This is a genomic window from Pseudomonas iridis, assembly GCF_017980685.1.
GTDB lineage: Bacteria > Pseudomonadota > Gammaproteobacteria > Pseudomonadales > Pseudomonadaceae > Aquipseudomonas > Aquipseudomonas iridis.
On sequence record NZ_JACXXO010000001.1, the window covers coordinates 57,088 to 172,430 of the forward strand.

At 59.2% G+C, this 115,343-nt stretch carries 109 protein-coding genes and 2 pseudogenes (2 of these 111 only partly in view); 20 read left to right on the forward strand and 91 right to left on the reverse strand.

Annotated elements, in window-relative coordinates; genetic code table 11:
• The 3 genes from htpG to IEQ42_RS00290 all read right to left on the reverse strand — a co-directional run.
• A protein-coding gene (gene htpG, locus IEQ42_RS00280; RefSeq protein WP_150594201.1) for a molecular chaperone HtpG crosses the window boundary here: on the reverse strand, nt 1-769 show its 5' end (the start). 1,136 nt of this gene lie to the left of the window's left edge; 769 of the gene's 1,905 nt are visible here — the first part of the coding sequence; it begins with the start codon at nt 767-769; its stop codon lies beyond the left edge, outside the window.
• 81 nt (nt 770-850) lie between these two features.
• A complete protein-coding gene (locus tag IEQ42_RS00285; RefSeq protein WP_210702207.1) occupies nt 851-1,303 on the reverse strand; it encodes a PaaI family thioesterase in 453 nt (150 codons plus the stop codon).
• The gene (locus tag IEQ42_RS00290; protein ID WP_210702208.1) at nt 1,300-1,776 is read right to left on the reverse strand and encodes a PaaI family thioesterase; all 477 of its coding nucleotides are present in this window, start codon (nt 1,774-1,776) and stop codon (nt 1,300-1,302) included. Before IEQ42_RS00290 ends, IEQ42_RS00285 begins: the two co-directional genes overlap by 4 nt.
• Before the next feature lie 158 nt (nt 1,777-1,934).
• Between IEQ42_RS00290 and IEQ42_RS00295 the strand changes: the two genes are divergently transcribed.
• Entirely contained in the window at nt 1,935-2,171 is a 237-nt protein-coding gene (locus IEQ42_RS00295) for a hypothetical protein (RefSeq protein ID WP_007959016.1), read from the forward strand.
• Between the two features lie 77 nt (nt 2,172-2,248).
• On the opposite strand, the gene IEQ42_RS00300 is transcribed toward IEQ42_RS00295, so the two are convergent.
• From IEQ42_RS00300 to sdhC, 12 genes are all read right to left on the reverse strand, one after another.
• On the reverse strand, nt 2,249-2,650 hold the full coding sequence (locus IEQ42_RS00300) for an MAPEG family protein (protein ID WP_210702209.1): 402 nt from the start codon (nt 2,648-2,650) through the stop codon (nt 2,249-2,251).
• On the reverse strand, nt 2,647-3,387 hold the full coding sequence (locus IEQ42_RS00305; RefSeq protein WP_042558296.1) for a DUF599 domain-containing protein: 741 nt from the start codon (nt 3,385-3,387) through the stop codon (nt 2,647-2,649). The genes IEQ42_RS00300 and IEQ42_RS00305 overlap by 4 nt, the downstream gene beginning before the upstream one ends.
• Nucleotides 3,388-3,645: 258 nt before the next feature.
• Entirely contained in the window at nt 3,646-4,959 is a 1,314-nt protein-coding gene (brnQ, locus tag IEQ42_RS00310) for a branched-chain amino acid transport system II carrier protein (protein WP_210702210.1), read from the reverse strand.
• A 362-nt stretch (nt 4,960-5,321) separates the two neighbouring features.
• Entirely contained in the window at nt 5,322-6,203 is an 882-nt protein-coding gene (gene sucD / locus IEQ42_RS00315; protein WP_042558294.1) for a succinate--CoA ligase subunit alpha, read from the reverse strand.
• On the reverse strand, nt 6,203-7,369 hold the full coding sequence (gene sucC, locus IEQ42_RS00320) for an ADP-forming succinate--CoA ligase subunit beta (RefSeq protein WP_007919879.1): 1,167 nt from the start codon (nt 7,367-7,369) through the stop codon (nt 6,203-6,205). The genes sucD and sucC overlap by 1 nt, the downstream gene beginning before the upstream one ends.
• 183 nt (nt 7,370-7,552) lie before the next feature.
• Nucleotides 7,553-8,989: a dihydrolipoyl dehydrogenase gene (gene lpdA / locus IEQ42_RS00325; RefSeq protein WP_042558293.1), complete on the reverse strand. Its 1,437-nt coding sequence runs from the start codon at nt 8,987-8,989 to the stop codon at nt 7,553-7,555.
• Between the two features lie 107 nt (nt 8,990-9,096).
• A complete protein-coding gene (gene odhB, locus IEQ42_RS00330; RefSeq protein ID WP_210702211.1) occupies nt 9,097-10,323 on the reverse strand; it encodes a 2-oxoglutarate dehydrogenase complex dihydrolipoyllysine-residue succinyltransferase in 1,227 nt (408 codons plus the stop codon).
• A 42-nt stretch (nt 10,324-10,365) separates the two neighbouring features.
• Nucleotides 10,366-13,197 (reverse strand): 2-oxoglutarate dehydrogenase E1 component, encoded by a 2,832-nt coding sequence (locus tag IEQ42_RS00335; RefSeq protein WP_210622266.1) that lies wholly within the window; start codon nt 13,195-13,197, stop codon nt 10,366-10,368.
• Between the two features lie 251 nt (nt 13,198-13,448).
• Nucleotides 13,449-14,153: a succinate dehydrogenase iron-sulfur subunit gene (locus IEQ42_RS00340; RefSeq protein WP_007959035.1), complete on the reverse strand. Its 705-nt coding sequence runs from the start codon at nt 14,151-14,153 to the stop codon at nt 13,449-13,451.
• Nucleotides 14,154-14,164: 11 nt separating this feature from the next.
• Entirely contained in the window at nt 14,165-15,937 is a 1,773-nt protein-coding gene (gene sdhA / locus IEQ42_RS00345) for a succinate dehydrogenase flavoprotein subunit (protein ID WP_042558290.1), read from the reverse strand.
• A gap of 3 nt (nt 15,938-15,940) precedes the next feature.
• On the reverse strand, nt 15,941-16,309 hold the full coding sequence (sdhD, locus tag IEQ42_RS00350; RefSeq protein ID WP_007977503.1) for a succinate dehydrogenase, hydrophobic membrane anchor protein: 369 nt from the start codon (nt 16,307-16,309) through the stop codon (nt 15,941-15,943).
• Nucleotides 16,303-16,677, reverse strand: coding sequence for a succinate dehydrogenase, cytochrome b556 subunit (gene sdhC / locus IEQ42_RS00355; protein WP_080896000.1), 375 nt, complete (start codon nt 16,675-16,677; stop codon nt 16,303-16,305). The genes sdhD and sdhC overlap by 7 nt, the downstream gene beginning before the upstream one ends.
• A 362-nt stretch (nt 16,678-17,039) precedes the next feature.
• On the opposite strand from sdhC, the gene gltA reads away from it, so the two are divergent.
• Nucleotides 17,040-18,329, forward strand: a complete 1,290-nt coding sequence (gltA, locus tag IEQ42_RS00360; protein WP_042558288.1) for a citrate synthase — start codon at nt 17,040-17,042, stop codon at nt 18,327-18,329.
• 1,080 nt (nt 18,330-19,409) lie between these two features.
• Here the strand turns inward: gltA and IEQ42_RS00365 are convergent.
• The 3 genes from IEQ42_RS00365 to IEQ42_RS00375 form a co-directional block, all read right to left on the reverse strand.
• A complete protein-coding gene (locus IEQ42_RS00365; protein WP_210702212.1) occupies nt 19,410-21,068 on the reverse strand; it encodes a cation acetate symporter in 1,659 nt (552 codons plus the stop codon).
• On the reverse strand, nt 21,065-21,376 hold the full coding sequence (locus IEQ42_RS00370; RefSeq protein ID WP_042558286.1) for a DUF485 domain-containing protein: 312 nt from the start codon (nt 21,374-21,376) through the stop codon (nt 21,065-21,067). Before IEQ42_RS00370 ends, IEQ42_RS00365 begins: the two co-directional genes overlap by 4 nt.
• 249 nt (nt 21,377-21,625) lie before the next feature.
• Nucleotides 21,626-22,477: a glycine betaine ABC transporter substrate-binding protein gene (locus tag IEQ42_RS00375; protein ID WP_210702213.1), complete on the reverse strand. Its 852-nt coding sequence runs from the start codon at nt 22,475-22,477 to the stop codon at nt 21,626-21,628.
• A gap of 302 nt (nt 22,478-22,779) precedes the next feature.
• Here IEQ42_RS00375 and IEQ42_RS00380 point away from each other — a divergent pair, with 302 nt between their 5' ends.
• Nucleotides 22,780-24,375: a glycoside hydrolase family 17 protein gene (locus IEQ42_RS00380; RefSeq protein WP_210702214.1), complete on the forward strand. Its 1,596-nt coding sequence runs from the start codon at nt 22,780-22,782 to the stop codon at nt 24,373-24,375.
• 107 nt (nt 24,376-24,482) lie between these two features.
• Here the strand turns inward: IEQ42_RS00380 and IEQ42_RS00385 are convergent, their stop codons facing one another.
• The gene (locus tag IEQ42_RS00385; RefSeq protein WP_210702215.1) at nt 24,483-24,851 is read right to left on the reverse strand and encodes a hypothetical protein; all 369 of its coding nucleotides are present in this window, start codon (nt 24,849-24,851) and stop codon (nt 24,483-24,485) included.
• A 224-nt stretch (nt 24,852-25,075) separates the two neighbouring features.
• Here IEQ42_RS00385 and IEQ42_RS00390 point away from each other — a divergent pair, with 224 nt between their 5' ends.
• Both IEQ42_RS00390 and IEQ42_RS00395 read left to right on the forward strand, forming a co-directional pair.
• Nucleotides 25,076-26,374 (forward strand): serine/threonine protein kinase, encoded by a 1,299-nt coding sequence (locus IEQ42_RS00390; protein WP_150594216.1) that lies wholly within the window; start codon nt 25,076-25,078, stop codon nt 26,372-26,374.
• Nucleotides 26,367-27,155 (forward strand): MlaA family lipoprotein, encoded by a 789-nt coding sequence (locus IEQ42_RS00395; protein ID WP_150594217.1) that lies wholly within the window; start codon nt 26,367-26,369, stop codon nt 27,153-27,155. Before IEQ42_RS00390 ends, IEQ42_RS00395 begins: the two co-directional genes overlap by 8 nt.
• 137 nt (nt 27,156-27,292) lie before the next feature.
• On the opposite strand, the gene IEQ42_RS00400 is transcribed toward IEQ42_RS00395, so the two are convergent.
• Nucleotides 27,293-28,207, reverse strand: coding sequence for a DUF808 domain-containing protein (locus IEQ42_RS00400; RefSeq protein WP_210702216.1), 915 nt, complete (start codon nt 28,205-28,207; stop codon nt 27,293-27,295).
• A gap of 135 nt (nt 28,208-28,342) precedes the next feature.
• Between IEQ42_RS00400 and IEQ42_RS00405 the strand changes: the two genes are divergently transcribed.
• Nucleotides 28,343-28,948, forward strand: coding sequence for a TetR/AcrR family transcriptional regulator (locus IEQ42_RS00405; RefSeq protein WP_047300297.1), 606 nt, complete (start codon nt 28,343-28,345; stop codon nt 28,946-28,948).
• A gap of 126 nt (nt 28,949-29,074) precedes the next feature.
• On the opposite strand, the gene IEQ42_RS00410 is transcribed toward IEQ42_RS00405, so the two are convergent.
• Together IEQ42_RS00410 and IEQ42_RS00415 are read right to left on the reverse strand one after the other, a co-directional pair.
• Entirely contained in the window at nt 29,075-29,533 is a 459-nt protein-coding gene (locus tag IEQ42_RS00410; RefSeq protein WP_210702217.1) for an REP-associated tyrosine transposase, read from the reverse strand.
• 211 nt (nt 29,534-29,744) lie between these two features.
• Nucleotides 29,745-30,185 (reverse strand): GlcG/HbpS family heme-binding protein, encoded by a 441-nt coding sequence (locus IEQ42_RS00415; protein ID WP_210702218.1) that lies wholly within the window; start codon nt 30,183-30,185, stop codon nt 29,745-29,747.
• A 268-nt stretch (nt 30,186-30,453) separates the two neighbouring features.
• On the opposite strand from IEQ42_RS00415, the gene gcl reads away from it, so the two are divergent.
• From gcl to IEQ42_RS00470, 11 genes are all read left to right on the forward strand, one after another.
• Complete coding sequence (gene gcl / locus IEQ42_RS00420; protein ID WP_210702219.1) at nt 30,454-32,229, forward strand: glyoxylate carboligase; 1,776 nt, start codon at nt 30,454-30,456, stop codon at nt 32,227-32,229.
• Between the two features lie 178 nt (nt 32,230-32,407).
• On the forward strand, nt 32,408-33,190 hold the full coding sequence (gene hyi / locus IEQ42_RS00425; RefSeq protein WP_016987505.1) for a hydroxypyruvate isomerase: 783 nt from the start codon (nt 32,408-32,410) through the stop codon (nt 33,188-33,190).
• A 161-nt stretch (nt 33,191-33,351) separates the two neighbouring features.
• Entirely contained in the window at nt 33,352-34,245 is an 894-nt protein-coding gene (locus IEQ42_RS00430; RefSeq protein WP_042558274.1) for a 2-hydroxy-3-oxopropionate reductase, read from the forward strand.
• A gap of 170 nt (nt 34,246-34,415) precedes the next feature.
• Complete coding sequence (locus IEQ42_RS00435; protein ID WP_210702220.1) at nt 34,416-35,690, forward strand: glycerate kinase type-2 family protein; 1,275 nt, start codon at nt 34,416-34,418, stop codon at nt 35,688-35,690.
• On the forward strand, nt 35,687-37,102 hold the full coding sequence (gene pyk, locus IEQ42_RS00440) for a pyruvate kinase (RefSeq protein WP_042558272.1): 1,416 nt from the start codon (nt 35,687-35,689) through the stop codon (nt 37,100-37,102). Before IEQ42_RS00435 ends, pyk begins: the two co-directional genes overlap by 4 nt.
• 213 nt (nt 37,103-37,315) lie before the next feature.
• On the forward strand, nt 37,316-38,230 hold the full coding sequence (locus tag IEQ42_RS00445; RefSeq protein WP_210702221.1) for an urea transporter: 915 nt from the start codon (nt 37,316-37,318) through the stop codon (nt 38,228-38,230).
• Between the two features lie 21 nt (nt 38,231-38,251).
• Nucleotides 38,252-39,073 (forward strand): ion transporter, encoded by an 822-nt coding sequence (locus IEQ42_RS00450; protein ID WP_210702222.1) that lies wholly within the window; start codon nt 38,252-38,254, stop codon nt 39,071-39,073.
• Nucleotides 39,074-39,173: 100 nt separating this feature from the next.
• Nucleotides 39,174-40,172 carry a sulfate ABC transporter substrate-binding protein gene (locus tag IEQ42_RS00455; protein ID WP_042558269.1) on the forward strand — a complete coding sequence of 333 codons (999 nt, stop codon included), beginning with the start codon at nt 39,174-39,176 and terminating at the stop codon, nt 40,170-40,172.
• 444 nt (nt 40,173-40,616) lie between these two features.
• Nucleotides 40,617-41,804, forward strand: a complete 1,188-nt coding sequence (locus IEQ42_RS00460) for an MFS transporter (protein WP_042558268.1) — start codon at nt 40,617-40,619, stop codon at nt 41,802-41,804.
• A 151-nt stretch (nt 41,805-41,955) separates the two neighbouring features.
• The gene (locus IEQ42_RS00465) at nt 41,956-42,423 is read left to right on the forward strand and encodes a helix-turn-helix domain-containing protein (RefSeq protein WP_210702223.1); all 468 of its coding nucleotides are present in this window, start codon (nt 41,956-41,958) and stop codon (nt 42,421-42,423) included.
• A complete protein-coding gene (locus tag IEQ42_RS00470) occupies nt 42,420-42,995 on the forward strand; it encodes a PIN domain-containing protein (protein WP_210702224.1) in 576 nt (191 codons plus the stop codon). Before IEQ42_RS00465 ends, IEQ42_RS00470 begins: the two co-directional genes overlap by 4 nt.
• 51 nt (nt 42,996-43,046) lie before the next feature.
• Here the strand turns inward: IEQ42_RS00470 and IEQ42_RS00475 are convergent, their stop codons facing one another.
• The 10 genes from IEQ42_RS00475 to ccmA form a co-directional block, all read right to left on the reverse strand.
• The gene (locus tag IEQ42_RS00475) at nt 43,047-43,454 is read right to left on the reverse strand and encodes a hypothetical protein (RefSeq protein ID WP_042558265.1); all 408 of its coding nucleotides are present in this window, start codon (nt 43,452-43,454) and stop codon (nt 43,047-43,049) included.
• Between the two features lie 24 nt (nt 43,455-43,478).
• The gene (gene ccmI / locus IEQ42_RS00480) at nt 43,479-44,678 is read right to left on the reverse strand and encodes a c-type cytochrome biogenesis protein CcmI (RefSeq protein ID WP_210702225.1); all 1,200 of its coding nucleotides are present in this window, start codon (nt 44,676-44,678) and stop codon (nt 43,479-43,481) included.
• A complete protein-coding gene (locus IEQ42_RS00485) occupies nt 44,671-45,144 on the reverse strand; it encodes a cytochrome c-type biogenesis protein (protein WP_210702226.1) in 474 nt (157 codons plus the stop codon). Before IEQ42_RS00485 ends, ccmI begins: the two co-directional genes overlap by 8 nt.
• Nucleotides 45,141-45,677 carry a DsbE family thiol:disulfide interchange protein gene (locus tag IEQ42_RS00490; RefSeq protein ID WP_150594234.1) on the reverse strand — a complete coding sequence of 179 codons (537 nt, stop codon included), beginning with the start codon at nt 45,675-45,677 and terminating at the stop codon, nt 45,141-45,143. The genes IEQ42_RS00485 and IEQ42_RS00490 overlap by 4 nt, the downstream gene beginning before the upstream one ends.
• Nucleotides 45,674-47,662 (reverse strand): heme lyase CcmF/NrfE family subunit, encoded by a 1,989-nt coding sequence (locus tag IEQ42_RS00495; RefSeq protein WP_210702227.1) that lies wholly within the window; start codon nt 47,660-47,662, stop codon nt 45,674-45,676. The genes IEQ42_RS00490 and IEQ42_RS00495 overlap by 4 nt, the downstream gene beginning before the upstream one ends.
• 3 nt (nt 47,663-47,665) lie before the next feature.
• Complete coding sequence (gene ccmE / locus IEQ42_RS00500) at nt 47,666-48,121, reverse strand: cytochrome c maturation protein CcmE (protein WP_042558260.1); 456 nt, start codon at nt 48,119-48,121, stop codon at nt 47,666-47,668.
• Nucleotides 48,118-48,294, reverse strand: coding sequence for a heme exporter protein CcmD (ccmD, locus tag IEQ42_RS00505; RefSeq protein ID WP_007959239.1), 177 nt, complete (start codon nt 48,292-48,294; stop codon nt 48,118-48,120). The genes ccmE and ccmD overlap by 4 nt, the downstream gene beginning before the upstream one ends.
• The gene (locus tag IEQ42_RS00510; protein ID WP_042558258.1) at nt 48,291-49,046 is read right to left on the reverse strand and encodes a heme ABC transporter permease; all 756 of its coding nucleotides are present in this window, start codon (nt 49,044-49,046) and stop codon (nt 48,291-48,293) included. Before IEQ42_RS00510 ends, ccmD begins: the two co-directional genes overlap by 4 nt.
• Before the next feature lie 97 nt (nt 49,047-49,143).
• Nucleotides 49,144-49,812, reverse strand: a complete 669-nt coding sequence (gene ccmB / locus IEQ42_RS00515) for a heme exporter protein CcmB (protein ID WP_007919970.1) — start codon at nt 49,810-49,812, stop codon at nt 49,144-49,146.
• Nucleotides 49,809-50,444 (reverse strand): cytochrome c biogenesis heme-transporting ATPase CcmA, encoded by a 636-nt coding sequence (ccmA, locus tag IEQ42_RS00520; protein WP_210702228.1) that lies wholly within the window; start codon nt 50,442-50,444, stop codon nt 49,809-49,811. Before ccmA ends, ccmB begins: the two co-directional genes overlap by 4 nt.
• Nucleotides 50,445-50,641: 197 nt before the next feature.
• Between ccmA and fliK the strand changes: the two genes are divergently transcribed.
• Both fliK and IEQ42_RS00530 read left to right on the forward strand, forming a co-directional pair.
• Nucleotides 50,642-52,216, forward strand: a complete 1,575-nt coding sequence (gene fliK, locus IEQ42_RS00525; RefSeq protein ID WP_210702229.1) for a flagellar hook-length control protein FliK — start codon at nt 50,642-50,644, stop codon at nt 52,214-52,216.
• Nucleotides 52,213-52,542, forward strand: coding sequence for an EscU/YscU/HrcU family type III secretion system export apparatus switch protein (locus tag IEQ42_RS00530; protein WP_150594237.1), 330 nt, complete (start codon nt 52,213-52,215; stop codon nt 52,540-52,542). The genes fliK and IEQ42_RS00530 overlap by 4 nt, the downstream gene beginning before the upstream one ends.
• Nucleotides 52,543-52,660: 118 nt before the next feature.
• Here IEQ42_RS00530 and IEQ42_RS00535 read toward each other — a convergent pair whose 3' ends face one another.
• The 14 genes from IEQ42_RS00535 to flhA form a co-directional block, all read right to left on the reverse strand.
• A complete protein-coding gene (locus tag IEQ42_RS00535; RefSeq protein ID WP_210702230.1) occupies nt 52,661-53,056 on the reverse strand; it encodes a DUF2802 domain-containing protein in 396 nt (131 codons plus the stop codon).
• Nucleotides 53,057-53,542: a chemotaxis protein CheW gene (locus tag IEQ42_RS00540; RefSeq protein ID WP_042558251.1), complete on the reverse strand. Its 486-nt coding sequence runs from the start codon at nt 53,540-53,542 to the stop codon at nt 53,057-53,059.
• Nucleotides 53,543-53,628: 86 nt separating this feature from the next.
• On the reverse strand, nt 53,629-54,579 hold the full coding sequence (locus IEQ42_RS00545) for a CheW domain-containing protein (RefSeq protein WP_210702231.1): 951 nt from the start codon (nt 54,577-54,579) through the stop codon (nt 53,629-53,631).
• A 117-nt stretch (nt 54,580-54,696) separates the two neighbouring features.
• Complete coding sequence (locus IEQ42_RS00550) at nt 54,697-55,485, reverse strand: ParA family protein (RefSeq protein ID WP_042558249.1); 789 nt, start codon at nt 55,483-55,485, stop codon at nt 54,697-54,699.
• 43 nt (nt 55,486-55,528) lie between these two features.
• Nucleotides 55,529-56,419: a flagellar motor protein MotD gene (motD, locus tag IEQ42_RS00555; protein WP_210622246.1), complete on the reverse strand. Its 891-nt coding sequence runs from the start codon at nt 56,417-56,419 to the stop codon at nt 55,529-55,531.
• Nucleotides 56,420-56,434: 15 nt separating this feature from the next.
• Entirely contained in the window at nt 56,435-57,175 is a 741-nt protein-coding gene (locus tag IEQ42_RS00560) for a flagellar motor protein (protein WP_042558247.1), read from the reverse strand.
• Nucleotides 57,175-58,326, reverse strand: coding sequence for a protein-glutamate methylesterase/protein-glutamine glutaminase (locus tag IEQ42_RS00565; RefSeq protein WP_210702232.1), 1,152 nt, complete (start codon nt 58,324-58,326; stop codon nt 57,175-57,177). Before IEQ42_RS00565 ends, IEQ42_RS00560 begins: the two co-directional genes overlap by 1 nt.
• Nucleotides 58,327-58,375: 49 nt before the next feature.
• Complete coding sequence (locus tag IEQ42_RS00570; RefSeq protein ID WP_210702233.1) at nt 58,376-60,607, reverse strand: chemotaxis protein CheA; 2,232 nt, start codon at nt 60,605-60,607, stop codon at nt 58,376-58,378.
• A 36-nt stretch (nt 60,608-60,643) separates the two neighbouring features.
• A complete protein-coding gene (locus tag IEQ42_RS00575; protein WP_042558244.1) occupies nt 60,644-61,432 on the reverse strand; it encodes a protein phosphatase CheZ in 789 nt (262 codons plus the stop codon).
• A gap of 22 nt (nt 61,433-61,454) precedes the next feature.
• A complete protein-coding gene (locus IEQ42_RS00580; RefSeq protein WP_008072643.1) occupies nt 61,455-61,826 on the reverse strand; it encodes a chemotaxis response regulator CheY in 372 nt (123 codons plus the stop codon).
• 167 nt (nt 61,827-61,993) lie between these two features.
• Entirely contained in the window at nt 61,994-62,734 is a 741-nt protein-coding gene (gene fliA / locus IEQ42_RS00585) for an RNA polymerase sigma factor FliA (RefSeq protein WP_007920004.1), read from the reverse strand.
• On the reverse strand, nt 62,731-63,561 hold the full coding sequence (fleN, locus tag IEQ42_RS00590; protein ID WP_016771060.1) for a flagellar synthesis regulator FleN: 831 nt from the start codon (nt 63,559-63,561) through the stop codon (nt 62,731-62,733). The genes fliA and fleN overlap by 4 nt, the downstream gene beginning before the upstream one ends.
• Before the next feature lie 116 nt (nt 63,562-63,677).
• Nucleotides 63,678-65,018 carry a flagellar biosynthesis GTPase FlhF gene (gene flhF, locus IEQ42_RS00595; RefSeq protein ID WP_210702234.1) on the reverse strand — a complete coding sequence of 447 codons (1,341 nt, stop codon included), beginning with the start codon at nt 65,016-65,018 and terminating at the stop codon, nt 63,678-63,680.
• 11 nt (nt 65,019-65,029) lie between these two features.
• Nucleotides 65,030-67,159 carry a flagellar biosynthesis protein FlhA gene (gene flhA / locus IEQ42_RS00600; RefSeq protein WP_042558242.1) on the reverse strand — a complete coding sequence of 710 codons (2,130 nt, stop codon included), beginning with the start codon at nt 67,157-67,159 and terminating at the stop codon, nt 65,030-65,032.
• Nucleotides 67,160-67,712: 553 nt separating this feature from the next.
• On the opposite strand from flhA, the pseudogene IEQ42_RS27590 reads away from it, so the two are divergent.
• Nucleotides 67,713-67,874, forward strand: a pseudogene (locus IEQ42_RS27590) (DUF6124 family protein); the annotation flags it as partial.
• A gap of 181 nt (nt 67,875-68,055) precedes the next feature.
• Here IEQ42_RS27590 and IEQ42_RS00605 read toward each other — a convergent pair.
• The 45 genes and pseudogenes from IEQ42_RS00605 to IEQ42_RS00825 all read right to left on the reverse strand — a co-directional run.
• Complete coding sequence (locus tag IEQ42_RS00605; protein WP_210702235.1) at nt 68,056-68,298, reverse strand: hypothetical protein; 243 nt, start codon at nt 68,296-68,298, stop codon at nt 68,056-68,058.
• A 130-nt stretch (nt 68,299-68,428) separates the two neighbouring features.
• Nucleotides 68,429-69,097 carry a hypothetical protein gene (locus tag IEQ42_RS00610; RefSeq protein WP_210702236.1) on the reverse strand — a complete coding sequence of 223 codons (669 nt, stop codon included), beginning with the start codon at nt 69,095-69,097 and terminating at the stop codon, nt 68,429-68,431.
• Nucleotides 69,098-69,210: 113 nt separating this feature from the next.
• On the reverse strand, nt 69,211-70,350 hold the full coding sequence (gene flhB, locus IEQ42_RS00615; protein ID WP_047300265.1) for a flagellar biosynthesis protein FlhB: 1,140 nt from the start codon (nt 70,348-70,350) through the stop codon (nt 69,211-69,213).
• Nucleotides 70,351-70,353: 3 nt separating this feature from the next.
• Nucleotides 70,354-71,139, reverse strand: a complete 786-nt coding sequence (gene fliR / locus IEQ42_RS00620; RefSeq protein ID WP_210702237.1) for a flagellar biosynthetic protein FliR — start codon at nt 71,137-71,139, stop codon at nt 70,354-70,356.
• Between the two features lie 3 nt (nt 71,140-71,142).
• A complete protein-coding gene (fliQ, locus tag IEQ42_RS00625; RefSeq protein WP_042558229.1) occupies nt 71,143-71,412 on the reverse strand; it encodes a flagellar biosynthesis protein FliQ in 270 nt (89 codons plus the stop codon).
• Nucleotides 71,409-72,167 (reverse strand): flagellar type III secretion system pore protein FliP, encoded by a 759-nt coding sequence (gene fliP, locus IEQ42_RS00630; RefSeq protein WP_016984314.1) that lies wholly within the window; start codon nt 72,165-72,167, stop codon nt 71,409-71,411. The genes fliQ and fliP overlap by 4 nt, the downstream gene beginning before the upstream one ends.
• Nucleotides 72,167-72,622, reverse strand: a complete 456-nt coding sequence (gene fliO, locus IEQ42_RS00635) for a flagellar biosynthetic protein FliO (protein WP_210702238.1) — start codon at nt 72,620-72,622, stop codon at nt 72,167-72,169. Before fliO ends, fliP begins: the two co-directional genes overlap by 1 nt.
• On the reverse strand, nt 72,623-73,072 hold the full coding sequence (gene fliN / locus IEQ42_RS00640; RefSeq protein ID WP_395593455.1) for a flagellar motor switch protein FliN: 450 nt from the start codon (nt 73,070-73,072) through the stop codon (nt 72,623-72,625).
• A gap of 54 nt (nt 73,073-73,126) precedes the next feature.
• The gene (gene fliM / locus IEQ42_RS00645) at nt 73,127-74,095 is read right to left on the reverse strand and encodes a flagellar motor switch protein FliM (RefSeq protein WP_007920032.1); all 969 of its coding nucleotides are present in this window, start codon (nt 74,093-74,095) and stop codon (nt 73,127-73,129) included.
• Nucleotides 74,096-74,104: 9 nt separating this feature from the next.
• The gene (fliL, locus tag IEQ42_RS00650; RefSeq protein WP_042558226.1) at nt 74,105-74,608 is read right to left on the reverse strand and encodes a flagellar basal body-associated protein FliL; all 504 of its coding nucleotides are present in this window, start codon (nt 74,606-74,608) and stop codon (nt 74,105-74,107) included.
• Nucleotides 74,609-74,818: 210 nt separating this feature from the next.
• Nucleotides 74,819-76,186: a flagellar hook-length control protein FliK gene (locus IEQ42_RS00655; protein ID WP_210702240.1), complete on the reverse strand. Its 1,368-nt coding sequence runs from the start codon at nt 76,184-76,186 to the stop codon at nt 74,819-74,821.
• A gap of 104 nt (nt 76,187-76,290) precedes the next feature.
• Nucleotides 76,291-76,638: an Hpt domain-containing protein gene (locus IEQ42_RS00660; RefSeq protein ID WP_042558224.1), complete on the reverse strand. Its 348-nt coding sequence runs from the start codon at nt 76,636-76,638 to the stop codon at nt 76,291-76,293.
• A 31-nt stretch (nt 76,639-76,669) separates the two neighbouring features.
• Nucleotides 76,670-78,373 carry an ATP-binding SpoIIE family protein phosphatase gene (locus tag IEQ42_RS00665; RefSeq protein ID WP_210702241.1) on the reverse strand — a complete coding sequence of 568 codons (1,704 nt, stop codon included), beginning with the start codon at nt 78,371-78,373 and terminating at the stop codon, nt 76,670-76,672.
• A 5-nt stretch (nt 78,374-78,378) separates the two neighbouring features.
• Nucleotides 78,379-78,684 carry an STAS domain-containing protein gene (locus IEQ42_RS00670; RefSeq protein WP_210702242.1) on the reverse strand — a complete coding sequence of 102 codons (306 nt, stop codon included), beginning with the start codon at nt 78,682-78,684 and terminating at the stop codon, nt 78,379-78,381.
• 189 nt (nt 78,685-78,873) lie between these two features.
• The gene (fliJ, locus tag IEQ42_RS00675) at nt 78,874-79,323 is read right to left on the reverse strand and encodes a flagellar export protein FliJ (RefSeq protein ID WP_115147823.1); all 450 of its coding nucleotides are present in this window, start codon (nt 79,321-79,323) and stop codon (nt 78,874-78,876) included.
• Between the two features lie 6 nt (nt 79,324-79,329).
• Nucleotides 79,330-80,688 carry a flagellar protein export ATPase FliI gene (gene fliI / locus IEQ42_RS00680; protein ID WP_210702243.1) on the reverse strand — a complete coding sequence of 453 codons (1,359 nt, stop codon included), beginning with the start codon at nt 80,686-80,688 and terminating at the stop codon, nt 79,330-79,332.
• Nucleotides 80,678-81,484 carry a flagellar assembly protein FliH gene (fliH, locus tag IEQ42_RS00685; protein WP_210702244.1) on the reverse strand — a complete coding sequence of 269 codons (807 nt, stop codon included), beginning with the start codon at nt 81,482-81,484 and terminating at the stop codon, nt 80,678-80,680. The genes fliI and fliH overlap by 11 nt, the downstream gene beginning before the upstream one ends.
• Nucleotides 81,485-81,488: 4 nt before the next feature.
• A complete protein-coding gene (fliG, locus tag IEQ42_RS00690) occupies nt 81,489-82,508 on the reverse strand; it encodes a flagellar motor switch protein FliG (RefSeq protein WP_016984305.1) in 1,020 nt (339 codons plus the stop codon).
• A complete protein-coding gene (fliF, locus tag IEQ42_RS00695) occupies nt 82,501-84,288 on the reverse strand; it encodes a flagellar basal-body MS-ring/collar protein FliF (RefSeq protein ID WP_150594255.1) in 1,788 nt (595 codons plus the stop codon). The genes fliG and fliF overlap by 8 nt, the downstream gene beginning before the upstream one ends.
• Before the next feature lie 15 nt (nt 84,289-84,303).
• Nucleotides 84,304-84,633, reverse strand: coding sequence for a flagellar hook-basal body complex protein FliE (gene fliE, locus IEQ42_RS00700; RefSeq protein WP_042558218.1), 330 nt, complete (start codon nt 84,631-84,633; stop codon nt 84,304-84,306).
• A gap of 127 nt (nt 84,634-84,760) precedes the next feature.
• Nucleotides 84,761-86,152: a sigma-54-dependent transcriptional regulator gene (locus tag IEQ42_RS00705; protein WP_210702245.1), complete on the reverse strand. Its 1,392-nt coding sequence runs from the start codon at nt 86,150-86,152 to the stop codon at nt 84,761-84,763.
• A gap of 5 nt (nt 86,153-86,157) precedes the next feature.
• Nucleotides 86,158-87,366 (reverse strand): sensor histidine kinase, encoded by a 1,209-nt coding sequence (locus IEQ42_RS00710; protein ID WP_215729513.1) that lies wholly within the window; start codon nt 87,364-87,366, stop codon nt 86,158-86,160.
• 110 nt (nt 87,367-87,476) lie between these two features.
• A complete protein-coding gene (locus tag IEQ42_RS00715; RefSeq protein WP_042558215.1) occupies nt 87,477-88,952 on the reverse strand; it encodes a sigma-54 dependent transcriptional regulator in 1,476 nt (491 codons plus the stop codon).
• Nucleotides 88,953-89,124: 172 nt separating this feature from the next.
• Nucleotides 89,125-89,421 carry a flagellar protein FliT gene (gene fliT / locus IEQ42_RS00720; RefSeq protein ID WP_042558214.1) on the reverse strand — a complete coding sequence of 99 codons (297 nt, stop codon included), beginning with the start codon at nt 89,419-89,421 and terminating at the stop codon, nt 89,125-89,127.
• Nucleotides 89,422-89,431: 10 nt separating this feature from the next.
• Nucleotides 89,432-89,827, reverse strand: coding sequence for a flagellar export chaperone FliS (gene fliS, locus IEQ42_RS00725; RefSeq protein ID WP_150618505.1), 396 nt, complete (start codon nt 89,825-89,827; stop codon nt 89,432-89,434).
• 130 nt (nt 89,828-89,957) lie between these two features.
• Nucleotides 89,958-91,421: a flagellar filament capping protein FliD gene (fliD, locus tag IEQ42_RS00730; protein ID WP_210702246.1), complete on the reverse strand. Its 1,464-nt coding sequence runs from the start codon at nt 91,419-91,421 to the stop codon at nt 89,958-89,960.
• 82 nt (nt 91,422-91,503) lie between these two features.
• A complete protein-coding gene (locus tag IEQ42_RS00735; protein ID WP_210702247.1) occupies nt 91,504-91,860 on the reverse strand; it encodes a flagellar protein FlaG in 357 nt (118 codons plus the stop codon).
• A 73-nt stretch (nt 91,861-91,933) separates the two neighbouring features.
• Nucleotides 91,934-92,785 carry a flagellin domain-containing protein gene (locus IEQ42_RS00740; protein ID WP_210702248.1) on the reverse strand — a complete coding sequence of 284 codons (852 nt, stop codon included), beginning with the start codon at nt 92,783-92,785 and terminating at the stop codon, nt 91,934-91,936.
• A 243-nt stretch (nt 92,786-93,028) separates the two neighbouring features.
• Entirely contained in the window at nt 93,029-93,295 is a 267-nt protein-coding gene (locus IEQ42_RS00745) for a hypothetical protein (protein ID WP_210622235.1), read from the reverse strand.
• The gene (locus tag IEQ42_RS00750; RefSeq protein ID WP_210702249.1) at nt 93,292-94,581 is read right to left on the reverse strand and encodes a motility associated factor glycosyltransferase family protein; all 1,290 of its coding nucleotides are present in this window, start codon (nt 94,579-94,581) and stop codon (nt 93,292-93,294) included. Before IEQ42_RS00750 ends, IEQ42_RS00745 begins: the two co-directional genes overlap by 4 nt.
• An 87-nt stretch (nt 94,582-94,668) precedes the next feature.
• Nucleotides 94,669-95,595, reverse strand: a complete 927-nt coding sequence (locus tag IEQ42_RS00755; RefSeq protein ID WP_210700850.1) for a ketoacyl-ACP synthase III — start codon at nt 95,593-95,595, stop codon at nt 94,669-94,671.
• A 225-nt stretch (nt 95,596-95,820) separates the two neighbouring features.
• The gene (pseI, locus tag IEQ42_RS00760) at nt 95,821-96,873 is read right to left on the reverse strand and encodes a pseudaminic acid synthase (RefSeq protein ID WP_210702250.1); all 1,053 of its coding nucleotides are present in this window, start codon (nt 96,871-96,873) and stop codon (nt 95,821-95,823) included.
• A 25-nt stretch (nt 96,874-96,898) separates the two neighbouring features.
• Nucleotides 96,899-98,014, reverse strand: a pseudogene (gene pseG / locus IEQ42_RS00765) (UDP-2,4-diacetamido-2,4,6-trideoxy-beta-L-altropyranose hydrolase); the annotation flags it as partial.
• Complete coding sequence (pseF, locus tag IEQ42_RS00770) at nt 98,011-98,706, reverse strand: pseudaminic acid cytidylyltransferase (RefSeq protein ID WP_210702251.1); 696 nt, start codon at nt 98,704-98,706, stop codon at nt 98,011-98,013. The pseudogene pseG and the gene pseF, both read right to left, overlap by 4 nt.
• A gap of 6 nt (nt 98,707-98,712) precedes the next feature.
• Nucleotides 98,713-99,876 (reverse strand): UDP-4-amino-4,6-dideoxy-N-acetyl-beta-L-altrosamine transaminase, encoded by a 1,164-nt coding sequence (gene pseC, locus IEQ42_RS00775; protein ID WP_210702252.1) that lies wholly within the window; start codon nt 99,874-99,876, stop codon nt 98,713-98,715.
• On the reverse strand, nt 99,873-100,874 hold the full coding sequence (pseB, locus tag IEQ42_RS00780; RefSeq protein ID WP_210622229.1) for a UDP-N-acetylglucosamine 4,6-dehydratase (inverting): 1,002 nt from the start codon (nt 100,872-100,874) through the stop codon (nt 99,873-99,875). The genes pseC and pseB overlap by 4 nt, the downstream gene beginning before the upstream one ends.
• 29 nt (nt 100,875-100,903) lie before the next feature.
• Complete coding sequence (locus IEQ42_RS00785; protein ID WP_210702253.1) at nt 100,904-103,819, reverse strand: glycosyltransferase family 2 protein; 2,916 nt, start codon at nt 103,817-103,819, stop codon at nt 100,904-100,906.
• Nucleotides 103,820-103,875: 56 nt separating this feature from the next.
• Complete coding sequence (locus IEQ42_RS00790) at nt 103,876-104,610, reverse strand: cephalosporin hydroxylase family protein (protein ID WP_210622227.1); 735 nt, start codon at nt 104,608-104,610, stop codon at nt 103,876-103,878.
• A 64-nt stretch (nt 104,611-104,674) separates the two neighbouring features.
• Entirely contained in the window at nt 104,675-105,532 is an 858-nt protein-coding gene (locus IEQ42_RS00795; RefSeq protein WP_210702254.1) for an NAD-dependent epimerase/dehydratase family protein, read from the reverse strand.
• Nucleotides 105,529-106,755: a class I SAM-dependent methyltransferase gene (locus IEQ42_RS00800; RefSeq protein WP_210702255.1), complete on the reverse strand. Its 1,227-nt coding sequence runs from the start codon at nt 106,753-106,755 to the stop codon at nt 105,529-105,531. The genes IEQ42_RS00795 and IEQ42_RS00800 overlap by 4 nt, the downstream gene beginning before the upstream one ends.
• Nucleotides 106,752-107,312, reverse strand: coding sequence for a dTDP-4-dehydrorhamnose 3,5-epimerase family protein (locus IEQ42_RS00805; RefSeq protein ID WP_150594275.1), 561 nt, complete (start codon nt 107,310-107,312; stop codon nt 106,752-106,754). The genes IEQ42_RS00800 and IEQ42_RS00805 overlap by 4 nt, the downstream gene beginning before the upstream one ends.
• A complete protein-coding gene (gene rfbG / locus IEQ42_RS00810; RefSeq protein WP_150602941.1) occupies nt 107,309-108,391 on the reverse strand; it encodes a CDP-glucose 4,6-dehydratase in 1,083 nt (360 codons plus the stop codon). Before rfbG ends, IEQ42_RS00805 begins: the two co-directional genes overlap by 4 nt.
• Nucleotides 108,373-109,146 (reverse strand): glucose-1-phosphate cytidylyltransferase, encoded by a 774-nt coding sequence (gene rfbF / locus IEQ42_RS00815; RefSeq protein WP_210702256.1) that lies wholly within the window; start codon nt 109,144-109,146, stop codon nt 108,373-108,375. Before rfbF ends, rfbG begins: the two co-directional genes overlap by 19 nt.
• A 253-nt stretch (nt 109,147-109,399) precedes the next feature.
• Nucleotides 109,400-113,068 carry a beta strand repeat-containing protein gene (locus tag IEQ42_RS00820; RefSeq protein WP_210702257.1) on the reverse strand — a complete coding sequence of 1,223 codons (3,669 nt, stop codon included), beginning with the start codon at nt 113,066-113,068 and terminating at the stop codon, nt 109,400-109,402.
• 229 nt (nt 113,069-113,297) lie between these two features.
• On the reverse strand, nt 113,298-115,343 hold the 3' portion of the coding sequence (locus IEQ42_RS00825; RefSeq protein WP_210702258.1) for a glycosyltransferase. Its footprint extends 1,557 nt past the window's final position; 2,046 of the gene's 3,603 nt are visible here — the last part of the coding sequence; the start codon falls outside the window, past its right edge; it ends in the stop codon at nt 113,298-113,300.

Below are 115,343 nucleotides of genomic sequence, written 5' to 3' on the forward strand. Positions count from 1 at the left end.
TGTAGAACTCCTGGTATTCCTCGTCCTTCACTTCGGTGCGTGGACGAGTCCACAGAGCACTGGCGCGGTTGACGGTTTCCCACTCGAGCGCTGGCGCCTCTTCGCCTTCGGCAGCCGTGACTTCTTTCGGCAGCTCGATCGGCAAAGCGATATGGTCGGAGTACTTCTTGATGATGTTGCGCAGACGCCAGCCATCGGCGAACTCGTCTTCTGCAGCTTTCAGGTGCAGGACGATGCGCGTGCCGCGCTCAGGTTTTTCGATGGTGGCGACTTCGAACTCGCCCTCGCCTTTGGACGACCAGTGCACGCCTTCGCTGGCCGGAGTGCCGGCGCGACGGCTGTACACGTCAACCTGGTCGGCAACGATGAAGGCCGAGTAGAAGCCAACACCGAACTGGCCGATCAGGTGCGAATCCTTTTTCTGATCGCCCGACAGATTTTTCATGAAATCGGCGGTGCCCGACTTGGCGATGGTCCCCAGGTGGGTGATCACATCGTCACGGTTCATGCCGATACCGTTGTCTTCGAGGGTGACGGTCTTGGCGTCCTTGTCGAAGCTCACACGGATTTTCAGATCTGCGCCACCTTCGAGCAACTCAGGCTTGGCCAGGGCTTCGAAGCGCAGCTTGTCGACAGCGTCAGAGGCGTTCGAGATCAATTCGCGAAGGAAAATTTCCTTGTTGGAATACAGCGAATGGATCATGAGGTGCAGCAGCTGCTTCACCTCGGTCTGGAAGCCCAGGGTTTCCTTTTGAGTTTCCACACTCATGGTCATCAAACTCCAATCAGATGGCATTGGCCGCGACCCGAATGGTCTGCGGCGGGTTGTCATCTGAGTTTGGGGCAGTGTTCAGGATTTCAAGGGCTCATCGATTTTGAAATGCGCCCGAGCCGTGGCAATCGGTTCGCTTTCGGTACTTTGCCACGCCGTAATCGCAACGTTCGCCACCCGCCGACCCTGTCGGCAGACCTGACACCTGGCCCAAGTGTCGCGAAACTGCCCGGCGCGCAGGTAATCGAGGGAAAAATCGATGATCTTCGGCACACCCGGCGCCCCGGTAAAAATCAATAAATGCAGGGCTGCGGCCAGCTCCATGAACCCGGCAATCACCCCGCCATGAATCGCCGGCAATAAAGGGTTACCAATGTTGTCCTTATTCGCCGGCAGCTTGAACAGCAAGTCATCGCCAACGCGAGAGCACTCGATGCCGATCAGCCCGGCGTACGGAATCAACTTGAGCAGCGGTGCGTAGTCGCCTTGCGCATGGGCCCGCTGCAACTGACCCTTGAGGTCGTCGCTCATTGGCCCTCTCCCCTGATAGCGCCACCAAAACCCTTGGTGCCCCTGATGTTTTTGCCCATGCGCATGAAAGTGCCAACGACGTGGGCAATCGGCTGCTCGGGATCATCCTGATAAGCGAAGCCGCGAGCGAAGATCACATCGGTCGTCACTCGATAGCACTGGGCGAAGCCGAAAACGTCTTTGTTGGGTTCTGCGGCGTGCATGTAGTCGATGCGCAGATCAAGGGTCGGGCAGACTTCGAATTCCGGCAGTACGCACAGGGTCGACATGCCGCACGCGGTGTCCATCAAAGAAGTGATAGCGCCACCGTGTATCACGCCTGTCTGCGGGTTACCGACGATTTTCGTGCTGTATGGCAGGATCACCGTGAGCCCATCGGCAGAGGCGCTGTGCACTTGCAACCCAAGGACGTGGCAGTGTCGCAACGCCGAAAGAAATCGCGTCGCACGCTCAAAAACGGGGTTTTCAGCCATATGATAATTACTCTCGTTAGAGCCTTTTGCCAGTAGTAAGAAAAACCGCAAAAGTTCCACTGAAAAAAGATCTTATATATCTGAAACAAATGAGGAACTTAACCCTCAGCGCCGAGTTCTTAAGGCCAGTAGTTATTTTCCATAAGGAGAAACACCCCATGCGTAAGACTTTAGCTATTGCCTTGATGTTGACCGCTTCCCTCGGTCTCGCTGCCTGCGATAAAAAATCCGAGGACAAAGCTCAAGATGCAAACCAACATGCTGAACAAGCTCAGCAAGACATGAACAAAGCTCAGGATAAAGTGAACGACGCTGCGAAAGAAAACGCCGAAGCTGCCAAAGCTCAGGCTGAATCGAACGCCGCTGCACAAGAAGAAGCCGCCAAAAAGCAATAATCCGCTTTCTGGTGTGACAAAAGAAAACCCGCCAAGTGCGGGTTTTCTTTTGCCTGCGTATTGTCGGCAATGACTTTTTAGAGCAGAACAGTTCTAAAAGTCGGACTAATCATCAGCAACAACGAACACACCAGGCCGACCAGCCAGATCAAGCTGCGCAATGCAGGCTTATCAGCCAGGTAGAGCAACAAGTAGAGGATCCGCGCGATTACAAAAATGATCGCCAACGTATCGATCAGCCATCCCGCCGTTTGCGTGGTATGCGCCATAAGCACCCCCACTGCGAACAATATGAATGCCTCGATGCTGTTCTGGTGCGCCGCCAGTGCTCTCGCACCGTAACCAGTGAGCTGTGCCTGCTGTTGACGCGGCAGGTGGTTGTTGTAACCGCCCTGCTCTTTCATGGCCTTGCCCACCGGCAGGCGCGCGATATAAATCAACAGGGCACTGATAAACACACACCAGAACGGAATACTCATGAAACGACCTCTTTGTTCGCCTCGGGAATGGGCGCCTCTGTAGGGGTATAGACCATGACATCCAGAACGTCGGAATGAAACTCGCGGCGATACAGGACGACGACCACTCCGGCACTCATCAGCATGAACAACCAAGGGCTGACAAACCACGCCAGCATACTCATGCCGAAGTAGTACGAGCGCAGGCCGAAGTTGAACTGGTTGGCCGCCATCGAAATCACCCGCGCCGCTCGCGAAGCGAAGGCTTTGCGCTCCAGCTCCGAGACTTGTCGCTCACCGATCATCGGCGCCGAGCCCACCAGAATCGCTGCGAAGTTGTACTGGCGCATGCACCAGCTGAACGTGAAAAACGCGTAGACAAATACCATTGCCAGGCACAGCAACTTGATCTCCGACATGCCTTGCGAGGCCTGCTGCACCATCGGAATATCCGCCAGCAATGACACCGCACGGTCGGAAGCGCCCAGCACGGTGAGGATACCTGCAAGGATAATCAGGGTGCTGGATGCGAAGAACGAGGCGTTACGCTCCAGGTTGCCGATCACGCTGGCGTCCGCAATGCGGTTGTCGCGCAGCAACATGCGGCGCATCCAGTCTTCGCGGTACAGGTGCAGCACGCTGGCCAGACACGCGGTGTCGCGAGCCTTCCAGCCGGCGTAGCGGGTATAGCCGCCCCAGCAGATGACAAACCAGAGTGCGGCGAGCAGATGAATCAGATTGGCCTGGATGAACGACATGCGGTTCCTTGTGGAGTATGGATGCTACCTGTGGGAGCGAGCCTGCTCGCGAAAGCGGCGTATCACGCAACATTGATGGCGGCTGACACAACGCTTTCGCGAGCAGGCTCGCTCCCACATTAGGACTTCGGCAACCCTTCGACGTTAGCCTAGGAAAAAAGACACTGCCTGATGCCCATAAAAAATGCCCCGTATCGATTGATACGGGGCATTTCTGTTTAAGCGTCACCGGCCCGCTTATGACGGGCCTGGTGAACGTCAGGCGATGGCACTACGACGTTTGCCCAAGGCGTTATCGATCGCCACGGCGAACACCAGCGTGATCACGGACGGGATCAGCCATGCAAGGCCCTGCTCGCTCAGTGGCAGCGTTGCAAGCGGTCCAGGCATCCAGCCTGCCAGATCGGCGCCTTTGAGCGCGTCAACGCAGCCGAACAGGAACGACACCAGCATGACCGGGCCGACGATGCGCACCTGCTCGTTCCAGAAGCTCGAGCAGAAACTCAGGGCGACCAGAACGATGCACGGTGGGTAAATCGCCGTCAGCACCGGAATCGAGAAGGCAATGAGGTTCGTCAGGCCCAGGTTGGACACCAACAGGGAGAACACAGCAAGAATGATCACCAGCGTCTTGTAGGACAGTGGCAGTACGCGGCTGAAATATTCGGCGCAGGCGCAGGTCAGGCCCACCGCCGTCACCAGACACGCCAGCGAGATCAGCACCGCAAGGAAACCGCTGCCCAGCGAACCGAAGGTGTGTTGCACATAAGCGTGCAATACCGCCGCACCGTTGGTGGCACCGACAGCCACTTCATGGCTACCCGAACCGAGACGGAACAGGCTGACATACACCAGCGCCAGGCCGACTCCGGCAATCAGCCCGGCGATGATCGCGTAACGGGTGATCAGCGCTGGCGACTCGACGCCACGGGAGCGAATCGCGTTAACGATGACGATACCGAACACCAATGCGCCGAGGGTGTCCATGGTCAGGTAACCATTGATGAACCCCTGGGAGAACGGCGCCGCCACGTATTCAGGCGTGCCGTGACCGATATCACCGGCCGGCAAGGCGAAGGCAGCGATGCCCAGCACGGCCAGCGCGATGATCTTCAACGGCGCGAGGAAACGCCCGACGGTATCCAGCAAACGGCCCGGATACAGCGAAATGAAGAACACCAGCAGGAAATAAACCGAGCTGTAGAGGAACAGCGCCAACGGGCTCTCGCCGGTCAACGGCGCCAGGCCCACTTCGAACGACACGGTCGCAGTACGCGGAGTAGCGAACAGCGGGCCGACCGCCAGGTAGCACGCGGCAGCCAGCACACCACCGGCAATTTTGCCGATCGGGCTGCTCAGGGCATCCATCGCTCCACCGACCTTGGCCAGCGCAACCACGGTGATCACCGGCAAACCGACTGCGGTGATCAAAAAGCCCAGCGCCGCCATCCAGACGTGAGGTCCGGCCTGCAAACCGACGATAGGCGGGAAGATGATGTTACCGGCCCCAACGAACAGGGCAAACGTCATAAAACCGAGTGCCAGGATGTCCTGACCTTTCAAAACTTTCATTAAGGAAATACCACACTACTGAATCGGAATTTAGAGGGGGATTGCCCTGTGGGATTAGGGAAATGCTGTCGATCCGTATGGGACTGACCCGTAACGCGCGGTGCATGCCTTGTGGGCGGCAGACGCAAAAATGGCGGCTAGCCTAACGAATTTGCCTGACAAACGCACTGTTAGAGGGCGAACTATCCGATACCCGACGTTTCCGTGTCGCGTTTATGTATGAAAAGCAGCTCCAGGCTACAAGTTTCAAGCGGCAAGCTTTTGTCTTGTAGCTAGCAACTTGAAGCTTGGAACCGCTCTGAAACGACAAAGGCCACCCGAAGGTGGCCTTTGTTTGGTAAAGCGTCAGCTAAGCGGGAAGCTTACTTGACAGCCCAACCGGTCAGCTCGGACAAAGCCTTGCCGATGTCTGCCAGCGAACGCACGGTTTTAACGCCTGCGTCTTCCAGGGCAGCAAACTTCTCGTCTGCAGTGCCTTTGCCGCCAGAGATGATTGCGCCAGCATGGCCCATGCGCTTGCCCGGAGGAGCAGTCACACCAGCGATGTAGGAAACAACCGGCTTGGTCACGTGTGCCTTGATGTAGGCAGCCGCTTCTTCTTCAGCCGAACCGCCGATCTCACCGATCATCACGATCGCTTCGGTCTTCGGGTCTTCCTGGAACAGCTTCAGGATGTCGATGAAGTTCGAACCCGGGATCGGGTCACCACCGATGCCGACGCAAGTCGACTGACCGAAGCCGGCGTCAGTAGTCTGCTTCACAGCTTCGTAGGTCAGGGTGCCGGAACGCGAAACGATACCGACCTTGCCTGGCAAGTGAATGTGACCTGGCATGATGCCGATCTTGCATTCGCCTGGGGTGATCACGCCTGGGCAGTTAGGGCCGATCAGGACTACGCCCAGTTCGTCGCACTTAACTTTAGCGTCCAGCATGTCCAGGGTAGGAATGCCTTCGGTGATGCAGACGATCAGCTTGATGCCGCCGAAAGCCGCTTCCAGGATCGAGTCCTTGCAGAAAGGAGCTGGAACGTAGATCACGCTGGCGGTGGCGCCAGTTTGAGCAACAGCATCTTTCACGGTGTTGAACACTGGCAGACCCAGATGCTCGGTGCCGCCTTTACCAGGAGTAACGCCACCGACCATCTTGGTGCCGTATTCGATGGCTTGCTGGGTATGGAAACTACCTTGCGAACCGGTAATACCCTGGCAGATAACTTTGGTGTCTTTATTGATCAGGACGCTCATTATTTGCCCTCCGCAGCTTTGACAACTTGTTGAGCAGCGTCGGTCAGGCTGGTAGCAGCGATGATGTTCAAACCGCTTTCTGCCAGTACTTTAGCGCCCAGCTCAGCGTTGTTGCCTTCAAGGCGAACAACAACCGGGATTTTCACGCCGACTTCTTTCACAGCGCCGATGATGCCTTCGGCAATCATGTCGCAACGAACGATGCCGCCGAAGATGTTGACCAGTACTGCAGCGACGTTGGTGTCGGACAGGATGATCTTGAACGCTTCAGTTACGCGTTCTTTGGTAGCACCACCACCTACGTCGAGGAAGTTGGCTGGCTTGCCGCCATGCAGGTTGACGATGTCCATGGTACCCATGGCCAGGCCAGCACCGTTGACCATGCAGCCGATGTTGCCTTCCAGCGCTACGTAGTTCAGTTCGAACTTGGCAGCGTGCGCTTCGCGCGGATCGTCTTGCGACGGATCGTGGAAAGTTTTCAGCTTAGGCTGACGGTACATTGCGTTGGCGTCGATGTTGATCTTGGCGTCGAGGCAGTGCAGATCGCCGTCAGCCTTGATCACCAGCGGGTTCACTTCCAGCAGAGCCAGGTCGTGATCCTTGAACAGTTTGGCCAGACCTACGAAGATCTTGGCGAACTGAGCAACCTGCTTGCCTTCCAGACCCAACTGGAATGCCAGCTCGCGACCCTGGAATGGCTGAGCGCCAACCAGTGGATCGATAGTGGCTTTCAGAATTTTTTCTGGAGTGTCGTGAGCGATTTTCTCGATGTCCACGCCACCTTCGGTGGAAGCCATGAACACGATGCGACGGCTCGAACGGTCAACGACAGCGCCCAGGTACAGCTCTTTAGCGATATCAGTGCACGATTCAACCAGGATCTTGGTGACTGGCTGGCCATTGGCGTCAGTCTGGTAAGTCACCAGACGCTTGCCCAGCCACTGCTGTGCGAAGGCTTTGGCGTCTTCTTTGCTGCGAACCAGCTTAACGCCGCCCGCTTTACCGCGACCACCGGCGTGGACCTGGGCTTTGACAACCCACTCGCTGCCGCCGATTTTGTCGCAAGCTTCTGCTGCTGCTTCTGGGGTGTCTACTGCGTAACCAGTGGAAACTGGCAGGCCGTATTCAGCGAACAGCTGCTTACCCTGATACTCGTGAAGATTCATGCTTTTTACCGTCTTCGTTAGGTACTGCGCATTCGGCGCTGCGCTCGTGATGAGTGCCGCGCCACCTTTGACTGCTGCTTGCGTAGCTGAGCTACGCAAGACTGCGTCCAGCGGACATTCCGCGGTGAGTCTTGCTCGCAAGGCTCACGACGGGCCGTTACCGCCGTGGTTTCTTATTGTCTGTTAACGCTTCTTGCGGTTGGCAATGTGGATGGCGCCGCCATTCACAGCCAGAGCAGCTTCGTGCAAGGCTTCAGACAGGGTCGGATGGGAGAAAACCATCATGCCCAGGTCTTCAGCACTGGTGCCGAATTCCATACCGATCGCGCCCTGCTGAACCAGTTCTGCAGCGCTCGGACCAATTACGTGCACGCCCAATACGCGGTCAGTCTTGGCATCAGCGATGACCTTGACGAAACCACCGGTATCGTTGGCGGCCATGGCACGGCCGGAAGCGGCGAACGGGAAGGTGCCGACGTTAACTTCAACGCCTTCAGCTTTCAAGGCCTGCTCGGTTTTGCCAACCCACGCGATTTCCGGGTGAGTATAAATAACCGAAGGGATCAGGTCATAGTTCATCTGGGCTTTGTGGCCCTTGATGCGCTCGACAACCATGATGCCTTCTTCCGAAGCCTTGTGAGCCAGCATCATGCCGCGAACCACGTCACCGATGGCGAAAACGCCCGGTACGGTGGTAGCGCAGTGATCGTCAACGTGCACGAAACCGCGCTCGTCCAGGGTCACGCCGCTGTCGGCAGCCAGCAGATCAGTGGTCACCGGACGGCGACCAACGGCTACGATCAGCTTGTCGAAAGTGATGGTCTGTTCGCCGTTGGCATCGGTGTAGTTCACAACGACTTCGTCGCCATTCACTTTAGAACCGGTAACGCGAGCGCCCAGCTTGATGTCCAGACCTTGCTTAGTCAGGGTTTTCAGCGCTTCCTTGGAAACAGCGGTGTCCGCTGCCATCAGGAAGGTGTCCAGTGCTTCGAGGACAACCACTTGCGAACCCAGACGCGACCAAACCGAACCCAGTTCCAGACCGATTACGCCAGCGCCGATAACGCCCAGGCGCTTGGGTACGGCCTGGAATTCCAGTGCGCCAGTCGAATCGACGATGACGTTCTGATCAACCGGAGCCGGTGGAATGTCGATCGGACGCGAACCTGGTGCCAGGATGACGTTTTCAGCTTCGATGATTTCTACCGAGCCGTCTGGCTTGGTGACTTCGACTTTCTTGCCGGCCAGCAGTTTGCCGTGGCCCTGGATCGAAGTAACGCCGTTGGCCTTGAACAGAGTGGCAACGCCGCCGGTCAGGTTCTTGACGATGCCAGCCTTGCGGCCAACCATCGCAGCAACGTCCATTTTGACTTCGCCGGTCGAGATACCGTGAACGTTGAAGCTTTCTTTCGCTTCCTTGTATTTCCAGGAGCTGTCGAGCAGCGCCTTGGAAGGAATGCAGCCGACGTTCAGGCAGGTGCCGCCCAGGGCTTGCTTGCCTTCGGCGTCGGTGTACTTCTCGATGCAGGCAGTGGTCAGACCCAGCTGCGCGGCCTTGATGGCAGCCACATAGCCACCAGGGCCAGCACCGATCACTACTACGTCAAATTTCTGCGACATTCAAAAAATCCTCTTTAGCGAAAAGCTTCAAGCCGCAAGCTTCAAGCTGCAAGCCCACCCGCTCGCCTTGAGCTTGAGGCTTGTAGCTGAAAGCTTGCAGCTGCTTTTTAGATATCCAGCAACAGACGAGCTGGGTCTTCCAGCAGGTTCTTGATGGTCACCAGGAAGGTCACAGCTTCTTTGCCATCGATCAGACGGTGATCGTAGGACAGTGCCAGGTACATCATCGGACGGATAACGACCTGACCGTTGATGGCCATCGGACGCTGGATGATGTTGTGCATGCCCAGAATCGCTGCCTGCGGCGGGTTGACGATCGGGGTCGACATCATCGAACCGAAGGTACCACCGTTGGTGATGGTGAAGGTACCACCGGTCATCTCGTCCATCGACAGTTTGCCGTCGCGGGCCTTCTTGCCGAAGGTGGCGATGCCGCCTTCGATTTCAGCCAGGCTCATCAGTTCGGCGTTACGCAGAACCGGAACCACCAGACCGCGGTCGCTGGAAACAGCAACACCTACGTCGGCATAGCCGTGGTAAACGATGTCGGCACCGTCGATCGAAGCGTTGACGGCCGGGAAGCGTTTCAGCGCTTCGGTAGCAGCCTTCACGAAGAACGACATGAAGCCCAGACGGACGCCGTTGTGAGACTTCTCGAACAGGTCCTTGTACTTCGAACGCAGCGCCATGACTTCAGTCATGTCGACTTCGTTGAAAGTGGTCAGCATCGCCATGTTCGACTGCGCTTCAACCAGACGCTTGGCCACTGTGGCACGAACGCGGGTCATCGGAACGCGCTTCTCGACGCGGTCGCCAGCGGCGAACACAGGAGCAGCAGCCGAGGGTGCAGCAGCCTTGGCAGGAGCGGCGGCCGGAGCAGTTTTCTTGGCTTCAACAGCGGCAACCACGTCTTCCTTGGTTACACGGCCATCTTTACCGGTGCCTTTGACGGACGCCAGGTTGATGCCGTTTTCTTCAGCCAGTTTGCGTGCAGCAGGCGCGGCGATAGCATCTTCGTCGGTGCCGGCAGCAGGTGCAGCAGCAGCTTGGGCAGCGGCCGGAGCAGCAGCGGCAGCCGGAGCAGCGGCAGCAGCGCCACCCGCTTCGATGGAGCCCAGGACTTCGTCGGACAGAACAGTGTCGCCTTCGTTCTTGACGATAGCGCCCAGTACGCCGTCGGCAGTCGCCAGAACTTCCAGTACGACTTTGTCAGTTTCGATGTCGACGATCAGGTCGTCACGCTTGACGGCGTCGCCCGGTTGCTTGTGCCAGGTGGCAACGGTGCCATCGGCAACCGATTCCGGGAAAGTGGGGGCTTTGATCTCGATAGCCATTATCTGTAGTTCCTTAAATTCGGTTTCAGGTGCGCGAAGGCGTTAAACGGTAAACGCGGCTTGCAGCAGTTTTTCCTGCTGCTCGGCGTGCATCGATGCGTAACCACAAGCAGGTGCAGCAGAGGCATCACGGCCCGCGTACTCGAGTACGAGAGATTTGTCGTGTTTGCCAACGATGCGGCGCATGTGGTGCTGGCTGCAGTACCAGGCCCCCTGGTTCATCGGCTCTTCCTGACACCAAACGATATGTTTGAGGTTGGTGTACGGAGCCAGGACTTCAATCAAGTCGTCCTCAGGGAATGGGTACAGCTGCTCGATACGCACGATGGCGATATCGTCACGGCCTTCGGCACGGCGTTTTTCCAGCAGGTCGTAGTAGACCTTGCCGCTACACAGAACAACGCGCTCGACCTTGTTCGGGTCCAGTACATCGATTTCCGGGATAACGGTCTGGAACGAACCCTCGGCCAGATCTTCCAGGGTCGAGACAGCCAGCTTGTGGCGCAGCAGCGACTTCGGAGTCAGGACGATCAACGGTTTGCGCAGCGGGCGAATCACCTGACGACGCAGCAAGTGGTAGATCTGAGCCGGCGTGGTCGGTACCGCTACCTGAATGTTGTGCTCGGCGCACAATTGCAGGTAACGCTCCAGACGAGCCGAAGAGTGCTCAGGACCCTGACCTTCATAACCGTGCGGCAGCAGCATGGTCAGACCGCACAGACGGCCCCACTTGTGCTCGCCACTGGTGATGAACTGGTCGATAACCACTTGGGCACCGTTGGCGAAGTCGCCGAACTGGGCTTCCCAGATCACCAGCGCATCCGGCGTGGTGGTCGAGTAACCGTATTCGAACGCCAGAACGGCTTCTTCCGACAGGAACGAGTCGTACAGGTCAAAACGTGGCTGACCGTCGTACAAGTGCTGCAGCGGAATGTAAGTGCCCGCATCTTTCTGGTTGTGCAGAACAGCGTGACGGTGCGAGAACGTACCGCGGCCGATGTCCTGACCAGTCATGCGAATCGGGTGACCTTCGAACGCCAGGGTCGCGTACGCCATGGTTTCGGCGTAACCCCAGTTGATCGGCAGGCCGCCGGCTTGCATCTTCTGACGGTCTTCGTAGATTTTCGAGACCTGGCGCTGAACCACGAAGCCTTCCGGAATTTCCAGCAGCTTGGCGGACAGTTCCTGCAGGGTCTTGAGGTCGAAGCGAGTGTCGTGACGCGCGGTCCAGGCGTGGCCCAGATACGGACGCCAGTCCACGAACAACTCTTTGTTCGGCTCTTTGACCAGGCTTTTCACTACGTGCAGACCGTTGTCCAGCGCGTTGCGGTATTCGTCGACTTTCGCCTGAACACGCTCAGCGTCGAGCACACCGCTCTGAGTCAGACTGTCAGCGTACAGCTCACGGGTAGTGCGCTGTTTGGTGATCTGCTGATACATCAGAGGCTGGGTGCCGCTTGGCTCGTCAGCTTCGTTGTGGCCGCGACGACGGTAGCAGACCAGGTCGATTACCACGTCACGCTTGAACTGCATGCGGTAGTCGATGGCCAGCTGAGTCACGAACAATACGGCTTCCGGATCATCGCCATTCACATGGAGGATCGGCGCCTGGATCATTTTCGCAACGTCGGTCGCGTACTCGGTGGAACGCGAGTCCAGCGGGTTGCTGATGGTGAAACCAACCTGGTTGTTGATCACGATGTGCACGGTACCGCCGGTCTTGAAACCGCGGGTCTGCGACATCTGGAAGGTTTCCATCACCACGCCCTGGCCGGCAAATGCCGCGTCGCCGTGGATGGAGATTGGCAAAACCTTCTCACCGGTAGGGTCGTTACGACGATCCTGACGGGCACGAACCGAACCCTCGACCACCGGGGAAACGATTTCCAGGTGGGACGGGTTGAACGCCATGGCCAGGTGAACTTCACCACCGGTGGTCATCACGTTGGACGAGAAGCCCTGGTGGTATTTAACGTCACCGGAACCCAGCTCGACCTTCTTCTTGCCTTCGAACTCGTCGAACAGCTCGCGCGGGTTCTTGCCGAAGGTGTTGACCAGCACGTTGAGACGGCCACGGTGGGCCATGCCGATCACGACTTCCTTGGTGCCATACGAGCCGGAACGTTGAATCAGCTCGTCGAGCATCGGAATCAGGCTTTCGCCGCCTTCCAGACCGAAACGCTTGGTACCCGGGTATTTGGTGCCCAGGTATTTTTCCAGACCTTCGCCGGCGGTGACGCGCTCGAGCAGGTGGCTCTTGATGTCGGCGGAGTACGTTGGACGGCCGCGCACGCTTTCCAGACGCTGCTGGAACCAGTGACGCTGCTCGGAATCGGTGATGTGCGTGAATTCAGCGCCGATGGTGCGGCAATATGTCTGCTGCAACGCTTCGTGAATTTCGCGTAGGCTCGCTTCCTCTTTGCCGATGAACAGGTCGCCGGCACGGAAGGTCGTATCAAGATCGGCATTGGTCAAGCCGTAATGATTGATCGACAGGTCTGCAGGTGCAGGACGCTGCCACAGCCCCAGCGGGTCAAGCTGGGCTGCCTGGTGGCCACGCATACGGTAGGCCTGGATCAATCGCAGCACTTCAACTTGCTTCTTCTCGTGCTCACTGCTCACGCTGCCGGCGGAAACCGGTTGAGCGCGGCGCTGGTTCTTTGCCAGCAGCACGAAATGATCGCGAATCGTGGAGTGCGAAACATCAGTGGCAGAGCCGCCGTCGGCAGGCAGCTTCTGAAAGTAGGTGCGCCACTCTTCTGGCACAGCGTTAGGGTCGTGCAGGTAGAGCTCATAAAGCTCTTCCACATAGGCAGCGTTTCCACCTGAAAGGTAGGCGCTGTTCCACATGCGCTGCATCACGCTTTCTTGCATGCTTGGTCACCCTCGGTTAGGGGAACACCATCGATGTCGACACCGAGCAAACTTGCAGAAGTCCGAATGCAGCGACTAAAACAAGCCACTTAGGATCACACTGATAGTCCGGGTACCAGCCCGGATGCCCCTGCTTGTCTCATTTCTTCAAAATAAGAGCCGCAGCTTGTGGCTGCTGCTCTGGTTATAGCCATGACGCGGGTTGAAGCCCGCGCCACAGCCTCTACGGTGCAGCGGTTACAGCAGCTGAATCACACGCCGCTCGAAAGCAGCATGTTACGGATGTGACCGATGGCCTTAGTCGGGTTCAGGCCTTTCGGACATACGTTGACGCAGTTCATGATGCCCCGGCAGCGGAAAACACTGAACGGGTCATCCAGCGAAGCCAGACGCTCGGACGTCTTGGTGTCACGGCTGTCTGCCAGGAAGCGATAAGCTTGCAGCAGTGCGGCCGGACCCAGGAATTTGTCCGGGTTCCACCAGAAGGACGGGCAAGAGGTCGAGCAGCAAGCGCACAGAATGCACTCGTACAGACCGTCGAGCTTTTCACGCTCTTCAGGGGACTGCAGACGCTCGATGGCCGGAGCCGGCGTGTCGTTCTGCAGGAATGGCTTAACCTTCTCGTATTGCTTGTAGAAGATGCTCATATCGACAACCAGGTCACGGATAACCGGCAAACCTGGCAGCGGACGAACGATCAACTTGTTGCCTTTTACGACAGCGGACAGCGGCGTGATGCACGCCAGGCCGTTTTTGCCGTTGATGTTCATGCCGTCGGAACCGCAAACACCTTCACGGCAAGAGCGACGATAGGAGAAACCCTCGTCCTGCTCTTTGATCAGGGCCAGCACGTCCAGCACCATCAGGTCTTTACCACCGGTATCAACCTGGAATTCCTGCATGAACGGCGCGGCGTCCTGATCAGGGTTGTAACGATAAACGCTGACTTGCAACATGGCGGCCACCCTTAATAAGTCCGAATCTTAGGTTCAAAAGTCGGAACAGTTTTCGGCGAGAAATTCACGGCACGCTTGGCAACGCGCTTGTCACCCGGGAAGTACAGGGTGTGGCACAGCCAGTTTTCGTCGTCACGGTCTTCAAAGTCTTCACGGGCGTGCGCGCCGCGGGACTCTTTACGGACTTCGGCCGCAATGGCAGTGGCTTCAGCGACTTCCAGCAGGTTTTGCAGCTCAAGCGCTTCGATACGCGCAGTGTTGAACGCCTGCGACTTATCGTTGATTTTCACGTTGGCGATACGGGTGCGCAGGTCTGCCAGTTGGGCAATACCTTTCTGCATGTATTCGCCGGTACGGAATACGCCGAAGTAGTTCTGCATGCAGCTTTGCAGCTCGCGACGCAGCGTAGCGACGTCTTCGCCATCGGTACGGCTGTTCAGTGCATTGAGGCGCGACAGGGCAGCGTCGATATCAGCTTCGGTGGCGTCATCGTATTCGATGCCGTCAGTCAGTGCTTTCTCGAGGTGCAGGCCGGCAGCGCGGCCGAAGACCACCAGGTCGAGCAGCGAGTTGCCGCCCAGACGGTTGGCACCATGAACCGATACGCAAGCCACTTCGCCGACGGCGAACAGACCATGAATGATCTCGTCCACGCCTTCAGCGTTCTGGGTGATCGCCTGGCCATGAATGTTGGTCGGAACACCGCCCATCATGTAGTGGCATGTCGGAACAACCGGAACCGGAGCAACAACCGGGTCAACGTGTGCGAAAGTCTTCGACAGTTCGCAGATGCCTGGCAGACGGCTGTGCAGCACTTCTTCACCCAGGTGATCGAGCTTGAGCAGCACGTGGTCGCCATTCGGACCGCAACCGTTACCCGCGATGATCTCTTTAACCATCGAGCGGGCAACAACGTCACGACCGGCGAGGTCTTTGGCGTTCGGAGCATAACGCTCCATGAAACGCTCGCCGTGCTTGTTGATCAGGTATCCACCTTCACCACGGCAACCTTCGGTAACCAGTACACCGGCGCCGGCGATGCCGGTTGGGTGGAACTGCCACATTTCGATGTCCTGTACCGGCACACCCGCACGCAGCGCCATGCCGACGCCGTCACCGGTGTTGATCAGGGCGTTGGTGGTGGACGCGTAGATACGACCTGCACCGCCGGTTGCCAGAACAGTAGCCTTGGCGCGGATGTAGGTGGTTTCACCGGTTTCGATGCAGATAGCGATCACACCGACGAACTCGCCCTGAGCGTTTTTCACCAGGTCGACAGCGTAGTACTCGTTCAGGAACGTGGTACCGGCTTTCAGGTTGCCCTGATAAAGGGTGTGCAGCAGTGCGTGACCGGTACGGTCGGAAGCGGCGCAAGTACGGGCAGCCTGCCCGCCTTTACCGTAATCCTTCGACTGACCGCCGAACGGACGCTGGTAGATGCGGCCCTGTTCGGTACGCGAGAACGGCATCCCCATGTGGTCCAGCTCATAAACAGCAGCCGGGCCTTCCTGACACATGTATTCGATAGCGTCCTGGTCACCGATGTAGTCGGACCCCTTGACGGTATCGTACATGTGCCAGCGCCAGTCATCGTTCGGATCGGCAGAAGCGATCGCGCAGGTGATGCCACCCTGAGCCGATACAGTGTGCGAACGAGTCGGGAAAACCTTGGTGATCACGGCAGTCTTGTGACCGCCCTGTGCCAGTTGCAGCGCAGCGCGCATGCCAGCACCGCCACCACCAATAATGATGGCGTCGAAAGAAATCGTTGGAATGTTAGCCATGAATCAGATACCCCAGAGAATCTGCACACCCCAGACGAAGTAAGCGAACATCGCAACGCCGCAAACTGCCTGGAAAAGGAAACGTACTGCGGTCGCGGACTTGCCCAGCGCCATTGGCGTCAGGTAGTCGGTCGCGATGGTCCACATGCCGACCCAGGCGTGAGCGCCAAGGGCAACGAGGGCCAGCAGACTGAAGATACGCATCCCGTTGTGGGCGAACAGGCCGTGCCACTGGTCGTAGCCAATGCCCGGATTCGCTGCGAGGTATCCGATCAGGAAGATGAAATAAGCCGCGAGAACAACCGCAGACACACGTTGCGCCATCCAGTCATAGAGGCCCGAACGCGAAAGGTTCGTAACGCTGGTTACCATATCCAAACTCCTGCCAGAACGATCAGCACCACGGAAATGGCGACGATGATTTTCGAGCCCAGGCGGCCGCCTTCCAGCGTCTCACCGATGCCCATATCCATGATCAAGTGGCGCACACCGGCTACCAGGTGATACAGCAGAGCGGACAGGAGGCCCCATGCTACGAACTTGGCCAGCGGGCTGGTCAAGCATGCCTTCACCTCGGCAAAACCTTCCTCGGAATCCAGGGATTTGCCCAATGCATAAAGCATGAAGCCCAGGCCCAGGAAGAGGATGATGCCGGAAACACGGTGAAGAAACGACGTAACGCCGGTGATGGGGAGTTTGATGGTCCTTAGGTCTAGGTTTACAGGTCGTTGGCTTTTCACGGCTTTTTTTTCACACTGAAGAGCCCCTAACAATCAGGGCAAAGTTGTTGGGGAGTGCACTGGTCAGGTAACCACCACCCAGGGATGCGACCCCCAATAAAGCAGGCCCAAAAGCCCTTGGCGGTCGGTGGCCGAGTATAGACAGTTAGGCTACTAATGACAACGCAATCACCTACCCCAAATAGCGCATTGCACAAGTCGTATAAAAGGCGTAAATGGCAGTCAATTTCGAGGAAAAAGGGCAGTTAAAGCCTTCTGGAGCAAGACTTTAGGCAAATTGACATTCGAATTTATCTCACTATAGTGGTGCGGGCCCTGCGTGGGGGGTCTGTCTGATGGTTCAAGCATAAATAGGAGGCCACATGGCTGACAAAAAAGCGCAGTTGATCATCGAGGGCGCAGCCCCCGTCGAGCTGCCCATTTTAACCGGCACCGTTGGTCCCGATGTTATTGATGTTCGGGGCCTGACGGCCACGGGCCGCTTCACTTTCGACCCGGGTTTCATGTCGACCGCCTCGTGCGAATCGAAGATCACCTATATCGACGGCGACAACGGCATTCTGTTGCACCGCGGCTACCCGATCGAACAGCTGGCTGAAAAGTCGGACTACCTGGAAACCTGCTATCTGCTGCTCAACGGTGAACTGCCGACTGCAGAACAGAAGGCCCAGTTCGTCAGCACCGTGAAAAACCACACCATGGTTCACGAGCAGCTGAAAACCTTCTTCAACGGTTTCCGTCGCGACGCCCACCCGATGGCCGTCATGTGCGGCGTAGTCGGCGCCCTCTCGGCCTTCTACCACGACTCCCTCGACATCAATAACCCGCAGCATCGCGAAATTTCCGCGATCCGCCTGGTTGCGAAGATGCCGACCCTGGCAGCGATGGTTTACAAGTACTCCATGGGTCAACCCATGATGTACCCGCGCAACGACCTGACGTACGCGGAAAACTTCCTGCACATGATGTTCAACACCCCGTGCGAGATCAAACCGATCAGCCCGGTGCTCGCCAAGGCCATGGACAAGATCTTCATCCTCCATGCCGACCACGAGCAGAACGCATCGACTTCCACCGTGCGTCTGGCGGGCTCTTCGGGTGCCAACCCGTTCGCCTGTATCGCCGCCGGTATCGCCGCACTGTGGGGCCCTGCCCACGGCGGTGCGAACGAAGCCGTTCTGACCATGCTTGACGAGATTGGCGATGTGTCCAACATCGACAAGTTCATCGCCAAGGCCAAGGACAAGAACGACCCGTTCAAGCTGATGGGCTTCGGTCACCGCGTTTACAAGAACCGCGATCCTCGCGCGACTGTAATGAAGCAGACCTGCGACGAAGTATTGAAGGAACTGGGCATCAACAACGATCCGCAACTCCAACTGGCCATGCGCCTGGAAGAGATCGCGCTGACCGACCCGTACTTCATCGAACGCTCGCTGTACCCGAACGTCGACTTCTACTCGGGGATCATCCTCAAGGCGATCGGCATTCCAACCAGCATGTTCACTGTGATTTTCGCGCTGGCACGTACTGTTGGCTGGATCTCCCACTGGAAAGAGATGCTCTCGAGCCCGTACAAGATTGGCCGTCCGCGCCAGTTGTACACCGGCTACGAGTCGCGTGACATTACCAAGCTGGAAGACCGCAAATAAGATTTGTCTTGCGATAAAGTCTTAGGGTTGCACCGGAAACGGCCTCTATTCATATAGGGGCCGTTTTTGTTTGTTTGGTCTCAGCGGCCTGTGGGCCGACTGTGTTTTTGGTTGCGGGCATATCCGTTTTTGCGGGTGTTACCTATGTGCCTGAACTCTTCTGTTACCTATGTGGTTGATCCATTCATGCCCCTGGCGTACGGCACTTCGCTGAGGCTCAGTGTTCCCTCGCGACGGTGTCCATCCGGGGGCATCGCTTGCGGTTTGCTTCGCTGCACCTCCTGTCGATGGATGCGGCTTCGCCGCACGGCGCTGCGCGCCTACCCCCTGATGAACACCTACGCTCGGCCTGCCGATGGGGCAAAAAATCAAAAGCCAAAGCCAAAGCAAGATCACAAACCAGATCAAGAGCCCCTCACCCTAGCCCTCTCCCGGAAGGAGAGGGAACTGATCGAGGTGTTTGGCAGAGCTACGCCGACCTGGGATACCGAGTCGAACTCAGATTCTGAATCAGATCAATAGCCCCTCACCCTAGCCCTCTCCCGGAGGGAGAGGGAACTGATCGAGGTGTTTGGCAGAGCTACGCCGACCTGGGATACCGAGTCGAACTCAGATTCTGAATCAGATCAAGAGCCCCTCACCCTAGCCCTCTCCCGGAGGGAGAGGGAACTGATCGAGGTGTTTGGCAGCGCTACGCCGACCTGGGATACCGAGTCGAACTCAGATTCTGAAAAGCCCAAAAATCGGCTCCCTCTCCCTCGGGAGAGGGCTGGGGTGAGGGGCGAACCCAACCCAAAACCTAAGCCGACCGCATCGCTCTCCCAGCACTCAACAGGATGAGCGTTAGCTCGGCTGCAGCTTTTGATCTGTAAGGCGACGCCGGAAGGCTTCGTTCCGGCTTTTGAGGCGCTTGTCAAAAGTGACCCGCCGTAAGGGCGGAACCCTAAGCCGCCGTCACCGCAGCAACGGATATGTACACGATCCACACAAAAAACACAGTCTGCCCGATAACCGCCCACAAAAAATGCCCCGATCTCTCAACCGGGGCATTCAGAACAACATTACAAAACCATCAAGCGATCAATGCGAAACCGCCCCACTTGCCCCCAACCCTGTCTGCGAACGCACAAACTGAGGGAAGAACAAAGCACGTTCCCGGTCCGCAGCCGCCGACTTGTCAGTGATCGAGAAGAACCAGATCCCCACAAACGCAATGATCATCGAGAACAGCGCCGGGTACTCATAAGGGAAGATCGCCTTCTCGTTATGCAGAATCTGCACCCAGATGGTCGGGCCGAGAATCATCAGGCCAACAGCGCTGACCAGACCCAACCAGCCACCAATCATCGCCCCACGAGTCGTCAGCTTCTTCCAGTACATCGAAAGCAGCAGCACCGGGAAGTTACAGCTCGCCGCGATCGAGAACGCCAGGCCAACCATGAACGCAATGTTCTGGCTCTCGAAGAGGATACCCAGACCAATCGCCAGCACCGCCAGGGCAATCGTGGTGATCTTCGAGACGCGAATCTCGTCCTTCTCGTTCGCCTTGCCCTTCTTGATAACGCTGGCGTAGAGGTCGTGAGAAACCGCCGAAGCACCCGCCAGGGTCAGGCCTGCCACTACAGCGAGGATGGTCGCGAAGGCAACCGCCGAGATGAAGCCAAGGAAGATGCTACCGCCGACCGCGTTGGCCAGGTGCACCGCCGCCATGTTGTTGCCGCCCAACAGCGCGCCAGCAGCATCTTTGAAGGCCGGGTTAGTGCTGACCAGCAGGATCGCGCCGAAGCCGATGATGAACGTCAGGATGTAGAAGTAGCCAATGAACCCGGTTGCGTACAGCACGCTCTTACGGGCTTCCTTTGCATCACTCACGGTGAAGAAGCGCATGAGAATGTGCGGCAGGCCAGCGGTACCGAACATCAACGCCAGACCCAGCGAGAATGCCGAAACCGGATCCTTGACCAGACCGCCCGGACTCATGATCGCTTCGCCCTTGGCGTGCACCTTGATCGCCTCGGAGAACAGCGTGTTGAAGTCGAAGTTAACGTGCTTCATCACCATCAGTGCCATGAACGATGCACCCGACAGCAGCAACACAGCCTTGATGATCTGCACCCAGGTGGTTGCCAGCATGCCGCCGAACAGCACGTACATGCACATCAGCACACCGACCAGAATCACCGCAACGTGGTAATCCAGACCAAACAGCAACTGGATCAGCTTGCCCGCACCCACCATTTGCGCGATCAGGTAGAACGCCACCACCACCAGCGAACCGCAGGCGGACAGCGAGCGAATCTGGGTTTGCCCGAGGCGGTAGGACGCCACGTCGGCAAAGGTGTATTTACCCAGGTTACGCAGACGCTCGGCGATCAGGAACAGAATGATCGGCCAGCCCACCAGGAAGCCGATCGAGTAGATCAGGCCATCGTAGCCGGAGGTGAACACCAGCGCGGAAATCCCCAGGAAGGACGCCGCCGACATGTAGTCACCGGCAATCGCCAGACCGTTCTGGAAACCGGTGATCTTGCCGCCCGCGGCATAGTAGTCGGCCGCGGAGTTATTTTTCTTCGAGGCCCAGTAGGTGATGTACAAAGTGGCGCCGACAAATGCCACGAACATCAGGATTGCGGGAATGTTCAGCGGCTGCTTGGCCACCTCACCGGTCAAGGCATCAGCCGCCCAGGCACCCGGTGCGAAAGCTGCAACGCTCAATAGAGCCAGTAGACGCCGGATCATTGCTGAGCCTCCTTGAGAATCGCATTGTTCAGGTCGTCGAACTCGCCATTGGCGCGCTTTACGTAGATGCCGGTCAGGATGAAGGCCGAAAGAATCAGCCCGACACCGATAGGAATGCCCCAGGTAATGGAGGACTCAGGACTGATCTTCGCGCCCAGAAGATGCGGCCCGTAGGCGATCAGAAGGATGAAACCGGAGTAAAGCCCAAGCATGATCGCTGAAAGAATCCAGGCGAACTTTTCTCGCTTGCTAACCAGTTCCTTGAATCGGGGACTGTTTTGAATCGAGAGGTAAATGCTGTCGTTCATTGTTTTTATCCTCGCAGCACAGATTATTGTTGGAACGATATCCACTGTATGCGGCTGCGAGCCAGGTTCCAGACGACCTTAGTAGTAGAACGCCATGTCAGCTTTGCCATTTTCAAGCACATATAAAAAACTGTGGGAGCTGGCTTGCCAGCGATTGCGTCATGCCAGTCGACTGATTAGCCAACTGACAGACCGCTATCGCGGGCAAGCCCGCTCCCACAGGGTTCGCGGTGAAAAAGCTATATCGGGTTATTTAGTCCAGTCAGCCACGCGCTCCGGGTGCTTGGCTACCCAGGCTTTGGCGGCGGCGTCAGGTTTTGCACCGTCCTGAATCGCCAGCATCACTTCGCCAATTTCGTCTTTCGAGGCCCACTGGAAGTTCTTCAGGAACTTCGCCACTTCCGGCGCTTTGGCATCAAGCTCTTTGCTGCCGATGCTGTTCACGGTTTCAGATGCACCGTAAACGCCTTTCGGGTCGTCGAGGAAACGCAGTTTCCACTTGGCGAACATCCAGTGCGGTACCCAACCGGTGACGGCGATGGATTCGTTTTTCTTCTCGGCGCGGGTCAGTTCGGCGATCATGCCGGCGCCGGAACTGGCCTTGAGCGAGTATTTGTCGAGGCCGTAGTCCTTGATCGCCTGATCAGTCTTGAGCATCACACCTGAACCGGCATCGATGCCGACGATGCGATTTTTGAAGGTGTCGTCGGTTTTCAGGTCTTCGATGGATTTGGCTTTGACGTACTCCGGCACGATCAGGCCGATTTTTGCATCCTTGAAGTTCGGGCCGTAGTCGACCACCTGATCCTTGTTCTTCGTCCAGTAATCACCATGGGTTACTGGCAGCCAGGCCGAGAGCATGGCGTCGAGTTTGCCGGTGGCCACACCTTGCCACATGATCCCGGTGGCGACGGCTTGCAGTTTCACGTCGTAGCCGAGTTTCTGCTTGATCACTTCGGCCGCCACGTGGGTGGTCGCGACGCTGTCGGACCAGCCGTCAACGTAACCGATGTTCAGGGTCTGTTTTTCAGCGCTGGCGAAAGTGGAGCTCATCGCAAGCGCCAGAACGGCACCTGCGCTTAAAAGTCGTCGCATCTTCATCGTTACTTCCCCGAAATGCTGCGCCCGACGGATGCCGGGCATCGTCAACGTATTGTTATGGTGCACAGCGCCCCCATCACGCCCGACCGCACACTCATTCGAACATCAGCGCGATTTATCAATAAGGGTTACTGACGGTTTCGATCATCAACCTGACGCCCGAGGCGACCTGCTCTGCCAGCGACCTCAAGGCAACGAGAAACGACATTAGAAGGCCATTAACCACGTCTATATAAATGACGCCAAATAATCCGCCCGAACTTTGCATGTCAAAATCATGCGAGCCACCTACCGCCGGATAAATGCAGGTAACATGCGTCGCTTTGCAGCCACTCGGCCTGACCATGTCCGCGACGTCCCGCTTTCCTTTTCTCCCTTATCTCTTCGCCTGCCTGCTCGGACTGTTTGCCTTCGGCGGCTTCTGGTATGGCCTCGGCAAACCGGTGATCCTGCCGGACGCCGCGACACCGACGCACAAGCTGCAATGCGCCTCCTACACCCCGTTCGACAAAGACCAGTCGCCATTCGACGTACCGTTCAAGTTGCGCCCGGAGCGCATGGACGCCGACCTCGCCCTGCTCGCCACCCGCTTCGAATGCATCCGCACCTACTCGATGTTCGGCCTTGAAGCACTGCCGGATCTGGCGCGTAAACATGGCCTGAAATTGATGATCGGCGCCTGGGTCAACAGCAACCCGGTAGACACCGAGAAGGAAGTCGATCTGCTGATCGCATCGGCCAACGCCAACCCGGACGTGGTCAGCTCGGTAATCGTCGGCAACGAAGTGTTGCTGCGCAAGGAAGTCACCGGCGGACAGTTGGTGAAGCTGATCAACAAGGTCAAAAGTCAGATCAAACAACCGGTGACGTACGCCGATGTCTGGGAATTCTGGCTCAAACACCCGGAAGTCGCGCCAGCGGTGGATTTCCTGACCATTCACTTGCTGCCGTACTGGGAAGACGATCCGTCGAATATCGATGCGGCGTTGCAGCATGTGGCGCAGGTGCGCCAGGTATTCGGCAACAAGTTCGCGCCCAAGGACGTGATGATTGGCGAAACCGGCTGGCCGAGTGAAGGTCGCCAGCGCGAGACGGCACTGCCGAGCCGGGTCAACGAAGCAAAGTTCATCCGTGGTTTTGTTGCCATGGCCGAGAAAGAAGGCTGGCATTACAACCTGATCGAAGCTTTCGATCAGCCATGGAAGCGTGCCAGTGAAGGCGCGGTTGGCGGGTACTGGGGGCTGTTCGATGCCGACCGTCAGGACAAAGGCATACTCGCGGGGCCGGTGACGAACGTGCCGCACTGGAAGCAATGGCTGGCGGTCGGCGGTCTGATTTTCCTTGGCACCCTGTTTCTCGGCGGTCGAGTGCGCAATACGCGCTCGGCGTTGGTGCTGCCGCTGTTGGGCGCCCTCGCCGCTTGCTCGATCGGGGCCTGGGGTGATCTGGCATTTGTGACCACACGATTTGCCAGTGAATGGCTGTGGGTCGGCTTGCTGACGGCCTTGAATCTGTTGGTGCTGGCGCATGCCGCGCTGACCTTGAGCGCTCGTACGGGCTGGCGTGAACGCATCTTCAATCTGCTGGAGCGGCGTGCCGGATGGCTGGTGGCGGCCGCCGGGTTTGCGGCGGCGGTGATGATGCTCGAGATGGTGTTCGATGCACGTTACCGCAGCTTTGCCACCATGGCATTTGTGCTGCCTGCGCTGGTTTATCTGTGTCGACCGGTGAACGTGCCGCGTCGGGAGATTGCTCTGCTGACGTTCATCATAGGCGCCGGCATTGCGCCGCAGTTGTATCTGGAAGGCATGCAGAATCAGCAGGCCTGGGGTTGGGCACTGGTCAGCGGGTTGATGGTTGTGGCTTTGTGGCGCTGCCTTCGCGTTCGCACCCGCTGATCTTCAGCGTTTGTACCGGCCTCTTCGCGAGCAGGCTCGCTCCCACATTAGATCTGGGTGTTACCCCATATCCCTGTGGGAGCGGGCTTGCCCGCGATGACTGACCGTTATGCGCTACGGGAAGCCCGGACCAGGCGCAGCCCCGCAATCACCCCTGCAAACACCGCCAACGTCGTGTTGTACAACGCCAGTGCCGGCAGCCCGAACACCAGCGCCAACACCGCCAACCACCACCCTGCCCGCCCTGGCACGACAAAACCGATCAGCGCACTACCCAGTGCCGCCCAGCCCAATACCTTGAAGTGAATCATCAGCCCAAGATTGGCTCGCAGCTGACATTCCCAACGGCTGGCCTCATCGACGCAGATCCCCACCCATTTGCCATCCTCCATGAAGCCATAACGCGCGCCGTAGCTGGCGGCCAGCCACAATGGCAACAAAACGAGTAAAAGAATCACGGGCAAGCGGCGGGACATGAAGCACTCCAATCTTCGGAAATCGGCGGCCAGCTTAATCCGCCGCCAACCATACGCAAGCAATAACAACTGTTAACTAGTCATCCAATCAGTGCAAAGTGTATCGTCCAGCTACTATTACTCCGAATTCTGCCTGTTTGGTGCCGCGGTATGGCACTTTGGCGCAAGCGCGGTGGTCATAGCCTGCGAACTTCATTCGGCACCTTCCTCTTAGGGATTCAGTCATGCTCCATTCCTTGCGCTTCGCCGCGCTGTTTAGCGGCCTTATTTTGAGTGCGTCCGCACTGGCGGTGGATATCGACGCCGCCAGTTATGGCTATCCCCTGACCAACCCGTTCGAGGCGACCATCGCCACGACTCCGCCGGACTTGCGCCCGGAACTGCCGTTGGACGACGACATCAATCAATCGGACCGCAGCGTCACTCTGCGTCCGGAGCGCGAGTTCATCCTGCCGGACAACTTCTGGCCGGTGAAGAAGCTGACCTACCGCATCGCCGAACAGGACAAACCCGCGCCGCTGATCTTCCTGATCGCCGGCACCGGCGCGCGCTTCGACAGCACCCTCAACGAATATCTGAAAAAGCTCTACTACAAGGCCGGCTACCACGTCGTGCAGCTGTCTTCACCGACCAGCTTCGACTTTATCAGCGCTGCGTCCCGCTTCGCTACGCCGGGCATTACCAAAGAAGACGCCGAAGACATGTACCGGGTGATGCAGGCCGTACGGGCGCAAAATCCGGATGTGCCGGTCACCGACTATTACCTCACCGGTTATAGCCTCGGTGCACTGGATGCCGCATTCGTCGCGCACCTGGACGAGACCCGTCGCAGCTTCAACTTCAAGAAAGTTCTGCTGCTCAATCCGCCGGTCAATCTCTACACCTCGATCACCAACCTCGACAAACTCGTGCAGACCGAGGTTAAAGGCATCAACAACAGCACCACCTTTTATGAACTGGTGCTGGCCAAGCTGACCCGCTACTTCCAGCAGAAAGGCTATATCGATCTCAATGACGCCCTGCTTTACGACTTCCAGCAGTCCAAGCAGCATCTGACCAACGAGCAGATGGCGATGCTGATCGGCACTTCGTTCCGCTTCTCGGCAGCCGACATTGCGTTTACCTCGGACCTGATCAATCGTCGCGGCCTGATCACCCCGCCGAAATACCCGATCACTGAAGGCACCAGCCTCACGCCGTTCCTCAAGCGTGCGCTGCAATGCGACTTCGATTGCTACCTGACCGAACAGGTCATTCCGATGTGGCGCGCGCGCACCGACGGCGGCAGCCTGCTGCAGTTGATCGACCAGGTCAGCCTGTACGCACTCAAGGATTACCTGCACGACAGCCCGAAAATTGCGGTGATGCACAACGCCGACGACGTGATTCTCGGCCCGGGCGACCTTGGCTTCCTGCGCAAGACCTTCGGTGATCGCCTGACCGTTTATCCACTGGGCGGCCATTGCGGCAACATTAACTACCGCGTCAACAGCGACGCGATGCTGGAGTTCTTCCGTGGCTAAATATCTCCTGCTGGTAGCAGCGTTCCTCTGTGCAGGCGTGGCCCAGGCCGACAACAGCAAAGCCAATGCACCGGTGGTGGTCGACAGTGACGGTTTCAAGGAACCGCTGTCCAAACTCAAGTTCAACCCGGGCCTGGACCAGCGTGAATTCGAACGTTCGACGCTCAATGCGCTGGCCGTCTATGACCCGCTGGAGTCGTGGAACCGTCGGGTTTACCACTTCAACTATCGCTTCGACCAATGGGTGTTTCTGCCTGTAGTCGACGGCTATCGTTACGTAACGCCAAGCTTCTTGCGCACCGGCGTGAGCAACTTCTTCAACAACCTTGGCGATGTGCCGAACCTGGTCAACAGCCTGCTGCAGTTCAAAGGCCAGCGCTCGATGGAAACCACCGCGCGCCTGTTGCTCAACACCACGATCGGCATCGCCGGCCTGTGGGACCCGGCCACCGCCATGGGCCTGCCGCGTCAGAGCGAAGACTTCGGTCAGACTCTGGGCTTCTACGGCGTACCGGGCGGCGCCTATTTCGTCCTGCCAATTTTCGGCCCATCCAACCTGCGTGACACCGCAGGTCTGGCCGTGGACTACACCACCGAATCGGCGATCAACTTCCTCAACGTCTCGGAAGTCAGCTCCAACCACCCGGAAGTCTGGGCCCTGCGCGCGGTGGACAAGCGCTACCAGACCGGCTTCCGCTACGGTCAGCTGAACTCGCCGTTCGAGTACGAGAAAGTGCGCTACGTGTACACCGAGTCGCGCAAGTTGCAGATTGCCGAGTAGATTCGGCAGGTACAAAAAAGGCCATTCGATGCGAGTCGAATGGCCTTTTTTCATGAAGATCAAAGGATCGCAGCCTGCGGCAGCTCCTACATTGGGATGGAGTACACCCTGTAGGAGCTGGCGCGGGCTACGATCTTTTAGCCTTTCACAGCTTTCCAGATCTTGCCGATTACCGACACAACCGCCAGCACCACCGCACCGGCAATAATCCCCGCCACTCCATTGAGCAGCACCGGCACCACAAACCCCGCGCTACCCGCCGCTGCGCCAACGCTTTCAACCCAGTGATGAACCACCGGCACGCCGTGGGTCAGGATGCCGCCGCCGACCAGGAACATCGCCGCCGTGCCGATCACTGACAGGGCCTTCATCATGTAGGGCGCGGCGACCAGAATGCCGTTGCCGATTTTTTGGGCCATTTGCCCAGGCTTCTGGGTCAGCCACAGACCCAGGTCGTCGAGCTTGACGATGCCGGCCACCAGGCCATACACACCAATGGTCATGACAATAGCGATGCCGGACAGCACGATCACTTGCTGGGTCAGCGTGGCGCCAGCCACGGCACCCAGGGTGATGGCGATGATTTCCGCCGAAAGGATGAAGTCGGTGCGGATCGCGCCTTTGATCTTGTCCTTCTCGAACGCCACCAGATCAGTCGCAGGATCGGCTACGGCCGCGCTCAGTTGCGCGTGATCAGCGTCATCTTCAGCCTTGCTGTGCAGAAATTTGTGCGCGAGCTTTTCGAAACCTTCAAAGCACAGATACGCACCACCGACCATCAACAGCGGCGTCACCAGCCATGGCACGAACGCACTGATTGCCAGCGCCGAGGGCACCAAAATCAGTTTGTTGAGGAACGAGCCCTTGGCCACCGCCCACACCACAGGGATTTCCCGCTCGGCGCGTACGCCGGAGACCTGCTGGGCGTTGAGCGCCAAATCATCGCCGAGCACCCCGGCGGTCTTCTTGGCGGCCATTTTGGTCATCAACGCAACGTCATCCAGAACGGTGGCGATATCGTCGATCAGCACCAGCAAACTGCTTCCTGCCATGAATCCTGTTTCCTTCTATGTATGAATGTTGCGAAGCATAACGCGACCGCAGGCCACATGGGGCATTGTTGAGCGCTGCGCGAGGCCGGTGCTACCATGCGCCACCGCCAGAACAGGCAAGGAACCACCGGGTTTATGAGCACAATCCGCGAGCGCAACAAAGAACTGATCCTGCGTGCTGCCAGTGAGGAGTTTGCCGACAAGGGCTTCGCTGCGACAAAAACCAGCGACATCGCCGCGAAGGCAGGATTGCCCAAGCCCAACGTCTACTACTACTTCAAGTCCAAGGAAAACCTCTACCGCGAGGTGTTGGAAAGCATCATCGTGCCGATCTTGCAGGCTTCGACTCCGTTCAACGCCGACGGCGTGCCGAGCGAAGTGCTCAGCGGCTACATCCGCTCGAAGATCCGCATCTCCCGCGACCTGCCGTTCGCTTCCAAGGTGTTCGCCAGCGAAATCATGCACGGCGCCCCGCACCTGAGTGCCGACCTGGTCGAGCAGCTCAACGGTCAGGCCAAGCACAACATCGACTGCATCCAGACCTGGATCGACCGCGGCCAGATTGCCCCGATCGACCCCAATCACCTGATGTTCAGCATCTGGGCCGCCACCCAGACCTACGCCGACTTCGACTGGCAGATCTCGGCGATCACCGGCAAGGACAAGCTGGATGAAGCGGATTATGAAGCCGCGGCGCAGACGATAACTCGGTTGGTGTTGAAGGGGTGTGAGCCGGATTGAGACCTAGTCGCGGCCATCGCTGGCAAGCCAGCTCCCACAAGTTTCTGTGCCGAACACAAATTCCGTGAACGACACTGGTCCCTGTGGGAGCTGGCTTGCCAGCGATAGGGGCAACCCGGTGTCAGATCAAATCCAAATGGCATCCCACAGGGGATAGTCGCCGAGCTTCTCAACCAGACCTGCCCGTAGTGGGTTGGCGACGATATACCGCGCCATTTTCACCAAATCATCCTCCTTTCGAAGTGCCCGGTCATGATAGCCCTGCTGCCATAGCTGCCCACTTCTGCCACTACAAAGATTCACCTCCCGAGTAATCAGGGACTTGGTCTCGCGCATCAGCTTGCGCAGTGAGCAGTTCTCCAACTCAACGAGCCAATGAAAGTGGTCGGGCATGACTACCCACGCCAGTGATTTTGCCAACCCAAGATCTTGTGCCCGGCGCAATTGGTGAACTACCAATCTACCCAACGCAAAATCGGCAAAAACCGGCTCGCGACTCAGTGTATTGGTTGTCAGTAGATAAACTCTGTTGGGCTCGGCATAGCGGCCGGCTCGCAGACGATGTGATGCGGGGAGATCAGGCAATCCATTGCCCCTTCATGATGAGTTCATCAGAAGGCTAGACCTCAGTGATCCATCTGGCTGATTTAGTCTTTTTTCTTCATGTGTCCATCAAGCCGCCATCGCTGGCAAGCCAGCTCCCACAGGTTTTTGAGTCGAACGCAGAACGGGTGAACGACACAAAACCTTGTGGGAGCTGGCTTGCCAGCGATGACTATCGGTCAGACGCTAAAGATCAAGCAGCCACCCCCGCATCCGCCCTCAAATCCAGCGCCTGCACCGCTTTGATCGCCACCTGCTCATCAATGTCCGACAGGTCGCCGCTAATCCCGATCGCACCCAGCAAATTCCCCGCCTGATCGCAGATCAACACACCGCCCGGTGCCGGCACGACGCTGCCCTGCCCCGTGCTGTTGAGTGCCGCGAAGAACGCCGGGCGTTGTTGAGCATCCACTGCCAGCAGGCGTGAGCCCTTGCCCAGCGCAATCGCGCCCCAGGCTTTGCCGATGGCGATCTGCGGGCGCAGCAGGCTGGCGCCGTCTTCGCGTTGAAGGGTGATCAGGTGGCCGCCGGTATCGAGTACCGCGATGGTCAACGGCGCGGCATTGATGCCCCGCCCTGCGCTGATGGCTTCGTTGACCAGGTTGACTGCGACTTTCAAGGTTAAAGCGCTCATGGTGCCGTCCTCATTTTGTTATAGGGAAAGTCGTGGAGCTGCGCTTAGGTGCCGCAGTCCGATGCAACAAATAGAACACAATGAGTTATTTTTTTGTATACAATAATTCTCGAAAAGCGCCACATGCGACGAAAAGCCACAGCAGAACCGGCTTCCGACGAATGAAACAGTCGCTTGAGAAAATGGATTGACCTGCGCCGTCCGCCGTGAATACACTCTGCGCAAAGCAACTTGTATACAATTACAAAACGTAAAGAGGCACAAAACCATGAGCAAAATGAGAGCAATCGAAGCCGCCGTTCTGGTGATGCGCCGTGAAGGGGTTGATACCGCTTTTGGCATTCCGGGCGCTGCAATCAACCCGCTGTACTCCGCCTTGCAGAAAGTCGGTGGCATCGATCACGTCCTTGCTCGCCACGTTGAAGGCGCCTCGCACATGGCCGAGGGCTACACCCGCACCAAGGCCGGCAATATCGGCGTGTGCATCGGGACTTCCGGCCCTGCCGGTACCGACATGGTCACCGGGCTCTACAGCGCCTCGGCCGACTCGATTCCAATCCTCTGCATTACCGGCCAGGCACCCCGCGCCCGTATGCACAAGGAAGACTTCCAGGCTGTCGACATCACCAGCATCGTCAAGCCAGTCACCAAGTGGGCAACCACTGTGCTGGAACCAGGCCAGGTGCCTTACGCGTTCCAGAAAGCTTTCTTTGAAATGCGCTCCGGCCGTCCAGGCCCTGTGCTGATCGATCTGCCTTTCGACGTGCAGATGGCCGAAATCGAATTCGACATCGACGCTTACCAGCCGCTGCCATTGGCCAAGCCGACCGCGACCCGCGTTCAGGTCGAGAAGGCTTTGGCCCTGCTCGATCAGGCCGAGCGTCCATTGCTGGTGGCCGGCGGCGGCATCATCAACGCCGATGCCAGTGATCTGCTGGTCGAGTTCGCTGAACTGACCGGCATCCCGGTCATCCCGACCCTGATGGGCTGGGGCACCATCCCGGACGATCACCCGTTGATGGTCGGCATGGTTGGTCTGCAGACTTCGCACCGTTACGGCAACGCGACCATGCTGAAATCCGACGTGGTGATGGGCATCGGTAACCGTTGGGCCAACCGTCACACCGGTTCGGTTGACGTCTATACCGAAGGGCGCAAGTTCATTCACGTCGACATCGAAGGCACGCAGATCGGCCGCGTATTCACACCGGATCTGGGCATCGTGTCCGACGCCGCTGCCGCCCTGACCGTGTTCATCGAAGTCGCTCGTGAGTGGCAAGCGGCCGGCAAGCTGAAAAACCGCAGTGCCTGGCTGCAGGATTGCCAGCAGCGCAAAGCCAGCCTGCACCGCAAGACCCACTTCGACAACGTGCCGGTCAAACCGCAGCGCGTGTATGAAGAGATGAACCAGGTGTTCGGCAAAGACACCTGCTACGTCAGCACCATTGGTCTGTCGCAGATTGCCGGCGCGCAGTTCCTGCACGTCTACAAGCCGCGTCACTGGATCAACTGCGGTCAGGCTGGCCCGTTGGGCTGGACCATTCCGGCCGCACTAGGCGTGGTCAAGGCCGATCCGAGCCGTAAAGTCGTGGCCCTGTCGGGGGACTATGACTTCCAGTTCATGATCGAAGAACTGGCGGTCGGCGCTCAGTTCAAACTGCCTTACATCCACGTCGTGGTGAACAACTCGTACCTGGGCCTGATTCGTCAGGCACAGCGCGGGTTTGAAATGGACTACTGCGTGCAGCTGTCCTTCGATAACCTCAACGCGCCGGAACTCAACGGTTACGGTGTTGACCACGTCGCAGTTGCCGAAGGCCTGGGCTGTAAGGCACTGCGTGTGTTCGAACCATCGCAAATCGCCCCTGCCCTGCGCAAGGCCGAACAGATGATCGAAGAGTTCAAGGTGCCGGTGATCGTCGAGATCATTCTGGAGCGTGTGACCAACATCTCCATGGGTACCGAGATCAACGCCGTCAACGAATTCGAAGACCTGGCGCTGGTCGGCAACGATGCGCCAACGGCGATTTCGCTGCTTGATTGAACGTAATTAGCTCCCTCTCCCCCCGGGAGAGGGCTGGGGTGAGGGAAAGGTTTTGCGGTGCTCGCAAAATCGGGATCAGACTCAGGATTCCCCCTCACCCTAACCCTCTCCCCCAGGAGAGGGGACTGATTGCGTTCAGTCTGACCCACCGTGTCAAATCCGTTTTTAGGAGACCACCATGCCGCGTTTCGCAGCCAACCTGTCCATGCTGTTCACCGAACAGGATTTCCTTGCCCGTTTCGACGCCGCCGCCAAGGCCGGTTTCAGTGGTGTTGAATACCTGTTCCCGTACGACTTCAGCTCTGCCGAAATCAAGGCCAGGCTCGACGCCAACGGTCTGACCCAAGTGCTGTTCAACCTGCCGGCCGGTGACTGGGCCAAGGGCGAGCGCGGTATCGCGTGCCTGCCGGATCGGGTTGAAGAGTTCCGCGCCGGGGTTGATCTGGCGATTGCTTACGCACAAGTGCTGGGCAACACCCAGATCAACTGCCTGGCCGGTATTCGTCCGCAGGGCGTTGACGATGCCACCGTTGAAAAAACCTTTGTTGCCAACCTCAAGTACGCCGCCGACAAGCTGCAAGCGGCGGGCATCAAACTGGTGATGGAAGCGATCAACACCCGTGACATTCCGGGCTTCTACCTGAACAACACGGCGCAAGCCCTGTCGATTCGCGAGCAGGTCGGCAGCGCCAATCTGTTCCTGCAATACGACATCTATCACATGCAAATCATGGAAGGCGATCTGGCCCGCACTCTGCAATCACACCTGGGCGAGATCAACCATGTGCAGCTCGCGGACAACCCGGGGCGCAACGAACCCGGCACCGGTGAAATCAACTATCGGTTCCTGTTCGAACACCTCGATCGCATCGGTTATCAGGGTTGGGTGGGCTGCGAGTACAAGCCGCTGACCACCACCGAAGCAGGCCTCGGCTGGCTGAAAACCCACAACGCAATTTAAGAACACTGCACAAACCCTGTGGGAGCGAGCCTGCTCGCGAAGAGGCCGGCACATTCACCATCAGTGGCGCCTGGCATATCGCATTCGCGAGCAGGCTCGCTCCCACATAAAAGCAACTCCCCCTATTTGCTTGAGCAAGACAAAAACAAGAGGATTTTCTCATGGCTAAAATCGGATTTATCGGCACCGGCATCATGGGCCACCCAATGGCGGCGAACCTGCAGAAAGCCGGTCACAGCCTGTTCCTGTCGGCGCACCACGACGCCGCGCCTGCCGACCTGGTTGCCGCTGGCGCCGTCGCTTTGGCCAATCCGCGCGAAGTCGCGCAGGAAGCTGAATTCATCATCGTCATGGTGCCGGATACCCCGCAGGTCGATGACGTGCTGTTCCGCGCCGACGGCGTTGCGGCAGGCATCAGCAAAGGCAAAATCGTCATCGACATGAGCTCGATCTCGCCGACCGCCACCAAGGCTTTCGCAGCGAAGATCAACGAGAAAGGCGCGCAATACCTCGACGCGCCAGTGTCCGGCGGTGAAGTCGGCGCCAAAGCTGCGACCCTGAGCATCATGATCGGTGGCGACGCCGATGCCTTCGAACGCGCATTGCCGCTGTTCCAGGCCATGGGCAAGAACATCACCCTGGTCGGTGGCAATGGCGACGGTCAGACCGCCAAGGTTGCCAACCAGATCATCGTTGCCCTGAACATCCAGGCTGTCGCCGAAGCGCTGCTGTTCGCTTCGAAAAACGGTGCTGATCCAGCCAAGGTGCGTGAAGCGCTGATGGGTGGTTTTGCCTCGTCCAAGATTCTCGAAGTACACGGCGAGCGCATGATCAAAGGCACCTTCGATCCAGGCTTCCGCATCAGCCTGCACCAGAAGGACCTGAACCTGGCCCTGCAAGGCGCCAAGGAGCTGAACATCAACCTGCCGAACACCGCCAACACTCAGCAAGTGTTCAGCACCTGCGCGGCGATCGGTGGCAGCAACTGGGACCACTCGGCGCTGATCAAGGGTCTGGAACACATGGCCAACTTCTCGATTCGCGACAAGAAATAATCTGCGCCTATGGCTCGCTCCCTGTGGGAGCGGGCTTGCCCGCGATGGCATCAACTCGGTCTGCCTGAACGACCGCAGCGCCTGAATCGCTGGCAAGCCAGCTCCCACAAGGACCGCGTCGCTACACCGTTGTCGCTTTATCCCAATAACAAGAATTCCGGGAGCCCGCCATGTCGGTCGATCCGCAACAACTGCTGCGCGAGCTGTTTGCTACAGCCATTGACGCGGCCCATCCGCAGCAAGTCCTCGAAGCCCATCTGCCTGCCGATCGTACCGGTCGGGTGATCGTCATCGGCGCCGGCAAAGCCGCCGCCGCCATGGCGCAAGTGGTCGAGCGCTGCTGGCAGGGTGAAGTATCTGGCCTGGTTGTGACCCGTTACGGTCACGGCGCCCCGTGCGAAAAAATCGAAGTGGTCGAGGCCGCGCATCCAGTGCCGGACGCTGCCGGTCTGGCCGTCGCCAAACGCGTGCTGGACCTGGTCAGCAACCTGAGCGAAGACGACCGCGTGATTTTCCTGCTGTCCGGTGGCGGCTCTGCTCTGCTCGCCCTGCCAGCCGAAGGCATCACGCTTGCCGACAAGCAGTCGATCAACAAAGCCCTGCTCAAATCCGGCGCGACCATCGGCGAGATGAACTGCGTGCGCAAGCACCTCTCGGCGATCAAGGGCGGCCGACTCGGCAAGGCCTGCTGGCCGGCGACTGTTTATACCTATGCGATTTCCGATGTACCGGGCGACCTCGCCACGGTCATCGCTTCCGGCCCGACCGTGCCCGACCCGAGCACATCAGCCGAAGCCTTGGCGATCATCAAGCGCTACGGCATCGAGATCCCGGCGTCGGTACGCACCTGGCTGCAAAGCCCCGAGTCGGAAACCGTCAAACCCGGCGACCCGAGCCTGGCTCGCAGTCATTTCCAGTTGATCGCCCGTCCGCAGCAATCGCTGGATGCCGCCGCGGTGAAATGCCGTCAGGCCGGTTTCAGCACGCTGATCCTCGGCGACCTGGAAGGTGAGTCGCGTGAAGTGGCGAAAGTCCACGCTGGCATCGCCCGCCAGATCATTAATCACGGCCAGCCATTGGCGGCGCCGTGCGTGATTCTCTCCGGCGGCGAAACCACCGTGACCGTGCGCGGCAATGGCCGTGGTGGCCGCAACGCCGAATTCCTCCTGAGCCTGACCGACATCCTCAAGGGCCAGCCCGGCGTCTACGCCTTGGCCGGTGACACTGACGGCATCGACGGCTCGGAAGACAACGCCGGCGCCATCATGACCCCGGACAGCTACGCCCGCGCCGCCGCCCTTGGCCTGAGCGCCAGCGACGAGCTGGATAACAACAACGGCTACGGCTACTTCCAGGCACTCGACGCGCTGATCGTCACCGAGCCGACCCGCACCAACGTCAACGACTTCCGCGCCATTCTGATCCTTGAGAACTCTAAATCATGACGCCTGATAAAAAGGTCAAAATCCTCGCCACCCTCGGGCCTGCGGTCGATGGCATCGACGCTATCCGCGAACTGGTCGAGGCCGGGGTCAATATCTTCCGCCTCAACTTCAGCCACGGTGATCACGCCGACCACGCCAAGCGCTATCAGTGGATCCGTGAAGTCGAGCGCCAGCTCAACTATCCGCTGGGCATTCTGATGGACCTGCAAGGGCCGAAACTGCGCGTCGGCAAATTCGCTGACGGCAAGGTGCAGTTGCATCGCGGCCAGGCATTCCGTCTCGATCTGGACGCAACACCGGGCGATGAGCGCCGGGTGAATCTGCCACACCCGGAGATTATCGAAGCGCTGGAAGCGGGCATGGATCTGCTGCTCGACGACGGAAAACTGCGCCTGCGCGTGGTCACCAAATACGCCGACGCGATCGACACCACCGTGCTCAATGGCGGCGAACTGTCGGATCGCAAAGGCGTGAACGTGCCACAAGCGGTGCTCGAACTCAGCCCGCTGACCGCCAAGGATCGCCGTGACCTGAGTTTCGGTCTGGAACTGGGTGTGGATTGGGTCGCACTGTCGTTTGTGCAGCGCCCGCAAGACATTCTCGAGGCCCGCGCACTGATCGGTGACAAGGCGTTCCTGATGGCGAAAATCGAGAAGCCGTCGGCGGTTGAGCAACTGCGTGAAATCGCCGAACTGAGCGACGCGATCATGGTGGCTCGCGGTGATCTGGGCGTAGAAGTCCCGGCCGAGAGCGTGCCGCAGATCCAGAAAAACATCATCACCACCTGCCGCGAACTCGGCAAACCTGTCGTCGTCGCGACGCAAATGCTCGAGTCGATGCGCTTCTCCCCTGCCCCGACTCGCGCCGAAGTCACCGACGTTGCCAACGCAGTGGCCGAAGGTGCCGATGCGGTCATGCTGTCGGCGGAAACCGCGTCCGGCGAGTATCCGCTGGAAGCAGTGCAGATGATGAGCAAGATCATCCGCCAGGTGGAAAACGGTCCGGATTATCAGACGCAACTGGACGTCAGTCGGCCGAAGGCTGAGGCCACCGTGTCCGATGCGATCAGCTGCGCGATCCGGCGCATCAGCAACGTGTTGCCGGTGGCCGTTTTGGTCAACTACAGCGAGTCGGGCGCATCGAGCCTGCGTGCATCGCGGGAACGGCCGAAAGCACCGATCCTCAACCTGACGCCGAACCTGCAGACCGCGCGCCGTTTGAGCGTGGCATGGGGCATTCACTCGGTGGTCAACGATCGCTTGCGTCAGGTCGATGAAGTCTGCTCGACCGCACTGGAAATCGCCCAGGCGCAGGGAATGGCCGAGCGTGGTGACACGCTGCTGATCACTGCCGGCGTGCCGTTTGGGCAGCCGGGGTCGACGAACTCGCTGCGTATCGAAACATTGATTTAAGCCACACCGTTTCAAGCTCAAAAAGCACCTGGGGAATAGCGGTAATTCCTTCAATCAAAATGCTTGAGCGCTACAACTGGCCTTATCGTCAGCAGGCTGGCTCCCACATGGGTTTTGTGTCGTTCACAAGATCAAGACTGAACAGAGATTCAGTGTGGGAGCCAGCCTGCTGGCGATGCGGATGACCCGGTTTCCCTGACTTTCAGAACTGCCATGCCTGCCAAACATTTCAATACCCACTGCCCCGACTGGGCGGAGGCTTTGCTCAACGGTTTCAGTCAGATATTCCTCCAGCGCCATCCACTGTGCGGCCTGCTGTGTCTGCTGGCGATCCTGCTGACCGCGCCAGTGCTGTTCGCCGGTGCGCTGCTCGGCGCCGTCGCCGGATTGCTCACCGCGCAACGACGCAACTACGCCAAGGCTGATCGCCAGGCCGGGTTGTTCAGTTACAACGGCGTGCTGCTTGGTTTGTTGCTGAGCCTGTATTTCCCGTGGTCACCGCTGCTGCCGCCGCTGATTCTCGCCGCCGGGGGCTTGAGCGCGATGCTCACGCAACAATGGCTCAAACATGTGTACCGCAGCCGATCCATACCGGCCTACACCTCGCCGTTCGTGGCCATGAGTTGGGGGTTACTGCTGTTCGCCGAACCGTTGGCGCCGATGGCTCACGTCGAGATGAACCTGCTCAATCTGCTCGCTGCCGAGTTCAAAGGGCTCGGCCAGGTGATGTTCCTCGGGCATCCATTGGCCGGGGGGTTGATTGCCATCGGATTGCTGATCGCTGATCGCCGCGCTTTTGCCTGGGCACTGCTGGCTTCTGCAATCGGTCTGGCGTCCAGTTTGCTGCACCACGAAACCAATTCCGCGCTGCTGGGCCTGGGCAGCTACAACGCCGTGCTCGCAGCCCTCGCCTTCAGTGCTCAACGCGAACAACCGTGGTTGCCATTGCTCGGCATCGTCCTGGCATTGCTGATCACACCGCTGTTCGCCGCCATGGGTCTGGCCACATTGACCGCGCCGTTCATCCTGGCCTGCTGGCTGATCCGCGTCGGTATCCAGATGCTTGGCAAAGCCAACGTCGACAGCACGCCTTGCGCTCAGGGGGAGAATCAACCTAGGCTGCGCTGATCTTTGATTCAGGCATTATTCATGGACAGCAGCAACTGGCGTGAACGGCTTTACGTCATGATTTTCCAGAGCGACACCCTCGCCGGACGGCGCTTCGACGGCATTTTGCTGTTGATCATCCTCGCCAGTCTGGTGATCGTGATGCTCGACAGCATCGACAGCATTCACCAGAACTACGCCAACGTGCTGGCCTACATCGAGTGGGGTTTCACGATCATCTTTCTCGGTGAGTACATCCTGCGTCTTTACTGTTCGCCCAAGCCGCTGCGCTATGCCTTCAGTTTTTACGGGCTGGTGGATTTGCTGGCGATCGTGCCGGGCATTCTCGCGCTGTATTACAGCGATGCGCAGTATCTACTGATTATTCGCATCATCCGCATGTTGCGGATTTTCCGCGTGCTCAAGCTCAGTCCGTACCTCAAGCAAGCCAATTACTTGATGTCGGCGCTGCGCGGCAGCAAACAGAAAATCGTGGTGTTTTTGGTCAGTGTCTGCACGCTGGTGACGGTGTTCGGTACGTTGATGTACGTGATCGAAGGCCCGGAGCACGGTTTCACCAGCATTCCCAAAGGCATCTATTGGGCTATCGTGACCCTGACCACCGTGGGGTTTGGCGACATCGTGCCGAAAACGCCTCTGGGTCAGGTGATTTCGTCGCTGGTGATGATCACCGGTTACTCGATCATCGCCGTGCCTACCGGGATTTTCACCGCCGAACTGGCCAACGCCATGCGCGGTGAACAGCTGCAACATGATTGCCCTGTGTGCAAGAAGAACAGCCACGAACATGGCGCCGCGTTTTGCTCGCGATGTGGCAACGCGCTGTTCAAAAAAATGGAATAAGCAAAGAGTTTTTTAATCTTTAAACGACTATGTCCGAACCGTTATAGTCAGTGGCAATTAAACATCACTCCCCTGTAGCAGACACAACAAGGAATGCGCAGTGAAAAAACTCTTTGGCGCCTCACTTCTCGCCGCTGGTCTCGCGTTCGGCAGCGTGGCTCAAGCCGCACCGACCCTGCTCAACGTTTCGTACGACGTGATGCGCGATTTCTACAAGGACTACAACACTGCGTTCCAGAAACACTGGCAAGCCGAGCACAACGAAAACATTACTGTGCAGATGTCCTTCGGCGGATCGAGCAAACAGGCGCGATCGGTGATCGACGGCCTGCCGGCTGACGTCATCACCATGAACATGGCAACTGACATCAACGCCCTCGCCGACAACGGCAAACTGGTGCCGGAGAACTGGGTCACACGCCTGCCGAACAACAGCGCGCCGTTCACTTCCGCCACCGTGTTCATCGTCCGCAAAGGCAACCCGAAAGCCCTGAAAGACTGGCCGGATCTGCTCAAGGACGGCGTACAAGTAATCGTGCCGAACCCGAAAACGTCGGGCAACGGCCGCTACACCTACCTGTCGGCATGGGGCTATGTGCTGAAGAACGGCGGTGACGAGAACAAGGCCAAGGACTTCGTCGGCAAACTGTTCAAGCAAGCGCCGGTGCTCGATACCGGTGGCCGCGCCGCCACCACCACGTTCATGACCAACCAGATCGGCGACGTGCTGGTGACCTTCGAGAACGAAGCCGAAATGATCGCCCGCGAGTTTGGCCGTGATCAGTTTGAAGTCGTCTACCCAAGCGTCTCCGCTGAGGCCGAGCCACCGGTTTCCGTGGTCGACAAAGTCGTCGACAAGAAAGGCTCGCGTGCGGCAGCTGATGAATATCTGAAGTACCTGTGGTCGCCACAAGGTCAGGAAATTGCTGCTGCCAACTACCTGCGCCCGCGTGATCCGGCGGTGCTGGCGAAGTACACCGATCGTTTCCCGAAAGTCGATTTCCTGTCGGTTGAGAAGACTTTTGGTGACTGGCGCACCGTGCAGAAGACTCACTTCAATGACGGTGGGGTGTTTGATCAGATTTACACGGGGCAGTAAGGCTTAAGTGGCAATAAAAAAGGCGACCTCGGCAGGTCGCCTTTTTTGTGTACACAGCATCCCCTCACCCCAGCCCTCTCCCGAGGGAGAGGGAGCCGACCGCGTTGTTCTGCGTCATGCGTCGACCTGAAAGATTGTGGCGATTATGGATTCGGTTACGCTCGTTCAAGTCGGCGTATTTCTCAAGCATCCCCCAATCAGTTCCCTCTCCCTCGGGAGAGGGCTAGGGTGAGGGGGAGCTTGTGATCATAAGCACGCTATCGAACAGATGTAAGTGAATGTATCATCGACGCTCATCCGTCGGACGCCTGTCCATCCAGGATGACACGCTGAAACACACCAACATTGCGCACCTTGATAACTGATATCAACCAAAGGCGTCTTCTGCCCGCCCGGTTTGTCCCATAGCCTCACCGCATTCCTTTCGCTGGATCGAGAAACCCTATGACCGCCACGACTCACGCAATGACCCGAGGCATGGTGCTGCTGTTCGCTTTTTGCTGCGGCGCCATCGTTGCCAACATCTACTACGCGCAGCCGATCATCGGCCTGATCGCGCCGGACATCGGTCTGACCGACACCATGGCCAGTTTCATCGTCTCGCTGACGCAGATCGGCTACGCGCTGGGCCTGTTCTTTCTGGTGCCGTTGGCGGACCTGCTGGAAAACCGCCGGTTGATGATCATCACCACGGTAGTCGCTATCGCCAGCCTGCTGGCTGCGGCGTTCACCGATCAACCCAACCTGTTTCTGCTGATCTCGTTGCTGGTGGGCTTCAGTTCGGTGTCGGTGCAGATCCTGATTCCATTGGCCGCGCATCTGGCGCCTGAGGAATCGCGCGGTCGCGTTGTCGGCGGAATCATGGGCGGTTTGTTGCTGGGCATCCTGTTGGCGCGGCCGGTATCGAGCGTGGTGGCCGACCACTTGGGCTGGCGCGCGATGTTCATGATCGCGGCGGCGCTGATGGCGGCGATCAGCGTGGTGTTGGCGCTGACAGTCCCCAAGCGTCAACCGGATCACAGCGCGTCCTACGGACAACTGCTCGGCTCGTTGTGGACGCTGCTGCGCCAGCAACCGGTGCTGCGTCAGCGTGCGTTTTATCAGGGCTGCATGTTCGCCGCGTTCAGCCTGTTCTGGACCGCAGTGCCGCTGGAACTGGCGCGCAATCATGGCCTGTCGCAAACCGAGATTGCGATCTTCGCCCTGGTCGGCGCCATCGGTGCCATCGCCGCGCCAATCAGTGGCCGCCTGGCCGACGCCGGCCACACCCGAATCGCGTCCTTGCTGGCCATGCTGTTCGCCAGCCTGAGCTTCCTGCCCGCCTTCATCCACCCGGCCTACAGCGTCATCGGCCTGGCCGTGACCGGCGTCGTCCTCGACTTCTGCGTGCAGATGAACATGGTGCTCGGCCAGCGTGCGGTGTACTCGCTGGACGCGAAAAGCCGTGGTCGTCTGAACGCGCTGTACATGACCAGTATCTTCATCGGCGGCGCTTTCGGCTCGTCGGTGGCCAGCGCGGTGTATGAGCATGGCGGTTGGTTATGGATCGTGATTGTCGGCAGCGTATTTCCGTTGCTGGCGTTGCTGCGATTTTTGAGTGCGTCGCGAAGACGGTCGCTGGCGACAGCGTAAAAATGCAAGAGCAGAGCGGGCATATCCGCCCGCGATGCCATTTAACACTGAATCAATTTCAAGACTGTCACATTGATTTTCGTTTATTGCGATTTTCGTTTAATTCGAATAACGTTCCTGGCATCCCCTTTTAGATTGCTGGAACATCCCTATGTCGATAGTCATTCAACCCGCCATCAACCTCCCCGTTGAACGCGAAGTCAAAGCCGCCGTCGAGGGCAAACGTGCGCTGGCCGCTTACCTTGCAACTCAATTCGAAACCCAGCACATCCAGATTTTCGATGAGCAGAACGAAGCCCACCTTGTCGAATTGCCCACCTCCGCCCTGCGCCTTTTGGTCGACATCCTTGCTGCGCTGGCAGAAGGCGATGCCGTAAAGGTAGTACCGATCCACGCTGAACTGACCACGCAGGAAGCTGCCGACCTGCTTAACGTCTCACGCCCGCACCTGATAAAGCTGTTGGAAAGCGGCGAGTTGTCCTACCACAAAACAGGCAAGCACCGACGTGTGCGCTTTGCCGATTTGATGGACTATAAAACCCGGCGAGACACCGCCAGCGAGCAGGCAATGAAGCTTCTCGCAGAGCAGGCACAGGCACTAAGGACAGGATACGAGTGAGGCACTCCTCTTTCACCGCTGTATACGATGCATGTGTTTTGTACCCGGCTCCGTTGAGAGACTTTCTGATGTGGCTCGCGCTCTCCGGCCGGTTTCGAGCGCGATGGACGAAGGAGATTCACTGCGAATGGAAACGCAATCTATTGAAGAACCGAACTGACCTGACAATGGAACAACTGGATCGAACATCGGACCTAATGGATCGGGCGATCCCCGAAGCCTGCGTCATTGACTATGAGGATCTCGTCACGGGACTGACACTGCCAGACAGAGATGACCGCCATGTTCTGGCCGCCGCCATACGTTGTGGAGCGGGTGTGATCGTGACCTTTAACCTTAAAGAATTTCCCGATGTGCTCCTGGCTCCGTTTGGCATAGAGGCGCAACATCCAGATGAGTTTGTCGAAAATCTATTTCATCTGGATCCGTCAGCCGTTGTTGCAGCCGCTCAGCGTCAGCGCCAGCAACTGAAAAATCCTGTGATGGATATCGAATCGTTTCTGAATCTTCTGCAACGGCAGGGGCTGCCTCGATCGGTTCAGGCTCTTGCAAGCTATCGCGCGATTCTGTGAGCTCCCAACACGCACACAGCAAAACGGCGATCCGAAGATCGCCGTTTTCATTTACTGCCCGAATTTCTTGCCCAAACCCGGCGGCACGCCATGGATGTTGGTGTCTTCCCATGGGCCGTTGGGGCTGACCGCGCGGCTCCAGCCGTTGTTCCAGCGGTAGTAGGTGCGCTGGCGATAGAACGTATTGGTCTGATCGTCGAGGACGTAGACGCCGAGTTTCTGATCCCAGTGGCTGTTGCCGCCCGGTGGCGGGGCGAAGCTGGCCGAGGTGCGCGGGACGGGTTTTGCCGGTTTGGCCGGGATACTTTTGCCTGGGGTCGGCGAAGTCGACGGGGTCGGGCTTGGCTGTGATGGCGGAATCGGCGGCAGGTTGGTGGTCGGTTCCGGTCGTTGCTGCACCGCACATGCACTCATGCCCAGGGCCAGTGTGAGGACTGTGATTCGGGCGATGGTGTGCATGTCGGTGCTTTCCTGTGGTTCCGGTTATTTATCCGGGCTGTCGATGGTCAGTTTTTGCGGCGCGGTGGTGCTGCTGGGCAAAGGCCCGCTGCGACCGACCCATTCACCAGCAGTCGGTTTGCCTGCACGGGAGACGCGCGCAACCAGTTGGACTTCAGGGAAGTTCGACAGTTTCAACTGCGGCATCATCGCATCGGCATCGCCCAGTTCGACAGTCACTGGCAGATCAGCCACGGTCAGGCGCTTGGCCGCCAATGGCGCCGGCGGGCCGGACGTAGCGCGGGCGAAAATGAACACGCTGTCGCCCGGTTGCACCTTGCCTTTGAGTTCGCTGGCCAGATCGACGCTGACCGTCAACAACGCGGCTTTCGGCGCTGTGGCCTCAGTGACTGCGCCGCCACTGGCCTTGAGACGCTCGGCTGCTCGTTCGATTCCGCCTTGCAGCGCGGCCCGGGATTTGTCGTCCGGCGGCAGTTGCGCCAGCAAGCGGTTCCAGTAATCGATGGCTTGCTGATAACGCTCGCCTTCAAACGCGGCGATGCCGAGCAGGCCGAGGCTGGTCACTTCTTTCGGATCAGCCTTCAGTGCTTCGTCGGTCAGGGCCTGAATCTTGTCCGACCACTTTTTACCGTCGGCAAAATACTGTGCCTGCGCCCACTGACCAAGCAACTCCGGTTGGCGACCGGCGAGGCTGGCAGCGCGCTCGAACATCTTCGCCGCGTCCGCGGGACGCTCCTGAGCCATGTAGGTACGGCCGAGGAAATACAGGCCTTCAGCGGAATCCGGTTGCGCCGCAACGGCGCGCTCCAGACGCTGGGTCATCTCTTCCATCGACTGCGGCGCCTGGGCAAATTCGCGGGTCAGTTCAACCTTGTCGGCTGCGCCAAAGTGCAAGTACAGCGCCAGGCCCAATACCGGCACCAACACGGCAGCCAGCAGCGGCAACGGCTTGCCCAGTCGGGACACCCGTGGCGCAACGACACCTTCGGTATCGGCGAGCAGTTCACGCGCTGCTTCAGCGCGGCCGCTGTCCATTTGCACGGCATCGAGTACGCCTTCGGCCTGTTGCGTTTGCAACTCGGCGACGCGCTCCTGATAGAGCGCGACGTTCAGGGCAGTTCGGTCCTCTTCACGCTGGGCGCGACGTTCACGCAATACCGGGATCAGCAGAAAACTCAGGGCGACCAGTAGCAACAGCCCTGCGGCGAGCCAGAAATCAATCATTCTTGGTTTTTTCCAACAGTTGGTCGAGGCGCTGACGTTCTTCGGCAGACAGCGATTGCGGTGTCTCGGCGCGTTGTCCGCGACGGCGGCGGACGATCACGGCGATCACCACAAAACCACCGAGCAGCAGACCGGCCGGGCCAAACCACAGCAGCGCGGTCTTGGCGTTCAGCGCGGGTTTGTAGCGGACGAAATCACCGTAGCGATCGACCATGAAGTCGATGATCTGCTGATTGTCCTTGCCCTCGCCCAGCATGCGGAAAATCTCTTTGCGCAAGTCGGCGGCAATCGGTGCATTGGAGTCGGCGATGTCTTGATTCTGGCACTTGGGGCAGCGCAGTTCCTTGGTCAGTTCGCGGAAACGCTCGCGATCACCTTCTTTGGCGAACTCGTAAGTGTCGATGGCCGCGTGAGCCACGCCGACCAGACTCAAACCCAGCACCATGGCAGCTAAAAAGCGCTTCATGGCTTGGCCTCATCGACCAGCGCCTGGTACTTGGCCGCGAGTTTTTCGCGCCAGACCTGCTCGTCGATCACACCGACGTACTTGTCGCGGATGATGCCCTTGGCGTCGATGAAAAAGGTTTCCGGCGCGCCATAAACACCGAGGTTCAAGCCCAGCGAGCCTTCGTCGTCACGGATGTCGAGCTGATAAGGATTGTGGAACTCGGCCAGCCACTTCAAGGCATCGGCGTTGGTGTCCTTGTAGTTGATGCCGTAGATCACCACCCCGCGCTCGGCGAGCTTGTTCAGCACCGGATGCTCGACCCGGCAGGAAATGCACCAGGTGCCCCAGACGTTGACCAGTGCCGGTTTGCCGAGAATATCGGCTTTGGTCAGGGTTTTATCACCCTGCACGTTTGGCAGGGAAAACTCCGGAAATGGCTTGTTGATCATGGCCGACGGCAGTTCCGCCGGATCAAGGTACAGGCCGCGATAAAGGAATACCGCCACCAGCAGAAAAATCGCCAGGGGCACCAGCATCAACCAACGTCTCATGCAGCCGCTCCTTCCATGCCCAGCGCTTCACGCACACGGGCTTTAACCTTGACTCGGTAGCGTCGATCCATCGCCGCCAGCAACCCGCCGAGACCTGTCAGCAAGCCGCCGAACCAGATCCAGCGCACGAACGGTTTGACGTGTACGCGCACCGCCCAGGCGCCGTTTTCCAGCGGCTCACCCAATGCGACGTAGAGGTCACGGGTGAAACCGGCGTCGATTCCGGCTTCGGTCATCACCGAATTCTGCACCGTATATAGACGCTTCTCAGGGTGCAGCACGCTGATTTCCTTGCCGTCACGGATCACCCGGATTGTGCCTTTGTCGGACGTGAAGTTCGGCCCTTCGAAGTGCTTGGCGCCTTCGAACACAAACTGATATCCGCCCAGATCCATCGACTCGCCCGGCGCCAGACGCAGGTCGCGTTCGGCACTGTTCTGACTCGACAACACCACGCCCAACGCGCAAACGGCGATACCGAGGTGAGCGATCTGCATGCCCCAATAGCTGCGAGTCAGCGTTGGCAGGCCTTTGATCAGGCCTTTGTGGCGCGTCTTGTCGAAGATGTCGCGCACACCGGCCAGCAATACCCACGCGGCGAGCAGGAAGGTGGCGATCACCGCCCAATTGAAATCGCCGTAAGCAATACCGGCGATCACGGCCAGAGCAACGCTGCCGAGCAGGACCGGAGCCAGCATGTTCAACAGCCATTTCACCGGAGTGTCTTTCCAGCGCACGAGCATCCCCACCGCCATCACCATCATCAACAGCGCCATCAACGGAATGAACAAGGCATTGAAGTACGGCGGGCCGACCGACAGTTTGGCGCCGCTCAAGGCATCGAGAATCAGCGGATACAAGGTACCAAGCAGGATCATTGACGCCGCCACGACCAATACCAGGTTGTTGCCCAGCAGCAGTGTTTCACGTGACCACAGATTGAACCCGACCTGGCTTTTTACAACCGGTGCGCGCAACGCAAACAGGGTCAGCGAACCACCGACGACAAACAGCAGGAAGATCAGGATGAACACGCCGCGCTCCGGGTCGGACGCAAATGCATGCACCGAAGTCAGCACACCGGAACGTACCAGGAACGTACCGAGCAGGCTCAGCGAGAAAGCGGCAATCGCCAGCAACACCGTCCAGCTTTTAAACACGCCACGTTTCTCGGTAACCGCCAGCGAGTGAATCAGCGCGGTGCCGACCAGCCATGGCATGAACGAGGCGTTTTCCACCGGGTCCCAGAACCACCACCCGCCCCAGCCGAGTTCGTAGTAAGCCCACCACGATCCGAGGGTGATACCGATACCGAGAAAGGCCCAGGCAACGATGGTCCAGGGACGCGACCAGCGCGCCCACGCCGCATCAAGACGCCCGCCCATCAATGCTGCGATGGCGAACGCGAATGCCACCGAAAACCCGACGTAACCCATGTACAACATCGGCGGATGAACAATCAGGCCGATGTCTTGCAACAAGGGATTCAGGTCGGCGCCATCGCTGGGCATTTGCGGCAGGATGCGTTGAAACGGGTTGGAGGTGAGGATCAGGAACAGCAGAAAACCGATGCTGATCATGCCCATCACCGCCAGCACACGGGCGAGCATCACTTGCGGCAACTGGCGCGAGAACACCGACACGGCGAACGTCCAGCCGCCGAGGATCATTGCCCACAGCAGCAACGAGCCTTCGTGGGCACCCCACACCGCGCTGAATTTGTAATACCACGGCAACGCGCTGTTGGAGTTATTGGCCACATAAGCCACGGAGAAGTCATCGACCATGAACGCGTAGGTCAGGCAGCCGAAGGCGAACAGCAGAAACGCGAACTGCCCCCACGCGGCCGGCTGGGCCAGACTCATCCAGAAGCGGTCACCGCGCCAGGCGCCGACCAATGGCACCACGGCCTGCACCAGCGCAAAACACAGCGCCAGAATCATCGCCAGATGGCCGAGCTCGGGAATAAAGATTGCGGAAGTCATCAATCAACTCTCCTTCGCTGGGGTCGGGGCGGATTGACCGCTGTCTTTCAAGGCTTTGGTCACTTCCGGCGGCATGTACTTCTCGTCATGCTTGGCCAGCACTTCATCAGCGACGACGACACCGTCGGCGTTGATCTTGCCCAAGGCGACAATGCCCTGCCCTTCGCGAAACAGGTCTGGAAGGATGCCGCGATAGGTGATGGTCACGGACTTCTTGAAATCGGTGACGACGAATCTGACGTCCAGCGAGTCCGGGGAGCGTTGCAGGGAACCGGCCTCCACCATGCCGCCGGCGCGAATGCGCGTACCCTGCGGTGCTTCGCCATTGGCGATCTGGGTTGGCGTGTAAAACAGGTTGATGTTTTCCTGCAGCGCGCTCAAGGCCAGGCCGACAGCAGCGCCGACCCCGACCAGAATTGCCAGAATGATGATCAGACGCTTTTTACGCAGCGGATTCACTTGCCGTTCTCCCGGCGCAGACGACGCGCCTCTTGTTGCAGATAGCGCTTGCGGGCGGCAATTGGCGCCGCGACGTTGAGGACCAGTACCGCCAGACAGATGCCGTAGGCCGACCAGACATAAAGGCCATGATGGCCCATGGCGAGGAAGTCGCCGAATGAAGCAAAACTCATCGCGCGCCCTCCAGACTGTTCTGCACTTCTTCTTTCACCCAACTGGCGCGGGCTTCGCGCTTGAGCACTTCGAGGCGCATGCGCAGCAACAACACGGCGCCGAAGAAGCAGTAGAAACCCAACACCGTCAGCAGCAGCGGCAGCCACATTTCGACGGGCATTGCCGGCTTTTCAGTGAGGGTGAAAGTCGCGCCTTGGTGCAGGGTGTTCCACCACTCCACCGAGTATTTGATGATCGGGATGTTGATCACGCCGACGATGGCCAACACTGCGCAGGCCTTGGCGGCGCTGTCGCGGTTGCTGATCGCGTTGCCCAGCGCGATCAGGCCGAAGTACAGGAACAGCAGAATCAGCATCGAAGTCAGGCGTGCATCCCAGACCCACCAAGAGCCCCACGTCGGTTTGCCCCAGATCGCCCCGGTGACCAGCGCCACGGCGGTCATCCACGCGCCGATCGGTGCGGCGCATTGCAGGGCGACGTCGGCCAGTTTCATCTTCCACACCAGACCGACCACACCGCACACCGCCAGCATCACGTAGATCGACTGAGCGAGCATCGCGGCGGGCACGTGAATGTAGATGATGCGAAAGCTGTTGCCTTGCTGATAATCCGGCGGCGCGAAGGCCAGGCCCCAGACAACGCCGACACCAATCAGCAGCAACGCTGCAATGCTCAACCACGGCAAAAACTTGCTGCTGATGCCGTAGAACCACTTGGGCGAGCCGAGCTTGTGAAACCAGGTCCAGTTCATACTGTATCCATCACGGGTGCCGCTCATCGGTGTGAGCTGGCATTTGGGTCATGCCTTTCCTGAAAAAAAGCGGTTAATTTTTAACCAGACCTCATTATTATTCGCCGACGCTGATCTTCAGGCCAGCCGCTATTGCAAAGGGTGTCAGGGTTATCGCCAGGGCGGTCAGGCTCCCAAGCCACAGCAGATAACCGGTCGCCGGCATGCCTTGCAAGGCTGCCTGCAAGGCGCCACTGCCGAGGATCAACACCGGGATGTACAACGGCAAAATCAGCAGCGCCAACAACAGGCCGCCACGCTTCAAACCCACAGTCAGCGCCGCGCCCACCGCGCCGAGCAAGCTCAGCACCGGGGTACCCAGTAGCAACGACAGCAGCAATACCGGCAGGCAGGCAGCAGGCAAACCGAGCATCAACGCCAGCAAGGGTGAGAGCAAAACCAGCGCCAGCCCGGAAAAGAGCCAGTGTGCCAGCACCTTGGCCAAAACCAGAAGTGGCAGCGGGTGCGACGAAAGGACCCACTGCTCCAGAGAGCCGTCTTCGAAATCACTGCGGAAAAGCCCGTCCAGCGAGAGCAGCACGGATAAAAGCGCCGCCACCCAGACTAACCCCGGGGACAGGTTTTGCAACACTTGAGTTTCCGGGCCGACGGCCAGCGGGAACAAAGCGATGACGATGGCAAAGAAAATCAGTGGATTGGCCAGCTCCGCCGGGCGGCGAAACAGCAATCGGGACTCACGGGCAACCAGCAGGCCGAACACACTCATACTGCCCAGCTCCCCAAATCGATGTCGCGATAACCCGAAGGCATCCGTGTCAGGGTGTGGTGCGTGGTCAATACGACGAGACCGCCGCGCTCACAGTGTCCGGCCAGATGTTCTTCGAGTTGTGCCACGCCCTGCTTGTCGAGGGCGGTAAACGGCTCATCGAGAATCCACAGCGGCGGGCTATCGAGGTACAGACGCGCCAGCGCCACCCGGCGTTGTTGACCGGCAGAAAGACTGTGACAGGGAACATCTTCGAATCCGCGCAATCCTACCGCTGCCAGTGCTTGCCAGATCGCATCGCGTTCGGCGGGCTGATGCAGGGCGCAGAGCCACGACAGGTTTTCTTCCGGAGTCAGCAAGTCCTTGATCCCGGCGGCATGGCCGATCCACAACAGATTGCGCGCCAGTTCACTGCGTTGCTCGGTCAATGGCTGACCATTGAGCAGGACCTGACCTTCGGTCGGCTGCATCAGACCGGCCAGCAAACGCAGCAAACTGGTTTTACCGCTGCCGTTGGGGCCGCTGATCTGCACCATATCGCCGCTGACGAGTCGCAATTCGAGATTTTCGAAGAGCAGCCTCAGATCACGTTCACACGCGAGGGCAACGGTTTGCAGGACAGGACTGGTCAAGGGATCACGGGCCTTATACGGTTCAAGTCGGCTCTGGCGCGGCCGTTAAAGAGATGCAGCATAAATGCAATGACGGCTCGATCTAGAGAGCTGCGTCAAACAATTGCTATGTTTTTTGAACGAAGCGCAAGACGGGCGGCATTATACATGTCGTGCCTTACTCTCAAGAGTGCAATTTCCTCAGGTTGTGTCCGCGTATGACAGGCGAAATGAACATCCTCCCGCTCCCAACGACCACCCCGGCGACCGTTCGCCCGCAGGTCGGTGAGTTGCTCAAGCTGCTGACACCGGTCGAAGGCTTGATCGGGACCGGCCAGAGCGCCAAGGCAGAGGTGTTGTCGCTCAAGCAGGCGGATCAGACGTTTGAACTGCTGCTCAAGGTAACGCTGGACGGCGGTCGCCAGACCACCGTGCAAGCGACCAGCAATCTACCGCTGGCGCAAGGCACCAGTCTGGCGATCACTCAGCCGTCTGCGGGTAACCTGGCGATTACCGTGCAACAGGCCATTGCCAGCAGCGTTGCCGCCCTCACCCGCATCGACACGGCGCAATTGCCAGTGGGCACCCTGCTGCAAGGCAAAGTGCTGACCTCGCAGGTGCTCCCGCAAACGCCGGGGCAAGCGACGGTGTTTCGTTCGATGGTCAGCCTGCTCAATACCGCCTTGAGCGGCAGCACATTGACCGTCGACAGCCCGCAGCCACTGCGCATCGGCACCCTGCTCTCGGCGTTGGTCGAAGATTCACAAACGTTGAAATTCCTGCCGCTGAGCAGTCGTCAGGAGCAATTGGCCGTGAGCCAGCAACTGGTCGGTCAGCAAGGTCGTCAGGCTTCATTGACCGGTTTGCTGAACGCGCTGCAAAACCTGCCAGCCAACACCGATCAAACGTCCACGGATTTACGCGCGGCGGTAGATCGCCTGCTCGCCAGCCTGCCGAACGTGCAACAACTGAGCACCGCCAAAGGCGTCGCACAGGCCTTGGCCAACAGCGGCATGTTTCTCGAAGCCAAACTGCTGACTGGACAAACCCCGACGCTGGCGCCGGACATGAAAGCCGATCTGCTCAAACTGGTCGCGCAACTGACACCGGGCCTGCCGAGCAGCACCAGTTTCAACGCCATCATCGCCGCCAACACCCTCGCGCAGGCGATGCCGAGTTTCGTACGCAACGCCCTCGGCATGCTCGGACAGGTCAGCGCCAAACCGCTGCCCAGCAGCTTCCCGCTGCCCGACCGTTTGCTGCAAAGCCAGGACGGCGAAGGTGATCTGGAGCACTTGCTGCGCCTCGCGGCTGCTGCCATCTCGCGCTTGCAAAGCCATCAATTGTCGAGCCTGGAACAGACGGGCGTCACCGATGACGGGCGGCTGCTCAGCACCTGGCAGCTGGAAATTCCCATGCGCAACCTGCAAGACATCGTGCCGTTGCAGGTCAAGTTCCAGCGCGAAGACGCGCCGGAGAAAGAACCGCAACCAAACGAGCGCCGCGACGAACGCGAGCCGAAACAGCAACTGTGGCGCGTCGATCTGGCGTTCGACATGGAGCCGCTCGGGCCGATGCAGATTCAGGCGCAACTGATCGCCGGCAGCCTGTCGGGCCAGTTGTGGGCCGAACGGCCTTACACCGCCGATCTGATCGAAAACAACCTGTTCGCGCTGCGCCAGCGCCTGCTGGATCGTGGGCTCAACGTTGGTGATATCGACTGCCACCACGGCACCCCGCCACAAGGCAATCAAACCCGTCTCGACCACCGCTGGGTTGATGAAACCGCATGAATGACGCCACCGCTCCACGCCAGGCCATCGCCCTCAAGTACGACGGCAACCACGCCCCGACGCTCACCGCCAAAGGTGATGACGAACTGGCCGAAGAAATCCTGCGGATCGCCCGCGACTGTGAAGTGCCGATCTATGAGAACGCCGAACTGGTGCGACTGTTGGCGCGAATGGAATTGGGCGACAGCATTCCCGAAGAGCTGTACCGCACCATCGCCGAGATCATCGCGTTTGCGTGGAATCTGAAGGGGAAATTCCCCGAGGGACACGACCCGGATGCGCCGATGGTCGAGAAGGACGTCACCCTGCGCGGCGATGATTATTAAGCCTTAAAAGCAAAAGATCGCAGCCTTCGGCAGCGCCTACAGGGTTATCTACCCACCTGTAGGAGCTGCCGAAGACTGCGATCTTTTGATTTTTCTTGCAGCTTTCTGCTTGAAGCTTCTAGCTGCTCTTATGCAACTTACGCATCAACTCCGCCTCAGCCTGGGTCAAGCCACAGGATTGAGTCAGCTCATCAACGCTCGCGCCCATCCCCACCAGTTTCGCCGCTTGGGCGAACGACAGGCTGGATGGATCACGCTGTTCCAGCTGAACGATTTTGTCCGGCAACGGACCGACTACCGCACGCAGTTCGTGCAGGGCTTCGCCCATGCGCACATTGCCGTTCTGATAATCGTCAACGCGCTTGGCCAGTTCCTTGATGCGCTGATCACGCAGCGCATCGTCCTCGGCCTGTTGCGCAGCGATCACCCGCTGCGCCTTGATGTACGCCAGAAACATTGCCAGCGTGCCTGCCCAAAAGAGGAACAGGACAATGACCGCAACTTCGAGAATCAATCAGATGTTCTCCAGGTCCGACCACTCTTCTTCGCTCATCATCTTGTCCAGCTCGACCAGGATCAGCAACTCGTTGTTCTTGTTGCACACGCCCTGGATGAACTTGGCCGACTCTTCGTTACCGACGTTTGGCGCGGTTTCGATTTCCGACTGACGCAGGTAAACCACTTCGGCCACGCTGTCGACCATGATGCCGACGACTTGCTTGTCGGCTTCGATGATGACGATACGGGTGTTGTCGCTGATCTCGCCGGTGCTCAGGCCGAAGCGCTGACGGGTGTCGATCACGGTGACCACGTTACCGCGCAGGTTGATGATGCCCAGCACGTAGCTTGGCGCACCCGGCACCGGAGCGATCTCGGTGTAGCGCAGCACTTCCTGAACGCGCATCACGTTGATGCCGTAGGTTTCGTTGTCCAGCTTGAAGGTCACCCATTGCAGGATCGGATCTTCAGAACCCTTTGCCGCCGTCGCCTTGTCGTTCATACCCTAGCCCCTCGAAGTACCGCCCCTGGCGGTGTATGTTCTGTGCCCCGCCATGCGTATGCCGGTGCTTGTCTGTTATGTAAGTGTTAAGTCGGTTTGTGGTTCGGCTTACTGCCGGGCATGTGCTTTGCCCCGCCGCTGGCGATCAGCTCCGCAAGAGCTGCGACATCGAGCAAGGCGCACATGTGTTCAATCACGGTGCCGGCAAGCCATGGCCGCTGACCCCGATGACTTCTCCATTTGATTTCATTCGGATCAAGACGCAACGAACGACTGACCTGATGCACCGCCAGGCCCCACTCGTAACCTTGTACCGAAATCACGTACTGCAAGCCCTGACGGAAATCATCGCGATAGCGATCCGGCATGACCCAACGCGCGGTGTCCAGAACTTTCAGGTTGCCGGCCTGGCTCGGCAGAATCCCGAGGAACCATTCCGGCTGACCGAACAGCGGCGTCAGCTCGTGACCGGCCAGCGAGTAGATCGAGCCCAGGCACACCAGCGGCACCGCCAGGGTCAACCCGGCGACATCGAACAGCAGGCATTCGAAGGCTTCGGAGGCCCAGGCCGGACGGCCGTCGGTGTCGACCGGCGGCGGTGTGTTGCTTGGCGGCAGATGCACTTCCACCAGCGGCGTGACGAGCGCTTGAACAACCGGTTCGGCCGCTGGCGCTTCTGGCTCTGGCTCTGGCTCGACGGGTTCAGGCACGGCTTGCAGCAACTGCGTTTGCATAAGCGGCGCAAGGGTCGATACCACGCGCACAGGTTCAGCCGTTTCGAGCAACACCACGGGCGCCCTGGCCGCTTGGGCGGGCGCAGCGACCGGCGCAACAGCTCTGGCCGCTTTCTCGGCATCGCGCGCCTGCTCTTCAAGCACCGCCGCCTGGAACTCATCCAGCGCTTCGGCGCTTTCAATCACCTCAGGCTGGGAAGCGACCTGCACCGGCAATTCGTCCGGGATCTCCTCCAACAAGCTGTCCAGATAGGACTGCAACGCCATCTGCGGCTTGGAGGTCAACTTCACCGGCCGATTCATACACAACCCCCTGTAGGAGCTGCGAAACGCTGCGATCTTTTGATCTTTTCAGAAGCGCCACAAAGCCAGATCAAAAGATCGCAGCCTGCGGCAGCTCCTACACAGGGCAAAATCATCTCAAGCCACCTGCGCAACAAGTTGTTGCGCCAACAGATGCTTGAGCAGCGCGCGGTAAGCCAGCACACCACGACTCTTGCCGTCGAATTGCGAAGGCGTGACACCCGCGCGGCTGGCGTCGCGCAGACGCGTATCGACCGGGATGTAGCCCTGCCAGATATCGTCGGGAAATTTGTCGCGCAGCACGCGCAAGGTGCTCATCGACGCCTGAGTACGGCGGTCGAACAACGTCGGCACGATGCTGAACGGCAGCGCCTGTTTGCGTGAGCGGTTGATCATCGCCAACGTGTTGACCATGCGCTCCAGGCCTTTGACGGCCAGGTGCTCGGTCTGTACCGGGATCACCAGTTGCTGGCTCGCCGCGAGGGCGTTGACCATCAGCACGCCGAGCAACGGCGGGCTGTCGATGACCGCGTAATCAAAGTCCTGCCACAACTGCGCCAGACTCTTGGCGATCACCAGCCCCAGGCCACTTTGCCCAGGCGACTGGCGCTCGAGCGTTGCCAGCGCGGTGCTCGATGGCAGCAGGGAAATGCGTTCGTCACTGGTCGACAGCAGCAACTGCCCGGGCAAGCCTTGCGGCACGCTGCCCTTGTGCAGGAACAGGTCGTAGTTGCTGTGTTCCAGGCTGTCGGGATCGTAACCGAAATAGCTGGTCATCGAGCCGTGCGGGTCGAGATCGACCACGACCACGCGCTTGCCCGCCTCGGCCAGCAATCCGGCTAAAGCGATGGAAGAGGTGGTTTTACCGACCCCACCCTTTTGATTGGCGACTGCCCAGACTCTCATTCAGTTCTTTCCTCCCGACCGAGATGCTCGGCCGAGACATGGCTCAGCGTATTAATGCGGGTGACGGAGAATTGACGGCACTCTCGCGTCCCGGCGTCTTGACCGGGGTCGGTGCAGTTTGTGTGCCAGCGCGCTTCAGTGCGGCGTCCGGTTGCGCATGAGCGGTCCCGGTACCCGTCAGGCTGCGGCGCACATCCAGATTGCGCGACACCACCAGCACCACGCGACGGTTTTTCGCCCGGCCTTCGGCGGTGGCGTTATTCGCTACTGGCTGGAATTCACCGTAGCCCACAGAAGCCAGCCGACCAGGATTGACGCCCTGCATCGCCAGCATGCGCACGATGCTCGCCGAGCGCGCCGAGGACAGCTCCCAGTTGGTCGGGTACTGCGCGGTGCGGATCGGCTGGTCGTCGGTAAAACCTTCGACGTGGATCGGGTTGTCGAACGGTTTGAGGATCGCTGCAACCTTGTCGATGATGTTGAAGGCGATGTCGCTCGGCATGGCGTCGCCGCTGCCGAACAACAGGCTGGAGTTGAGTTCGATCTCGACCCACAACTCATTGCCGCGCACAGTCATCTGGTTGGAGCTGATCAGGTCACCGAATGCGGCGCTGATGTCGTCGGCAATGCTTTTCAGCGGATCGCTGGCGCCGGCGATACCGGCGTCAACCTGCTCGGCGTCCTTGACCAGCGGTTTGGCCGGGGTCACGGTCTTCGGTCTCTCGTCGCCAATCTGGATCGGCTTGAGCGCGCGGTCGGAGTCGGTGAAGACCCCGACCAGCGCTTCGGAAATCTCCTTGTACTTGCCTTCGTTGATCGACGAAATCGAGTACATCACCACGAAGAAAGCGAACAGCAGCGTAATGAAGTCGGCGTAGGACACGAGCCAGCGCTCGTGATTAACGTGTTCTTCCTGATGCCTGCGACGAGCCATAGTCCATTACCCCCATCAATCCATGAAGCCCTGAAGCTTCAGCTCGATAGAGCGCGGGTTTTCACCTTCGGCGATCGACAAGATCCCTTCCAACAACATTTCGCGATAACGCGACTGCCGCAACGCGATGGACTTCAGTTTGGCCGCTACCGGCAACAGGATCAGGTTGGCACTGGCCACACCATAGATCGTCGCAACGAACGCCACGGCGATGCCGCTGCCCAGTTGCGTCGGGTCGGCGAGGTTGCCCATCACGTGGATCAGGCCCATCACCGCGCCGATGATGCCGATGGTTGGCGCGTAGCCACCCATGCTTTCAAAGACTTTGGAGGCTTCGATATCGCGCGCTTCCTGGGTGTAAAAATCCACCTCGAGGATGCTGCGGATCGCTTCCGGCTCGGCGCCATCGACCAGCAGTTGCAGGCCTTTGCGCGAGTAGTTGTCAGGTTCGGCGTCAGCCACCCCTTCCAGCCCGAGCAAGCCCTCCTTGCGCGCAGTGAGGCTCCAATTGACCACGCGGTCGATGCCGCCAGCCAGGTCCACGCGTGGCGGAAAGAAGATCCACGCGAGGATCTGCATCGCGCGCTTGAACGCGCTCATCGGCGATTGCAACAGCGCGGCACCGATGGTGCCGCCTATTACGATCAGTGCCGCCGGGCCGTTGGCCAGCGCACCGAGGTGACCACCTTCCAGGTAGTTGCCGCCGATGATGGCGACGAACGCCATGATGATCCCGATAAGGCTTAGAACATCCATCAGATACACGCCTCGACGATGTGCTTGCCGATGTCGTCCAGACCGTACACCGCGTCAGCGAGGTCGGCTTTGACGATGGCCATCGGCATGCCGTAGATCACGCAGCTTGCCTCATCCTGCGCCCACACCGAACTGCCGCCCTGCTTGAGCAGACGCGCGCCTTCACGGCCGTCAGCGCCCATGCCGGTCAGCACGACCGCCAGAACTTTGTCGCCGTACGACTTGGCTGCAGAACCGAAGGTGATGTCCACGCACGGCTTGTAGTTCAGACGCTCGTCGCCCGGCAGGATTTTCACCGCCCCACGGCCGTCGATCATCATTTGCTTGCCACCCGGTGCCAGCAGCGCCAGACCCGGACGCAGGATGTCACCATCCTCGGCCTCTTTGACGCTGATGCGGCAGAGCTTGTCCAGACGCTCGGCAAAGGCTTTGGTGAACGCCGCCGGCATGTGCTGGATCAGCACGATCGGCGCCGGGAAATTCGCCGGCAACTGCGTCAGCACGCGTTGCAGCGCAACCGGGCCACCTGTCGATGTACCGATAGCGACGAGTTTGTAGGCCTTGCGTTTCGGTGCCGGCGACGAAGCACTTGCAGCCGGCGCGCGGGTCGGCGCCGGAGCAGGTGCCGGACGTACCGGTGCGCTGCTGGTGTGGCTGCTTTGGCCACTGAAACTCGATGCAGCCGGGGCCGGCGTCGGCGCAGGGGCTGGAGCAGCAACAGGCGCAGGCGCGCTGTAGGCACTGAAACGACGATTACTGCGCGAGATGCTATGCACCTTTTCGCACAGCAGTTGCTTGACCTTCTCGGGATTACGCGAGATGTCTTCGAAATTCTTCGGCAGGAAATCCACCGCGCCGGCGTCCAGCGCATCCAGGGTTACCCGGGCGCCTTCGTGCGTCAGCGAGGAAAACATCAACACCGGGGTCGGGCAGCGCTGCATGATGTGCCGCACTGCCGTGATGCCGTCCATCATTGGCATCTCGTAGTCCATGGTGATCACGTCAGGCTTGAGCGCCATGGCCTGATCGATCGCCTCTTTACCGTTGGTTGCCGTACCGACAACCTGGATGCTCGGATCCGCTGAAAGAATTTCCGAGACGCGGCGGCGGAAAAAACCCGAATCGTCCACCACCAGGACTTTGACTGCCATAAACACTCCATTAGGTGCAGCGGAGCGTCATCGCCCCGCCGCCCCGGATTCAAATACGCCGTGCGGCGTAACGCTTGAGCATGCTCGGAACATCAAGGATCAGCGCGATACGGCCGTCACCAGTGATGGTGGCGCCGGACATGCCCGGAGTGCCCTGAAGCATTTTGCCCAATGGCTTGATGACCACTTCTTCCTGGCCGACCAGTTGATCGACGACGAAGCCGATCCGCTGGGTGCCCACCGAAAGGATCACCACATGGCCTTCGCGCTGCTCTTCGTGAGCGGCGGAGCTGACCAGCCAGCGCTTGAGGTAGAACAATGGCAAGGCCTTGTCCCGCACGATCACCACTTCCTGACCGTCGACGACGTTGGTGGTCGACAGATCGAGGTGGAAGATTTCGTTGACGTTGACCAGCGGGAACGCGAACGCCTGATTGCCCAACATGACCATCAGGGTCGGCATGATCGCCAGGGTCAACGGCACCTTGATGACGATTTTCGAGCCCTGGCCCTTGGTCGAGTAAATGTTGATCGAACCGTTGAGCTGGGAAATCTTGGTCTTCACCACGTCCATGCCGACACCGCGGCCAGACACGTCGGAGATCTCGGTCTTGGTCGAGAACCCAGGGGCAAAGATCAGGTTGTAGCACTCGGTATCGCTCAGGCGATCGGCTGCATCCTTGTCCATCACACCGCGTTTTACCGCGATGGCGCGCAGGACGTTCGGGTCCATGCCTTTGCCGTCATCGGAAATCGACAGCAGGATGTGATCGCCTTCCTGCTCGGCGGCCAGCACCACTTTGCCGCCACGGGCCTTGCCCGAAGCTTCGCGTTCTTCCGGCGACTCGATGCCGTGGTCGACCGCGTTGCGCACCAAGTGGACCAGCGGATCGGCCAGGGCCTCGACAAGGTTTTTGTCGAGGTCGGTTTCTTCGCCGACCAGTTCCAGGTTGATTTCTTTCTTGAGCTGACGGGCCAGATCGCGAACCAGACGCGGGAAGCGCCCGAAGACCTTCTTGATCGGTTGCATCCGCGTTTTCATCACCGCGGTCTGCAAGTCAGCCGTGACCACGTCGAGGTTCGACACAGCCTTTTGCATGGCTTCGTCGCCGCTGTTCAGGCCCAGGCGCACCAGACGGTTACGCACCAGCACCAGCTCGCCGACCATGTTCATGATTTCGTCCAGACGCGCGGTGTCGACCCGCACGGTGGTTTCGGCTTCGCTGGCCGGTTTTTCCGGCGGTGGCGCAGCTGGCGCACGGGCCGGAGCCGGTGCAGCAGCGGCCGCAGGTTTTGGCGATTCGGCTTTCGGCGCAGGCGTTGCGGCCGGGGCCTTGGCGGCAGGTTTTGCGACGGCGGCAGTGCTACCGGCAGACGCGGTCCCTACTTCAGTGAACTTGCCTTTGCCGTGCAATTCGTCGAGCAGCGATTCGAATTCGTGATCGCTGATCAGATCGCTGCCGGCCGCAGCCGCCGCCGGAGCAGCAGGCGCAGGCACCGCGGCAATCGCCGATTCCAGCGCATCAACGGCAAAGTTGCCCTTGCCGTGCAACTGATCGAGCAGCGCTTCGAATTCGTCGTCGGTGATGTCCGAGCTGTCGCCCTTGGCCGGTGCCGCAGGGGCCGCCGCCGCTGGGGCCACAGCATCAACCGCGAACTGGCCTTTGCCGTGCAGTTGATCGAGCAACGACTCGAACTCGGCATCGGTGATTTCATCGCTGGCTGCTTCAGTTGCAGCAGGCGCAGCGGCAGCCGCCGGAGCTTCGGCCTGAGCCTTGACGGCGTTCAGCGAGTCCAGCAACTGTTCAAATTCGTTATCGGTGATGTCGCCCGAATCGCTTTCGGCAACCGGTGCCTCGACGACTTCTTCAACCGCTACGGCATCAGCCGATTGCGGTTCGGCCAGACGCGCCAGGGCGGCCAGCAGTTCAGGCGTAGCCGCCGTAATCGGGCTGCGCTCGCGCACTTCGGTGAACATGCCGTTCACCGCATCCAGTGCTTCGAGCACAACGTCCATCAGTTCTGAATCAACGCGACGCTCACCCTTTCGCAGGATGTCGAACACGTTTTCGGCGATGTGACAGCACTCAACCAGCTCATTGAGCTGAAGGAAGCCGGCGCCCCCTTTTACAGTGTGGAAACCGCGAAAAATTGCGTTGAGCAGATCAGCATCATCCGGCCGGCTTTCCAGCTCGACCAATTGTTCTGACAGCTGCTCAAGAATCTCGCCGGCCTCAACCAGGAAATCCTGAAGGATCTCTTCATCGGCGCCGAAGCTCATTAAGGGGGTGCTCCTACAGGTCTAAAAACCTAAAACTCAAAATCCAAGGCTGGATAGCAAATCGTCCACATCGTCCTGACCGGACACAACGTCTTCTCGTTTATCGGCATGAATCTGCGGACCTTCACCCTGCGAGAGATGTTTTTGTGGATCTTTTTCAGCGAGCATCGCCGCACGGTCATGTTCGATGCCCGCAAAGCGGTCCACCTGACTGGCCATGAGCACGAGTTTGAGCAAATTGCTTTCGACTTCGGTGACCAGTTGGGTCACACGCTTGATCACCTGACCGGTGAGATCCTGGTAATCCTGAGCCAGCAGGATGTCGTTCAGATTGCTCGACACCGCACGGTTGCCCGTGCTGCTGCGTGACAGAAAACCGTCGACCCGGCGCGCCAGTTCGCGGAACTCTTCGGCCCCGACCTCACGACGCATGAAGCGACCCCAATCGGTACTCAAGGCCTGGGCTTCATCAGCCAGACCATTGACCACCGGCGTGGCGCTTTCCACCAGATCCATGGTGCGGTTGGCCGCGGCTTCCGTCAGCTTGACCACATAGCCCAGGCGTTCGGTGGCGTCGGTAATTTGCGACACTTCCTCGGCCTGCGGCATGTTCGGATCAATCTGGAAATTGACGATCGCACTGTGCAGTTCACGTGTGAGCTTGCCAACTTCCTGGTACAGGCCACGGTCACGGGTCTGATTGAGCTCATGGATCAATTGCACAGCGTCGCCGAACCTGCCCTTTTCAAGGCTTTCGACCAGTTCGACCGCATGTTTTTTCAGGGTCGATTCAAAATCGCCCTGTGAAGATTCTTTGTGGTCCATAGCTCCCCCGTGGCGCAGTTTCTCAACCGATGCGTTCGAAAATCTTCTCGATTTTGTCTTTCAACGCCTGGGCCGTGAAGGGTTTCACCACATAGCCGTTTACACCGGCCTGGGCTGCTTCAATGATCTGCTCGCGCTTGGCTTCAGCGGTCACCATCAGCACTGGCAGGTGCTTGAGTTTTTCATCGGCGCGCACGTGACGCAGCAGGTCGATACCGGTCATGCCCGGCATGTTCCAGTCCGTTACCAGAAAGTCGATGCTGCCGCTGTTGAGAACCGGAATGGCGGTAATGCCATCGTCAGCCTCGACGGTGTTGGTGAACCCCAGATCGCGCAGCAGGTTCTTGATGATCCGCCGCATCGTTGAGAAGTCATCAACGATGAGGATTTTCATGTTCTTGTCCAATTCGACCTCCAAGCAGTCTTAAACGCGCCCAGCACCTGGACGCGCCATTTCATTCAATCCGGCGTAACACTCAAAGACTGTCTGGAGCACAACAGAGCAAGACCGGTGCCGTTCATCACCGCACCAGCCTCGTTCGCAGTGTCCCCACACTGCCTTCAGCGCGCTCGCCACTCCCCCAAACGCCCCCGCAAACGGGCCGCGCACTGGCTGTGTAACTGGCTGACCCGCGATTCACTGACGCCAAGGACTTCACCGATCTCCTTGAGGTTCAGCTCTTCGTCGTAGTACAGCGCCAACACCAGTCGCTCACGCTCCGGCAAATTGGCAATCGCGTCCGCCAGCGCTGCCTGGAAGCGTTCATCTTCCAGATCGCGTGACGGCTCAAGATGAGCACTCGCGCCATCCTCGTGCAGCCCTTCGTGTTCGCCGTCCTGCAACAGGTCGTCGAAACTGAACAAGCGGCTGCCCAGGGTGTCATTCAAAATCCCGTAATAATCGTCGAGACTCAATTGGAGTTCGGCCGCAACTTCGTGATCTTTAGCATCACGGCCGGTTTTAGCTTCAATCGAGCGAATTGCGTCGCTGACCATACGGGTATTGCGGTGAACCGAGCGTGGTGCCCAGTCCCCTTTGCGCACTTCGTCGAGCATCGCGCCGCGGATTCGAATGCCCGCGTACGTTTCGAAACTGGCGCCTTTGCTGGCGTCATATTTGGTCGAGACTTCAAGCAGGCCGATCATCCCGGCCTGGATCAGATCCTCGACCTGCACACTCGCCGGCAACCGTGCCAGCAAGTGGTAGGCAATGCGTTTGACCAGTGGCGCATAACGCTCGATCAACTCGTACTGCGCATCACGTGCCGACTTTTTGTAGTAGTTCATACCGCTTGCGGTCATATGACAGGCCCTGCCGTTTGCTGCACGAGGCGCTCGACGAAGAATTCAAGGTGGCCGCGCGGGTTGGCAGGCAGCGGCCAGGTATCGACCTTCTGTGCAATGGCCTTGAACGCCAGTGCGCACTTGGAACGCGGGAAGGCTTCATAGACCGCACGTTGTTTCTGCACGGCCTTGCGCACGCTTTCGTCGTAAGGCACGGCGCCGACGTATTGTAGGGCCACGTCAAGAAAGCGATCCGTGACCTTGGTCAACTTGGCGAACAGGTTGCGCCCTTCCTGCGGGCTCTGCGCCATGTTGGCCAGGACGCGGAAGCGGTTCATGCCGTAATCGCGGTTGAGCAACTTGATCAGCGCGTAAGCGTCGGTAATCGAAGTCGGCTCGTCGCAGACCACCAGCAACACTTCTTGCGCGGCGCGTACGAAACTGACTACGGAGTCACCAATGCCCGCAGCGGTGTCGATCACCAGTACGTCGAGATTGTCGCCGATGTCGCTGAACGCCTGAATCAGACCGGCATGCTGAGCCGGGCTCAGATGCACCATGCTCTGAGTGCCCGATGCAGCCGGCACGATGCGAATTCCGCCCGGGCCTTGCAACAGCACGTCGCGCAATTCGCAGCGGCCTTCGATTACGTCGGCCAAGGTGCGTTTGGGCGTCAAACCCAGTAGAACGTCGACGTTCGCCAGCCCCAGATCGGCGTCCAGCAGCATGACCCGACGGCCAAGCTCTGCCAGCGCCAGAGACAAGTTCACTGACACGTTAGTCTTGCCGACGCCACCTTTGCCGCCAGTCACCGCGATAACCTGTACGGGATGCATGCTGCCCATGTTATTTCTTTACCTTGTCTTGCATAGACGGAGGCCACATTACTGGCTGCGCGTTCACAAACGGAACAATGCATGGCAGACCATCGATGTAGGTACAAAAATTGTTCATGATTACCTCAGCCTACCTGCTTGGTCGGGCTGTGATAGATATCAGCGAACATGTCAGCCATGGCTTCTTCGCTGGGTTCTTCCTGCATTTGCACGCTGACGGCGCGGCTGACCAGTTGATGACGGCGCGGCAGATGCAAATCATCCGGAATCCGTGGGCCATCGGTCAGATACGCGACCGGCAATTCATGACTGATCGCCAGGCTCAACACTTCGCCAAGGCTGGCCGTTTCATCCAGTTTAGTCAGGATGCACCCGGCGAGCCCGCAACGCTTGTAACTGTGATAAGCGGCGGTTAGAACCTGTTTCTGGCTGGTGGTTGCCAGCACGAGATAATTTTTTGAACGGATGCCACGTCCGGCCAGACTTTCGAGCTGCATACGCAGTGCCGGATCGCTGGCCTGCAGGCCGGCGGTATCGATCAGCACCACGCGTTTGCGCAGCAGCGGGTCCAGAGCCTGCACCAGCGACTGACCCGGATCGACGTGCGTTACCGGAACGTTGAGAATCCGGCCCAGGGTCTTCAGTTGTTCCTGAGCGCCGATGCGGAAGCTGTCCATGCTCACCAGCGCGACATTCTGCGCGCCGTACTTGAGCACGTAGCGGGCAGCAAGCTTGGCCAGCGTAGTGGTCTTGCCCATGCCGGCAGGGCCGACCATGGCAATCACACCGCCCTCTTCCAGCGGCTCGACTTCCGGTACGGCAATCATCCGCGCCAGGTGCGCCAGCAGCATGCGCCAGGCCTGACGAGGTTCTTCGATATCCGTGATCATCGCCAGCAGGTCGCGCGACAACGGGCCGGACAGGCCGATCCGTTGCAGACGGCGATACAGGTTGGCTTGCGCCGGGCGGCTGCCTTGCAGCTGATTCCAGGCGAGAGTGCCGAGCTGAACTTCCATCAGCTCGCGCAGGCTGTTCAATTCAAAACGCATCGAATCCAGTGCACGCGGATCAATCCCGCCTGACGATTGCGCAGGTGCCGGGGCCGGACGCGCCGGGGCCGAGTAAGTCGGCTCGCTCAACGGTTCGGCAGCAGTCAGCGGCAGACCGGCCGTCATTGGCAAACCGGCGAACAACTGGCGATTGGTGTCGCCGTCGGCTTCGCCCCGCAGGCTCAATTCGGCCTGGGCGGTGACGATGCGCGACTGGGTCTTGCGCAGCTCGTCTTCGAGTTCCATGTTCGGAACCCGTGGCGCGAGCGCCGACAACTTGTAATCCAGCGCCGCCGTCAGTTCGACGCCGCCGGCAATGCGGCGGTTGCCAATGATGGCGGCATCAGCGCCCAGCTCATCACGAACCAGCTTCATGGCCTGACGCATATCGGCGGCGAAAAAACGCTTAACTTGCATAAACCACTACCTCAGCCGTTGGGCCCTACTGTCGCAACGATCGTCACTTGCTTGTTGTCCGGTATTTCCTGGTAGGCCAGCACGTGCAATCCAGGGACTGCCAGGCGGCCAAAGCGCGAGAGCATCGCGCGGATCGGGCCGGCTACCAACAGGATGACCGGCTGACCTTGCATTTCCTGCCGCTGCGCCGCTTCGATCAGTGAACGCTGCAGCTTCTCGGCCATGCTTGGCTCCAGCAGAACGCCCTCTTCCGAGCCTTGTCCTGCCTTCTGCAGACTATTGAGCAATATCTGTTCCAACCTTGGCTCCAGAGTGATAACAGGTAGCTCAGACTCCGTGCCTACAATGCTTTGGACGATTGCGCGAGATACGCCGACCCGCACAGCAGCCACCAACGCGGCGGTATCTTGACTCTTCGCGGCGTTGTTGGCGATGGCTTCGGCAATGCTGCGGATATCCCGTACCGGCACATGCTCGGCCAGCAGCGCTTGCAGCACCTTGAGCAACTGCGACAACGAAACCACGCCCGGCACCAGCTCTTCCGCCAGTTTTGGCGAGCTTTTGGCCAGCAATTGCATGAGTTGCTGCACTTCCTCGTGGCCGATCAGCTCGCTGGAGTGCTTGTACAGAATCTGGTTCAAGTGCGTCGCGACCACGGTGCTCGCATCCACAACGGTATAACCCAGCGATTGTGCCTGCGCGCGCTGGCTGATTTCGATCCACACCGCTTCCAGACCGAAAGCCGGATCTTTGGCGTTGATACCGTTGAGCGCGCCGTAGACCTGACCGGGGTTGATCGCCAGTTCGCGATCCGGGTAAATCTCGGCCTCGGCCAGGATCACCCCCATCAAGGTCAGGCGGTACGCGCTCGGGGCCAGATCGAGGTTGTCACGAATGTGCACAGTGGGCATCAGGAAGCCCAGATCCTGCGACAGCTTCTTGCGCACGCCCTTGATCCGCGCCAGCAATTGCCCGCCCTGATTGCGATCCACCAGCGGGATCAGGCGATAGCCGACTTCCAGGCCGATCATGTCGATCGGGGTCACGTCGTCCCAGCCAAGCTCTTTGGTTTCCATGGCGCGGGCCGGCGATGGCAGCAATTCCTGCTGACGCTTGACCTCTTCCAGCGCGACGACTTTGGCCACGTTCTGTTTTTTCCAGAACAGGTATGCGGCGCCGCCAGCCAGTGCGGCCATGCTCAGGAACGAGAAGTGCGGCATGCCCGGCACTAGGCCCATGACCGCCATCAGACCGGCAGCCACTGCCAGCGCTTTCGGCGAGGCGAACATTTGGCGGTTGATCTGCTTGCCCATGTCTTCCGAACCGGAAGCACGGGTCACCATGATCGCCGCTGCTGTTGATAACAACAGTGATGGCAATTGCGCCACCAAACCGTCACCGATGGTCAGCAAGGCGTAAACCCGGCCAGCGTCACCGAAGCTCATGTTGTGCTGGAAGATACCGACGGCCATACCGCCGATGAGGTTGATGAACAGAATCAGCAGGCCGGCGATGGCGTCACCACGGACGAATTTGCTCGCACCGTCCATGGAACCGTAGAACTCGGCCTCTTGGGCGACTTCCTGACGGCGCGACTTTGCCTGGTTCTGGTCGATCAGACCGGCGTTGAGGTCGGCGTCGATTGCCATTTGTTTGCCAGGCATCGCATCGAGGGTGAAACGTGCGCTCACCTCGGAAATCCGCCCGGCACCCTTGGTCACCACGACAAAGTTGATGATCATCAAAATCGCGAAAACCACGATACCGACCACGTAGTTACCGCCGATCACCACCTCACCGAAGGCCTGGATCACCTTACCGGCGGCGGCGTGGCCGTCCTGACCGTGGAGCATCACCACCCGCGTCGATGCCACGTTCAACGCCAGCCGCATCAGCGTCGCGACCAGAAGGATGGTCGGAAACACCGCAAAATCCAGTGGCCGCAGGGCGTAAACGCACACCAGCAGCACGACGATGGACAAGGCAATGTTGAAGGTAAAAAACACGTCCAGCAGGAACGGCGGAATCGGCAACATCATCATTGCCAACATGACCAGCAGCAACAACGGCACGCCCAGATTGCCACGACTGAGATCGGCAACGTTTGAACGAGCACTGTTGAGTAACTGAGAGCGATCCACCGGTTTTCCCCGTTCCTTTAAAGCAAACTTTTGACGCCCAGAGCGGGCTCATGGCGGGTACTGCAAGAAGCTTTCCAACTTTTGCCGGAGATTGAAACAGATGGGTTGATCGAGGCTTTTCTGCTGGCCGGGAGGGCTTTTTCGCGAGCAGGCTCGCTCCCACAGGGAACCGCATTCCAAATGTCAGAGTGAGATGCATTCCAAACTGTGGGAGCGAGCCTGCTCGCGAAGGGGCCATAAAATCCGGCGCGATTCTTTGATTTAAGCGAAGGTGTTTATCAGACACTTGCAGACACGGGTTCCAGGCTACGAATCCTTGCGCCTTTGCCTACAGCTACACCAGAATCCGCCGGCTTGTGCGCCTTGGGGGTGGACCCTATTGTTGAGCCGTCGCTGATTTCTCAGTGATCGGGTTTAGCAGCCCGGGTTATCTCTAGACGCACAAATTCCGTTGCCGTTATGGCGGCTTTGCGTGGGGCACTTCGGTGCGCCGGGTTCTAAAGTCCTGGTCTGCTAACCCGCGTATAGCCGCCACCCCTTTCGTTAGCCGCGAGATGCCTGCGTAACACTCGCCTCGGCCAAAACCATCGCCCAAGACTTCGCCCGCCTCTTGCCAGCATCGCAGCGCAGGACGCTGTTGGGGATCGCGCAACTGATCACGCTCGGCGAACTGGCGGTGAATCGGGTAATGGATAATCTGGAGTTGCCGCAGTAGCAAGGATCCATGGCGAGCTCTCCATGCCTCCATCGACCTCACAGCCAACCCAGGTTTTCGCGCAAAAAGAACCGCCACCCTATTCAATCGGGATGGCGGTTTTTTAATTCGATCGGCAGCTCGGTCATCTGCATTGCGGCCGTAGCTGCCGACGGCTGCGATCATGTGATTACGAAGAAAATCAATACCGCAGATTTGTGGCTTCGACGCCAGCCGTAGTCAGTTTGTCAAACTCGACCGATCCACCCACGTTGATCTTTACACGCGCAGCTTCGGCCAATGGGATGCTGAACGTGTACTCCCTGGCGGCCAGGAGTGCCCCGGCAGCTGCGCCAAAAGAAATACTCTGCGTGTGATGGTCTGGATCAGGCTTTATCAAGCCTTTACCGGTTTCCGGATCGTAGCGACTGAATGTACCCTTCATTGTCACGCTCCCTTGCTTTGCTCCTGATGACCGCGCAAAAAATGCTGCCGTAACCATCGGCCATGACGTCGCGCATCTCATACCTGCGTCGCAGCGCTGACAATCGTTCCCACCGATACTGCGAACACTATTACGCGGCCGTCAGCACCTGCTTGGGCGTAATCTCGCCGAAGGTCAGTTGCTTGCCATTGATGTACCGCGCACCGCGGAACATTTGCTGACCATCTACCTCCACCAAATCCTCATGCGCGTACATCAGCACGACCCTGGTTTCCGGTGCCTTGCCCGCCCGTACCGCCGAGTCGCCCTCAAGCAGGTTAAGCGCCCATTGAAAATGGATGTTCGGCAAATCCGCGATGCCAATGTGGCGCGAGGCATCCGGCAATCGCAAATCCTGACGAGCAGTCACGCGCAGCTTGCTACCGACCACTTCGAACACCGGCTTGCCATAACGCAATTCCAAACCCGCCCCCTCCGCCCATTGATCCATGTAATAACCGGGCGAGGTGAACAGTGCGAACAGCGCCTGGTTGTCGCGGATGTTGCCCGCCGCATCAAACAGATAGTTATAGGAATAGTGATAAGCCAAGCCGTCCAGCTCGGGCCTGATCGCGTTGATCGGAGTGTCGAGATAACCCGGAATGTAGACGTTGGCCATTTGCACAAAATGGGTGAAATCCAGCCCCATGTCGAAGGTGACCGTATAACGAATGGCCCGCTCTTTCGGGTTCTCCTCCAACCGCCCTGACACATACTCCAGCGTCATTCCTTCAAGCTTGCGATAGATACGCTCTGCCATGATCGTGCTCCGTGGATGCGGAGAAAGTCCGCAGTCCATGTCACCGAATTGCGCAGCAGCCGTCTACTGTAAGAACTAACAGGTGCGGAGGCTTTTCAGACAGACGGCTGCGCTCAGGAATCGCGCCGCAGATCCGGCGGAATCGGCAAATCATCCTTGAGCGGATCCGGACGCTTACCTTTGCCGGCCTGGTATTGGCGGATCTGATAGACGTAGGCCAATACCTGGGCAACGGCCAGGTAAAGCCCACCGGGAATTTCCTGATCGAGTTCGGTCGAGTAGTAGATCGAACGCGCCAACCCCGGCGATTCGAGGAGCATGACGTTATTGGCCACGGCAATTTCGCGGATCTTCAGTGCCAGGAAATCACTGCCCTTGGCCAGCAGTATCGGCGCCCCGCCCTTTTCCGAATCGTATTTCAGCGCCACGGCGTAGTGGGTCGGGTTGGTGATGACCACGTCGGCGTCGGGAATCGCCGCCATCATGCGTCGCTGGGACATTTCGCGCTGGGTCTGGCGGATGCGCTGTTTGACCTCCGGCCGACCTTCCTGATCCTTGTGCTCGTCGCGCACTTCCTGCTTGGTCATCTTGAGCTTTTTCATGCTCTCCCAGATCTGCACCGGGACATCGACCGCCGCGATGATGATCAGGCCACAGGCCAGCCACAGCGTGCTCCAGCCGACCAGCACCACACTGTGAATGATCGCCAGCTCGAGTGGCTCATGGGCAATACGCAGCAAGTCATCGACGTCCGCAGCCAACACCATCAGGGCCACGGACAAGGTGATCAAAAACTTGGCCAGCGCCTTGAGCAGTTCGATGATGGCCTTCATCGAGAACATCCGCTTCAGGCCGGCTCCCGGGTTCATCCGGCTGAACTTGGGCGCCATGGAGCCTGCTGCGAACAGCCAGCCACCGAGGGAAATCGGCCCGATCAGCGCGGCCAGCAGCAGCGTGATCATGATCGGCTGAATCGCCACCAAAGCGAGTTTCCCTGACTGCAAGAGAAACGCGCCCATGGAGCCCTGGTCCATGATCACTTCGCGCGACAGCGTGAAGTTCAGGCGCATCAGGTCCATCAGGTCTTCGGCAAGCATGCCGCCGAACACCAGCAGCGCGCCGGAACCGGCCATCATTACAGCGAGGGTGTTGAGTTCTTTGGAACGGGCAATCTCGCCCTTCTCACGGGAATCCTTTTTACGTTTCTCCGTGGGGTCTTCTGTTTTGTCCTGACCGCTTTCGCTTTCTGCCATGACTCAGCGCGCCCGTGCGAGTTCGCGTAGCAACTGCAAGGCCTCGGTGGCCAGCGGCTGATACTGATTGAGAATATCCGCCAGACCGACCCAGACGATGAACAGCCCGAGCACCAGCGTCAGCGGAAAACCGATGGAGAAAATGTTCAGTTGCGGCGCGGCGCGGGTCATTACGCCGAAAGCGATGTTGACCACCAGCAACGCGGTCACTGCCGGCAGCACCAGCAGCAACGCCGCCCCCAGGACCCAGCCGAGTTTGCCGGCCAGCTCCCAATAATGCGCGGTCATCAGCCCACTACCCACCGGCAACGTGGTGAAGCTCTCGGTGAGGACTTCGAACACCACCAGATGGCCGTTCATCGACAGGAACAACAACGTCACGAGCATGGTGAAGAACTGCCCGATCACCGCCACCGAAACGCCGTTGGCCGGGTCGACCATCGAGGCGAAGCCCATGCCCATCTGGATCGCGACAATCTGTCCGGCCACGGCAAATGCCTGGAAAAACAGCTGCAGGGAAAAGCCAAGCACGGCGCCGATCAGAATCTGCTCGGCAATCAGCAGCAAACCACTGAGATCAAGCGGACTCACCGTTGGCATCGGCGGCAGGCCCGGGACAATCACCACGGTGATCGCCACGGCGAAATACAGGCGCACGCGCCGCGGGATGAGAGTCGTGCCGAATACCGGCATGACCATCAGCATCGAGGCCACGCGAAACAGCGGCAACATGAACGTCGCCACCCAGGAACTGATCTGGGTGTCGGTCAGCTGAAGCAGCGACTGCATGGCTTAGCCGATGACCATCGGGATGTTTTTGTACAGCTCGATGATGTATTCCATGAACGTCTGCACGATCCACGGACCGCCGACGATCAGGGTCACCAGCATCACCAGCAGACGCGGCAGAAAGCTCAAGGTCTGTTCGTTGATTTGCGTGGCCGCCTGAAACATCGCCACCAGCAAGCCCACCAACAGGCTCGGCACCACCAGAATCGCGACCATCAGTGTGGTCAGCCACAGCGCCTCACGAAAGATATCGACCGCGACTTCCGGCGTCATGGCGAGACACCTCCGAAACTGCTGGCCAAGGTGCCGATAATCAGCGCCCAGCCATCCACCAGCACGAACAGCATGATCTTGAACGGCAGCGAGATGATCAGCGGCGAGAGCATCATCATACCCATCGCCATCAGCACACTGGCCACGACGAGGTCGATGATCAGGAACGGAATGAAGATCATGAAGCCGATCTGGAACGCCGTTTTCAGCTCGGACGTGACGAACGCCGGCACCAGAATTGTCAGTGGTGCCTGATCCGGGGTGGCGATGTCGGTGCGCTTGGACAGGCGCATGAACAACTCAAGATCGCTGGTGCGCGTCTGGGCGAGCATGAAGTCCTTGATCGGCACCTGGGCTTTTTCCACCGCTTGCTGGGCGGTGAGTGTTTCCGCCAGATACGGTTGCAGCGCATCTTTGTTCACCCGGTCGAACACCGGCGCCATGATGAACATCGTCAGGAACAGCGCCATGCCGGTGAGGATCTGGTTCGACGGCGTCTGCTGCAAGCCCAGGGCCTGACGCAGGATCGAGAAGACGATGATGATCCGCGTAAAACTGGTCATCAGGATGACCGCCGCCGGGATAAAACTCAGCGCGGTCATGATCAGCAGGATCTGCAGACTGACCGAATACTCCTGCGCGCCGTCGGCGTTGGTGCCCAGCGTGATCGCCGGGATCGACAACGGATCGGCGGCGAACGCCAGCGGCGCGGCCAGCATCAGGGCCAGCGTCAAGACGATGCGTAGCGCACCCATTACTTCTTATCCTTCTGATCCTTGCCGAGAATCCTCAGCAGATGCTGGGCAAATTCCGGCGTCGCTTTCTCGCTGGTGCTCGGCACCTCGACCGGTTCCTTGAGCACGTGCAGCGCGGTGATGGTGCCGGGGCTCAAGCCGAGCAGAATCTGCTCATTGCCGACCTGCACCAGCATCAGACGGTCACGCGGGCCGAGCGCGCGCGAGCCAATCAGCTCGATCACCTGCCCTTTGCCCGCCGGCCCTGCCTGCTGCACCCGACGCAACAGCCAGGCGAGGAAGAAGATCAACCCCAGCACCAGCAACAGGCCGAACACCAACTGCGTCAATTGCCCGGCCACGCCACTGTTGACCATCGGTGCGGTGGCAGCGGCAGGCGCGGCGTGGCTGGCCACCGGTTCGGCGGCCAACACGCTCAGGGGCAAGGCCAGCAGAGCCCAGAGAAACCTTTTCACTCAGCGCAGCTTCTTGATGCGTTCGCTTGGGCTGATCACGTCAGTCAGGCGGATGCCGAACTTCTCGTTGACCACCACTACTTCGCCGTGAGCGATCAGCGTGCCGTTGACCAGCACGTCCAGCGGCTCACCGGCCAGGCGATCGAGCTCGATCACCGAACCCTGGTTGAGTTGCAGCAGGTTGCGGATGTTGATGTCGGTGCTGCCGACTTCCATCGAAATGGACACCGGGATGTCGAGGATCACGTCCAGGTTCGGGCCGTCCAGTGTCACTGGATCATTGCTCTTCGGCACGCTGCCGAACTCTTCCATCGGCAGACGCGAGCCGCTGGATGCATCGGCCGCCAGCAGTGCGTCGATTTCGGATTGACCATCACCGGTCTCTTCCAGGGCAGCAGCCCATTCGTCAGCCAGTGCCTGATCGTCCTGGGCGTTCATATCGTCGTTCATCATTTGTCCTCGGCGGGCAAAAATTCAGCTAAATGTGGGGGTGAAAGCGCCGCTTCAGCGACGCTCGATCGGCTCGATCACCTGCAACGCGAGGTTGCCTTTGTGCGAACCCATCTTGACCTTGAAGGCCGGCACGCCGTTGGCGCGCATGATCATTTCGTCCGGCATCTCGACCGGGATCACATCCCCCGGCTGCATGTGCAGGATGTCGCGCAGCTTCAACTGGCGTCGGGCCACGGTGGCACCGATCGGCACGTCGACATCGAGCACGTCCTGGCGCAGGGCGTTGACCCAGCGCTCGTCCTGATCGTCGAGGTCCGACTGGAAACCGGCGTCGAGCATTTCACGCACCGGCTCGATCATCGAGTACGGCATGGTCACGTGCAGGTCGCCGCCACCGCCATCGAGTTCGATGTGGAAGGTGGAGACCACAATCGCTTCGCTCGGGCCGACGATGTTGGCCATGGCCGGGTTCACTTCCGAGTTGATGTACTCGAAATTGACTTCCATGATCGCCTGCCAGGCTTCTTTCAGATCGACGAAGGCCTGCTCCAGCACCATGCGCACCACGCGCAATTCGGTCGGGGTGAATTCACGCCCTTCGATCTTGGCGTGACGGCCGTCGCCGCCGAAGAAGTTGTCCACCAGTTTGAACACCAGTTTGGCGTCGAGGATGAACAGCGCGGTGCCGCGCAGGGGTTTGATCTTGACCAGGTTGAGACTGGTCGGCACATACAACGAGTGCACGTATTCGCCGAACTTCATCACCTGTACGCCACCGACGGCAACGTCCGCCGAGCGGCGCAGCATGTTGAACATGCTGATGCGGGTGTAGCGGGCAAAACGCTCGTTGATCATTTCCAGAGTCGGCATGCGTCCACGGACGATGCGATCCTGGCTGGTCAGGTCGTAGCTTTTGACACTGCCGGGTTCGGCAGCGTTATCGGTCTGTACCAGACCATCGTCGACGCCATGCAACAGCGCATCGATTTCATCCTGGGACAGCAGATCCTGCACGGCCATGTCGTGTTCCTACTGCAGTACGAAATTAGTGAAAAGCAACTGTTCGATCACCACTTTGCCCAGCTCTTTCTGCGCCACTTCCTGCACGCTGGCGGTGGCCTTCTGGCGCAACATTTCCTGGCCGACCGGGGTCGCCAAGGTGGCGAAGTCCTGACCGGAGAAGAGCATTACCAGGTTGTTGCGGATCACCGGCATGTGCACTTTCAGCGCTTCCAGGTCGGCCTGGTTACGCGCCAGCATGGTGATGCTCACCTGCATGTAGCGCTGACGGCCGTTCTGGTTGTAGTTGGCGACAAAGGCGGGGGCCATCGGCTCGAAAATCGCCGGCTGCTTGCCGACCGGCGCTGCTTGGGCGGCATCGGCAGGCTTGCTCTGAGCGCTGTGCATGAAGAACCAGGTCGCCCCCACGGACGCACCAATGGCCAACAACAACGCCAGCACGATCACAATGATCAGCTTGAGTTTGCCTTTGGTTGCGGGGTCTTTTACTGCTGCTGTTTCGCTCTTCGCCATGCCAATAATCCGTCACTATTCGGGTTTTCACAGTCGCACGGCAAGGCAAGAGCAAGTGTTATGCCAGAAGTGTTGGAGGGGAGGACGGGCACCATAAAACAACTGTGGGAGCGAGCCTGCTCGCGAAAGCGTTGTAACAGTCGACATAAAGTTGAATGTTAAACCGCATTCGCGAGCAGGCTCGCTCCCACAAGGGCGATCAGTGCTTTATCAGGCGTAATAATCGACTGCGCTGGTACCGATCACGCTGGTGGTTTGAACGGCTGCTTCAGCAACAGCGGCAGCTGCCAATTCTTCATCTGCCGAATCCAGTCGACCACCGCCAGCGCTGGTGCGGCCGCTCTGGCCTTGTTGCGCCTGTTCCTGACCTTGCTGACCCTGCCAGCCACGGCTCTGGTCGGACACATTGACGTCGACCTGGCCCATGCCCTGCTGGTTGAACATCTCACGCAGGCGATGCATCTGCCCGTCGAGCGCTTCACGCACGCTCGGGTGCGCACTCATGAACGTCACTTGGGTTTGCTGGTCCGGGACCATGTTCACGCGGATATCCAGACGACCCAATTCGGCCGGCTGCAACTGAATGTCCGCCGCCTTGAGATTGACGCTCGACAGATACATGACGCGGTTGACCACTTCTTCGGTCCAGCCACTCTGATGCATGGCAATCGGCTGATTGACCGGCACAGCGTTCGCGGTCTTCGGTGTAGCAGCCTGGGTCAGCGCCGCCAGACGGTTAGCGAAGTCATCGACGCGGGTGTCGCTGGTGGCGGACTTGAGGTCTTTGAGACCGTCATCGAGTAGACCGCTGAAGGCTTTGTCACCGCCCTGACTGGTGCTGTCCTTGTCGGTCTGCACGTCGAGCATGCTCGCCATGCCCGCGGCAAAAGTCTGCGCCGAAGTCAATTCACCATCGGCCTGTGCTGGCGCAGCTTTGGGCTGAGCCTGGCTAGCGGCGGAAATATGCCCCCCCTGCTCCATCGCCATACGCACGGCAGGCAGTGAATCAAGCGGATCAGCCGAAGGGTCGAACTCGCTGTCGGTGCTGGCCGCCGGGTCTTTGACCATACTCGCCAGCACGGCAACTTCCGGAGTTTCGTCCTGGGCCGGTGCGGTCGCTGCAACCACTGGAGCCGCTACGACGGGCGCCGTCACGGTCGGCTGCACGATACCAGCCAATGCCGGATCCAGCGCCGGGTCAACCACTGCAGCGTCATCGACAGTGGCGTCGGCTACCGGCGTCTGTGCGCCTTCGTCGCTGGCAGCCTTGTCGTCGCTCGATGCCGCTTTGTCAGCAGGCAACGCCTTGCCGCTATCGGCAACCGCCGGCTTGGGAGCGGCAGACTGATCGGTGCCTACGTCCTTTTTGCCACTGGTATCTGCAACCTTGTCACGCGTCGATTTCACCGAATTATCAGCAGAGATCGCAGGCTTGTTCGAGCCCTGATCGGCGAATACTTTAGCGAAGCTTGAAGCCTTGGTCCCAGCGTCTACGGCCATTGCCGACGATTTGGCAGACGCGGCCTGAGCCTTGGCCTGGGCGGCGTTCTGAAGAAGAATGTTGGGGGTCGCAGGCATGAAACGGTCTCCGCTGCACTGGGATCGAAGGTACAGTTATGGAGTTATTAGCAAGCGCCGGGCCATATTTGCCTAACACTTGAGAAAAGCGCCGAACGGAGGAGTCAGTGGAGGTGGATGTGCTGTCGCTCGTTTTCGTAAACAGGGCGCACATTGGCAAATTCGCCGCTGATTTCAGCCACCAGTTTGACGTTTTCTGCCGGGCTCTTGTTTTTTGCGTCCGACTCAAGCTCCTGGCACAGCGCTGCCAGTCGAACAGCCCCCATATTGCTGGCGCTACCCTTGAAGCTGTGCGCAACCTCCGAAAGAACCCTGGCGTCAGCGGTCTTTTGCAGCTCATGCAATCGGCTTTCGGAATCGCTCAGGAAGGTATCCAGCAGGTCCGGATAACTGTCTTCCATCACTTCGCGCAAGGTATCGAGTACCTCGCGATCAACTTGTTTATCTGCCACTTGTTCACTCCTTGATCAAGAATTGCGCCGATTATGCCTCAACCTCCCAGAAAAACTCCACGTGGGCACTACGACCTTCGTCCGACCAACGGGCGTTGCGCCCCAATTGCCGGACCAAGCTGACACCACGCCCCGACAAACGGACACCGTCCAGCGGCCGTTCCATCACCCGCGCCACATCAAATCCCTTGCCGCTGTCATCGACACGAATGACCAGACAGCCGCCCGCACCTTGCGGCCTGACCTGCAAATGCACACGCACATAGCCGTCCTGCAAGATCTCCAGACGCGCGTTGCGCTGTTCATAATAGCGGGCGAACCCTGCGGCATCGCGCTTGAGGCTGGAGTCGAGCGCCAGCACCCCGTGCTCCAACGCATTGGAATACAACTCCGCGAGCACACTGTACAGCGCGCCGCTTTGCGTGCGCAGGCCGTGCACTTCCAACAGCAATTGCAGCAGGTAGGGCAAAGGGTTGTAACGCCTGAGCGTAGCGCCACGGAATTCGAAGCTTACCGACCAGTCCAGCGGGCTCAATTGGCCGCTGTCGGAATACACGGGCGCCGGCGGATGAACCTGCTCAGGCTCCAGCAGACTGACCTCGACCATGCTCACATCGTCGCGAGCCTCACCGCGAAAATCCCGCAGCGCCCGCTCGATGTCCTCGAACAGCCGGTCCGGCTCACGGTTGGCGGCAAATACTTGCTGTAAACGCTCGACGCCGAACAATTGATCGTTGGCATCGCTAGTGTCGATCACCCCGTCAGACAACAGGAAGACCCGATCACCGACGGCCATCGGGTGCACCTGTGTACCGTCATCAAATGCTTGCGGGCTGAGCACACCCAGCGGCAAATGCCGTGCGGCCAACGGTATGCGTTCACCGCTGGCGATCCGGTGCAGATAACCGTCCGGCATGCCGCCGTTCCACACTTCAACCGAGCACCGCTGAAAGCTCAGGGACAGCAGCGTCGCGCAGCAAAACATGTCCACCGGCAGAATGCGTTTGAGCTTGGCATTCATCTCGCGCAGGGTTTCGGACAAGCCGTAACCCTTGGCTGTCATGCCATAAAACACCTCCGCCAACGGCATGGCCCCCACCGCAGCCGGCAAGCCGTGCCCGGTGAAATCGCCGAGCAGCACGTGCATGTCGCCCGCCGGCGTGTACGCCGCCAGCAACAAATCACCATTGAACAGCGCGTAGGGGGATTGCAGATAACGGATGTTCGGCGCACTCAAGCAACCGGAATGCGCGACTTTATCGAATACCGCTTTGGCAACACGTTGCTCGTTAAGCAGGTAGTCGTGATGCTTGGCGATCAGGTCGCGCTGTTGCAGCACCGTGGCCTGCAAGCGGCGCAAGCGGTCCATCGCCTTGATTTTGGCGGCAAGGATCACCTGGTTGTAGGGCTTCGCCAGAAAGTCGTCGCCGCCAGCCTCCAGACAACGGGCCAGCGCTTCACTTTCAGTCAGCGACGTGAGGAAGATGATCGGTACCAGCGTTTCACCGGCCAGTGCCTTGATCTGCCGCGCAGCCTCGAAGCCGTCCATCACCGGCATCATCGCGTCCATCAGCACCAGACTGGGCTGCTGGAGACGGAAGATATCGACGGCTTCGCTACCATTGGCTGCAGTTAATACTTCATGGCCCTGACGGCGGACGATGGTCGACAGCAGCAACCGGTCAGCGGCGCTGTCTTCGGCGATCAGGATTATCAGCGGCTCTTGCGCCTGCATGGCCGTCAACTGATGTCAAACAGCTTGTCGAAGTTGGAGATGGCGAGGATCTTGCGCACGTCGGAGTTGCTGTTGACCACGCGAATGTCGGAATTATCGCCACCGGCGTGATCGCGCAGCAGAAGCAGCATGCCCAGCGCAGAACTATCGAGGTAGGTGGCGTCTTTCAGGTCGACCACGATGGACTCAGGTTTTTCATTGAGTCGCTCGTAGGACTCGCGAAATTCCTGATGGCGACCGAAATCGAACCGCCCTTTGACTGAAATCGTCAGTTTATGACCATCGGGAGAGACTTCTGTAACGACTGACATTGACTGGCTTCCTTGTCATTAACAAACGTCTACAAGGTTTAGCACTTGGTAGACGCAGGGGCAAGGTGCAACGCAGGATCAAATGTGGGAGCGAGCCTGCTCGCGAAGGCGTCGTGTCAGTCAACATTTCAGTCAACTGGCAGATTGCATTCGCGAGCAGGCTCGCTCCCACAGGGATATCGCAGTGGTTTAAAACGGATCATGCCGTGGCAAACGCTGGGACAACTCATCCAGCAACTTCTGCTCGCGCTTGTCTTCCAGGCGTTGCGCCTCTTCGCGATACCGCTGGACCAGTTTGCGCAGGCCTTCGACCTTGGCGAACGCTTTCTGCCATTCGTCACGCGCCTTGTCGAGATTGTTCTGGTGCCAGACCAGGCTCTGGCGCTGCTGATCAACAGCCGTATCGAGTTGCGCGAGAAACCCCTGAAAGCCGAGCAGCCATTGCCCGCTCACGCCAGTGCTGCCGCGTACGATCCACTGCTCGGAGTAATCCAGACGAAAGGCGTTCAGGTCGGCGAGTTTGCTCTCAGCGACCTTGACCTGACCCTGAAAGTAACCCATGCGCTGCACGGCGGTTTTCTCGGCCTTCTCGGCCATGTCCACCACCGGCGCCAGGCGCGCGGCTCGGCTGACGGCCATAAACGGTTACCCGCCCGCCGCAGGGGCGAACAAGGTTTCGAGATATGCCTGGCTTTCGCCCATGTTGATTTTGTCGTTCAGACCCTGACGCTGATACCTGACCAACTGCGCCTGCAGGGAAATCGCCAGGTCGGTCTCGCGGTCGCCACCGGCGACATAGGCACCGACGCTGATCAAGTCGCGACTCTGCTGATAACGTGACCACAGCTGCTTGAAATATTGCGCGCGCTGCATATGCTCCGCCGAGACCACCGCCGGCATTACCCGGCTGATTGACGCTTCGATATCGATGGCCGGGTAGTGCCCTTCCTCGGCCAGACGTCGCGACAGCACGATGTGACCGTCGAGCACGCCCCGCGCCGAGTCGGCAATCGGGTCCTGCTGGTCATCGCCTTCGGATAACACGGTGTAAAACGCGGTAATCGAACCCCCGCCTTTCTCGGCATTACCGGCGCGCTCCACCAGTTTCGGCAGTTTGGCGAATACCGACGGCGGATAACCCTTGGTCGCTGGCGGTTCGCCGATGGCCAAGGCAATTTCCCGCTGGGCCTGGGCGAAACGGGTCAGCGAATCCATCAGCAACAGGACGTTCTTGCCCTTGTCGCGAAAATACTCGGCGATACGTGTGCAGTACATCGCCGCGCGCAAACGCATCAAGGGTGCGTCGTCCGCAGGCGAGGCGACCACCACCGAGCGCCGGAGGCCTTCTTCACCCAGGCTGTGCTCGATGAATTCTTTCACTTCCCGACCGCGCTCACCGATCAGCCCGACGACGATAATGTCGGCCTCGGTGAAGCGGGTCATCATGCCCAGCAATACCGATTTACCGACACCGGTACCGGCGAACAGACCCAGACGCTGGCCACGACCGACCGTCAGCAAACCGTTGATGCAACGGATGCCGACGTCCAGCGGTTCGCTGATCGGGTCACGGTTGAGCGGGTTGATCGTCGGGCCGTCCATCGGCACCCAGTCTTCGGCTTTCATGCCGCCCTTGCCGTCCAGCGCACGACCGGCGCCATCGAGCACACGACCGAGCATGCTCATGCCCATCGGCAGGCGACCGGTATCGGCCAAAGGCACCACGCGGGCGCCCGGGGCAATACCGGCGACGCTGCCAACCGGCATCAGAAAGACTTTGCTGCCGGAGAAGCCCATGACTTCCGCTTCCACCTGTGAAGGATGGTAGCTGTCGTCGTTGATCACCAGGCAGCGCGTGCCCATGGCGGCGCGCAGGCCTTCGGCTTCCAGCGTGAGGCCGACCATGCGCAGCAGGCGACCTTCAAGAATCGGCGCCCCGGCAATTTCAGTAGCCTCGGCGTAAGTGCTCAGGCGCTTGGCAAAGCTGGTGCGTTCAAGGCGCATCGTCGGCGTCCGCGAGCGGCTCTTCAGTCACGGCAGCCGGTTTGACGTCTTCGGCAATGTCCAGAGTCAAGTCCGCCGCCGCCGGATGCAGGGACTGTTCGTGCAACTGATTGAACAGTTTGTCCATGACCTGCGTCACACGCGATTCAATGCTTGCATCGATGCGGCTGTGCGCCGTCTCAACCCGGCAACCGCCCGGCATCAGCGCTTCATCCTCGACAATGCGCCAGGTTTCTTCGTGACGTTCGCGCAGGGCTTTGGCCTGTTCGAAGTCCTGCGGATTGACGAACAGGCGGACATTATCGACACCCAGCGGCAACAGCTTGAGGGCGTCGCGCATGACGTGTTCGATCTGGCTCGAATCGATGGACAATTCGCGCTTGATCACCTGCTTGGTGATGTGCTGAACGAGATCAACCAACGATTTTTCGATCTGTGTGTCTTGCTCGGCGATGGGCTCAAACAGGTTCGCCATCAATTGCTCAAGGCTGGCCAGTTTCGCCGCCAAGGCGACTTCAGCCTCTTGGCGCACCTTCAAAGTGGTGCTGTGAAAACCTTCTTTTTCGCCGGTCGCGAAGCCTTCGTTATAAGCCTCCTGACGGATGCTTTCGAGTTCTTCCAGGGTCAGTGGCTGGACTTCTTCCAGCGGCACTTCTTCCATTTCCGGCGGTTCGGGCTCGGGCTCAGGCTCGGGTTCCGGTTTTGGCGGATCGAAGCTTGGCATCGCCCAGGACTCGAAACCGCGGACATCACGGGCACGGATCAGATCCGTCACATCGTCGTCGTGCTTGTCCATGGGCTTAGATCATTTCCTCGCCGCCCTTGCCACCGAGCACGATTTCTCCGGCTTCGGCCATACGGCGGGCGATGGTGAGGATTTCCTTCTGCGCGGTTTCGACGTCGCTCACGCGCACCGGTCCTTTGGCCTCGAGGTCGTCGCGCAACAGTTCGGCGGCACGTTTGGACATGTTCTTGAAGATCTTCTCCTTGACGCCTTCGTCCGAACCCTTGAGGGCCAGGACCAGCACGTCGGAGGACACTTCGCGCAGCAGCGCCTGGATCCCGCGGTCGTCGACATCGGCGAGGTTGTTGAACACGAACATGAGGTCTTCGATCTGACCGGACAGGTCTTCGTCGACTTCGCGGATCGAGTCCATGAGCTGGCCTTCGATCGAGCTGTCGAGGAAGTTCATGATGTCGGCCGCACGCTTGATGCCACCCAGGGTGGTGCGCGAGGCATTCGAGTTGCCGGAGAACTGCTTCTCGAGAATCTGGTTGAGTTCTTTCAATGCCGCCGGTTGCACGGTGTTCAACGAGGAGACGCGCAGGATGATGTCCAGACGCACCTTGTGGTCGAAGTTGCCGAGCACTTCACCCGCCTGATCGGGGTCGAGGTAGGCAACCACGATCGCCTGAATCTGCGGGTGTTCGTAACGGATCACGTCGGCAACGGCGCGCGGCTCCATCCATTTCAGGCTGTCGAGACCGCTGGTGTTGCCACCGAGCAGGATGCGGTCGATCAGGCCGTTGGCCTTGTCTTCGCCCAATGCCTGGGTGAGCATTTTGCGCACGTAGTCGTCGGAACCGACGCCCAGGCTGGTCTGATCGCCGACGATGTCGACGAACTCGCTCATGACCTGTTCGACCTGCTCACGATGGACATTGCCCATTTGGGCCATGGCCACACCTACACGCTGAACCTCTTTGGGGCCCATGTGGCGCAGCACTTGCGCAGCATCGGTCGAACCCAGGGACAGCAGCAGAATCGCCGCTTTGTCGACCTTGGTCAGCTTGAGGGTTGCGGCTCGGTTATCACTCATCTGCGTTAATCCACTCTTTCACGACCTGAGCCACACGGCCCGGATCTTCAGCCACCAGGCTCTTGATTGCATTCAGTTGCGCGTCATAACCCTCACTCGGGCTCGGCAACAGAATGCTCTGCGGACCACCGAGGCTCACGCGGTCGTTGGACAGTTCGCCATCCAGGCCGCCCATGCCTCCGAGTTCCACGTCGCTGCCCAAACCGGCCAGCTCCTTGCCTTTGCCGCCGCCGGTGATGTTGTTGAGCACCGGACGCAGCACACCAAACACCAGCACCAGGATGAACAATACACCCAGCACTTGTTTGACGATGTCCCAGAACCAAGGCTGGGAGTAGAACGGAATTTCGGCAAACACTTCACCGCGCTCGGCGGAGAACGGCATGTTGATCACGCTGACGCTGTCGCCACGGCTGGCATCGAAGCCGACCGCGTCCTGCACCAGACGCGTAAAGCGGCCCAGTTCGTCGGCGGTCCACGGCGCGCGGGTGGTTTCACCGTTGGCCGCGTTGACCTTGACCTGATCGTCGACCACTACCGACACCGACAAGCGATTCAGGCGACCCTGCTGCTGCTTGGTGTGGCTGATGGAACGATCGAGCTCGAAGTTCTTGGTGGATTGTTGACGCTTGTCTGCCGGGTACGGCGCAAGCATCGGTTGCCCGGTGGCCGGGTCCATGATCTGCTGGCCGTTGGCGTCAACCAATGGCTGACCTGGCTGCACCATGGCGGCCGGAGCGGCTGCACCCGCAGTGGTTTGCGGCGCCGAAGCCGGCGACGGCGGCTGGTTGCTCAAGGCACCAGGCACACCTTGCGGGCCATTGCTGGCGGTGCGTTGCTCGCTGACCGACTGCTCGCTGCGCAACGCCGGTTGATCCGGGTTGAACTGTTCGGCAGTAGACTCGACGGCGTTGAAATCGATATCGGCCGAGACCTCAGCCTTGTAGCGATCGTTGCCCAGCACCGGTTGCAGAATGTTGTGGACGCGCTGGGTCAGCATGCTTTCCATGCGGCGGCTGTAATCGAACTGCTTGCCGGCCATGGTCATTTCGGAGTTTTCCGCCTGATCAGAGAGCAGGTTGCCCTTCTGGTCGACGACGGTGATCTGCGATTTGCTCAACTCGGGAACGGAAGTCGCCACCAGATTGATGATCGCCACTACCTGACCCGGCTCCAGCGAACGACCGGAATACAGCTCGACCAGAACCGAAGCACTTGGCTTGCGCTCATCGCGAACGAATACCGAACTCTTCGGAATCGCCAGGTGCACGCGGGCACCCTTGACGTTGTTCAGGCTGGAAATGGTTCGCGCCAGTTCACCTTCGAGGCCGCGACGGTAACGGGTCGCTTCCATGAACTGGCTGGTACCCAGACCCTGCTCCTTGTCGAGGATTTCATAACCGATGTTGCCGTCGCTGGGAGTGACACCAGCGGCTGCGAGCTTGAGCCGCGCACGGGACAAGTCATCGGCCTTGACCAGCAAGGCGCCGGAGCTCGGTTCGACGTTGTAAGGGATGTCGGCGGCGGCCAGTGTTTCCATGACCTGCTTGGCGTCCAGGCCGGCAAGGCTGCCATACAACGGACGGTAATCCGGCTGCTGCGACCACAGCACCACGGCAAAGCCAATCGCCACGCTCGCAGCCAGGCCGACCAACAGGCCCACCTGACGCAGCATGGTCATCTCGGAGAGGTTTTCCAGGAAGGACAGGCCGAACAACGGCGGTTTGCCGTCTATCGGGGTGGCCTTGGCCGGAACGTTATCGGCGACTGCTTCTGCCATGACTCAATCTCGTCCTTATACCGGCATCTGCATGATGTCTTGATAAGCCTGAACCAGTTTGTTGCGCACCTGGGTCAGAGCCTGGAACGACACGCTGGCTTTTTGCGAAGCGATCATCACGTCCGTCAGATCGACGCCGCTCTTGCCCACTTCAAAGGCGTTGGCCAACTGAGTCGACGCCTGCTGGGTATTACTGACTTTGTTAATCGCCTGACCGAGCATGTCGGAAAAGCTGCTGCCCGCCAATTCAGGGACAGCGGCAGTCGATTTCGGCGCAGACATGGCGTCTATTTTCATAGCCTTCATGTCCATCATCAATCGATTGAATTCAATACCTTGGCTCATGGTCTACTCTCTTGGGCGGCCCGCAATTTTTTGACACTCACTCGGCGGGTACACAGGTATTAGCAACAAGGGTGCCAGCTCATGGCCGGCCCTTTCAGAAAAGCGTTTTCAAACATTGCGCCAGCGATCAAGTGGCGAACAGATAACCTTCGACGTCCATCCCGGCATCGCGCATTTGTGCCAGCTTGTAGCGCAGGGTGCGCGGGCTGATGCCGAGCTTTTCCGCTGCTTCCTTGCGTCGGCCGCGCTCGCTGCGCAAGGTGTCGATGATCATCTGAAACTCCCGGCGGCGCAGGTCATCGCCCAAGGCTCCGGCCGAATCAGCATCGATTTCGACTTCACGAATGACCGCAGGCGTCGGCACTGACACAGGCAACGCAGCAAACATCACCGGCCCGGCCAGGCAGAAATCCTGCGGCTGAATCACGCCGCCCTGCTGCAAGATCAACGCACGCTGAATCGCGTTATCCAGCTCACGCACATTGCCCGGCCACGGGTACGCGGTCAGGCACGCTTGCGCCTCAGGCGAAAGTTTGGCCGCTGCATGCTTCATTTTATTGACGTGCTTGGTCAGCAACCGCTCAGCCAGCGGCAAGATATCGGCAGTGCGCTCGCGAAGTGGACGCCACGCCAGAGGGAAAACCGACAGACGGTAGAAAAGATCTTCACGGAAGCGCCCCGCCGCCACTTCTGCGGCCAGATCACGGTTGGTCGTGGCGACCACACGGATATCAAGGGTAATCGGCTTGCGCCCGCCGACCCGTTCGACTTCACGCTCTTGCAGCACTCGCAGCAGCTTGGCTTGCAGGCCGAGAGGCATTTCGGAAATTTCGTCGAGTAGAATCGTGCCACCATCCGCCTGCTCAAACTTGCCCGGATGCGCAGCGATGGCGCCGGTGAACGAGCCTTTTTCGTGACCGAACAGTGTGGCTTCGAGCATGTTGTCGGGGATTGCGGCGCAATTGATTGCGATGAACGGTTGAGTTGCGCGATGGGATTGCTGATGAATGTAGCGCGCCAGCACTTCCTTGCCGGTACCGGACTCACCGGAGATCAGCACCGTGGAATCACTGCGGGCCACTCGCGCCGACAGCTCCAGAAGCTGGGCACTGGCCGGCTCGACCGCAATCGGGCCTTCGACGTCAGTTGCACCGACGCTGCCAAGCGCATGTCGCGACACCAGATCGAGCAAGGCCTTGGGCTCGAACGGCTTGACCAGATAATCCGCAGCACCCTGGCGCATCGCATCGACGGCACGCTCGACGGCGCCGTGGGCAGTCATCAGCAACACCGGCAACTGCGGCTGACGCACTCGCAGCAGCGAGAGCAATTGATGACCATCCATACCGGGCATGTTCACGTCACTGATCACCAGGCTGAACGCTTCGCGCGCCACCGCCGTCAACGCTTCTTCAGCGCTGCCGACCGCGTGGTAATCATGGCCAGCCAACAGCAACGTATCAGCCAGCGCTTCGCGCAACGAACGGTCATCCTCGACCAGCAACACCTTGATGCCCATGTCTTTTACTCAGCTCCGTGGACAGCGCAAAACAGCGGCAGGATCACCTGCGCGCACGTGCCGCGCCCGACTCGCGAGCGCAGCTGCAATTCTCCCTGATGTGCTCGCGCCACCGCTTTGACCACGGTCAGGCCCAGGCCAGTGCCGGTGACCTTCGTGGTAAAAAATGGCTCGCCGAGTCGCGCCAGCACCGCAGGTTCGATCCCGCTACCGGAATCGCTGATGCACAGACGCAGGGTGTTGTTGCGGGTGTAGCAATGCACTTTCAGGCGCACCTCGCCGGCGCTGGCCTGAATCGCGTTTTCGATCAGATTCAAAAGCGCGCCGACCAGCGTGTCACGGTTGCACAGCAACTCACCGGCATGACTGTCGCACTGCCAGCGAATCGGCAGATCCTGTACGTGGGTCAGGGCCGCAGCTTGCAGCGCCTGCATCAAGGCATTGGGTGTGAGGCGATCCGTCAGCGGCAATTCGCCGCGAGCGAACACCAGCATGTCGCGCACCTGATGCTCCAGCTCGTGCAGGCGCTCTTTAAGACGCCCGGCGAAACGTTGCTGAGTGGCGACCGGCAACTCCTGCTCAGTCAAATGACTGGCGTAAAGCAATGCGGCGGACAATGGCGTGCGGATCTGATGAGCCAGCGAGGCCACCATTCGCCCCAGCGAGGACAGACGTTCGTGGCGCGCCAGCTGATCTTGCAGATGACGGGTTTCTGTCAGGTCGTTGAGCAACACCAATTGCCCAGGCTCGGCATCCAGCGAACGCGTGGCAATCGACAGGCGTCGACCGTTTTTCAAGGAGATTTCGTGACCGTCGTCTTCACGCGGGGCGAAGCAGCGAGCAATCACATGGCGCCACAACTCGCCCTCCAGCGGCAGACCGAGCAAGTCGATGGCGGCGGGATTGGCTTCGCGCACGATGCCATGACCGTCGATCACGATGACGCCACCGGGTAACAGATCAAGAAGGTTTTGCAGACGGTTGGCCAGACGTTCTTTTTCCGCCAGCTCCTGCATGCGCTGGGCACTGACCACGGCCAGTTCACCCTTGAGCTCGGTGACCCGCGCTTCAAGCATGCTGTAGGAGTCGGTCAGTTGGCTCGACATCTGACTGAACAGCTCGAAAGCCTGCTCAAGACCCTGGCGGCTTGCCTGCTCTACGGACGAAGGTTGCCCCTCGGGATTGGAGGCAGAGATCTGGGCGGCTTGGGGCATTGTGCTCTCTCGCTTGGCTGACCGTCAGTTAAACGGAACGTTGCGAGGGATGTAGCAATACCCGTGCCTAAAAAAAACTGCTTATAAATGAAGCAGTTGAAAAACAGGCGTCAATCCTCCGCCTGTTCGTCACCGTCGCGCCGGCTCATGCCGTACTTGCGCATCTTCTCCACGAGCGTGGTGCGGCGAATGCGCAAGCGCTCTGCCGCGCGCGCCACAATGCCATTGGCATCGTCCAGCGCCTGCTGAATCAGGCCCTGCTCCAACCCACCGAGGTAGTCCTTCAGGTCCAGGCCTTCCGGCGGCAACATGGCGTTGGCGGTGAAGTCCGGCGTATGACCGTTGATTGCCACACGCTCTTCGAGATCGCTGCGCAGGCTGTCGACCAATTGCTCGTCTTCGTCGTCGACGTAGCGGAATTTCTTCGGCAACTCGACCACGCCGATCACCCCGTACGGATGCATGATCGCCATGCGCTCCACCAGGTTGGCCAGTTCGCGGACGTTGCCCGGCCAGCCGTGACGGCACAGCGACATGATTGCCGCCGAGTTGAAACGGATCGAACCGCGCTTTTCGTGTTCCATGCGCGAGATCAGTTCGTTCATCAGCAGCGGGATGTCTTCGACACGCTCGCGCAGCGGTGCCATCTCGATCGGGAACACGTTCAAGCGGTAGTAGAGATCTTCGCGGAATGTGCCGATCTCGATCATGCTTTCGAGATTCTTGTGGGTCGCCGCGATGATGCGCACGTCGACGCTCTGGGTCTTGTTGCTACCCACGCGCTCGAAAGTGCGCTCTTGCAGCACGCGCAGCAGTTTGACCTGCATCGGCAGCGGCATGTCGCCAATTTCATCGAGGAACAGCGTACCGCCGTTGGCCAGCTCAAAACGGCCGGCTCGGCTGGTGATGGCGCCAGTGAAGGCACCCTTCTCGTGGCCGAACAGTTCGCTTTCCAGCAACTCGGCCGGGATCGCCCCGCAGTTGACGGGTACGAATGGCCCGTCGCGACGCTTGGAGTGGTAATGCAGGTTGCGCGCGACCACTTCCTTGCCGGTGCCCGACTCGCCGAGGATCAGCACACTGGCGTCGGTGTCGGCCACTTGCTGCATCATCTGGCGCACGTGCTGAATCGCCCGGCTGGTGCCGACGAGGCTGCGGAACAGATTGGGTTCGCGATGACGGCCACGCTCGCGGGCCTGGTCGTACATCTCGCGATAGACCTGGGCACGGTGCAGGGAGTCGAGCAATTTGCTGTAGCTGGGCGGCATTTCGAGGGTCGAAAGCACTCGGCGACGCTGGTCTTCAGGCAAGTCGATGGAAGAATTATCGCCCATTAACAAAACCGGAAGGAACTCATCCCAGGTTGAGAGTGTCTTTAGCAAGCCCAAAAGCGCGCCAGGAGCATTTACAGTCCCGATCAGTACGCAAATGACCTCACGACTAGACGACAAAGAGCCGACTGCCTGCTGCCAGTCATGGCTGCCGCAGGGTAAATTTTCTTCGCCGAGAAAATTTAGAATCACCGCCAGGTCGCGGCGGCGAACGCTATCGTCATCGATCAGCAGAATTTTGGTTTCACGCCACATGCAATAGCAACTTCCCTAGTCAACTCAATGCCCGAAAAATGGGGCAAGCGAGACGCTTGCAGGACACCATGTGCCTGTAGACGCCTGAAATCTGAAAACAGCCACTAGTTAAGTCAAAAAACCGTGCACAGTCAAATTTATGGCGCACATGTTTGGATTAACTGGAGGTTAATTAGCCAAACAGATGGTAAACCTTTGCCGCCTTCTGCGCTTGGGTGATCTGCGACATCTCGTTGGCTATCGCCTGCCGCTCCCCCATGGCCACCTCAAGAAGCTCCTTGTAGACATGGAGCAACTCCTCAAGGTTATCGCGCAACGCGACCTCGTCCATCGAAGCCTCACTCAAGACGTCTTCCATGCAGGAACGGCAAGCCAGATCCAACTCGCCAATGGCTTCCCAATTGCGCTCGGCCAAGGCACTGACCAATGCTTCACGGGTATCGGCAATTCGCTGCAATACAAGACTCATGGTGATCTCCTTAGAACTGGGGGCCTGATGGAGCGATGCCGTCCCAGCCTTCCTTTACGGTGCGCAACAGACCGGCAACTTCGTCGAGAATACGCGGATCAGTCTTGAGGTTGGCCTCTGCGAGTCGCTTCATCATGTAGATGTAAAGCTGGTTGAGCTCACCCACCGAGTCGGCACTATTTTCCAGATCCAGGCCTTCACACAAGCCGCCGATAATGCCAACGGCCTTGCTGATGGCCGTGCATTTGGCAGAAATGTCCTTGCGCTCGATGGCGCCTTTGGCCTGAGCGATGCGCTCCAGGCCGCCTTCCATCAGCATTTGCACCAGACGGTGCGGACTTGCTTCGGACGTCTGCGCATGCGCGCCGACTTTCTGATATTGCCGAAGGGCTAACATTGGGTTCATGTTCTACCTCATTGCCACAATGACTCGTATAACCAGTGTATCGCCAACGAGTCACAGAACTTTAGATCAATAAGACAAAAACCCGGCACACGCCGATAAAGCGTAGCCGGGTTTTTGTCGTGCTTGCCTGTTACTTCGCGGATTGCTGAGCGTTCAGCGTACTAAAGAATGACGTGATGTTGCTGGCTGTGGCCTTCATCTGCCCTACCAGCAAGTCCATGGCGTTGTACTTGGCAGTCAACACCTTGGTCAGGTTGGCGACACGCAAGTCCAGCGCCAGTTGCTGGTTGGTCAGGTTGCGCGTGTTCTTGGTGAGAATCGCCATTCGCTGATCAAGCAAACCGGTGCCGAGCTTATCGTCCGCTGGCGGCTTGAGGTACGGATCCACCGCTTTGCTCATACGCGCCAACAGACCATTGGTGTCGTCGGTGCCGGAGAACAACTGCTGAACCTCGCCAGTCATGCCTGGCTGGGCCATGGTTTTGGTGAACGCGTTGGTATCAAACGTCAGGTTACCGGTGTTGCGGTCGGTCATCACACCCAGCTGGGACAGCACGGCCAGCGGACCACCAGCACCCGGCGCCGTCAACTCGGCACGAACGCTGGCAATCAGCGAACGCGGCATCGCATCGCCAGTGAAAGCCGCTTGTACGGTCAGCTTGCCATCTGCGTCCGACGTCGCCTTGGACAAGGTGTCGATGGTAGTTTTCAACGTGTTGTAAGCGTCGACGAACGACTGAATCGAGGCCTGCAGACCCTTGGTGTTGGCATCCACGCCGATAACAGTCGGGGTACCCGCCGTTGGCGCGCCAGCGCTGACCGTTGTCAGATTCAGGGTCAGGCCACTGATTGCACCGGTCACCGTGTTGCTTTTGCTGGTGACCTGAAGGCCGTCGATGGTCAACTTGGCGTCTTTCGCAATGTCGCTGACGGCCCCTGAGGCGCCTGCAGCCGGGCTAGTGCCCATCGGCTGGGTACCATCGATTTCCAGACCGGCGATACCGCTGACGCTGAGGTCAGAGCCTTCGCCAGTCTTGTTCGAACTGATCACCAGGCGCGAAGCACCGGTGCTGTCGGTCACAATGTTGGCGGAGATGCCGTTGGCGCCCTGAGCCTTGTTGATGGCGTCACGGGTGGTCTGCAAGGTGGCATTGGCCGGGATGTCCACATTGTAATCAGTGCCATTTTGACTGATTTTCAGGGTACCAGTCGGAATGGCACTGGCGGCGCCGCCGGCAAAAGAGGCACTGGCGATTTTCGAGCCGGTGGCCAGCTGGTTCACGACAACACTGTAATTACCCGAAACCGCGGTGCTATCGGCGGTGGCGTTCAAAACGGCGGTATTGGCCGAAGTCGCGGTGAAGCCGGCAAATGCAGGATTGGTCTTGCTGCCCAGATTGGTCATTGCCGTCTGGAACGCGGTCAGCGCGCTCTTCAACGAACCGATACCGGAAATCTTCAGCGTGTTGGCTTTGGTCGCGGTATCGATTTGCGTCTGCTTTGGTGCCTTGTCGGCGTTGACCAGCGCAGTAACGATCGCCCCGATATCCAGGCCGGAACCCAGTCCGGAACCCGGTAGAATTGGACTTGCCATGTGCATCTCCCTTCAGATTGTTGCCATTCTTTTGACCGTTACACGCATCTTGAGAACGTACAAACATTATTCATGCCAGCTATCAGGCCTTGGCGTCGAACAACACATGACTTGCGTTGGCGAGGCTGTCTGCCAGCTTGAGGGCTTCTGCGGAGGGAATCTGTCGAACGATTTCACCCGTCTCGCTTGCGATCACCTTGACGATGACCTTCCCGGAATGCTCATCGATAGAGAACTCCAGATTGCGCTTGATCGATTGAACAAACTTCTCGATCTCCTGCACTGCCAGTTTCAACTTGGCATCGTCCGTATCCTGACTCTTGGCAGCGACCGGAGCTTCAGCCTTGGTAACTTCAGGCGTCTCTGACGGTTTGTCAGCAACCGGCGTTACTGGCTTGGGAGCCGGATAAGACAGGTTAAGCTTCACGCTCATGTCCATGCTCATCACCTCCTGACGTAAAAAGGCGAGAGAGCACGACTAGCGCACTCCCCCGCCCAAACTTGTTCCGAAATTACTGAAGCAGTTTCAGTACAGCGGAAGGCAGTTGGTTGGCTTGAGCCAGAACGGAGGTCGAAGCCTGCTGCAGAGTTTGCTGCTTGGTCAGGTTAGCAGTTTCTGCGGCGAAGTCGGTGTCTTGTACACGACCCTGTGCAGCAGTGGTGTTCTCAACGATGTTCTGCAGGTTGGAGATGGTGCTGGTCAGACGGTTTTGCGAAGCACCCAGGCTGGCACGGGTATCACCGATCGCAGCGATAGCGGCGTCGATTGCAGTGATAGCGGCGTCGATATTGGTACCGGCGGTAGCAACGTCAGTACCGGTCAGAGCCAGAGTACCTTTGTCTACGGACAGGCTCACGGCGTCGAACTTGGAGTTCAGTACCAGGTCGATGTGGTTGGCAGTACCAGTGTTTGCGCCAACTTGCAGAGTCACAGTACCAGCCGAACCGTCCAGCAGGTTTTTGCCGTTCAGGTTGGTGGAAGCAGCGATACGGCTGATTTCGTCGGACATGTCGGCGAATTCAAGGTTGGTTGCTTTCTGGTCAGCAGTGCCGTTGGTGCCGGTACGTGCTTTAACAGCCAGTTCACGCATACGCTGCAGGATGTCGGTAGTAGCTTGCAGAGCGCCTTCAGCGGTCTGAGCAACGGAGATACCGTCGTTGGCGTTCTGGATAGCCTGGTTGCCACCGCGGATTTGCGATTGCATACGGGTGGAGATCTGCAGGCCAGCGGCGTCGTCTTTAGCGCTGTTGATTTTCAGGCCGGAAGACAGGCGCTGCATCGAAGTCGACAGAGCGTCGGAAGCTTTGTTCAGGTTTTTCTGAACGTTCAACGATGTGGTGTTGGTGTTTACTGTTAAAGCCATGACGAATTCCTCGTTGGTTGGGTACTGCGGCTTCCGGCCCTGGCAACCGCCGGGTATGGCCTAGAGAACCTTCGTAATAGTTATCGTCGGGAATGCAGGTTGCTTGAGGGCTTTTTAAAAAATATTTGCCATCACCCTGCCACCCCAGAGAAAACAAAGGCTTAGCCGCCCCTCACTTTCGAAAAAATGACGCCATAAAACCGACCACTGCGCAAACCTGCGGGCCAGCGCGGTTGCCCGCCCTCAGGCTGGCATGGCCGTCAGCAGTTCGATCAGTTCGTACTCCATGGAGTCCGCCAGCCCCAACCAGTCCTGGCGCTCCTGACAATCGAGCATTTGCGTCAGCACCTGCGCCCACATCTGCTGGACATCCGCAGGCGCGGACTGCAGTAACTGCTGCGCACCCTCGAAGACCTCGACCATGCTTAGCGCCGCCTCGACGTCACGTCCCAGTCGAAACAGACTTGCGCACTCGCGGCACTCGTTGATGCATTGCGCCATTGCCGTCATTGCACAAACTCCTGATTGAATTGTGTGCCGGCGATCAGCGCGCCCGCTCTGCTGCTATTGAAAAACTCAACCTGGGGATGGGCGGCGATGTAGCGTTCCAGAACACATAAATAGCCACGGAAGTTCAGTTGTGTGCTGACGCGCTGACCATGCCCGTCACGCACCCAATGCCGCGCCTGATTCACACTCGGCCCAAGTTCACCGTCATTCCAGCCAGCATGGGTCTTGTTCATCGGGAAGGCGAAGTCGGCGCCAAACAGAGTGATGCGCGTCGCGCCCATTTTCACGGCAAGGTCCACCGCCGGATGAATCACACTGCCGCCGACATGCAGTTCGCCTCGCGGATATTCCTCGCGCAATGCCGCATAAACCGGGCTTGCGGAATATCCGCCGTAGCGCTTGCCCTTCCAGGCGCGCAAAACCTCGGGGTCGCTCATCGGCAAATAGACCAGAGGAATGCCTTCGGACTGTTCAAATGGCAGATGACGGAAGCTGATGAGCTGATCGATGCTCACCACCAGATCCGGCACCACACCGTGCTCACGCAGCGGTCGATAAGCGGTGTCGACACAGATGAACAGCGGACGCTGCGCCTGAGCCCGCACTTTCGCCAGCCGTTCAAAATGCCCCTCCAGCGTCGGCCCCGTGGCGATCACGTAGACGTCCCGGTCGACGCAAGTGCCGAACAGTTGCGCCACATCATCATCGCCCAGCAGCACTGGCAAGCAATCCTGCAAGCGTTGCTGAATGACCGGCGACTGCGGATCGAATTCACGATTGTTGAAGCTCAGGTGCACTTCACTGACCAGCCGATCACGGATCTTTGCGTTGAAGTCATCAGCCAGCAGCATCTCGGCCGGCAGGGCAAAAAACGGCGTGCAGATATCAGAAAGATCACCGGCGTAAAACAGTTCCACGCGCGGATCCTCCAGCCACTGGCGCTGATCAAGCAACTGCACGACCAGCGCAAACAGAGCGCCATTGAGAATATGCACATACAACCGCTCAAGCCCGGCGCGCTCCAGCAACACCGCAGGCAAATCGCCTAGGCCGGTGCCGTAGACATGCAATTGCGCTTTATCCGCCAGGCTGGCTGCCTGAACACGGGCTTCATGAGTACGGTCATGGCGACTGGTGAGTTGAACGCCGTTGACGCTCAGGGTCGAACCGAGCCCCTGCACCAGTTCAGCCTGAACCGCCGCACTGTCTTCGGCCATCAAGCGCTCGAACAGCGCCGGCCAGCGGCGCTGAAGGACTTCGGCGTTGGCCTGGAAAAACTCGCTCATGGCGCCTCGCGCTCCGTTTCAGGCAAAAAAATAGCGTTCAAGGTTAACCTTGAACGCTATTTTTGTATCCGCCGTTTTTAATCAGGCTCAGGGGCGGAAGATGATCGCCGAACCCCACGACAGACCGACACCGAAACCACTGAGCGCGACGCGCTGCCAGGCGGAATCGATTACGTGCTTTTCCAGCAGCAGCGGAATACTCGACGACACAGTATTGCCGGTCTCGACCATGTCCTTGATGAACTTCTCAGGCTCGCCTTCAAAGCGTCGCGCCACGGCATCGACAATCGCCGCACTGCCCTGGTGAATGCAGAAGGCATCGATATCATCAGCTTTGAGACCGGAATCATCGAGCAACTCGTGCAAGTGCGCCGGGACTTTGAGCAGCGCAAAGTTGAACACCTGACGACCGTTCATGAAGAACACACCATCGGTGACTTTCAGGTGTGGCGCGCCGGAACCGTCGGTGCCGAACTTGGCCTTGCCCAGCGCCCAGGTCGGATCTTCACCCATCCAGGTCGCGGTAGCGGCATCACCGAACAGCATGGTGGTGTTGCGGTCTTCCGGGTCAACGATTTTTGAATACGGATCGGCGGTGATCAGCAGGCCGTTCTTCAGGCCGGCGGCCTCCATGAAGCCCTTGATCGCGTAGATGCCGTAGACATAACCGGAGCAGCCCAACGAAATATCGAACGCGGCGACATTGGTAGGCAGACCGAGTTTGTCCTGCACGATCGCGGCAGTGTGCGGCAGGCCTTCTTCATCACCGTTCTGGGTGACGACGATCAAGGCATCGATCGATTCACGCTTCAACTCAGGGTTGCTGGCAAACAGCGCGTTGGCTGCTTCCACACACAGATCGGAGGTTTCTTGATCAGCGTCTTTGCGCGGCAGGAATGCCGAGCCAATCTTGCCAAGGATGAATTCTTCATCCTTCTCGAATTTTGCACCTTGTGCGTAATTGTCCACGCCGGCTACAGGAACGTAGCTCGCAATGCTTTTTATGCCAATCATTACGGCTTCCCAATAAAAAACAGCTCAAGACCACCGCTCGCAAGGATTCGAGGGGCGCCGACAAACAGAAAATGGTTGCCACGAAGGGCAACCAAGGGGAGCGCAAAGGGCTATCACTGGAACCGAAAACGGGCCAGGCGCCATCTCCCCGATCAATACAATACAGTGAAGATGCGCGTTATGACTCGCAGGTCACGCTATTTTGCCGAATCCCTTACAGATTGGTTATTCGACCAATGACCAATCCAGCGGCGTACCGCGCTTGATCGGCGCGCGAGCGCAGCGCCCGAGCACGGCATCGGTGTGCTTGGGCGGCAGGCCGAGGCCGGGGCGAATGGCGCGCAGATTGTCCTGCGTAAAGGGGTCACCGGCGGCCATGTCGGCGGTCACGTACAGCGAGCGGCGATACACCACCGACTTGAGTTCGGCTTCGGTTGCGCCGTATTGCACCTTGCCGAGCGCTTGCCATGCGCGTTCGGTTTCCACCACCAGGCTGGCCATCTCGGCCGGCTCCAGCGAGAAACTGGCATCCACCCCGCCCGCCGAACGGTCGAGGGTGAAGTGCTTTTCCACCACCGTCGCGCCGAGCGCCACGGCCGCCACCGAGACGCCAACGCCCATCGAGTGATCGGACAGCCCCACTTCACAACCGAACAAATCACGCAGGTGCGGGATCGTCCGCACATTGCTGTTTGCCGGAGTCGCCGGATAAGTGCTGGTGCATTTGAGCAACACCAGATCCTTGCACCCGGCTTCACGGGCAGCGCGCACGGTTTCATCGAGTTCGGCAATGCTGGCCATGCCGGTGGAGATGATCAGCGGCTTGCCGGTGGCGGCGACACGGCGGATCAACGGCAGATCGGTGTTTTCAAAACTGGCGATCTTGTACGCCGGCACGTCGAGGCTTTCGAGAAAATCCACGGCCGTGTCGTCGAACGGCGTCGAGAACGCGAGCATCCCCAGCTCCTTGGCGCGAGCGAAGATCGGCGCATGCCATTCCCACGGTGTGTGGGCCTGCTCGTACAAGTCGTACAAAGAAGTGCCGGCCCACAGGCTGCCCGGGTCTTTGATGAAGAACTCGCCCTCGGCCAGATCCAGCGTCATGGTCTGGGCGGTGTAGGTTTGCAGTTTCAGAGCGTGCGCGCCGGCCTTGGCGGCGGCTTCGACAATTTGCAGGGCCACGTCCAGCGACTGGTTATGATTGCCGCTCATCTCGGCAATGATGAACGGCGGCGCATCGGTACCGATCAGACGGTCGCCAATCTTGAAACTACTCATGAACGGTGTTCCCTTTATTCAAACTGGAGTTCAGCCCGTCGGGCAGCAATTGCGCATCGTCCAGTGTGGCGTGACTTAACTCGGGCACACCATCGGCTAATGCCGCAGCGACTCGCAATGCACCGCGCCCATCGACCATTTGCCGAGAACGTTCGGCCAGGCTCTGGCGCAGATAAAAATTAGCGGCGACAAAACCAATCGCGTCACGCAACTGCGCAACGCTGACCTGCTCGCGCGCGCCCATGAATACATGTGCGCCCGCTGCCGCCATCACCTCGCCGTTGACCTGCTGGTTATTCGACACCGCTATACAGATCGTCGGCAAACCCAACGCCGCTCGCTCCCAACTGGTGCCGCCACCGGCGCCGATAAACAGATCGGCCTCGGTCATGCGTTGATGGAAATCGCTGACAAAACTGTGCAGACGCCAGTTTGGCCGCGTTTGCGCCAGTGCCTGCATCTGCGCCCATGCCGGGTTGTCGACACCGGCGACGAAGTCCACTTCAAGCTCAGTAAAATCGGCCAACGCCAACATGGCGTGATGGGTCTGCATCGCCGCGTCGAAACCGCCGAAGTTAACCAGCACTCGCCGGGCTTCGGGTTTGATTTCGATCGCCGGGCAATCGAACTCTTCACGCAACATGGCATAGCGCGGGCCGAGCAGTGTGCGGCAGCCCTCGGGCAACAGCGGCGTGTAGTTATCGCTGAGGCCGGACAAATTCTGATTGAGCAGCAAATCAACGCTGTAGCGCCGAGTGGCGAGATCGTCGACGGCAGCAATACGCGGCGCCCAATGCCGTGCGGCGGTCTGCCAGTGATGATCGAGGCCGTAATGGTCGGCGATGATCCAGTCGAATTCGGCGTGATCTTCCAGCAGCAAATCCAACGCATCGATGTCGGCCTGCCAAGGCAGCATCGACTCGATGGCCTGCTGGGGGTCTTCATCGGGATAACGACCGGGCAACGCAAAAGTCTCGAAACCTTCGCCGCTCAGTGCATCGAGTCGATGCCCCGGCAACTGCCGACAGGCAAACGCGACATGACTGCCCTGCTTGCGCAGCACCCGCGCCAGCGTCAGGCAGCGGGCGATATGGCCGCTGCCGATGGTGGGTGAGGCGTCGGCGCGAATCAGGATTCTCATTGCAACTCTCCGCCGGCCTTGAGCGCGGCGTAAAGGTATTCGGCACGTTTCCAGTCTTCAGGCGTATCGATGTCCTGCACCAGATGCCGGGGCAAAATCACCGGCAGGCTGACGGGCGAATAGACCACCTCGCCGCGCAGCCACGCATCCGTGCGGCCCCAATAAAACTGCCCGGCATCCTGAAACGCTTCGGGCAGATCCTGCGAACGGGTGTTGCGAAACTCGGGATACAACGCCGTCAACGCGCCCTGCCCGTCCAGCGTCAGCGCACGCTGCACCGGGAACCCGAAGTTGCACACGGAGAAAGCGAAAGATTTTTCCGGATGCTGTGCAAGCAGCTCATACCCCTGACGCAGATAACGCGCCTGCAACAACGGCGCCGTGGCGTACACGCAGCAGGCGTAATCAAAGGCCGGCAGTTGCTGCAAGGCATGCACGATCACTGCGGCGGTGCCGGTAAAATCATCCGCCAGATCGGCCGGGCGCAAAAACGGCACATCAGCCCCGTGCGCCCGCGCGACCTCGGCGATTTCTTCGTCATCGGTACTGACGACAACCTGATCGAACAAGCCCGAATCCAGCGCCGTACGAATCGAACGGACAATCATCGGCACGCCGTCGAACGGCGCAAGATTCTTGCGCGGGATGCGTTTGCTGCCCCCGCGCGCCGGGATGATTGCAATGTTGCTCACGTTGCCCTACTCCTCAATCAGCAGCCGGCGCAATTGCTCGACCACGTAATCCTGCTGCTCCTCGGTCAGCAGCGGAAACATCGGCAGGCTGATCGCCTCGGCGTAATAGCGTTCGGCTTCGGGAAAGTCGCCCTCGGCAAAACCCAGTGCCTGATAGTAAGGCTGCAGATGCACCGGAATGTAGTGCAGATTCACGCCGATGCCGGCCGCGCGCAAGCCCTCGAACACCTGACGGTGACTGAGGCTGATGCGCTCGGTCTGCAAGCGCACCACATACAAATGCCAGGCTGATTCCGCGTCCGGTTGAGCGCTGGGTAACGTCAGCGGCAAGTACGTCAGCAACTGCTCGTACCGCGCTGCCAACTCACGACGCCGAGCGATGAAGTCATCCAGCTTGGCCAGTTGCGACAAGCCCAGCGCGGCTTGCAGATCGGTGATCCGGTAATTGAAGCCCAGCTCGATCTGCTGGTAGTACCAAGGGCCGTGGCTGGGCTCGTTCATCTGCTGCGAATCGCGGGTCATGCCATGGCTGCGCAGGCGTTGCAGGCGCTCGGCCAGGGCCGGGCGATTGGTCAGGACCATGCCGCCCTCGGCACTGGTGATGATCTTCACCGGATGAAAACTGAACACGGTCATCGCCGCAAATTCACCGCAACCCACCGGACGCCCGGCGTAAGAAGCGCCGACCGCGTGGGAGGCATCTTCGATCACGGTGAAGTTGTAGCGCTCGGCCAGCTCGCCAATCTTGCGCATGTCGCAGCTCTGCCCGGAAAACGCCACCGCCACCAAGACTTTTGGCTGTTTGCCGTCCTGTTCAGCCTGATCCAGTTTCGCCGCCAACGCGTAAGCATCGAGGTTCCAGGTCAGCGGATCGATGTCGACAAAATCCACGTCGGCGCCGCAGTAACGCCCGCAATTGGCCGAGGCCAGGAATGTATTCGGCGTGGTCCACAGACGGTCGCCCGGGCCAAGCCCCGCCGCCAGACACGCAATGTGCAGCGCCGCCGTGGCGTTGCACACCGCCACGGCGAAATCGGCCTGGCAACGCTCGGCCACAGCCTGCTCGAAGCGCTCGATGGTCGGCCCTTGGGTCAACCAGTCCGACTGCAACACCTCAACGACGGCATCGATGTCCGACTGATCGAGACTCTGCCGACCGTAAGGAATCATACCGAGAGCTTCGCGTGCAGCGCCGCGATCTGTCCGACCGAGAGGTAGTGCGGATTGGTGTCGGAGCGATATTCAAAATCTTCACTCACCGCGCGCCCATGCTCGCCAAGTTTGTCGACGGCAAAATCGACATCGACGCTGGTAAAGCGAATCGACGGCTGGATGGTGTAGTGATCCTCGAACTCAATAGTCATCCGCGCATCGTCCAGCGGCACCATCAACTCATGGAGTTTTTCCCCGGGACGAATGCCGACGTTTTTGTGCGGCAGATGTTCAGCCATGCCACGGGCCAGATCGACGATGCGAATCGACGGAATCTTCGGCACGAACACTTCGCCACCGTGCATCCGCGCGAAGCTGTCGAGCACGAACTGCACACCGTGGTCGAGGGTGATCCAGAACCGTGTCATGCGCTCGTCGGTGATCGGCAGCTCTTGCGCGCCATCGGCGATCAGCTTGCTGAAGAACGGCACCACCGAGCCACGCGAACCGGCCACGTTGCCGTAGCGCACCACGGCAAATCGGGTTTCCTGCTCGCCGGCAATGTTGTTGGCGGCGACGAACAATTTGTCCGAGAGCAACTTGGTCGCGCCGTACAGATTGATCGGGCTGGCAGCCTTGTCGGTGGACAACGCCACAACCTTTTTCACACCGTTGTCGATGGCCGCGGCGATGATGTTTTCCGCGCCGTTGACGTTGGTGCGAATGCATTCGGTCGGGTTGTACTCAGCCGCCGGCACCTGCTTCAACGCGGCGGCATGCACCACGTAATCGATGCCGCGCATGGCCTGACGCAGACGGTCAGCATCACGCACGTCACCGATGAAGTAACGCATGCACGGCGCGTTGAACGTCTGCTGCATTTCGTATTGCTTGAGCTCATCACGGGAGAACACCACCACGCGCTTGGGCTGGTACTGCTCCAGCAAGCGGCGGATGAAGTTGCGCCCGAACGAGCCCGTGCCGCCGGAGATGAAGATCGATTTACCGTTGAACATGTGTAATTCCTGTTCCCTGTCCGACGGACTCAAGCCAGCAACTGCGACCAATTGATCGAAGTGTTTTCAGCCAGGGTAAAGCCTTTGCCGGTCAGGGCCAGGTTGGCGTTGTAAGCCGGGTCCTGGGCAAAAGCGCTGCTCCATTTCTCGCGCAATGCGGCCAGTGCCTCAGGGGCTTGCGGTAATTCACCGGTGTGCAACACCTGGACCAGCGGCGTCCACACGGTGAGGTAACCGGCCTGCCCGGCCTTGAGGCACAGATCGACATCGCTGAAACCATCAGCAAAGGTCACTTCATCCAGGCCACCGAGCGCATTGAACAACTCTTTACGCAGCATCAGGCACGTCTTCGACACGGCCGAATAGTTCTGCTCGACCGACAGGCGCTGCATGTAACCCGCAGCACTGTGTTTCTCGCCGATGAACGCCGAACCGACGCCACCGTTCAGACCGAGAATCAAACCCGCCTGGGAGATTTTCCCGTCACGGCTGACCAGTTTGGCACCAACGATCCCGACTTCCGGACGCTGGGCATGGTTGAGCAACGAGTCGAGCCAGTTCGGGTTGACGACTTCGGCGTCAGCGGCCAGCAGAACCAGGCATTCACCCTGCGCCTGCTCGCTGGCAGCGTTATACAGCGCCACTTCGCCGAGTGTTTGATCGGCGCGCAAGACGTTCACTTTCGGATGGCGCAATGCACCCAGCCAGTCATTGACCGCTGCCGATTGATTAGCGTTTGCCGCCACCAGTACTTCATAGCGGTTGTAGCGGGTTCTGAGCAGCAGGCCTTCCAGGCAGCGGCGCATCACTGGCAAGTCATCAATGACCGGCAGAATGATCGACACCATCGGCTGCTCAGTGTGGCGGTAATCAATCTGCCAGGTGCCCGGCGCCGCCGAAGTCACTTTGGCCTGGTAGCCGCGATTGCCCAGATGGCGCAACAAAGCCTGACGCTCGTGGGCGTTTTCTTCCAGCGCTGCTGCTTGTGTGATCAACAACGGCTCGTCGAGATGCGCCAGACCGTCGAGGCCGCCCTGCTCAATGATGCGCAGCAGCAGGTCGAACTCCATCGCTTTGCTGAAGTCGGCCTGATAACCGCCGACCTCCAGCAGCACGTCGCGGCGCACAAGCCAATGGCGTGCCATCAGCGACGGGATGCTCTGCAGCAAATCAAGATTGAAGCCAGGGCGGAACACGTCCACCAGCGCACCTTCTTCAGTGCGCTGGATTTCATCAGTGGCCACCGCGCGAAGCCCCGTGGCCGACATCAGTTCCAGGCCGGCGCGCAACAGGCCGCTCGGCGTGAATTCATCACCCACGTTCGCCAGCAGCAACCAGTCGCATGGAGATTGCGCGGCGCTCAGGTTCAGTTTGTCGACGAGGCTGCCCGGCGTGACCCGGACAAAGTGCAAGGTGTTCTGTGCGGTGGTCGCGCTCTGCGGCTCGCCCGTGGTGAAGACGACGATTTTGAAAGCCTTGCTGTGACCTTCGACGAGGCTGTCGAGTGTCACTTGCAGCTTCTCGACGTTGTTGTCCAGATCCAGCAGGAAGATGCCGAATTGTGGACCGCCATTGTTCGCCGCCAGATGCCTGGCAATCAACGCAGCCTGTTCGGCGTCCGGCTTGCGGGCCGCCAGCCAGTCGAGCAAACGGCCCGAGAGCATCTTGCTGAAGACCGGGTAATGATCGGTGTCCGCCACTGCCGCCAGACGAGCATCCCACTCAGCTATCTTCTGCGCTTGCTCTTCTTCGCCCAGGGTTTGCAGTTGCGCCGTCAGGCGCTTGAGCACAGCGCGGTTGAACGCGTTGCTGTCATGGGCCTGCCACAACCGGTCGACGACACTTTGCGCCGTATCGTTATTGCGTGCCTGCAGCAGGTATTCCTGCCGGGTCCATACACCCTCGAGTTTTTCCAGCTGAATGCGACCGGCCGGCATCGCGTGCAGCAAAAACTCGAACTGGGTCAGCAAGTCAAAAAAGCGCTCGTTGTAGAAAGGCATCTCGACGTATTGGCGTGGCCCGAATTTGCGCTCTGGTGTCTTGGTAAGATTGCTCCAGGTGGACTCGAAAATCAGCTCGGTCGTCAACGCCCGTCCGGAGACCAGGCTGTCCGTCATGGCCGCGAAGCTTTCCAGGGCCAACGCCTTGCGCTGCGCCTGGTCGAGATCGGTGATACCGGTCGGCAAAGAGGCGAGGAATTCGGCGAAGGCTTCGCGCTCGCTCACCGACTTGGTATCGGTGTACGACAGCGCGTGGTAGACCTCGGTATTGTGGTCGGAGAAACCGATGTTGATCTCGCGCACGACATAAGGAATCGGCAGAATGCGCGCCTTGGCGTTCGCCAGCAGGTAGTAGGTGTGGCCGATTTCCTGCCATTCGAAACTGGTGCCCGGCGGCAATGCCGCGTACCAGTCCTTGATGATCGAGGTGCGGCACACGCCATAGAACGGCGGCACGTACTGGTGCATGAAATCGAGAACGCGATCCTCGGCACGCTCCGACGCGTAGTCTTCGCAGATTTTCTTGTCGCGTCGGTAGTAGCTGACGCTGCCGGCCAGCGCCAGGTACATCAGGCAGTAGCCGTGGCACAGCCCGTAGTCGCGGTTGGCCTCCAGGAAGTTGACTGACTCGGCCAGCGATTCATGCAGGATGAAATCGTCGTCAGCCGCGAACACCATATACGGCGTCGTCAGTTGCTCGACGCCGTAGGTCAGTTTGGCCTGCATCCCCCAGTAGGCGAATTGCGGCAGGTGCTGATAATCGACCGCGGAGAAATCACCTTCCGGGCGCTCGGAAGAAGAATCCAGTACCAAAACCTTGCAAGGCAGGCCGCTGTAGTACTGCAGCGCTCGACGCAAAAAAGCCGGGCGGTTGTGGGTGATCAGTACCACCGTCAGCAACTCGCTCAATGGCAGCTTGTTTTCAGAACCGTACTTGCCTTGCATAACTTCTCCCCACTACCGGCGAAACCGCCCGAAAAACACTTTAATGATGGAACGGATCAACGAACCCGACGCAGATAACCGTCCGAGGCGACCGTGATCAGCAGCTTGTCTTGCATCTGCTGGTCAATCTCGAAATCCTGATTCTCTTTGAGGTAGGCCCAAACCGCGGTTTTCGGGTTGTCACCCGGACCCCACGGGCGATCCGGGAAGGCATCGGCCGGCATGTCTTCAACCACGGTGTCCATGACCACGCAGTAGCTGTCCACCGAGACGAGTGGTGCATAAAGACGCAGCTCTTCGAGGACATGGTCGTGGGTGTGGTTGGAGTCGAGCACCACGATCACTTTCTTGCCGGCCGCAGCCTGACGAACCTGCTCGACCACTGCCGGATCGAGGCTCGAGCCTTCGATCATGCTGATGCGCTTGATCATCTGATGGCTTTCGATGGCCTCACGGTTGTGCGCACGGATGTCGCGATCGATGCCCAGCACTTCGCCGTGGCCCTGCAATTCGAGCAGCGAGGCGTAGTAAATGATCGAACCGCCGTGGGCGATACCGCACTCGATCACCAGGTCTGGCTTGATCCGCCAGATCAGTTCCTGCATTGCCATCATGTCTTGCGGCAATTGAATGATCGGACGACCCATCCACGAAAAGTGATAGGTGTATTTGTGTTTGGCCGACTGGTTGTAGAACTCCTGGGCCAACGCCTTCAGGTCCTTGTCCTGGCCTTGGGCAATTACTTCGGCCTGGCACTCCGCCTCGAAGGCTTTGATTACGTTATCGCTCATTGTCCGGTCTCACTGAAAAGTCATTTGATAGTCACGCTGCCAAAGGCATTCGCTTCGAGGCACATCAGTTGCTCTGCGGCACCTCAAGCAGATCTTGCAAACGGTCGACCACCGCCCAGAACGCCATGGGTTCGTGTGTCGGGTAGGGGTAATGCCCCAGGTTCAAATCAATCGAAGCGCCGCGTTCGCGCAGGCGTTGCTCGACGAGGGTTCTTACTGAAATCGGCTGGCCACTGGCGCAATTGATCACGCCGCTGAAGTCGCGTTGATGCAGAATCGCGGTGAGGTAACCGGCAGCGGTCTCGATTGGCAGAAAGTCGCGCAACTGCTCGCCGGCCGACATGTTGAACGACGCCTCACCGGCATCGACTGCACGGTCCAGCGCCGCCAGCAGACTGTTTGGGTTCTGCCCTTCGCCGTGCAGATAAAACAGCCGCGCCCATTGCAGGGTGAACGGATGTTCTTGCTGCAGGTTCTGCAAAAACAGGTGCAAGGTGTGCTTGGCCAGACCGTACGGATTGCTCGGCCTTGGCTCGGTGTTTTCGCTGAGCGGGCCGCTTTGCATGCCGTACTCGAAGCAGGTGCCGGTGACCAGAACCTGCTTCACCCCCGCCTCGACCGCACGCTTGATGAAGCGGTAATCGGCCATCAGGTTGTGCTCGAAATGGAACAGCGCCCGATAGTTCGGCAAACCCGGCCAGGCCAGATGAACCAGCGCATCAACGCCTTCGGTCAACGCGGCGATATCGAGATCGTCGGCGTGAATATCCGCCGCGACGAACTCGACATCGTTGATCCACGGCATGCCCTGCGCGGTTTCTGCGTTGCGTGCCACTGCACGAACAACACAGCCGCGCGCCAGCAATGCCGCGACCAGATGCCGACCGACGAAGCCCGTGGCTCCGGTTACGAGGACCTTCACAGCACTTTCAACTCAGGCACCGCAATCACGAAGCGGCCGTCCCACTGACGCACCTGCGCCAGTTGCTGACTGACTTCGTGCAGCAGGTTCCACGGCAGCACCAGCACGTAGTCGGGTTTTTCGATATCGATCTGTGCCGGCGCAACAATCGGGATGCGACTGCCCGGCAGAAACTTGCCTTGCTTGTGCGGGTTGGCATCGGCCACCCAGGCGAGCAGGTCCGGTTTGACCCCGGCGTAGTTGAGCAAGGTGTTGCCCTTCGCCGCCGCGCCGTAACCCACCACACGTTTACCATCAGCCTTGGCCTGCAGCAAAAAGCGCAGCAGTTCATGCTTGATTCGTTCGGCGGCAGGCGCAAGGGTCGCGTAGTACTCGGGGGTTTTCACCCCTGCATCAAGTTCAGCCTGCAACTGTTGTTGCACCGCTGGTTGCACCGGGCGACGCTCGCCGTCCTTGCGCTGCACGAATACCCGCAGCGATCCGCCGTGAGTGCTCAACTGGCTGACGTCGAAGACTTCCAGGCCGCTGCGTTCGCACAGGGTTTGCACAGCCGTCAGCGACAGATACGAATAGTGCTCGTGATAAAGCGTGTCGAACTGCGCGCCGGCCATCAGCGTCAACAGTTGCGGGAATTCGAAAGTCGCCACACCGGTCGGTTTCAGCAGTGCCGCGAAACCACCGAGGAAGTCGTTGATGTCCGGCACATGCGCGAGCACGTTGTTGGCAGCCATCAGGTCAGCGCCCCAGCCTTCGCTTTTCAACTGCGCGGCGGTGTCGCGACCAAAGAACAGCTCACGAATGTCCAGCCCCTTTTCCCGCGCCGCTTGGGCGGTGCTGCGGGTCGGCTCGACGCCCAGACACGGAATACCGCGACCAGCTACGTATTGCAGCAGGTAACCGTCGTTGGCAGCGACTTCGACCACGCGGCTGTCAGCGGACAGGCCGAAGCGTTCGACCATCTCGGCCACATAGCGCTCGGCATGGGCCAGCCAGGTGCTGGAGAACGAACTGAAGTAGGCGTATTCGGCATCGAACAGGCTGTCGGCGGAGGTGTAATCCTCGGTCTGTACCAGCCAGCATTGCTGGCACACGGCGACCTTCAGCGGCACCCAGTGCTCGGCCTGTTCGAGGCGATCGGCATGCACGTAGGCGTTGGACGGTGGCGAGGTGCCGAGGTCGATCAGCGGCAGGCTCAGCGGTGCGGCGCACCCACGGCAATTCATAGACGCACTCCAGCGAAGTGTTGATCGAGCGCGGGATGGCTGGAATCACGCGCTGACAAATTATTGACAGGCAACGGCCAGGCAATGGCCAGCCGTGGATCATTCACCGACAGACCGCCCTCATGCGCAGGGGCGTAATCGGCGCTGTGCAGGTAAAGCAATTCGGCGTCTTCGGTCAGCGTCTGGAAACCGTGGGCGAACCCGGCCGGAATCAACAGACTGCGACCGTCGCCGGCCTTCAGATGCTCGGCGTGCCAATGCAAAAAGGTTTCCGAATCCGGACGCAAATCGACCGCCACATCCCACACTTCACCGCGCAGGCAGGTGATCAGTTTGGCTTCCGGCGCATTCGCGTTCTGATAATGCAGACCGCGCACGCTGCCCTTCTCGCGGGTGCAGGAATGGTTGATCTGGCGGATATGAAACTCACTGCCAAACGCACTCAGACTGCCTTCGCAGAACAACCGGGAAAAGTGCCCGCGCTGATCTTCGAAGCGTTTGTGCTGGACACTGAACAGCCCGGCCAGCGGCAATGCCTGCAAGGAAAACTCGCTCACAACGCGCCTCGGTACAGGTTCAGTTGGCCAAGGGTGACGGCGCGCATGTCATCGCCGTTCTGCCATGCCAAATGCCAGTCGAGTGTCTGGGTCAGGCATTGCTGCAAGGTCCAGCGCGGTTGCCAACCGAGCAGTTGGCGCGCGCGGCTGCTGTCCAGACGCAGCAGACCGGCCTCGTGCAGTTCGCTCGGCTCGATGCGCAGACCGCGCGCTTGCGGCCAGCGGCTGGCGAGCAGTTCGACCACTTCGCCGACGCTGCACATGTCCGCCTCGCCGGGGCCGAAGTTCCAGGCACCGGCGTACTCCGGGCCTTGCTCGTAGAGGCCGGCAGCCAGTTGCAGATAACCGGCCAATGGCTCCAGCGCGTGTTGCCATGGGCGCACGGCTTGCGGGTAACGCAGGGTCACCGGCTCGTCTGCCGTCCAGGCTTTCAGCACATCGGGAATCAGCCGCTCAGGGGCAAAATCACCGCCGCCCAACACGTTGCCGGCACGCGCCGTGGCCAGGGCCAGACCGTGCTCGGCGTACTTGTCTGCCGGGAAGAAAGACGCCGCGTAAGACTGCGCCAACAGTTCGCAACAGGCCTTGCTGCTGCTGTAAGGATCGTGGCCACCGAGGGCTTCGTCTTCGCGGTACGGCCACAGCCATTCCTTGTTGGCATAAACCTTGTCGGTGGTCACCAGCACACAGGCACGTACGCAGCCGACCTGACGAATCGCTTCGAGCAGGTTGAGCGTGCCCATGACGTTGCTGGAATAAGTGCCGAGCGGGTCACGATAGCCTTCGCGCACCAGCGGCTGGGCGGCCAGGTGCAGGACGATCTCCGGCTCGGTGTCGGCAATGATTTCGAGCAAGGCACCGAGGTCACGCAGATCGCCGCGCTGATCATCGATGCCTTCGTGCACCCGCGCCAGTTCGAACAGGCTCGGTTCGGTCGACGGATCCAGTGAAAAGCCGCTGACTTGCGCGCCGAGACTTTGCAGCCACAGGGTCAGCCAGCTGCCTTTGAAACCGGTATGTCCGGTGACGAGAACGCGTTTGCCGCGCCAGAAATCCGCACTCAGGCCCATTGCTTCCATGGGGCCTCCCCGCTCTGCCACAGCGCTTCGAGATGGTTTTTGTCGCGCAGGGTGTCCATGGGTTGCCAGAAGCTGTCGTGCTCGAAGGCCTTGAGCTGTTCGTCCTGGGCCAGGCGGGCCAATGGCTCCGCTTCCCAAGTGGTGTCATCACCCGCGATGTACGGCAACACTTTTGGCGACAGTACGAAGAAACCGCCGTTGATCCAGCCACCGTCTCCACGAGGTTTTTCGGTGAAGCCAAGGACCTGATCGCCTTGGCGTTCGAGGGCACCGTAGCGACCCGGCGGCTGCACCGCAGTGACGGTCGCCAAGCGACCGTGAGCCTTGTGGTAATCGACCAGTTGGCGAATGTTCAAATCGGAAACGCCATCGCCGTAGGTGAAGCAGAACGCTTCTTCATCCTGCAGGTAACGGCCAGCGCGCAGCAGACGGCCACCGGTCATGGTTTCTTCGCCGGTGTCGATGAGCGTGACGCTCCAGGGCTCGCTGTAATTCTGGTGCACGTCCATGCGGTTTTCGCGCATGTTGAAGGTGACGTCGGAGGTGTGCAGGAAGTAGTTGGCGAAGAAGTCCTTGATCGCGTAGCCCTTGTAGCCGAGGCAGATCACGAAGTCGTGAATTCCGTGGGCGGAATACTGCTTCATGATGTGCCAGAGAATTGGCTTGCCGCCGATCTCGATCATCGGTTTGGGCTTGAGGTGCGACTCTTCACTGATGCGGGTGCCGAGGCCACCCGCCAAAATAACTGCCTTCATCGTCTCCCCTCTTGTTCGTCACCGGGCTGCGCACAGCTTTCTTGAGCGTTGCGGCCTACTGGCTAACCTTTTTGCCGGTTCGGGCGCAGGTGGGATGCCCGCGAGCGCTCGTTTTATGGCGATTTGAGGGGGACTTGCAGGAAACGCGCCAGCTCCGTGCGCGGTGTGTCGCAGTACGTGCGGCCATGAAAAAGGGATGAATCCGTCACCGGACTCATCCCTTTCATCGAGCTATTTCAATGATTGGAGCGGATCAGCCAAACATGTTGAACCCATCATTGATCGGCAGAACATCACCGTTGGCTGCCATGAAGTGCTCGATGGTATTGTAGCCAGCGAACCATTCCTGCAGTTTTACACCTTGGGCGGTTGGATCGGACGGAGAGAAGTAGCCGTCATTGAGGTACAGGTCGTTGCCCACCCGGTCCAGTTGCAACGTATCAGCCGAACGGATGTTGTTCAGGATCAACGTGTCCGTACCGCTAGTGCCGTCATCACGGATGGTCACCAGCCGGCCAGTATTGACGACATAGGTATCGCCGCCTTCGCCACCGTTGGCAAAACCGGTGGCTTTCATTTGCCACGGGTAAGTAACGTTACCGCCGAAAGTCAGCGCGTCATTGCCCGCGCCACCAAGCAGAACGAAGTTTTCGCCGGTACCGAGCAAATCATCGCTACCGTCGCCACCATCAGCAGTACCGCTGACGACTTGAATCGTGTCGTTGCCAGCTTGACCAAAGGCGAACGTTCCACGGTCATCCGGAGCGCTGATGATGAGGTCATTGCCATTGCCGCCGTACAGCATGTCGGCTTGCGGCCCACCGGCAGCCACGTCAACCGCGAACGGCCCGAGCTGGGTGTAGAAACTGCCGTAAATGACATCGTTGCCATCGCCACCGTAAATGGTGTCGTTGCCCAGACCACCCTCAAGCCCGTTGGCCAGCGAGTTGCCGGTCAGCGTGTCGTTGAAGTTGGTGCCGATGAGACTTTCTACGCTGATGAGCACATCGCCCTGTGCATCACCGCCCTGATTAATACCGGTCTGCAGATTAATGTTCACGGCGGTGGTGTTATTGACGTACCAAACGGTGTCGATGCCTTCACGGCCGTCGATCACGTCGGCGCCAGCGCCACCCACGAAGTTGTCATTGAGCGCTGTTCCGGACAGGGTGTCGGCAAACTTGCTGCCCTGGAAGATCTCGATACCGGTAAAGGTATCGCCAGCGGCATCGCCAGCATTGACGTTGGTTTTCAGGTCGATGGTGACTGCACTGTCCGACGACTCATAGCTGACCATATCCAGGCCGGTGCCGCCATTGAGTGCCAGCGCTGCGGAGTTGCCAACGAAGATGTCGTTGTACTTCGAGCCCGTGATCGCTTCGATACTGTTGTAGGTATCGCCCGTCGCGATCCCGGTGCTGATGCCGGTTTTCAGGTTGATGCTCACGCCCACGGTGCTGTCGTCATAGGACACAGTGTCCATGCCCCCACCACCGATGAACTGGTCGGCACCACCTCCACCGTAAAGCAGGTCATTGCCATTGCCACCGGTGATGATGTTGTCGATCGCGTTACCCACACCGGTGAACGAACCGGTACCGGTATAAGTCAGGCGCTCGACGTTGGCCGCCAGCGTGTGATCCTTGTAGCTGACGCGTACTTCATCGTTGCCGCCGCCAACCTGTTCGATGACGGTTACGCCACCGCCGTTGACGTAGTAGATATCGTCGCCCGCACCACCGTCGTAAGTGGCGAAGAGGTAGGCGTCAGTGGTGAAGGTGTCGTTGAATGCCGAACCGATGACTTTCTCGACGTTGGTCAGGGTCACACCCTGCGAGTCGCCACCGACACCCGGCAGACTGGTGCCCGGACGGATATCGATATTCACGGCCGCGGCCGAGGTCGAGTAGTCCACGGTGTCGAAACCTTCACCGCCATCGACGCCCGAAATCCGGCTGTCGACCACGAAGGTATCGTTGTATTTGGAGCCCGCAATGACTTCGATACTGTTGTAGGTATCGCCTGCACCGATCCCCGAGTTGACCCCGGTTTTCAGGTTGATGTTGACCGCCACCGTGCTGTCCAGGTACGACACCGTATCGCGACCTGCACCGCCGAAGAACTGGTCGGCACCTCCACCGCCGTACAGCATGTCGTTGCCGTTACCGCCGGTGATGATGTTGTCGGTGGCATTGCCCCAGCCGGTGAACGAGCCAGTGCCGGTGTAGGTCAGGCGTTCGATGTTGGCTGCCAGTGTGTGGTCCCTGTAGGTCACGCGCACTTCGTCGTTGCCACCACCAACTTGCTCGATGGCCGTCACGCCACCGCCATTGACGTAATAGATGTCATCCCCGGCGCCGCCCTCGTAGGTGGCGAAGAGGTAGGCGTCGGTGGTGAAACTGTCATTGAACGCCGAGCCGATAACCTTTTCGACGCCGGTCAGGGTAATGCCCTGAGAATCGCCACCGACACCTGCCAGACCAGCGCCCGGACGGATATCGACGTTAACGCCTGCAGCCGACGTCGAGTAATCGACGGTGTCAAAACCCTCACCACCGTTGACACCGCTGATTCGGCTATCGACCACGAAGGTGTCGTTGTATTTTGAGCCAGCGATCACTTCAATGTCATTGAATGTATCACCCGCACCGATCCCCGAAATAACGCCGGTTTTCAGATTGATATTCATGGCAACCGTGCTGTCGCCATAGGACACGGTATCGCGACCCGCACCGCCGAAGAACTGGTCGGCACCACCACCGCCATACAGCACGTCGTTGCCACTGCCGCCGGTGATTATGTTGTCGCTTGCGTTGCCGATGCCTGTAAACGCACCGGTACCGGTGAAGGTCAGCCGTTCGATGTTGGCTGCCAGTGTGTGATCTCTATAGGTCACGCGAACTTCATCGTTGCCGCCACCAACTTGCTCGATGGCCGTCACGCCGCCGCCATTGACGTAATAGATGTCATCCCCGGCGCCGCCCTCGTAAGTAGCGAAGAGGTAGGCGTCGGTGGTGAAGGTGTCGTTGAATGCCGAACCGATGACCTTTTCGACGCCGGTCAGGGTAATGCCCTGCGAATCGCCACCGACACCTGCCAGACCAGCGCCCGGACGGATATCGACGTTAACGCCTGCAGCCGACGTCGAGTAATCGACGGTGTCAAAACCTTCTCCGCCGTCGACGCCACTGATTCGGCTATCGACCACGAAGGTGTCGTTGTACTTGGAGCCAGCGATCACCTCGATACCGTTGTAGGTATCGCCCGCGCCGATCCCCGAGACGACGCCGGTTTTCAGGTTGATGTTCATGGCAACCGTGCTGTCGAGGTACGACACGGTGTCGCGACCGGCGCCGCCGATGAACTGGTCGGCACCGCCACCGCCGTAGAACACGTCGTTGCCGCTGCCGCCGGTGATGATGTTGTCGAGGGCATTGCCCCAGCCGGTGAACGAGCCAGTGCCGGTGTAGGTCAGGCGTTCGATGTTGGCTGCCAGTGTGTGGTCTTTGTAGGTCACGCGCACTTCATCGTTGCCGCCGCCAACTTGCTCGATGGCCGTCACGCCGCCGCCATTGACGTAATAGATGTCATCCCCGGCGCCGCCCTCGTAGGTGGCGAAGAGGTAGGCGTCGGTGGTGAACGTATCGTTGAATGCAGTGCCAATGACTTTTTCAACACCGGTCAGGGTATCTCCCTGTGCATCACCACCAACGCCTGCCAGGCCTGTGCCTGGTCGGATATCGACGTTGATGCCGGCCGAGGACGCCGAGTAATCGACAGTATCGAACCCCTCACCGCCATTTAATTTGTCCGCACCGGCGCCGCCGATGAGGATGTCATTGCCGGCCCACCCATTGATCTCATCATCACCACTGGTACCCGTCAGCGTATCCGCGCCGTTTGTCCCGTTTATTACAGCCATTACTTCTTCCTTGCCTTGTTGTGAAACCGGTACCCATTCGCGTGGCGATCACGTCGTCGCAGCGAACGCTAAAAAGAGCCGAATGTGTTGATATCGACAGGAAACGATTACAGCTTTAGCTGCGGTAAAAAAATGTCTCGATATTGATTCAAACACGAACCTCACAGGCAAAAAAAAACAGGCGACTGCCAAGTCGCCTGTTTTCTTCATGGTGGCCAACGCAAATCGATCAATCCGCCAGCCATCCGCTTTCCCAATAACGCAAGTTATCGCCGCGCAAGATGTAGTCGCGCAGCACGACTTCGCGCAAATCGTCACCCATGCGATAGCTGGCGTCCGGGTCGGCCAGGTGCATGCGGATTGCCTGCAGCCATTCGTCCGTGGTGTTGGTCTTGATCCGGGTGCACGGCAGATAGCCTTGGTAGGCCTCGGTGTTGGTGCAAATCACCGGGTAACCGCAGGCGCCGTACTCCAGCAGACGCAGGTTGCTCTTGCAGTCGTTGAAGATGTGGAACTCCAGCGGCGCCAAGGCCAGATCAAGATTGAGACTGGCCAGTTTCGCCGGATACGCGTCGAGGGCAATCACCCCGTGAAACTCATGCATGTACGGGAGCAGGTCGTCCGGGCACATACCAAAAAATACCCAGTCGACTTCATCCGCCAGTTCGCGCACGACATCAGCGATCACCGCCAGGTCACCATGGTGACTGGTACCGCCGCCCCAGCCGACGCGGGGTTTTTTCGAGGTCCGGCGCTGGCTGCGCAGGTTGCTCCAGAATTCTTTGGCCAGCATGTTGGGCACTACACGAATGTCGTGATGCATATCCGACAATGCGTTGGCCAACGGCTGAGTCGAGACGACGACGCGATCGCACATGCCGATCGCACGGCGAACCAGACGCTCCATCTGATGCTTGTCCGGCATGTTGCGGATATGCGCATTGCGATGGGGAACATCGATGACGTAGTCATCCAGCTCATAGATTCGCCGCGCATTGAAGTAGTCACGCAGCACTGGCATCTCGTTGATCGGCCCTTCGGCATAACGGCCCTGCAGAACAATCACATCAGGTGACAGACGCTCGATTTCAACAATCGGCGGCAGGTTCACGCTATAGCGAATCTGCCCCTGCACCCTGCCTGCCGCTTCGAGTTCGATCAGCGGTTGGGTCACACGATAGTGCCCGACGGCGGAGGCATTGATCGGCAGCCCGAGAATTTTCGGCAAGGAGCTATTGCTGAAAGGACTCCAACCACTGCGCAGGCCCGGCTCGAGGGTGAAACTCGAACGGGTGGCCCCGTTCAACGACAGGTTGGGATTGTAGGCAGGGTCACGGGCAACCACCGGCAGCCAGCGCTTGTAGAAGGTTTTTTCCTGCTCGCTGTGTGAGATTGCGGCTTCATCAATGATCGACTCGACGGGTTGCGCGCCGAGCGCCAGCACCGCGTAAGGGGTCCAGACCACCAGATAACCTTGCCGGGCGACGCGCAGGGCCAGGTCCACTTCGTGCAGCGTGCGCGGCAGGCTCTGCTCATCCAGACCGTCAACCGCATCGAACACCGACTTGCGCACCATCAGGCAATCAGCCCCGACGGCGCTCAGGTCCTGGACCGCCTGCAACCGGAACATGTACCCGGCGGACTGCATCGCCTGCCCATAGAACGGCACACCGGCCGGCCCCTGCAAGCCCAGAACCAGCCCGGCATGCAAGACATAGCCATCGGGATTGAACAGTTTGGCACCGACGATGCCCACTTCCGGACGCTGGGCGTGGTTGAGCAACTCGTCGAGCCAGTCACCCTGAGTGATCACCGCAAAGGGGTTGAGTAGCAGCACGTACTCGCCCCGCGCCTGGGCAACGGCAAAATTGCGCAAGGCTGCGACGTTGCCCTGCTGCGGGTACGTCAACACCCGCACTCGATCGCTGCCCAATTGCGCCATACCGCTCAGCCAGGTACGAGCCTGCTCGGTCTCGCTGCCGTTATCCACCAGCAGCAGCTCATATTCGCTGTACGCGGTTTTCTCCAGCAGGCTCTCGACACAACGCTGCAACGCTGAAATCTGATCGCGGGTAGAAATGATGATCGAGACCAACGGCCGGTTCACATGCCGGTAATCGACTCGATTGAGCAACTCGACGCTGCCGCGACGGATGTCGTGGGCGATCCCCAGACGATCAAGATGGGTCGCCAGCAATCGCGCGTTGTTTTCGGTCACTTCAGGCAGCGATAGCCACTTGGCCAAATCGAATGTCGACTCGATGGCGATCTCGGC

Excerpts from the sequence above, each read along its gene's own strand:
- IEQ42_RS00445 (WP_210702221.1), top strand. The coding sequence starts at position 37,316 with ATGCCTGCCAAACATTTCAATACCCACTGCCCCGACTGGGCGGAGGCT.
- IEQ42_RS00375 (WP_210702213.1), bottom strand. The coding sequence starts at position 22,477 with ATGAAGATGCGACGACTTTTAAGCGCAGGTGCCGTTCTGGCGCTTGCG.
- pseI (WP_210702250.1), bottom strand. The coding sequence starts at position 96,873 with ATGAGTAGTTTCAAGATTGGCGACCGTCTGATCGGTACCGATGCGCCG.
- IEQ42_RS00550 (WP_042558249.1), bottom strand. The coding sequence starts at position 55,485 with ATGAGAGTCTGGGCAGTCGCCAATCAAAAGGGTGGGGTCGGTAAAACC.
- fleN (WP_016771060.1), bottom strand. The coding sequence starts at position 63,561 with ATGGGCAGCATGCATCCCGTACAGGTTATCGCGGTGACTGGCGGCAAA.
- fliF (WP_150594255.1), bottom strand. The coding sequence starts at position 84,288 with ATGGCAGAAGCAGTCGCCGATAACGTTCCGGCCAAGGCCACCCCGATA.
- IEQ42_RS00295 (WP_007959016.1), top strand. The coding sequence starts at position 1,935 with ATGCGTAAGACTTTAGCTATTGCCTTGATGTTGACCGCTTCCCTCGGT.
- IEQ42_RS00415 (WP_210702218.1), bottom strand. The coding sequence starts at position 30,185 with ATGAGCGCTTTAACCTTGAAAGTCGCAGTCAACCTGGTCAACGAAGCC.
- fliJ (WP_115147823.1), bottom strand. The coding sequence starts at position 79,323 with ATGGCCGTCAGCCGAGCCGCGCGCCTGGCGCCGGTGGTGGACATGGCC.
- IEQ42_RS00495 (WP_210702227.1), bottom strand. The coding sequence starts at position 47,662 with ATGACTTCCGCAATCTTTATTCCCGAGCTCGGCCATCTGGCGATGATT.
- IEQ42_RS00405 (WP_047300297.1), top strand. The coding sequence starts at position 28,343 with ATGAGCACAATCCGCGAGCGCAACAAAGAACTGATCCTGCGTGCTGCC.
- IEQ42_RS00435 (WP_210702220.1), top strand. The coding sequence starts at position 34,416 with ATGTCGGTCGATCCGCAACAACTGCTGCGCGAGCTGTTTGCTACAGCC.
- IEQ42_RS00570 (WP_210702233.1), bottom strand. The coding sequence starts at position 60,607 with ATGAGCTTCGGCGCCGATGAAGAGATCCTTCAGGATTTCCTGGTTGAG.
- fliG (WP_016984305.1), bottom strand. The coding sequence starts at position 82,508 with ATGAGTGATAACCGAGCCGCAACCCTCAAGCTGACCAAGGTCGACAAA.
- IEQ42_RS00300 (WP_210702209.1), bottom strand. The coding sequence starts at position 2,650 with ATGAGTATTCCGTTCTGGTGTGTGTTTATCAGTGCCCTGTTGATTTAT.
- IEQ42_RS00800 (WP_210702255.1), bottom strand. The coding sequence starts at position 106,755 with ATGAATTGCCGTGGGTGCGCCGCACCGCTGAGCCTGCCGCTGATCGAC.
- IEQ42_RS00340 (WP_007959035.1), bottom strand. The coding sequence starts at position 14,153 with ATGTTGCAAGTCAGCGTTTATCGTTACAACCCTGATCAGGACGCCGCG.
- motD (WP_210622246.1), bottom strand. The coding sequence starts at position 56,419 with ATGGCTCGTCGCAGGCATCAGGAAGAACACGTTAATCACGAGCGCTGG.
- brnQ (WP_210702210.1), bottom strand. The coding sequence starts at position 4,959 with ATGAAAGTTTTGAAAGGTCAGGACATCCTGGCACTCGGTTTTATGACG.
- flhB (WP_047300265.1), bottom strand. The coding sequence starts at position 70,350 with ATGGCAGAAAGCGAAAGCGGTCAGGACAAAACAGAAGACCCCACGGAG.
- IEQ42_RS00485 (WP_210702226.1), bottom strand. The coding sequence starts at position 45,144 with ATGAAGCGCTTTTTAGCTGCCATGGTGCTGGGTTTGAGTCTGGTCGGC.
- IEQ42_RS00475 (WP_042558265.1), bottom strand. The coding sequence starts at position 43,454 with ATGCACACCATCGCCCGAATCACAGTCCTCACACTGGCCCTGGGCATG.
- IEQ42_RS00670 (WP_210702242.1), bottom strand. The coding sequence starts at position 78,684 with ATGTCAGTCGTTACAGAAGTCTCTCCCGATGGTCATAAACTGACGATT.
- IEQ42_RS00755 (WP_210700850.1), bottom strand. The coding sequence starts at position 95,595 with ATGATTGGCATAAAAAGCATTGCGAGCTACGTTCCTGTAGCCGGCGTG.
- IEQ42_RS00715 (WP_042558215.1), bottom strand. The coding sequence starts at position 88,952 with ATGTGGCGTGAAACCAAAATTCTGCTGATCGATGACGATAGCGTTCGC.
- ccmI (WP_210702225.1), bottom strand. The coding sequence starts at position 44,678 with ATGATTGATTTCTGGCTCGCCGCAGGGCTGTTGCTACTGGTCGCCCTG.
- IEQ42_RS00490 (WP_150594234.1), bottom strand. The coding sequence starts at position 45,677 with ATGAGACGTTGGTTGATGCTGGTGCCCCTGGCGATTTTTCTGCTGGTG.
- sdhD (WP_007977503.1), bottom strand. The coding sequence starts at position 16,309 with ATGGTAACCAGCGTTACGAACCTTTCGCGTTCGGGCCTCTATGACTGG.
- fliT (WP_042558214.1), bottom strand. The coding sequence starts at position 89,421 with ATGAGTCTTGTATTGCAGCGAATTGCCGATACCCGTGAAGCATTGGTC.
- fliR (WP_210702237.1), bottom strand. The coding sequence starts at position 71,139 with ATGCAGTCGCTGCTTCAGCTGACCGACACCCAGATCAGTTCCTGGGTG.
- fliD (WP_210702246.1), bottom strand. The coding sequence starts at position 91,421 with ATGGCAAGTCCAATTCTACCGGGTTCCGGACTGGGTTCCGGCCTGGAT.
- IEQ42_RS00785 (WP_210702253.1), bottom strand. The coding sequence starts at position 103,819 with ATGCAAGGCAAGTACGGTTCTGAAAACAAGCTGCCATTGAGCGAGTTG.
- fliE (WP_042558218.1), bottom strand. The coding sequence starts at position 84,633 with ATGAGCCAAGGTATTGAATTCAATCGATTGATGATGGACATGAAGGCT.
- IEQ42_RS00290 (WP_210702208.1), bottom strand. The coding sequence starts at position 1,776 with ATGGCTGAAAACCCCGTTTTTGAGCGTGCGACGCGATTTCTTTCGGCG.
- IEQ42_RS00745 (WP_210622235.1), bottom strand. The coding sequence starts at position 93,295 with ATGACGGCAATGGCGCAATGCATCAACGAGTGCCGCGAGTGCGCAAGT.
- IEQ42_RS00465 (WP_210702223.1), top strand. The coding sequence starts at position 41,956 with ATGTCGATAGTCATTCAACCCGCCATCAACCTCCCCGTTGAACGCGAA.
- IEQ42_RS00335 (WP_210622266.1), bottom strand. The coding sequence starts at position 13,197 with ATGCAAGAAAGCGTGATGCAGCGCATGTGGAACAGCGCCTACCTTTCA.
- IEQ42_RS00710 (WP_215729513.1), bottom strand. The coding sequence starts at position 87,366 with ATGCCCCAAGCCGCCCAGATCTCTGCCTCCAATCCCGAGGGGCAACCT.
- sdhA (WP_042558290.1), bottom strand. The coding sequence starts at position 15,937 with ATGGCTAACATTCCAACGATTTCTTTCGACGCCATCATTATTGGTGGT.
- fliM (WP_007920032.1), bottom strand. The coding sequence starts at position 74,095 with ATGGCCGTGCAGGATCTGCTGTCCCAGGATGAAATCGATGCGCTGTTG.
- IEQ42_RS00820 (WP_210702257.1), bottom strand. The coding sequence starts at position 113,068 with ATGGCTGTAATAAACGGGACAAACGGCGCGGATACGCTGACGGGTACC.
- IEQ42_RS00460 (WP_042558268.1), top strand. The coding sequence starts at position 40,617 with ATGACCGCCACGACTCACGCAATGACCCGAGGCATGGTGCTGCTGTTC.
- IEQ42_RS00580 (WP_008072643.1), bottom strand. The coding sequence starts at position 61,826 with ATGAAAATCCTCATCGTTGATGACTTCTCAACGATGCGGCGGATCATC.
- IEQ42_RS00565 (WP_210702232.1), bottom strand. The coding sequence starts at position 58,326 with ATGGCAGTCAAAGTCCTGGTGGTGGACGATTCGGGTTTTTTCCGCCGC.
- IEQ42_RS00560 (WP_042558247.1), bottom strand. The coding sequence starts at position 57,175 with ATGGATGTTCTAAGCCTTATCGGGATCATCATGGCGTTCGTCGCCATC.
- rfbF (WP_210702256.1), bottom strand. The coding sequence starts at position 109,146 with ATGAAGGCAGTTATTTTGGCGGGTGGCCTCGGCACCCGCATCAGTGAA.
- IEQ42_RS00370 (WP_042558286.1), bottom strand. The coding sequence starts at position 21,376 with ATGAACGACAGCATTTACCTCTCGATTCAAAACAGTCCCCGATTCAAG.
- ccmB (WP_007919970.1), bottom strand. The coding sequence starts at position 49,812 with ATGAGTGTGTTCGGCCTGCTGGTTGCCCGTGAGTCCCGATTGCTGTTT.
- IEQ42_RS00665 (WP_210702241.1), bottom strand. The coding sequence starts at position 78,373 with ATGCAGGCGCAAGAGCCGCTGATAATCCTGATCGCCGAAGACAGCGCC.
- fliK (WP_210702229.1), top strand. The coding sequence starts at position 50,642 with ATGACAGGCGAAATGAACATCCTCCCGCTCCCAACGACCACCCCGGCG.
- pyk (WP_042558272.1), top strand. The coding sequence starts at position 35,687 with ATGACGCCTGATAAAAAGGTCAAAATCCTCGCCACCCTCGGGCCTGCG.
- sucC (WP_007919879.1), bottom strand. The coding sequence starts at position 7,369 with ATGAATCTTCACGAGTATCAGGGTAAGCAGCTGTTCGCTGAATACGGC.
- IEQ42_RS00450 (WP_210702222.1), top strand. The coding sequence starts at position 38,252 with ATGGACAGCAGCAACTGGCGTGAACGGCTTTACGTCATGATTTTCCAG.
- IEQ42_RS00380 (WP_210702214.1), top strand. The coding sequence starts at position 22,780 with ATGCAGGTAACATGCGTCGCTTTGCAGCCACTCGGCCTGACCATGTCC.
- sucD (WP_042558294.1), bottom strand. The coding sequence starts at position 6,203 with ATGAGCGTCCTGATCAATAAAGACACCAAAGTTATCTGCCAGGGTATT.
- IEQ42_RS00735 (WP_210702247.1), bottom strand. The coding sequence starts at position 91,860 with ATGGACATGAGCGTGAAGCTTAACCTGTCTTATCCGGCTCCCAAGCCA.
- IEQ42_RS00790 (WP_210622227.1), bottom strand. The coding sequence starts at position 104,610 with ATGAGCGATAACGTAATCAAAGCCTTCGAGGCGGAGTGCCAGGCCGAA.
- IEQ42_RS00385 (WP_210702215.1), bottom strand. The coding sequence starts at position 24,851 with ATGTCCCGCCGCTTGCCCGTGATTCTTTTACTCGTTTTGTTGCCATTG.
- fliH (WP_210702244.1), bottom strand. The coding sequence starts at position 81,484 with ATGGACAAGCACGACGACGATGTGACGGATCTGATCCGTGCCCGTGAT.
- IEQ42_RS00575 (WP_042558244.1), bottom strand. The coding sequence starts at position 61,432 with ATGGACCACAAAGAATCTTCACAGGGCGATTTTGAATCGACCCTGAAA.
- IEQ42_RS00605 (WP_210702235.1), bottom strand. The coding sequence starts at position 68,298 with ATGAAGGGTACATTCAGTCGCTACGATCCGGAAACCGGTAAAGGCTTG.
- fliS (WP_150618505.1), bottom strand. The coding sequence starts at position 89,827 with ATGAACCCAATGTTAGCCCTTCGGCAATATCAGAAAGTCGGCGCGCAT.
- fliL (WP_042558226.1), bottom strand. The coding sequence starts at position 74,608 with ATGGCGAAGAGCGAAACAGCAGCAGTAAAAGACCCCGCAACCAAAGGC.
- gcl (WP_210702219.1), top strand. The coding sequence starts at position 30,454 with ATGAGCAAAATGAGAGCAATCGAAGCCGCCGTTCTGGTGATGCGCCGT.
- fliA (WP_007920004.1), bottom strand. The coding sequence starts at position 62,734 with ATGACCGCAAGCGGTATGAACTACTACAAAAAGTCGGCACGTGATGCG.
- lpdA (WP_042558293.1), bottom strand. The coding sequence starts at position 8,989 with ATGTCGCAGAAATTTGACGTAGTAGTGATCGGTGCTGGCCCTGGTGGC.
- IEQ42_RS00705 (WP_210702245.1), bottom strand. The coding sequence starts at position 86,152 with ATGGGCATCAAGGTGTTGCTGGTCGAGGATGACCGTTCGTTGCGCGAA.
- fliQ (WP_042558229.1), bottom strand. The coding sequence starts at position 71,412 with ATGACGCCGGAAGTCGCGGTCGATATCTTTCGTGAGGCGCTGTGGCTG.
- IEQ42_RS00610 (WP_210702236.1), bottom strand. The coding sequence starts at position 69,097 with ATGGCAGAGCGTATCTATCGCAAGCTTGAAGGAATGACGCTGGAGTAT.
- IEQ42_RS00545 (WP_210702231.1), bottom strand. The coding sequence starts at position 54,579 with ATGAATCGGCCGGTGAAGTTGACCTCCAAGCCGCAGATGGCGTTGCAG.
- IEQ42_RS00540 (WP_042558251.1), bottom strand. The coding sequence starts at position 53,542 with ATGAACGACAAGGCGACGGCGGCAAAGGGTTCTGAAGATCCGATCCTG.
- IEQ42_RS00365 (WP_210702212.1), bottom strand. The coding sequence starts at position 21,068 with ATGATCCGGCGTCTACTGGCTCTATTGAGCGTTGCAGCTTTCGCACCG.
- pseB (WP_210622229.1), bottom strand. The coding sequence starts at position 100,874 with ATGTTCAACGGTAAATCGATCTTCATCTCCGGCGGCACGGGCTCGTTC.
- IEQ42_RS00305 (WP_042558296.1), bottom strand. The coding sequence starts at position 3,387 with ATGTCGTTCATCCAGGCCAATCTGATTCATCTGCTCGCCGCACTCTGG.
- fliP (WP_016984314.1), bottom strand. The coding sequence starts at position 72,167 with ATGGGTGCGCTACGCATCGTCTTGACGCTGGCCCTGATGCTGGCCGCG.
- ccmD (WP_007959239.1), bottom strand. The coding sequence starts at position 48,294 with ATGAGTTTTGCTTCATTCGGCGACTTCCTCGCCATGGGCCATCATGGC.
- IEQ42_RS00400 (WP_210702216.1), bottom strand. The coding sequence starts at position 28,207 with ATGGCAGGAAGCAGTTTGCTGGTGCTGATCGACGATATCGCCACCGTT.
- hyi (WP_016987505.1), top strand. The coding sequence starts at position 32,408 with ATGCCGCGTTTCGCAGCCAACCTGTCCATGCTGTTCACCGAACAGGAT.
- IEQ42_RS00430 (WP_042558274.1), top strand. The coding sequence starts at position 33,352 with ATGGCTAAAATCGGATTTATCGGCACCGGCATCATGGGCCACCCAATG.
- fliI (WP_210702243.1), bottom strand. The coding sequence starts at position 80,688 with ATGCGCCTTGAACGCACCAGCTTTGCCAAGCGCCTGAGCACTTACGCC.
- IEQ42_RS00655 (WP_210702240.1), bottom strand. The coding sequence starts at position 76,186 with ATGCCTGCGACCCCCAACATTCTTCTTCAGAACGCCGCCCAGGCCAAG.
- IEQ42_RS00740 (WP_210702248.1), bottom strand. The coding sequence starts at position 92,785 with ATGGCTTTAACAGTAAACACCAACACCACATCGTTGAACGTTCAGAAA.
- IEQ42_RS00750 (WP_210702249.1), bottom strand. The coding sequence starts at position 94,581 with ATGAGCGAGTTTTTCCAGGCCAACGCCGAAGTCCTTCAGCGCCGCTGG.
- rfbG (WP_150602941.1), bottom strand. The coding sequence starts at position 108,391 with ATGGAAGCAATGGGCCTGAGTGCGGATTTCTGGCGCGGCAAACGCGTT.
- gltA (WP_042558288.1), top strand. The coding sequence starts at position 17,040 with ATGGCTGACAAAAAAGCGCAGTTGATCATCGAGGGCGCAGCCCCCGTC.
- flhF (WP_210702234.1), bottom strand. The coding sequence starts at position 65,018 with ATGCAAGTTAAGCGTTTTTTCGCCGCCGATATGCGTCAGGCCATGAAG.
- IEQ42_RS00530 (WP_150594237.1), top strand. The coding sequence starts at position 52,213 with ATGAATGACGCCACCGCTCCACGCCAGGCCATCGCCCTCAAGTACGAC.
- IEQ42_RS00285 (WP_210702207.1), bottom strand. The coding sequence starts at position 1,303 with ATGAGCGACGACCTCAAGGGTCAGTTGCAGCGGGCCCATGCGCAAGGC.
- pseC (WP_210702252.1), bottom strand. The coding sequence starts at position 99,876 with ATGATTCCTTACGGTCGGCAGAGTCTCGATCAGTCGGACATCGATGCC.
- IEQ42_RS00510 (WP_042558258.1), bottom strand. The coding sequence starts at position 49,046 with ATGAACTGGACCTGGTTTCACAAGCTCGGCTCGCCCAAGTGGTTCTAC.
- fliN (WP_395593455.1), bottom strand. The coding sequence starts at position 73,072 with ATGAACGACGATATGAACGCCCAGGACGATCAGGCACTGGCTGACGAA.
- IEQ42_RS00390 (WP_150594216.1), top strand. The coding sequence starts at position 25,076 with ATGCTCCATTCCTTGCGCTTCGCCGCGCTGTTTAGCGGCCTTATTTTG.
- odhB (WP_210702211.1), bottom strand. The coding sequence starts at position 10,323 with ATGGCTATCGAGATCAAAGCCCCCACTTTCCCGGAATCGGTTGCCGAT.